The 115,343-nt window shown below is 28.8% G+C and carries 122 protein-coding genes, 1 riboswitch and 1 other annotated feature (2 of these 124 cut by a window edge); of the genes, 3 read left to right on the forward strand and 119 right to left on the reverse strand.

Features of this window, described 5'->3' with window-relative positions:
- The 64 genes from pknB to ACYUCG_RS07375 form a co-directional block, all read right to left on the reverse strand.
- Positions 1-1,381: the 5' portion of a Stk1 family PASTA domain-containing Ser/Thr kinase gene (gene pknB / locus ACYUCG_RS07060; protein WP_460268359.1), read on the reverse strand. 686 nt of this gene lie to the left of the window's left edge; only the first 1,381 of its 2,067 coding nucleotides appear in the window; its start codon is at positions 1,379-1,381; its stop codon lies off the left edge, out of view.
- 1 nt (position 1,382) lies between these two features.
- On the reverse strand, positions 1,383-2,102 hold the full coding sequence (locus tag ACYUCG_RS07065) for a Stp1/IreP family PP2C-type Ser/Thr phosphatase (protein WP_060794449.1): 720 nt from the start codon (positions 2,100-2,102) through the stop codon (positions 1,383-1,385).
- Positions 2,103-2,113: 11 nt separating this feature from the next.
- Positions 2,114-3,157, reverse strand: coding sequence for a dual-specificity RNA methyltransferase RlmN (rlmN, locus tag ACYUCG_RS07070; protein WP_060794450.1), 1,044 nt, complete (start codon positions 3,155-3,157; stop codon positions 2,114-2,116).
- Positions 3,158-3,188: 31 nt separating this feature from the next.
- On the reverse strand, positions 3,189-4,517 hold the full coding sequence (gene rsmB / locus ACYUCG_RS07075) for a 16S rRNA (cytosine(967)-C(5))-methyltransferase RsmB (RefSeq protein ID WP_060794451.1): 1,329 nt from the start codon (positions 4,515-4,517) through the stop codon (positions 3,189-3,191).
- A 10-nt stretch (positions 4,518-4,527) separates the two neighbouring features.
- Positions 4,528-5,223 carry a zinc metallopeptidase gene (locus ACYUCG_RS07080; RefSeq protein ID WP_060794452.1) on the reverse strand — a complete coding sequence of 232 codons (696 nt, stop codon included), beginning with the start codon at positions 5,221-5,223 and terminating at the stop codon, positions 4,528-4,530.
- Positions 5,224-5,240: 17 nt separating this feature from the next.
- Positions 5,241-6,170, reverse strand: a complete 930-nt coding sequence (fmt, locus tag ACYUCG_RS07085; RefSeq protein ID WP_060794453.1) for a methionyl-tRNA formyltransferase — start codon at positions 6,168-6,170, stop codon at positions 5,241-5,243.
- A 19-nt stretch (positions 6,171-6,189) separates the two neighbouring features.
- The gene (def, locus tag ACYUCG_RS07090; RefSeq protein ID WP_460268360.1) at positions 6,190-6,633 is read right to left on the reverse strand and encodes a peptide deformylase; all 444 of its coding nucleotides are present in this window, start codon (positions 6,631-6,633) and stop codon (positions 6,190-6,192) included.
- Between the two features lie 13 nt (positions 6,634-6,646).
- On the reverse strand, positions 6,647-8,842 hold the full coding sequence (priA, locus tag ACYUCG_RS07095) for a primosomal protein N' (RefSeq protein ID WP_460268361.1): 2,196 nt from the start codon (positions 8,840-8,842) through the stop codon (positions 6,647-6,649).
- A 38-nt stretch (positions 8,843-8,880) separates the two neighbouring features.
- Positions 8,881-10,068 carry a bifunctional phosphopantothenoylcysteine decarboxylase/phosphopantothenate--cysteine ligase CoaBC gene (coaBC, locus tag ACYUCG_RS07100; RefSeq protein ID WP_283677871.1) on the reverse strand — a complete coding sequence of 396 codons (1,188 nt, stop codon included), beginning with the start codon at positions 10,066-10,068 and terminating at the stop codon, positions 8,881-8,883.
- 5 nt (positions 10,069-10,073) lie between these two features.
- Positions 10,074-10,286 carry a DNA-directed RNA polymerase subunit omega gene (gene rpoZ / locus ACYUCG_RS07105; protein ID WP_003449449.1) on the reverse strand — a complete coding sequence of 71 codons (213 nt, stop codon included), beginning with the start codon at positions 10,284-10,286 and terminating at the stop codon, positions 10,074-10,076.
- Entirely contained in the window at positions 10,267-10,917 is a 651-nt protein-coding gene (gmk, locus tag ACYUCG_RS07110; protein ID WP_060794486.1) for a guanylate kinase, read from the reverse strand. Before gmk ends, rpoZ begins: the two co-directional genes overlap by 20 nt.
- The gene (gene remA, locus ACYUCG_RS07115; protein ID WP_003458433.1) at positions 10,907-11,176 is read right to left on the reverse strand and encodes an extracellular matrix/biofilm regulator RemA; all 270 of its coding nucleotides are present in this window, start codon (positions 11,174-11,176) and stop codon (positions 10,907-10,909) included. The genes gmk and remA overlap by 11 nt, the downstream gene beginning before the upstream one ends.
- Positions 11,177-11,189: 13 nt before the next feature.
- Positions 11,190-12,074, reverse strand: coding sequence for a YicC/YloC family endoribonuclease (locus tag ACYUCG_RS07120; protein WP_060794456.1), 885 nt, complete (start codon positions 12,072-12,074; stop codon positions 11,190-11,192).
- A 221-nt stretch (positions 12,075-12,295) separates the two neighbouring features.
- Complete coding sequence (locus ACYUCG_RS07125) at positions 12,296-13,693, reverse strand: NCS2 family permease (RefSeq protein ID WP_283677872.1); 1,398 nt, start codon at positions 13,691-13,693, stop codon at positions 12,296-12,298.
- Positions 13,694-13,949: 256 nt separating this feature from the next.
- Entirely contained in the window at positions 13,950-14,933 is a 984-nt protein-coding gene (locus ACYUCG_RS07130; protein ID WP_003458466.1) for an asparaginase, read from the reverse strand.
- 351 nt (positions 14,934-15,284) lie between these two features.
- Positions 15,285-16,760 (reverse strand): stage IV sporulation protein A, encoded by a 1,476-nt coding sequence (spoIVA, locus tag ACYUCG_RS07135; protein WP_060794459.1) that lies wholly within the window; start codon positions 16,758-16,760, stop codon positions 15,285-15,287.
- 333 nt (positions 16,761-17,093) lie between these two features.
- Positions 17,094-18,089: an NAD(P)H-dependent glycerol-3-phosphate dehydrogenase gene (locus tag ACYUCG_RS07140; protein WP_060794460.1), complete on the reverse strand. Its 996-nt coding sequence runs from the start codon at positions 18,087-18,089 to the stop codon at positions 17,094-17,096.
- A gap of 4 nt (positions 18,090-18,093) precedes the next feature.
- Entirely contained in the window at positions 18,094-19,410 is a 1,317-nt protein-coding gene (gene der, locus ACYUCG_RS07145; RefSeq protein ID WP_003458514.1) for a ribosome biogenesis GTPase Der, read from the reverse strand.
- Between the two features lie 2 nt (positions 19,411-19,412).
- Positions 19,413-20,750 (reverse strand): DUF512 domain-containing protein, encoded by a 1,338-nt coding sequence (locus ACYUCG_RS07150; protein WP_240298552.1) that lies wholly within the window; start codon positions 20,748-20,750, stop codon positions 19,413-19,415.
- 321 nt (positions 20,751-21,071) lie between these two features.
- Positions 21,072-22,787: a two-component system histidine kinase PnpS gene (gene pnpS, locus ACYUCG_RS07155; protein WP_240298553.1), complete on the reverse strand. Its 1,716-nt coding sequence runs from the start codon at positions 22,785-22,787 to the stop codon at positions 21,072-21,074.
- A gap of 13 nt (positions 22,788-22,800) precedes the next feature.
- Complete coding sequence (locus ACYUCG_RS07160; RefSeq protein ID WP_283684159.1) at positions 22,801-23,505, reverse strand: purine nucleoside phosphorylase YfiH/LACC1 family protein; 705 nt, start codon at positions 23,503-23,505, stop codon at positions 22,801-22,803.
- A 165-nt stretch (positions 23,506-23,670) separates the two neighbouring features.
- On the reverse strand, positions 23,671-24,120 hold the full coding sequence (gene nrdR, locus ACYUCG_RS07165; RefSeq protein ID WP_003449440.1) for a transcriptional regulator NrdR: 450 nt from the start codon (positions 24,118-24,120) through the stop codon (positions 23,671-23,673).
- Between the two features lie 61 nt (positions 24,121-24,181).
- Complete coding sequence (locus tag ACYUCG_RS07170; RefSeq protein ID WP_003458476.1) at positions 24,182-24,454, reverse strand: YlmC/YmxH family sporulation protein; 273 nt, start codon at positions 24,452-24,454, stop codon at positions 24,182-24,184.
- A gap of 140 nt (positions 24,455-24,594) precedes the next feature.
- The gene (sigG, locus tag ACYUCG_RS07175) at positions 24,595-25,368 is read right to left on the reverse strand and encodes an RNA polymerase sporulation sigma factor SigG (protein WP_283677875.1); all 774 of its coding nucleotides are present in this window, start codon (positions 25,366-25,368) and stop codon (positions 24,595-24,597) included.
- 74 nt (positions 25,369-25,442) lie between these two features.
- Positions 25,443-26,150, reverse strand: coding sequence for an RNA polymerase sporulation sigma factor SigE (gene sigE / locus ACYUCG_RS07180; RefSeq protein WP_003449468.1), 708 nt, complete (start codon positions 26,148-26,150; stop codon positions 25,443-25,445).
- Between the two features lie 13 nt (positions 26,151-26,163).
- Positions 26,164-26,970 (reverse strand): sigma-E processing peptidase SpoIIGA, encoded by an 807-nt coding sequence (gene spoIIGA, locus ACYUCG_RS07185; protein WP_283677876.1) that lies wholly within the window; start codon positions 26,968-26,970, stop codon positions 26,164-26,166.
- 403 nt (positions 26,971-27,373) lie between these two features.
- Entirely contained in the window at positions 27,374-28,519 is a 1,146-nt protein-coding gene (gene ftsZ, locus ACYUCG_RS07190; protein ID WP_460268362.1) for a cell division protein FtsZ, read from the reverse strand.
- 13 nt (positions 28,520-28,532) lie between these two features.
- Positions 28,533-29,771 carry a cell division FtsA domain-containing protein gene (locus ACYUCG_RS07195; RefSeq protein ID WP_060794466.1) on the reverse strand — a complete coding sequence of 413 codons (1,239 nt, stop codon included), beginning with the start codon at positions 29,769-29,771 and terminating at the stop codon, positions 28,533-28,535.
- 77 nt (positions 29,772-29,848) lie between these two features.
- A complete protein-coding gene (locus tag ACYUCG_RS07200; protein WP_060794467.1) occupies positions 29,849-30,901 on the reverse strand; it encodes a type IV pilus twitching motility protein PilT in 1,053 nt (350 codons plus the stop codon).
- Positions 30,902-31,081: 180 nt separating this feature from the next.
- A complete protein-coding gene (gene sigK, locus ACYUCG_RS07205) occupies positions 31,082-31,783 on the reverse strand; it encodes an RNA polymerase sporulation sigma factor SigK (RefSeq protein ID WP_060794468.1) in 702 nt (233 codons plus the stop codon).
- A gap of 66 nt (positions 31,784-31,849) precedes the next feature.
- Entirely contained in the window at positions 31,850-33,514 is a 1,665-nt protein-coding gene (locus ACYUCG_RS07210; protein ID WP_460268363.1) for a penicillin-binding transpeptidase domain-containing protein, read from the reverse strand.
- 116 nt (positions 33,515-33,630) lie between these two features.
- Complete coding sequence (gene udk, locus ACYUCG_RS07215) at positions 33,631-34,257, reverse strand: uridine kinase (protein ID WP_060794470.1); 627 nt, start codon at positions 34,255-34,257, stop codon at positions 33,631-33,633.
- Positions 34,257-35,486, reverse strand: coding sequence for a peptidase U32 family protein (locus tag ACYUCG_RS07220; protein WP_110020182.1), 1,230 nt, complete (start codon positions 35,484-35,486; stop codon positions 34,257-34,259). Before ACYUCG_RS07220 ends, udk begins: the two co-directional genes overlap by 1 nt.
- Before the next feature lie 5 nt (positions 35,487-35,491).
- A complete protein-coding gene (locus ACYUCG_RS07225; protein ID WP_283699774.1) occupies positions 35,492-36,136 on the reverse strand; it encodes an O-methyltransferase in 645 nt (214 codons plus the stop codon).
- Between the two features lie 15 nt (positions 36,137-36,151).
- Positions 36,152-37,180, reverse strand: coding sequence for an endolytic transglycosylase MltG (mltG, locus tag ACYUCG_RS07230; protein WP_139933723.1), 1,029 nt, complete (start codon positions 37,178-37,180; stop codon positions 36,152-36,154).
- Between the two features lie 128 nt (positions 37,181-37,308).
- The gene (gene typA / locus ACYUCG_RS07235) at positions 37,309-39,141 is read right to left on the reverse strand and encodes a translational GTPase TypA (protein WP_139933724.1); all 1,833 of its coding nucleotides are present in this window, start codon (positions 39,139-39,141) and stop codon (positions 37,309-37,311) included.
- 156 nt (positions 39,142-39,297) lie between these two features.
- Entirely contained in the window at positions 39,298-40,965 is a 1,668-nt protein-coding gene (locus ACYUCG_RS07240; RefSeq protein ID WP_060794474.1) for a ribonuclease J, read from the reverse strand.
- Between the two features lie 70 nt (positions 40,966-41,035).
- Positions 41,036-41,488 carry a Fur family transcriptional regulator gene (locus ACYUCG_RS07245; protein WP_003451087.1) on the reverse strand — a complete coding sequence of 151 codons (453 nt, stop codon included), beginning with the start codon at positions 41,486-41,488 and terminating at the stop codon, positions 41,036-41,038.
- A 20-nt stretch (positions 41,489-41,508) separates the two neighbouring features.
- On the reverse strand, positions 41,509-41,763 hold the full coding sequence (locus ACYUCG_RS07250) for a DUF1292 domain-containing protein (protein ID WP_283677880.1): 255 nt from the start codon (positions 41,761-41,763) through the stop codon (positions 41,509-41,511).
- A 15-nt stretch (positions 41,764-41,778) separates the two neighbouring features.
- The gene (gene ruvX, locus ACYUCG_RS07255; protein WP_003459573.1) at positions 41,779-42,192 is read right to left on the reverse strand and encodes a Holliday junction resolvase RuvX; all 414 of its coding nucleotides are present in this window, start codon (positions 42,190-42,192) and stop codon (positions 41,779-41,781) included.
- Positions 42,193-42,239: 47 nt separating this feature from the next.
- Positions 42,240-42,497, reverse strand: a complete 258-nt coding sequence (locus ACYUCG_RS07260; RefSeq protein ID WP_003451703.1) for an IreB family regulatory phosphoprotein — start codon at positions 42,495-42,497, stop codon at positions 42,240-42,242.
- 143 nt (positions 42,498-42,640) lie between these two features.
- Positions 42,641-45,280 carry an alanine--tRNA ligase gene (alaS, locus tag ACYUCG_RS07265; RefSeq protein ID WP_460268364.1) on the reverse strand — a complete coding sequence of 880 codons (2,640 nt, stop codon included), beginning with the start codon at positions 45,278-45,280 and terminating at the stop codon, positions 42,641-42,643.
- Between the two features lie 159 nt (positions 45,281-45,439).
- Positions 45,440-45,610, reverse strand: a binding site (T-box leader).
- Between the two features lie 147 nt (positions 45,611-45,757).
- The gene (locus tag ACYUCG_RS07270; protein ID WP_060794476.1) at positions 45,758-46,795 is read right to left on the reverse strand and encodes an AI-2E family transporter; all 1,038 of its coding nucleotides are present in this window, start codon (positions 46,793-46,795) and stop codon (positions 45,758-45,760) included.
- 25 nt (positions 46,796-46,820) lie between these two features.
- A complete protein-coding gene (locus ACYUCG_RS07275) occupies positions 46,821-47,294 on the reverse strand; it encodes a PRC-barrel domain-containing protein (RefSeq protein ID WP_003451141.1) in 474 nt (157 codons plus the stop codon).
- 288 nt (positions 47,295-47,582) lie between these two features.
- Positions 47,583-48,662, reverse strand: coding sequence for a tRNA 2-thiouridine(34) synthase MnmA (gene mnmA, locus ACYUCG_RS07280; RefSeq protein ID WP_081092127.1), 1,080 nt, complete (start codon positions 48,660-48,662; stop codon positions 47,583-47,585).
- Between the two features lie 24 nt (positions 48,663-48,686).
- Positions 48,687-49,115: a Fe-S cluster assembly scaffold protein NifU gene (gene nifU / locus ACYUCG_RS07285; RefSeq protein ID WP_003451659.1), complete on the reverse strand. Its 429-nt coding sequence runs from the start codon at positions 49,113-49,115 to the stop codon at positions 48,687-48,689.
- A 2-nt stretch (positions 49,116-49,117) separates the two neighbouring features.
- Positions 49,118-50,314, reverse strand: coding sequence for a cysteine desulfurase NifS (nifS, locus tag ACYUCG_RS07290; protein ID WP_060794477.1), 1,197 nt, complete (start codon positions 50,312-50,314; stop codon positions 49,118-49,120).
- Positions 50,307-50,768, reverse strand: a complete 462-nt coding sequence (locus ACYUCG_RS07295) for an RrF2 family transcriptional regulator (protein ID WP_003451273.1) — start codon at positions 50,766-50,768, stop codon at positions 50,307-50,309. Before ACYUCG_RS07295 ends, nifS begins: the two co-directional genes overlap by 8 nt.
- Before the next feature lie 318 nt (positions 50,769-51,086).
- Complete coding sequence (locus tag ACYUCG_RS07300; protein WP_460268410.1) at positions 51,087-52,337, reverse strand: replication-associated recombination protein A; 1,251 nt, start codon at positions 52,335-52,337, stop codon at positions 51,087-51,089.
- A 203-nt stretch (positions 52,338-52,540) separates the two neighbouring features.
- On the reverse strand, positions 52,541-53,440 hold the full coding sequence (locus tag ACYUCG_RS07305; RefSeq protein WP_460268365.1) for a GGDEF domain-containing protein: 900 nt from the start codon (positions 53,438-53,440) through the stop codon (positions 52,541-52,543).
- Positions 53,441-53,627: 187 nt separating this feature from the next.
- The gene (locus tag ACYUCG_RS07310) at positions 53,628-54,056 is read right to left on the reverse strand and encodes an MOSC domain-containing protein (protein WP_460268366.1); all 429 of its coding nucleotides are present in this window, start codon (positions 54,054-54,056) and stop codon (positions 53,628-53,630) included.
- Between the two features lie 2 nt (positions 54,057-54,058).
- A complete protein-coding gene (gene moaA, locus ACYUCG_RS07315) occupies positions 54,059-55,030 on the reverse strand; it encodes a GTP 3',8-cyclase MoaA (RefSeq protein WP_240298974.1) in 972 nt (323 codons plus the stop codon).
- Between the two features lie 102 nt (positions 55,031-55,132).
- Positions 55,133-56,146 carry a molybdopterin-binding protein gene (locus tag ACYUCG_RS07320; RefSeq protein ID WP_460268367.1) on the reverse strand — a complete coding sequence of 338 codons (1,014 nt, stop codon included), beginning with the start codon at positions 56,144-56,146 and terminating at the stop codon, positions 55,133-55,135.
- Between the two features lie 118 nt (positions 56,147-56,264).
- The gene (locus ACYUCG_RS07325) at positions 56,265-56,861 is read right to left on the reverse strand and encodes a molybdenum cofactor guanylyltransferase (protein WP_460268368.1); all 597 of its coding nucleotides are present in this window, start codon (positions 56,859-56,861) and stop codon (positions 56,265-56,267) included.
- 44 nt (positions 56,862-56,905) lie between these two features.
- The gene (locus ACYUCG_RS07330; RefSeq protein ID WP_460268369.1) at positions 56,906-58,126 is read right to left on the reverse strand and encodes a molybdopterin molybdotransferase MoeA; all 1,221 of its coding nucleotides are present in this window, start codon (positions 58,124-58,126) and stop codon (positions 56,906-56,908) included.
- Between the two features lie 148 nt (positions 58,127-58,274).
- A riboswitch (molybdenum cofactor riboswitch) is annotated at positions 58,275-58,469 on the reverse strand.
- Positions 58,465-58,947, reverse strand: coding sequence for a molybdopterin-guanine dinucleotide biosynthesis protein B (gene mobB, locus ACYUCG_RS07335; protein WP_283684141.1), 483 nt, complete (start codon positions 58,945-58,947; stop codon positions 58,465-58,467). (Overlaps the previous riboswitch by 5 nt.)
- A 79-nt stretch (positions 58,948-59,026) precedes the next feature.
- Positions 59,027-60,250 carry an NAD(P)/FAD-dependent oxidoreductase gene (locus ACYUCG_RS07340; RefSeq protein WP_460268370.1) on the reverse strand — a complete coding sequence of 408 codons (1,224 nt, stop codon included), beginning with the start codon at positions 60,248-60,250 and terminating at the stop codon, positions 59,027-59,029.
- A gap of 1 nt (position 60,251) precedes the next feature.
- Entirely contained in the window at positions 60,252-60,665 is a 414-nt protein-coding gene (locus ACYUCG_RS07345) for a 4Fe-4S dicluster domain-containing protein (protein ID WP_164799847.1), read from the reverse strand.
- 12 nt (positions 60,666-60,677) lie between these two features.
- A complete protein-coding gene (locus tag ACYUCG_RS07350) occupies positions 60,678-62,756 on the reverse strand; it encodes a nitrate reductase (protein WP_460268371.1) in 2,079 nt (692 codons plus the stop codon).
- Between the two features lie 138 nt (positions 62,757-62,894).
- Positions 62,895-63,326 (reverse strand): PH domain-containing protein, encoded by a 432-nt coding sequence (locus ACYUCG_RS07355; protein WP_460268372.1) that lies wholly within the window; start codon positions 63,324-63,326, stop codon positions 62,895-62,897.
- 275 nt (positions 63,327-63,601) lie between these two features.
- Positions 63,602-64,027: a hypothetical protein gene (locus ACYUCG_RS07360; RefSeq protein WP_460268373.1), complete on the reverse strand. Its 426-nt coding sequence runs from the start codon at positions 64,025-64,027 to the stop codon at positions 63,602-63,604.
- A 323-nt stretch (positions 64,028-64,350) separates the two neighbouring features.
- Entirely contained in the window at positions 64,351-65,628 is a 1,278-nt protein-coding gene (locus ACYUCG_RS07365) for an FAD-dependent oxidoreductase (protein WP_139933734.1), read from the reverse strand.
- A gap of 31 nt (positions 65,629-65,659) precedes the next feature.
- On the reverse strand, positions 65,660-66,640 hold the full coding sequence (locus ACYUCG_RS07370) for a sulfide/dihydroorotate dehydrogenase-like FAD/NAD-binding protein (protein WP_060795788.1): 981 nt from the start codon (positions 66,638-66,640) through the stop codon (positions 65,660-65,662).
- Positions 66,641-66,789: 149 nt separating this feature from the next.
- On the reverse strand, positions 66,790-67,665 hold the full coding sequence (locus ACYUCG_RS07375; RefSeq protein ID WP_139933736.1) for a D-alanyl-D-alanine carboxypeptidase family protein: 876 nt from the start codon (positions 67,663-67,665) through the stop codon (positions 66,790-66,792).
- 146 nt (positions 67,666-67,811) lie between these two features.
- Here ACYUCG_RS07375 and ACYUCG_RS07380 point away from each other — a divergent pair, with 146 nt between their 5' ends.
- Both ACYUCG_RS07380 and ytfJ read left to right on the forward strand, forming a co-directional pair.
- Positions 67,812-68,384 (forward strand): DUF2953 domain-containing protein, encoded by a 573-nt coding sequence (locus ACYUCG_RS07380; RefSeq protein WP_283683289.1) that lies wholly within the window; start codon positions 67,812-67,814, stop codon positions 68,382-68,384.
- Between the two features lie 45 nt (positions 68,385-68,429).
- Positions 68,430-68,849, forward strand: a complete 420-nt coding sequence (ytfJ, locus tag ACYUCG_RS07385) for a GerW family sporulation protein (protein ID WP_283677887.1) — start codon at positions 68,430-68,432, stop codon at positions 68,847-68,849.
- A 328-nt stretch (positions 68,850-69,177) separates the two neighbouring features.
- Here the strand turns inward: ytfJ and scpB are convergent, their stop codons facing one another.
- The 42 genes from scpB to dapF form a co-directional block, all read right to left on the reverse strand.
- Positions 69,178-69,765, reverse strand: a complete 588-nt coding sequence (scpB, locus tag ACYUCG_RS07390) for an SMC-Scp complex subunit ScpB (protein ID WP_025648201.1) — start codon at positions 69,763-69,765, stop codon at positions 69,178-69,180.
- Positions 69,758-70,504 (reverse strand): segregation/condensation protein A, encoded by a 747-nt coding sequence (locus ACYUCG_RS07395; protein WP_060795792.1) that lies wholly within the window; start codon positions 70,502-70,504, stop codon positions 69,758-69,760. Before ACYUCG_RS07395 ends, scpB begins: the two co-directional genes overlap by 8 nt.
- A 389-nt stretch (positions 70,505-70,893) precedes the next feature.
- Positions 70,894-72,102 carry a D-alanyl-D-alanine carboxypeptidase family protein gene (locus ACYUCG_RS07400; protein ID WP_460268374.1) on the reverse strand — a complete coding sequence of 403 codons (1,209 nt, stop codon included), beginning with the start codon at positions 72,100-72,102 and terminating at the stop codon, positions 70,894-70,896.
- 254 nt (positions 72,103-72,356) lie between these two features.
- A complete protein-coding gene (locus ACYUCG_RS07405) occupies positions 72,357-73,658 on the reverse strand; it encodes a pyrimidine-nucleoside phosphorylase (RefSeq protein WP_060795794.1) in 1,302 nt (433 codons plus the stop codon).
- 246 nt (positions 73,659-73,904) lie between these two features.
- Positions 73,905-74,777 carry a site-specific tyrosine recombinase gene (locus tag ACYUCG_RS07410; protein WP_110016144.1) on the reverse strand — a complete coding sequence of 291 codons (873 nt, stop codon included), beginning with the start codon at positions 74,775-74,777 and terminating at the stop codon, positions 73,905-73,907.
- A 49-nt stretch (positions 74,778-74,826) separates the two neighbouring features.
- Positions 74,827-75,447 (reverse strand): stage II sporulation protein M, encoded by a 621-nt coding sequence (spoIIM, locus tag ACYUCG_RS07415; protein WP_460268375.1) that lies wholly within the window; start codon positions 75,445-75,447, stop codon positions 74,827-74,829.
- A 199-nt stretch (positions 75,448-75,646) separates the two neighbouring features.
- The gene (locus ACYUCG_RS07420; protein ID WP_460268376.1) at positions 75,647-76,177 is read right to left on the reverse strand and encodes an NUDIX hydrolase; all 531 of its coding nucleotides are present in this window, start codon (positions 76,175-76,177) and stop codon (positions 75,647-75,649) included.
- A gap of 65 nt (positions 76,178-76,242) precedes the next feature.
- Positions 76,243-76,548 carry a hypothetical protein gene (locus ACYUCG_RS07425; RefSeq protein ID WP_139933743.1) on the reverse strand — a complete coding sequence of 102 codons (306 nt, stop codon included), beginning with the start codon at positions 76,546-76,548 and terminating at the stop codon, positions 76,243-76,245.
- Between the two features lie 303 nt (positions 76,549-76,851).
- Positions 76,852-77,682 carry a sporulation transcription factor Spo0A gene (gene spo0A, locus ACYUCG_RS07430; RefSeq protein ID WP_139933744.1) on the reverse strand — a complete coding sequence of 277 codons (831 nt, stop codon included), beginning with the start codon at positions 77,680-77,682 and terminating at the stop codon, positions 76,852-76,854.
- 174 nt (positions 77,683-77,856) lie between these two features.
- Positions 77,857-79,017 carry a SpoIVB peptidase gene (gene spoIVB / locus ACYUCG_RS07435; RefSeq protein WP_139933745.1) on the reverse strand — a complete coding sequence of 387 codons (1,161 nt, stop codon included), beginning with the start codon at positions 79,015-79,017 and terminating at the stop codon, positions 77,857-77,859.
- 176 nt (positions 79,018-79,193) lie between these two features.
- Positions 79,194-80,891: a DNA repair protein RecN gene (gene recN, locus ACYUCG_RS07440; protein ID WP_460268377.1), complete on the reverse strand. Its 1,698-nt coding sequence runs from the start codon at positions 80,889-80,891 to the stop codon at positions 79,194-79,196.
- Between the two features lie 15 nt (positions 80,892-80,906).
- Positions 80,907-81,359: an arginine repressor gene (locus ACYUCG_RS07445; protein WP_003451580.1), complete on the reverse strand. Its 453-nt coding sequence runs from the start codon at positions 81,357-81,359 to the stop codon at positions 80,907-80,909.
- Positions 81,360-81,381: 22 nt separating this feature from the next.
- Positions 81,382-82,212, reverse strand: a complete 831-nt coding sequence (locus ACYUCG_RS07450; RefSeq protein ID WP_139933747.1) for an NAD(+)/NADH kinase — start codon at positions 82,210-82,212, stop codon at positions 81,382-81,384.
- An 84-nt stretch (positions 82,213-82,296) separates the two neighbouring features.
- Positions 82,297-83,112, reverse strand: a complete 816-nt coding sequence (locus tag ACYUCG_RS07455; RefSeq protein ID WP_003458690.1) for a TlyA family RNA methyltransferase — start codon at positions 83,110-83,112, stop codon at positions 82,297-82,299.
- 11 nt (positions 83,113-83,123) lie between these two features.
- Positions 83,124-84,983: a 1-deoxy-D-xylulose-5-phosphate synthase gene (dxs, locus tag ACYUCG_RS07460; protein WP_460268378.1), complete on the reverse strand. Its 1,860-nt coding sequence runs from the start codon at positions 84,981-84,983 to the stop codon at positions 83,124-83,126.
- A gap of 20 nt (positions 84,984-85,003) precedes the next feature.
- Positions 85,004-85,876, reverse strand: coding sequence for a polyprenyl synthetase family protein (locus tag ACYUCG_RS07465; protein WP_060795126.1), 873 nt, complete (start codon positions 85,874-85,876; stop codon positions 85,004-85,006).
- Positions 85,866-86,093, reverse strand: coding sequence for an exodeoxyribonuclease VII small subunit (locus ACYUCG_RS07470; protein ID WP_003478339.1), 228 nt, complete (start codon positions 86,091-86,093; stop codon positions 85,866-85,868). Before ACYUCG_RS07470 ends, ACYUCG_RS07465 begins: the two co-directional genes overlap by 11 nt.
- Positions 86,094-86,111: 18 nt before the next feature.
- Positions 86,112-87,314, reverse strand: coding sequence for an exodeoxyribonuclease VII large subunit (gene xseA / locus ACYUCG_RS07475; protein ID WP_283683359.1), 1,203 nt, complete (start codon positions 87,312-87,314; stop codon positions 86,112-86,114).
- A gap of 1 nt (position 87,315) precedes the next feature.
- On the reverse strand, positions 87,316-88,149 hold the full coding sequence (locus ACYUCG_RS07480; RefSeq protein WP_415341957.1) for a bifunctional methylenetetrahydrofolate dehydrogenase/methenyltetrahydrofolate cyclohydrolase: 834 nt from the start codon (positions 88,147-88,149) through the stop codon (positions 87,316-87,318).
- A gap of 48 nt (positions 88,150-88,197) precedes the next feature.
- Positions 88,198-88,605 (reverse strand): transcription antitermination factor NusB, encoded by a 408-nt coding sequence (gene nusB, locus ACYUCG_RS07485; RefSeq protein WP_057257478.1) that lies wholly within the window; start codon positions 88,603-88,605, stop codon positions 88,198-88,200.
- 118 nt (positions 88,606-88,723) lie between these two features.
- Positions 88,724-89,113 carry an Asp23/Gls24 family envelope stress response protein gene (locus ACYUCG_RS07490; protein WP_003451410.1) on the reverse strand — a complete coding sequence of 130 codons (390 nt, stop codon included), beginning with the start codon at positions 89,111-89,113 and terminating at the stop codon, positions 88,724-88,726.
- Positions 89,114-89,197: 84 nt separating this feature from the next.
- Positions 89,198-89,695 carry a SpoIIIAH-like family protein gene (locus ACYUCG_RS07495; protein WP_003451536.1) on the reverse strand — a complete coding sequence of 166 codons (498 nt, stop codon included), beginning with the start codon at positions 89,693-89,695 and terminating at the stop codon, positions 89,198-89,200.
- Between the two features lie 25 nt (positions 89,696-89,720).
- Positions 89,721-90,305, reverse strand: a complete 585-nt coding sequence (gene spoIIIAG, locus ACYUCG_RS07500) for a stage III sporulation protein AG (protein WP_460268411.1) — start codon at positions 90,303-90,305, stop codon at positions 89,721-89,723.
- A 35-nt stretch (positions 90,306-90,340) separates the two neighbouring features.
- Positions 90,341-90,898: a stage III sporulation protein AF gene (spoIIIAF, locus tag ACYUCG_RS07505; RefSeq protein WP_060795130.1), complete on the reverse strand. Its 558-nt coding sequence runs from the start codon at positions 90,896-90,898 to the stop codon at positions 90,341-90,343.
- A 7-nt stretch (positions 90,899-90,905) separates the two neighbouring features.
- A complete protein-coding gene (spoIIIAE, locus tag ACYUCG_RS07510) occupies positions 90,906-92,078 on the reverse strand; it encodes a stage III sporulation protein AE (protein WP_139933751.1) in 1,173 nt (390 codons plus the stop codon).
- A 10-nt stretch (positions 92,079-92,088) separates the two neighbouring features.
- Positions 92,089-92,475: a stage III sporulation protein AD gene (gene spoIIIAD / locus ACYUCG_RS07515; RefSeq protein WP_003451406.1), complete on the reverse strand. Its 387-nt coding sequence runs from the start codon at positions 92,473-92,475 to the stop codon at positions 92,089-92,091.
- A gap of 87 nt (positions 92,476-92,562) precedes the next feature.
- Entirely contained in the window at positions 92,563-92,760 is a 198-nt protein-coding gene (gene spoIIIAC, locus ACYUCG_RS07520; protein WP_003451671.1) for a stage III sporulation protein AC, read from the reverse strand.
- A gap of 75 nt (positions 92,761-92,835) precedes the next feature.
- Positions 92,836-93,351, reverse strand: a complete 516-nt coding sequence (gene spoIIIAB / locus ACYUCG_RS07525) for a stage III sporulation protein SpoIIIAB (protein WP_460268379.1) — start codon at positions 93,349-93,351, stop codon at positions 92,836-92,838.
- A gap of 144 nt (positions 93,352-93,495) precedes the next feature.
- A complete protein-coding gene (spoIIIAA, locus tag ACYUCG_RS07530; protein ID WP_060795135.1) occupies positions 93,496-94,380 on the reverse strand; it encodes a stage III sporulation protein AA in 885 nt (294 codons plus the stop codon).
- A 196-nt stretch (positions 94,381-94,576) separates the two neighbouring features.
- The gene (locus ACYUCG_RS07535; protein ID WP_003451464.1) at positions 94,577-94,939 is read right to left on the reverse strand and encodes a CD1247 N-terminal domain-containing protein; all 363 of its coding nucleotides are present in this window, start codon (positions 94,937-94,939) and stop codon (positions 94,577-94,579) included.
- Between the two features lie 114 nt (positions 94,940-95,053).
- Complete coding sequence (gene efp / locus ACYUCG_RS07540) at positions 95,054-95,611, reverse strand: elongation factor P (protein ID WP_003451649.1); 558 nt, start codon at positions 95,609-95,611, stop codon at positions 95,054-95,056.
- 170 nt (positions 95,612-95,781) lie between these two features.
- The gene (locus ACYUCG_RS07545; protein ID WP_060795137.1) at positions 95,782-96,132 is read right to left on the reverse strand and encodes a hypothetical protein; all 351 of its coding nucleotides are present in this window, start codon (positions 96,130-96,132) and stop codon (positions 95,782-95,784) included.
- Positions 96,129-96,569, reverse strand: a complete 441-nt coding sequence (locus tag ACYUCG_RS07550; RefSeq protein ID WP_060795140.1) for a hypothetical protein — start codon at positions 96,567-96,569, stop codon at positions 96,129-96,131. Before ACYUCG_RS07550 ends, ACYUCG_RS07545 begins: the two co-directional genes overlap by 4 nt.
- Positions 96,529-97,140, reverse strand: a complete 612-nt coding sequence (locus ACYUCG_RS07555; RefSeq protein WP_306424324.1) for a hypothetical protein — start codon at positions 97,138-97,140, stop codon at positions 96,529-96,531. Before ACYUCG_RS07555 ends, ACYUCG_RS07550 begins: the two co-directional genes overlap by 41 nt.
- Positions 97,115-97,525 carry a type IV pilin gene (locus ACYUCG_RS07560; protein WP_283677896.1) on the reverse strand — a complete coding sequence of 137 codons (411 nt, stop codon included), beginning with the start codon at positions 97,523-97,525 and terminating at the stop codon, positions 97,115-97,117. The genes ACYUCG_RS07555 and ACYUCG_RS07560 overlap by 26 nt, the downstream gene beginning before the upstream one ends.
- A complete protein-coding gene (locus ACYUCG_RS07565; protein ID WP_333962545.1) occupies positions 97,512-97,814 on the reverse strand; it encodes a hypothetical protein in 303 nt (100 codons plus the stop codon). The genes ACYUCG_RS07560 and ACYUCG_RS07565 overlap by 14 nt, the downstream gene beginning before the upstream one ends.
- Before the next feature lie 155 nt (positions 97,815-97,969).
- Positions 97,970-98,461, reverse strand: coding sequence for a type II secretion system protein (locus tag ACYUCG_RS07570; protein ID WP_283677898.1), 492 nt, complete (start codon positions 98,459-98,461; stop codon positions 97,970-97,972).
- Between the two features lie 19 nt (positions 98,462-98,480).
- Entirely contained in the window at positions 98,481-98,909 is a 429-nt protein-coding gene (locus ACYUCG_RS07575) for a prepilin-type N-terminal cleavage/methylation domain-containing protein (RefSeq protein WP_240298587.1), read from the reverse strand.
- The gene (locus ACYUCG_RS07580) at positions 98,902-99,921 is read right to left on the reverse strand and encodes a type II secretion system F family protein (protein WP_460268380.1); all 1,020 of its coding nucleotides are present in this window, start codon (positions 99,919-99,921) and stop codon (positions 98,902-98,904) included. Before ACYUCG_RS07580 ends, ACYUCG_RS07575 begins: the two co-directional genes overlap by 8 nt.
- The gene (locus ACYUCG_RS07585) at positions 99,908-101,296 is read right to left on the reverse strand and encodes a GspE/PulE family protein (RefSeq protein ID WP_460268381.1); all 1,389 of its coding nucleotides are present in this window, start codon (positions 101,294-101,296) and stop codon (positions 99,908-99,910) included. Before ACYUCG_RS07585 ends, ACYUCG_RS07580 begins: the two co-directional genes overlap by 14 nt.
- A 99-nt stretch (positions 101,297-101,395) precedes the next feature.
- Positions 101,396-102,427 carry a beta-propeller domain-containing protein gene (locus ACYUCG_RS07590; RefSeq protein ID WP_283677900.1) on the reverse strand — a complete coding sequence of 344 codons (1,032 nt, stop codon included), beginning with the start codon at positions 102,425-102,427 and terminating at the stop codon, positions 101,396-101,398.
- 16 nt (positions 102,428-102,443) lie between these two features.
- Positions 102,444-103,262 carry a diaminopimelate epimerase gene (dapF, locus tag ACYUCG_RS07595; RefSeq protein ID WP_283677901.1) on the reverse strand — a complete coding sequence of 273 codons (819 nt, stop codon included), beginning with the start codon at positions 103,260-103,262 and terminating at the stop codon, positions 102,444-102,446.
- A gap of 91 nt (positions 103,263-103,353) precedes the next feature.
- Between dapF and ACYUCG_RS07600 the strand changes: the two genes are divergently transcribed.
- Positions 103,354-105,081, forward strand: coding sequence for an Rqc2 family fibronectin-binding protein (locus tag ACYUCG_RS07600; RefSeq protein ID WP_460268383.1), 1,728 nt, complete (start codon positions 103,354-103,356; stop codon positions 105,079-105,081).
- Positions 105,082-105,191: 110 nt separating this feature from the next.
- Here ACYUCG_RS07600 and ACYUCG_RS07605 read toward each other — a convergent pair whose 3' ends face one another.
- The 13 genes from ACYUCG_RS07605 to mraY all read right to left on the reverse strand — a co-directional run.
- Positions 105,192-106,319, reverse strand: coding sequence for a THUMP domain-containing class I SAM-dependent RNA methyltransferase (locus tag ACYUCG_RS07605; RefSeq protein ID WP_003451545.1), 1,128 nt, complete (start codon positions 106,317-106,319; stop codon positions 105,192-105,194).
- Positions 106,320-106,338: 19 nt separating this feature from the next.
- Positions 106,339-106,875: a bifunctional pyr operon transcriptional regulator/uracil phosphoribosyltransferase PyrR gene (pyrR, locus tag ACYUCG_RS07610; RefSeq protein ID WP_124228674.1), complete on the reverse strand. Its 537-nt coding sequence runs from the start codon at positions 106,873-106,875 to the stop codon at positions 106,339-106,341.
- A gap of 3 nt (positions 106,876-106,878) precedes the next feature.
- Positions 106,879-107,799 (reverse strand): RluA family pseudouridine synthase, encoded by a 921-nt coding sequence (locus ACYUCG_RS07615; RefSeq protein WP_003458700.1) that lies wholly within the window; start codon positions 107,797-107,799, stop codon positions 106,879-106,881.
- A 137-nt stretch (positions 107,800-107,936) separates the two neighbouring features.
- The gene (locus tag ACYUCG_RS07620; protein ID WP_060795157.1) at positions 107,937-108,563 is read right to left on the reverse strand and encodes a DivIVA domain-containing protein; all 627 of its coding nucleotides are present in this window, start codon (positions 108,561-108,563) and stop codon (positions 107,937-107,939) included.
- 12 nt (positions 108,564-108,575) lie between these two features.
- Positions 108,576-109,337 carry a YlmH family RNA-binding protein gene (locus ACYUCG_RS07625; RefSeq protein WP_003475151.1) on the reverse strand — a complete coding sequence of 254 codons (762 nt, stop codon included), beginning with the start codon at positions 109,335-109,337 and terminating at the stop codon, positions 108,576-108,578.
- A gap of 1 nt (position 109,338) precedes the next feature.
- Positions 109,339-109,788, reverse strand: a complete 450-nt coding sequence (locus tag ACYUCG_RS07630) for a cell division protein SepF (RefSeq protein ID WP_003451474.1) — start codon at positions 109,786-109,788, stop codon at positions 109,339-109,341.
- 18 nt (positions 109,789-109,806) lie between these two features.
- Positions 109,807-110,466: a YggS family pyridoxal phosphate-dependent enzyme gene (locus ACYUCG_RS07635; RefSeq protein WP_258355600.1), complete on the reverse strand. Its 660-nt coding sequence runs from the start codon at positions 110,464-110,466 to the stop codon at positions 109,807-109,809.
- Positions 110,467-110,565: 99 nt separating this feature from the next.
- Positions 110,566-111,297, reverse strand: a complete 732-nt coding sequence (locus tag ACYUCG_RS07640; RefSeq protein ID WP_460268384.1) for a DUF881 domain-containing protein — start codon at positions 111,295-111,297, stop codon at positions 110,566-110,568.
- A gap of 12 nt (positions 111,298-111,309) precedes the next feature.
- The gene (locus ACYUCG_RS07645; protein WP_060670842.1) at positions 111,310-111,648 is read right to left on the reverse strand and encodes a small basic family protein; all 339 of its coding nucleotides are present in this window, start codon (positions 111,646-111,648) and stop codon (positions 111,310-111,312) included.
- A 12-nt stretch (positions 111,649-111,660) separates the two neighbouring features.
- Positions 111,661-112,377: a DUF881 domain-containing protein gene (locus ACYUCG_RS07650; RefSeq protein ID WP_060795162.1), complete on the reverse strand. Its 717-nt coding sequence runs from the start codon at positions 112,375-112,377 to the stop codon at positions 111,661-111,663.
- A gap of 13 nt (positions 112,378-112,390) precedes the next feature.
- Entirely contained in the window at positions 112,391-113,137 is a 747-nt protein-coding gene (locus ACYUCG_RS07655; RefSeq protein ID WP_283677904.1) for a cell division protein FtsQ/DivIB, read from the reverse strand.
- Between the two features lie 158 nt (positions 113,138-113,295).
- A complete protein-coding gene (spoVE, locus tag ACYUCG_RS07660) occupies positions 113,296-114,420 on the reverse strand; it encodes a stage V sporulation protein E (protein WP_460268385.1) in 1,125 nt (374 codons plus the stop codon).
- A 27-nt stretch (positions 114,421-114,447) separates the two neighbouring features.
- A protein-coding gene (gene mraY / locus ACYUCG_RS07665) for a phospho-N-acetylmuramoyl-pentapeptide-transferase (protein WP_240298593.1) crosses the window boundary here: on the reverse strand, positions 114,448-115,343 show its 3' portion. 76 nt of this gene lie beyond the right edge of the window; the window shows 896 of its 972 coding nt (coding positions 77-972); the start codon falls outside the window, past its right edge; it ends in the stop codon at positions 114,448-114,450.

Here is a 115,343-nt window from a genome sequence, read left to right on the forward strand (position 1 = left end):
TTCTCTTAACACTGTCTAAATTCATTTCTGCAAAGTTTGGAACTTTTATTTGTCCTTCTCCACCACTAACAGTAAGTTTTACTTCGCTACCGCTCTTAACAGTAGAATCTACATTTGGATCAACTTTTAAAACAATTCCTTTTTCTTGATCACTTTCTTCTGTAACTTCTAATACCTTTAATCCTAAGGCTTCTAACTTACTCTTAGCATCTTCTGCCTTTTCTCCTACAACATTAGGTATTTTAACATCTTTTCCGCCTTCTACAAATTTCTTCATACCAACGAAACCAAGAGTTATTCCTAATGCTACAACTAAAATAGTTACAAGTATCATTACTATTGGTGATTTCTTTTTATTTTTGTTAATAGTTTTTTGAGGCTTATTTTGAATATTATTTTCTTCTTCTTCATCCTCATCATCTTCATAATATTCATCATCATCTTCCTCATCATCCTCATCAGGTTCTGAGTTATTAGTTTCAGTTTTTGGAACAACAACTGGAGACATAACTCTTGTGAATTGCTCCTCATCTTCTGCAGACTTTGATGATATTGTAACGTTTGGATCCTTCTTTATCTTTTCTAAATCACCTATTATTTCCTTAGCTGTTTGATATCTATTAACAGGATCCTTTTCCATAGCTTTCATTATTAAATCATTTAAACTATTAGGAATATTTTGATTTATATTCTTAGGAGGTATTGCCTTTTCTTGTATATGTTTTACAGCTACAGTAACAGGTGAATCACCATTAAAAGGAACAACTCCAGTAACCATTTCATACAATACTATTCCTAAAGAATATAAGTCAGTTCTATAGTCAGTATAAGTTCCTTTAGCTTGTTCTGGTGAAAAATAATGTGCTGATCCCATAACACTATTAGTATGTGCTATAGTTGAGGAATCCATAGATTTAGCTATTCCGAAGTCAGTTACTTTAACAACTCCTTCTTCTGTAACTAATATGTTTTGTGGTTTAACATCTCTATGTATAATTCCGCTTTTATGAGCACATTCTAAAGCTTTAGCAACTTTTATTCCTATACTTATGGCAACCTCATAAGGTAAAGCGCCTTTTTCCTTAATTATATCTTTTAAAGTTTTACCTTCAACATATTCCATAACAATATAATTGATATCATCTTGAGTTCCAACATCTAATACATTTACCACATTTGGATTAGATAAGTTAGCAATAGCTGTAGCTTCTTTTTTAAATCTTCTAACAATTTCTTCATTGTTTTTAAATTCATCTTTTAGTATTTTAACAGCTACGAATCTATTTAATTTTCTACATTTTGCTTTGTATACAAAGGACATGCCACCTTCGCCTACGCACTGAAGTAACTCGTACCTATTCCCTAAGATTTTACCTATCATTCTATTTCTCTCCTCCAAAAACTAACACTGTAATATTATCTTTTCCTCCCCTTGCTTTAGCCATATCAACCAATTCATTGCATGCTTTATCAAAATCATTAGATTTAATTACTTTTTTCCAAATTTCATCCTCATCAACATCATTGCTTAATCCATCTGTACAAAGTAAATATGCTTTATATTCATGTCTATCAACCTTAAAGACATCAACATCAACATTTGAATTAGTTCCTATAGCTCTAGTTATTACATTTTTTCTTGGATGATTTTTAGCTTCCCCCTCTGTAATGCAACCACTATCAACAAGTTCTTGAACTAAAGAATGATCCTTTGTTAGTTTTTTTATTCCATTTTCATTAATACCAAAACAAGCACTATCACCAACATTGGCAATATAAACTATATTTTTAACCTCTAATATAGCTGTTATTGTTGTACCCATACCAGATAAACCTGAACTTTCTTTACTCATACTATATATTTTACTATTAGCATGTAAAATTGCATCTTTTAAAAGATTATCTAATGGTATAACACCGAAATTTTCTTTAACAAAACAAATAATGCTTTCCACAGCTCTTTTACTAGCTACTTCTCCAGCATTATGTCCACCCATTCCATCACCAACTACATATATTGAAAATTCATCTTCTCTAGAATAAGATAAAAAGTCTTCGTTTAATTCTCTAACATTTCCTTTATCTGTTACAAATCCTAACATAAAATTTCCCCCTACAGCTTTAACCCTTTTGACTTAATATAGCTTCTTCTCAATTGACCACAGGCTGCATTTATATCTGAGCCCATCTCTCTTCTTACTGTAGCTTCTACTCCATATGTTTTAAGAGTATTTAAAAATGTTTCTATATCCTTCTTAGTAGATTTTTTAAACTCATTTTCCTTTATTTCATTTACAGGAATTAAATTAACATGACAAAGCATGCCTTTTAATAATCTTCCTAAGCTCTTGGCATCTTCTTTAGTATCGTTAACTCCACTAACTAAAGAATATTCAAAGGTTATTCTTCTTCCTGTTTTCTCAATATAATAATTACAAGCGTCTAAAATTTCACTAATTGAATACTTATTAGCTATTGGCATTATTGTTTTTCTCTTTTCATCTGAAACAGCATGTAATGAAATTGCTAAAGTTACTTGCATTTCCTTATCAGCCATTTCACGAATTTTTGGCACAAGGCCACATGTTGATAATGTTATATGTCTCTGCCCTATATTTAACCCATAATCAGCATTGACAAGCTCTAAGAACTTCATAACATTATCATAATTGTCTAAGGGTTCTCCACTTCCCATTAAAACTATATTAGATATTCTCTCACCTAGAAGTTTCTGTCCAATTAAAACTTCTGATAATATTTCTCCTGCAGTTAAATTTCTTACCATTCCTTCTAAGGTAGATGCACAGAATTTACATCCCATTCTACATCCTATTTGTGTGGAAACACAAATAGAATTACCATATTTATATCTCATAATAACACATTCTATTATGTTTCCATCACCTAATCCTAAAAGGATTTTTCTAGTACCATCTTCACTAGATGATAAATAATCTATAACTTCAGGGATACCTATATAAAAATTTTCTGAAAGCTTGCTTATTAGAGCTTTTGAAATATTTTTCATCTCTTCAAAATTAAATACTTCCTTTTTGTATATCCAATCGAAGATTTGCTTTGCTCTAAAAGCACTCTCTCCATTTTCCTTCATCCACTCTTTTAACTCTTCTAATGTAAAATCTAAGATGTTTTTCATACAGTCTCACCTTCCATGTTTATCCTTTTTGCTACTTACTTTCTTTTTTCTTAAGCTTAGCAATAAAGAAACCATCCATGTACTTATTAGGTAATATGGTAACACTTCCGTTATCATTATATACCACATTATCAGCCTTACCTAAAAATACTTTTTCTACTTCGCAGTCTGAATTTCTCTCTACGAACCAATCTATAACTTCTTCATTTTCTTTTTTATTTAAAGTACAAGTAGAGTAAACTAATTCTCCACCTTCTCTTAAATAATTCCAAGCATTTTTTAATATTTCTTTTTGAACCTTAACAACTTCTGTTAAATCATTGTTCTTTTTATTCCATTTTATTTCTGGTTTCTTTCTTATAATTCCAAGTCCTGAGCAAGGTACATCTAATAATATTCTATCAGCCCAGTTAATATACTTAGAATTTATCTTTGTAGCATCTCCTAATTCAACTTCAACATTAGTTAATCCTAATCTATCTATGTTTTCTTTTATTAAAGCTAACTTATGATCATGAATATCAAAAGCTACTACTTTCCCTTTATTCATCATTAACTCACCTATATGAGTTGCTTTGGTTCCTGGTGCACTACATAGATCCATAACTTGTTCATCACCCTTTAAATCAAATAAAGGAGCTACTAGCATAGCACTTTCATCTTGAACTGTTATTAAACCTTCTTGATAAAGTTTATTTTTCTCTATTGCACTACCTTTTTTGATTATGATAGCTTCAGGTGAAAATGCACCTTCCTCTATATCATATCCTTCTTCTTCAAGTCTTTCATAAACTTCATCATAATCAGCCTTACATGTATTAACTCTAACTGTTACATATGGAACTGTATTTAATCCTCTAAGTATTCTTAAAGCATCTTCTTTTCCATATTGCTTTATGAACATTTCTATCATCCATCTATCAAAAGAAAAGTCATAACATAAAGCTTCATTATTTCTTAAGCCAACTTTAAAGTTTTTATTTTCATTTCTTAAATAATTTCTAAGAACTCCATTTACAAACTTAGCCAAATTAGGTGCAGTTTCTTTAGTTAAATTTACAGCCTCATTAACTATTGCATATGGAGGAACTCTATCTAAGAATTTCATTTGATATATAGCACTTCTTAATATGTTTACTACACTCTCATCTATCTTACCAATATCAGCAACAAAACTTGAAAGAATTATATCTATCATTTTTTTGTATTTTATTGTTCCATAAACAACCTCTGTTATTAATCCCTTATCTTTTGGATCTATATTATTAGATGCAAATTGCTTGTTTATTTCTATATTTGAATATGCTCCATTTAATAAGACATTGTCTAATATTTCAACTATTATTTTTCTTGCATTCATATTCTAACCTCTAATCATTTGAATTTCTGTTACTTATAGCTATAAGTCTTACTAATTGTAAAACAGCCATAAGTGTTGCTGCAACATAAGTTAATGCCGCTGCACTTAATACCTTTCTAGCTCCATCTACTTCTTTATCATATAATATTCCTCTTGCCTCTAAAAGTTTTAATGCTCTTGATGAGGCATTGAATTCTACTGGTAATGTTACTAGTTGGAAAAGTACAACTACTGAGAATAATATTATACCAATAGTTACTAAAGTACTATAACTAAGTAATATTCCAATAAAAAATAAAATCCATGATAAGCTTGATGAAAAGTTTACTACAGGTACTATAGCATTTCTAAAAACTAATGCAGAATAAGATTCTTTATCTTGTATAGCGTGCCCAACTTCATGAGCTGCTACGCCTATAGATGCTACAGAAGTACTTCCATAAACATCAGATGATAATCTTAAAACCTTAGCTCTTGGATCATAATGGTCACTTAATTTTCCTGGTACTTGTTGAATTTCTACTTCTTGAAGTCCAGCATCATTTAAAAGAATTCTTGCAACTTGTGCACCAGTATATCCATTTATACTTCTAACTGTGCTATATTTGTTAAATGTGCTAGAAACTTTAAATTGTGCCCATGCAGATATTAAAATCGCTGGTATAAGTATTAAATATGTTGGATCAATATAATATGGATAAAACATACCATCACCCTCTTAAATTATTTTAAAACTTTACCTATTTCTATTGTGTTTCCATTTATAAATTGCTCTACAAATAGTTGCTTACTATTTGGGAACTGTAATTTTTCTATAACAAGTATATCTTTTCCTGTTGAAACCTTAATTCCTGTTTTATCTACAGCTATTATAGTTCCTGGTTCTTTATTGCTATCTCCTTTTTCAACTCTAGTTTGATGAACTTTCATTGTAATATCATCATATGAAGTTAAAGCTACAGGCCAAGGATTTAATCCTCTAACTAAATTATGAATATCCTGTGCTGAAAGAGACCAATCAATTTTAGCTATTTCTTTATTAAGCATTGAAGCATAACATGTTTCCTCTTCATTTTGCTTTTCTGGAGTTATTTCATTATTAAGTATTCCCTTTATAGTTCTAACTAATAAATCTCCTCCTCTTTCCATTAAAATATCATGTAATTCTCCTGCAGTCATATTATCAGTTATTTCTACTTCATCTTTTAAAAGCATATCTCCAGTATCAAGACCTACATCCATAAGCATAGTTGTATTTCCTGTTACCTTTTCTCCTTTGATTATGCTCCAGTTTAAAGGTGCTGCTCCTCTAAATTTAGGAAGTAATGATGCATGTAGATTGATACATCCATACTTAGGAATATCTAAAACCTCTTTAGGTAATATCTGACCAAAAGCTACTACTATTATAAAGTCTGGCTCCATATTTTTTAGTTCTTCTATAGTTTCTGGTTCATTTTTTAATCTTAAAGGTTGATAAACTGGTATGTTGTGTTCTAAAGCAACTTCCTTTACAGGTGACACACCTAATTTTTTTCCTCTTCCTTTTGGTCTATCTGGTTGAGTAAAAACAGCTTCTACTCCAAATTCATTTATTAAGCTCTTTAATGATGGAACAGCAAAATCCGGTGTTCCCATAAATACTATCTTCATGTCATATCCCTCCTTAGTCTTAAAGCTCATTATCTATAAAAAGTACTCCCTCTAAATGATCATATTCATGTTGTATAGCTCTTGCTAAAAATTCTTCTGCATCTAATACAAACTCGTTTCCATTAACATCTAAAGCCTTTATCTTTATTTTATTAGCTCTCTTTACTGGTTTATGTCTACCTGGTAAGCTTAAACATCCCTCTTCATCAGTTTGCTCTCCACTTTTTTCTAATATTTCTGGATTTATGAATACTCTAGAACCAGCTCCATCCATAGCATCAACAACAAAGATTCTCTTTAGTATTCCAACTTGTGGAGCTGCTAATCCAACTCCATTATTTTCATACATAGTTTCTATCATATCTTCTACTAAGATTTTTATTCTATCATTAATGTCATCAACTACTCTACATTTTTTTCTTAATATTTCGTCATCATTAAATCTTAAGTTTCTTATTGCCAAAATAGCTTCCTCCTTACATTAAACTATTAGGATTTATGTCTAAACCAATCTTAATCTCATTATAAACATCTTTGGATAATTCATAAACCCCTTTTTTTATTTTAGAGCATACCTCTAAATCTAATTTTCCCTTAATTAGAATTTGCCATCTATAAACATTTTTTATTTTACTTATGGAACAAGGACATGCTTCGTATATAAATATATTATCATATTCTTTTAAGATATTACGTAAATACATCTCTAATTTTTTTGCAAAAATCTTTACTTTTATTTCTCCCTTTGCACTTAAGTTTATTAAAAACAAATCGTCAAAGGGTGGATATGCCATAAGTTTTCTTACATTTATTTCTCTTTTAAAGAATTCTTCATAATTATTATACCTTGCGCAGATCAAAGCATAATGTTCTGGAGAATAACTTTGAATTATTACATCTCCCTTTTTATCACCACGCCCTGCTCTTCCGCTTACCTGAGTTATAAGTTGAAATGTCTTTTCACTAGACTTATAATCTGGTAGGTTTAAAGACATATCAGCAGCCATAACTCCAACTAAGGTTACATCTGGGAAATCAAGCCCCTTAGCTATCATCTGAGTTCCTATTAATATATCTGCTTCTTTACTTTTAAATGAGTTATAAATTTCCTCATGAGAATTTTTCTTTCTTGTTGTATCTACATCCATCCTTAAAACCTTTGCTTCTGGGAAATACTGATGTACTGCTTCCTCTAATTTTTCTGTTCCTACCCCAAAATGTTTAACATAATTACTACCACACTTAGGGCAAACTTTAGGCATTCTTGCAGTATTTCCACAATAATGACAAACTAAGTATCCATTATTATGATAAGTCATTGATATGTCACAATTGTTACATTTAAAAACAAATCCACAACTTCTACAAGAAACAAAGGATGAAAATCCTCTTCTATTTAAAAACAAAATTATTTGTTCTTTTTTCTCTAATCTATCTTTTATCTTCAAATATAAATCCCTACTAAACATTGTTTTATTATTTGCCTTTAGCTCTTCTCTCATATCAACAATAGATACATTAGGAAGTTCTCCATTATTAACTCTGTTTTTAAGTTCAATTAATTCATAATTTCCTTTAAGTGCTTTATAAAAACTAACAACACTAGGAGTTGCCGAACCTAAAACAACCTTGCAATTTTTTAGAAGACTTAAATACTCACAAACTTCTATAGTATTATATTTAGGATTCATATCTGATTTATAACTACTTTCATGTTCTTCATCTACTACTATTAGTCCTAAATCATTAAAGGGTAAAAATATGGCGGATCTGGCTCCTATAACAACCTTAACTTGATCATTTTTAACCCTATACCATTCATCATATCTCTCTCCATCTGAAAGCCTACTATGAAAGACCGCTACATCTTTTCCAAATCTTCCTTTAAATCTTTCAATCATTTGAGGAGTTAGAGCTATTTCTGGTACTAATATTAATGAACTCTTTTCAAAAAGGAGCATATAACTAACTAAATTCATATATACTTCTGTTTTTCCACTTCCAGTTACGCCCTTTAATAAAAATATATTTTTATCACTTTCTAAAATTGTATCATATGCTCTTATCTGTTCTTCATTTAAACTCTTAGGCGGATAAGGCTTAAACTCTCTTAAATTTTCCCTTCCAACCCTTACTTCTTCACTAGAAGCACAACCTAATTCTATTAATTTATTTATCATATATGTTGATATATTAAAAATTTTATTCCATTCTGCTTTTGTGAAACCACCACTTTTTTCTTCAATTATCTCTAAAGCTTTTTTTTGTGGCTCACTTAATTCTTCTATATATTTTTTAAATACTATAACTTGTTTTGTTTTTTCCTTATTTCCACTCATTATTTTAGGTGGAATCATAACTCTTATAGCATCTATATACTTACATAAATATTTCTCTCTTAAAAATTTAATAAGCTTTAAAGAATCTTCACTTAATAAGGGTTCATTATCACAAACATTATATATAGATTTATATCTTATACTTTTATTTTCAACATTATCTAATATTTTTAAAACAAAACCTTCAATTTTTTTATTTCCATTTCCAAAAGGAATAAGAACTCTATGTCCAACCTTTATATTATGAACTAAATCTTCTTTAATCTTATATGTAAAAGGCTTATCAATTGTAACAGCTTCACTATTTACAATTACTTCAGCAAATTTCTCCAAAATAATCACCCTTGTTCATATAGAATAAAAAGGCGCAATTAGCGCCCTTTTATAATGTCAAATATATTCTTTGCAACTTCTCTTTTAGACATCTTTTCTAAAGATACCTCTTCACCTGATTTGCTTATTATAGTAACTTTATTCTCATCACTTGCAAAACCTGTTTCTGGCTTACTTATGTCATTTGCAACAATATAATCTAGATTTTTCCTCTCTAGTTTGCCTTTAGCGTTTTCTTTTAAGTTGCTACTTTCTGCTGCAAAGCCTACTAGAATTTGATTTTCTTTCATATCTCCAAGAGTTTTTAGAATATCTCTATCTCTCTCAAAAATTAAATTTAAATCATCACCTGTTTTTTTAATCTTTTCACTGCTATAATTTTTAGCTTTATAATCTGCTACAGCTGCTGACTTAATAACTATATCAGCATCTTCAAATTCATTTTTTATAGCATTAAACATATCTTCATTTGTTTTTACATCAATAACTTTAATTCCATTAGGTTTTCTTAAAGAAGTAGGTCCTGATATAAGAACAACTTCTGCTCCTCTATCTCTAGCTTCCTCTGCTATTGAGTATCCCATTTTACCTGAAGATCTATTTGTTAAAATTCTTACTGGATCTATTGGCACTATAGTAGGTCCTGCAGTAACAACAACCTTCTTACCAACTAAATCATTAGTAGAGTGTAACCTTCTCAATGTTTCTTCTGCAATAATTTCGGTATCTTGAAGTTTACCTTTCCCCTCATCACCACATGCTAATCTTCCACTAGCTGGCTCTATAAATTCATAACCAAGCTCCTTTAGAAGATTTATGTTCCTTTGAACTATAGGATTTTCATACATGTTTGTATTCATTGCAGGGCAAAAAACAACTGGCGCCTTTGTTGCCATTATAGTTGTTGATAACATATCGTCAGCTATGCCATTTGCAACCTTTCCTATAATGTTTGCTGTAGCTGGTACAATAAGCATTAAATCTGCTTTCTTTGCTAGTGATATATGCTGTATTTCCCAAGCCTTTGGTTCAGCAAACATATCTGTTATAACCATGTTTTGACTTAATGATTGAAAAGATAATGGTGTTACAAACTCAGTAGCGGATTTAGTCATTATTATATGTACTTCTACATCTTTTTTTCTTAATCTGCTTATAACGTCTAATGCTTTATAAACAGCTACTCCTCCACTTACTCCTACAACAACACATTTCTTATCTTTCATAGCTCTTATTTCTCCTCAGTGTCTTTGTAATTTACAAATCCTTCATCTATTTCATTTATAGCTATTGTTAATGGCTTATTTGACTCAACATCAACAAAAGTTTCTGCTCCGTCAATTATTTGTCTTGCTCTCTTAGCACTTAATATTACTAAAGAATATCTATCTTCTACCCTTTTTAATAAATCAACGATTGATGGATTAATCATAGAGTTGTTCATGCATTTCGTCCTCCTTTGACTCTAATATGTTTTCTTTTAATCTATCTACTCTACATTTTTCAGCTAATAATATAGCCTCTATTTTCTTTACTGCATCTTCTACATTATCGTTAACTACTGCATAATTGTATTTTGACACATAATTAATTTCTTTATAAGCTGACTTAAATCTAGTCATTAAACTCTCTGGAGTTTCGCTACCTCTTTTTATTATTCTTTGCTTAAGCTCTTCCATTGAAGGAGGTAATATAAATATAAATACTCCGTCAGTAGCTTTTTCCTTAACTTTTAAAGCACCTTGTATATCTATTTCTAATATTACGTCTTTTCCTTCATTAAGCATTTTTTCAACACTTGATTTAGGAGTTCCATAATAATTTCCATAAACTTCAGCATGCTCAAGGAAATCATCCTCTGCTATTCTTTGCTTAAATTCTTCTTTTGTTAAAAAGTGATAATTTACACCATCAACTTCTCCTACTCTAGGACTTCTAGTAGTAGCAGAAACTGATATAAATATATCATCGTGTTTTTCTAATAAGGCTTTACAAATAGTTCCCTTGCCTGCACCTGAAGGACCAGAAATAACTATTAATACACCTCTATTATCCTTATGTATCTTATTCATCATCTTCAACAACTACTTCTTCCTTAGTTGATAATCTGTGAGCCACTGTCTCAGGTTGAACAGCTGAAAGAATTACATGATCTGAATCTGTAATTATTACGGCTCTTGTTCTTCTACCATAAGTTGCATCTATAAGCATACCTCTATCTCTAGCTTCTTGTATGATTCTCTTTATAGGTGCTGATTCAGGACTTACTATTGCTACTAATCTATTAGCTGAAACTATGTTTCCAAAACCAATGTTAATTAACTTTATACTCATTTGCTACCTCCTATTATTCTATGTTTTGAACTTGTTCTCTAATCTTTTCAATAATATTTTTTATATCTATAACCTTATTGGTTATTTCTAAATCTGTTGACTTTGATGCTATTGTATTAGCTTCTCTGTTCATTTCTTGTACTATAAAATCTAACTTTCTACCTATTGGTTCATCTAAAGTTAAAGTTTTTCTTAATTGATTAATATGACTTCTAAGTCTTATTATCTCTTCATCAATCGAAGCTTTGTCAGCAAAAACGGCAACTTCCATAGCTACTCTGTTTTCATCTACTGGAACTTCTCCTAATAAATTCTTAAGTCTATCCTCTAACTTTTGCTTATAGGCAGTAACAATAACCTCTGCCTTTTCTTCTATAAAAGCTACTATTTCTTCTATAGAGTTACACTTAACTAATATATCACTAGCTAATTTCTCACCTTCAACCATTCTCATAGAAATCATATTTTCTACAGCCATATTTAATAGTGAGTTTATCTCTTCCCATATAGCTTCTAAATCTTCTGATTTTTCTTCTATAGTTATTACATCTGGGTATCTAGCAACTAATGATAAACTTAAGTCGTCTTGCATATTAGGAAATAAGGACTTTAATTGTTCTAAAGAATTTACATAACTCTTAGCTAAATCTTCATTTAAAACAGCAACTCCTTGATTTTTAGCATAATCTTTATAATTTATAAAGATGTCAACTTTTCCCCTGCTAAGTTTAGAAGAAATAATATTTCTTATTTTTTCTTCTAAAGAAACCATACTTCTTGGCATTCTTATGTTCATGTCTAAATATCTATGGTTTACACTCTTCATTTCTAGAGAAAATATTCTATCTTTTCCCTCTTCACTAGTTGCTCTCCCAAAACCAGTCATACTTTTAACCATAAAGAGAGCCTCCTTGAAAATAATCTAAATATAGATTAATATAAAATCCAAGTAATAACAAGTTATTTTTTACAATTTGTTAACATTTATTTTTATAAAAACTTATTTCTTCTACATAAAAAAGACTTTACTTAAATCTCAAATTATTTTTTATTAAATAACTCTCGATTTTAGAGTAAAGTCTTTAAAGGTACATATTCTAAATAAAATTTATTTTTATTTTAACCTATCATCTGAGTAATTAATGGTAGACAAAGTTTTATTACAAATATAATTGCTAAAACTATCATTACTATTGATAATTCTTTTTTATCTTCTTTGTTTTTAGTAAAGATATTGTGTAATATATTTAATATTACATATGCTAAAACGCCAATTGTTAATCCATCACCTATGCTATAAGTTAAAGGCATTAAAGCTATTATTAAAAATGCTGGTACTGCATCTGTAATATCACTAAAATCTATTTTTAACACACTAGTTAGCATTAAATATCCAACATATATTAAAGCTGGTGCAGTAGCACATGCTGGTACTGCTACAAATATTGGTGAGAAAAACATTGCTACGAAAAACAAAGCTCCTATTGTTATAGCTGTTAATCCTGTTCTACCACCTTCTTCAACTCCAGTAGCACTTTCAACATAAACTGTTACAGTAGATGTTCCAAGTAAAGCGCCTGCCGTAGTTGCTATAGCATCTGTCATTAATGCTTTACCAGCATTAGGAACTCTTCCCTTCTTATCTAACATATTAGCTCTTGAAGCTACTCCTATTAAAGTTCCAACTGTATCAAAAAAATCAACAAATAAAAATGTGAAAACTATAGTTATAAAATTAAATACATGCTGTGGTGAAGTTAAATATGAAAAATTAACTTTACCTGCTATTGGAGCTATTGATTCAAATTTAAATATTCCATTTGGTAAATAGATCCCCATACTAGCTGCGGCTTCAGTATTTATTAAAGCATATCCCCAAGCTAAAAGAGTTGAAACTACTATACCAACTAGCATTGAACCTTTAACTTTTTTCTTTTCTAAAATTACTATTATACAAAGTCCAACCATTGCTATTAACATTTTAGGACCAACTTGTCCCATAGCAACCATTGTATCTGGATTTCCAATAACAACTCCAGCTCCATTAAATCCTATAAAAGCTATAAAAAGACCTATCCCTGCTGTAACTGCATATTTTAAATTTATTGGAATTGCATCAACAACAGCCTCTCTTACTTTAAATAATGATAAAAGTATAAATATTATTCCTTCTACAAAAACAGCTGTAAGAGCTACTTCCCAAGAAATTCCCATTCCTATAACTACTGAAAAAGTAAAGAATGCATTTAGTCCCATTCCAGGAGCTAGTCCAAAAGGTAATTTAGCATAAAACCCCATTATTAAACATCCAATAACTGCTGATATACATGTTGCTGTTACTATAGCACCTGCTGGCATTCCTGCTGCGCTTAATATAGATGGATTTACAGCTATTATATAAGCCATTGCTAAGAAACTTGTTGTTCCAGCTAAGAATTCTCTCTTATATTCACTTTTATTCTCAGGTAAAACACGTAAATTTCCTTCTTCCCTTAAAGCATGAATTTTATTTTCCATAAAAAACCTCCATATTCGTCTTAAGTTCATAAATATAAAAAAGCTATTTTAAGTTTAGTAAACTTAAAATAGCTTTTATCCAATTATTGAATAATAACTTTAATCAAGTTTACTATTAATATTCCTCATAGAAAATACGAACATTTTTATACAAAATGAACTTTTTATCTGTCTACGAATGTTATTGTACACTATTCTAAGTTATTATTCAATAATTATCGAATATTTTTTCTTGCTTTTTAAAAAATATATGTGTTTAGTATCTTTCTTTCTCAAAACTATGTTTAATATATCTATAATCTTTATTAAACCCAAGAAGAGTTAAAAGCTTTATTCTAGCCTTTTGACTTGGCATACTTTCTCCAAATATAACCCCAAGCTCTTTAAGATTTTTTCCACCTCCAAGATATCCATAGCTATCACTTACCCTTCCTTCAAAACATCTTGAAGTAAGTACTATAACTATTCCCTTATCTAAGGCATCTTTTATTGCATCAACCATAGTTGGTGGTACATTTCCTCTTCCTAAAGCTTCTATTATGATTCCATCATATTTTTTCTCTATACAGTGATATATAAAATCTCCATCCATACCTGCAGCACATTTTATTATGGCTACTTTTTTATCAATAACCTCTAAGGGTATAAAATCTTCCTGTGGAACTCTTCTATCAAATATTACCCTATTATTATCAACTATTCCTATTGGACCAAAATTAGGTGTTCTAAAAGCATTTAAAGCCATTGAATTAGCCTTAGTTACCTCTGAAGCACTATTTAACTCCCCATTAAAACAAACTAGAACTCCTCTATTTTTTGCTTCATCTGATGCAGCTGTACATATTGATGCAGCTAAGTTAGCTGGTCCATCATACCCTAACTCTGATCCACTTCTCATAGCTCCAGTAAACACTATTGGTTTACTTGTCTTAGTTGTTAAATTAACAAAATAAGATGTTTCTTCTAAAGTATCTGTTCCGTGAGTTACTACAACTCCATCTATATCTTCTCTCTCTACTAGAGCATTTATAAATTTTGATAGTTCAAGCATTATCTCTGGAGTAATATGTGGACTTGGTAATGAAGAAAAGCTATGTGACTCTATTGTTGCAAAGCTTTCTATTCCTGTTACCATAGCCATTATTTCCTCTCCTGTCAAACTTGGAACTGCAGCCTTTATTCTATCATCAACTTTCATTGATATTGTTCCACCATTAAAAATTACAGCTATTTTCTTCATGAGTACCTCCGAATTTCTTTTTTATTTGACTAAGTATCATTCGTCACAATGCTTATTATAATTAAATTAATAATTCTATTCAATCTTTGTAAAGTTCAGCTTAAATTAAATACTAATAAACTATAACAACTTAATCATTCCCTTAATAATTATAATCTTTTTATAAATTTTATAAAACTAATAAATTAAAGTATATTTTTAATATACTCTTCTTTTCGTAAAATACATATATTATAAAAATACTTATATATATTTTTTGCGTTCTAAAATTTCATAGAATTATTTCATTATAAAATTTAAAAAACCATATCAAAATAAAATTTGATATGGTCTTTAAATATATTAATCACCTTAGAAAATAATACAGATTAAGTTTCCTTCGCCTTCATTAATAATTCTTTGAAGAGTTTTTTGAATCTTACTTTGAATGTCATCTGGCATCTTATAAAGTTTGCTTCTTAAACCTTCTTGAACTAATGTTTCTAATGACTTACCAAACATGTTGCTTTGCCATAATTTTTCCGGATCACTTTCAAATTGCTCAAGTAATGTTTTAAATACCTCTTGAGTTTCTTTTTCAGTTCCCATTATTGGGCAAATTTCTGTTTGAATATCTGCTTTTATTAAATGTAGACTAGGAGCACTAGCCTTAAGTTTAACAACATATTTTGAACCTTGCTTATCAATATCAGGTTTTTCAAACTTCATTTCTGATAATTGAGGAGCAACTAATCCATAGCCTGTTTCCTTAACACTATTTATTGCTTCAGCTACCTTATCATATTCAGATTTTGCTTTATGCAAATCTTTGATTAAAGCTATTAAATCACTTTCATCATTTAATTCTTCATCACACATTTCACTTATTATTTTATAGAAGATGCCATTTTTAGGAGTCATTTTAACTCTTACAGTTCCATCTCCTAAATTCATCTCATTTATATCAGCTACTCCTAAGAAATCTTCTCCATAAGTACTAAGTAGATCCTTAACGTCTCTAATTTTTGATATGTTTTTACACATGTCTTTAACTATGTCTATAAAATTAGATTTTAACCAATGAGAAGGCTCTAATTTTTCAATCCATCTTGGCATGTCTATATTAATTTCCTTAACTGGAAATTCTTTAAGTACTTTTGTAAACAAATCGTTTATGTCATTTTCATTCATATTGGCTACATCCATTATTTGAACTGGAACTCCATATCTGATTTCTAATTCTTGTTTTAAGTCTAAAGTCTCTTCTGCCCTTGGATCTAATGAATTAAGTACAATTATAAAAGGTTTGTCTATTGATTTTAACTCAGCCACTACTCTTTCTTCAGCCTCTAAGTAATCATCACGATCTATACCAGTTATACTTCCATCTGTTGTAACTACTAATCCTATTGTTGAATGATCTGTTATTACTTTTCTAGTTCCTATCTCAGCTGCATCTTCAAATGGAATTTCATAATCAAACCAAGGAGTATGAACTTTTTTAGATTCTCCCTCATCAAAATAACCATTAGCCCCTTTAACAATGTATCCAACACAATCAACCATTCTAACACTAAACTTAATACCATCATCCAAAGCAATTTCTACTGCCTCATTAGGTACAAATTTAGGCTCTGTTGTATGAATAGTTTTTCCTGATCCACTTTGTGGTAATTCATCCTTTGCTCTTTCCTTTTTATAAGCATTATCAATCTTAGGTATTACCATTAAGTCCATAAATCTTTTTATAAATGTAGATTTACCTGTTCTTACTGGCCCAACAACTCCAACATAAATATCTCCCTGTGTTCTTTCTGCTATATCTTTGTATATATTGAAATCTTCCAAGATACACCCTCCTATAAATATTATTAACACTATATATATATTAGAAACTTTGAAAAAGTATACTGTTTAGCAAAATATATTTTTACTTTAATTGGATATACTTTTTAACTCCTTTATCTAAACTTCAACTTTCTCTTTCTAATATTATGTATTAATATTATTTATTCAAAGAACTCTAAATAAATGCTACTTATTTTAAATAATTTTATTTTTTAATATGTAAGACTTAACATGGTTTTATAACTACATAAAAAATAAAATTTTATAAAGATTCCACCTTTTAATTAAAACAAAAAGAGATAGAAAAACTTCTATCTCTTTTTAAAATAAATTTTATATTTCTTCTTTTTTCTTATCTCTTTCCATTAAAAGGCTTACAGCATTTTCTGCCTTTGCCCCTTCAAAAAGAACTTTATATGCTATATCAGTTATAGGCATTGTTACTCCTTCTTTTTCTTTTAACTCATAGAAGGCTTTACAAGCTTTTATACCTTCAACAACCATTCCTACTTCCTCTATAGCTTCTTCAGCAGTTTTCCCTTGACCTATAAGTATTCCAGCTCTTCTGTTTCTTGAATGCATACTTGTACAAGTAACTATTAAATCACCCATACCAGTTAATCCAAAGAAAGTTTCAGCTTTTCCACCCATTTTAATTCCTATTCTAGCTATTTCAGCCATTCCTCTAGTCATTAATGCTGCCTTAGAATTGTCTCCATATCCTATACCGTCACAAACACCTGCCGCTAAGGCTATAATGTTCTTAACAGCGCCTCCAATTTCAACACCTATGATATCATCATTAGTATATATTCTAAAGTTTTTATCCATAAATAGGTCTTGAACTTTCTCTGCACATTCCATACATTCTGAGCTTGCAACTAAAGTTGTTGGAATTCCCTTTGAAACTTCTTCTGCATGACTTGGCCCAGATAAAACTACGACTCTATTATTTGGTAATTCTTGATTTATAACTTGAGATAGTCTCAAATTAGTCCCCTCTTCTATTCCTTTAGCAATATTAATAATTATTACATCATCATTAATTTTACCTTTTAAGTTTTTACAAGCTGTTCTTATAACATGAGAAGGTACTGCAAGAACTACATATTCAGCCCCATTTAAAGCTTCATCTAAGTCTTTATAAGCAGTGACATTAGTAGGAATAGTTAAATCTTTTATATATTTGTCATTCTTTCTGTTTACGTTAATGTCATTTATTACATTTTCATCTCTATCCCACAGAGAAACCGTAACACCTTTATTCCCCAATAATATACCTAAAGAAGTTCCAAAACTTCCTGCTCCTAAAAAAGCCACTTTACTCATAAAATTACTCCTTTCTAGCTCTATATTCTATTTCTATTCCAGTTCCATCAAAATCAAAACTTTCTCTTAATTGGTTTTCTAAATATCTACCATATGAGAAATGTAATAGATTAGGGTCATTTACAAAGAACACAAATTTAGGTGGCTTTGTAGCAACCTGAGTAGCATAGTATATTTTTAATCTCTTTAAGGCTACAACTGGTGGCTCTTTCATTAAAACAGCCTTACTTATAACATCATTTAATAATCCAGTTGAAACTCTCTTAGAGTAATTATCATAGCAATATTTAGCTGTTGATAATATTTTATGTACTCTTTGTCCTGTTAAAGCTGATATGAATAAATATTTAGCATATGGCATAAACTTAAGTTTTTGTTGTAAGTCTTTTTGATAATTGCTTAATGTTTTATCATCTTTTTCAATAAGATCCCATTTGTTTACAACAACCATAATTGCTTTATTCATTTCATGAGCATATCCTATTATTTTTTCATCTTGCTCAGTTATTCCTTGCTCAGCATCTATTACAAGTATAGCTACATCAGCTTTCTCTATAGCAGCATAAGTTCTGATTACACTATATCTTTCTATTTCTTCTTTTACTTTGCTTTTTCTTCTTAATCCAGCAGTATCAACTAAGATGAATTTTCCATCTTCTGTTTCTAGGTAACTATCTATAGAATCCCTTGTTGTTCCTGGAACATTACTTACTATAACTCTCTCTTCACCTAATAATCTATTTATAAGTGATGATTTACCTACATTGGGTTTACCTATCATAGCTATTCTAATATATTCATCATCCTCTTCATCTTCTGAAGGATCATTGAAATATTTAACAACTTCATCTAGCATATCTCCAAGTCCTAATCCTTGAGATGCTGATATAGTTATAGGATCTCCAATTCCTAAATTATAGAACTCATAGCTATTTTCTTCTAAAGCTAATCTATCTATTTTATTAACTACTAAAACAACAGGCTTTTTGCTTTTTCTAAGCATTTGTGCAACTTCTTGGTCAGCAGCAGTAAGTCCTTCCTTACCATCAACAACGAATACTATTACATCAGCCATTTCTATAGCAATTTGCGCTTGTCTTCTCATTTGTTTAACAATTATATCACTACTTTCAGGCTCTATTCCACCTGTATCTATCATTGTAAATTTTCTGTTTAACCATTCTGATTCTGCATACACTCTGTCTCTAGTAACTCCTGGTGTATCCTGTACTATTGAAATTCTTTTTCCTGCTAATTTATTGAAAAGAGTCGACTTACCTACGTTCGGTCTTCCAACCATAGCAACTATTGGTTTACTCATTCTTATTCCTCCTCACAGTGTTCGTTTATTAAGTCTATTAGGTCTTCCCCTGTATAGCTACAAACTATAACTTTAACTCCCAATCTTTCCTCAATATCCTTTGCTGTCAAATCATCTAACATTATTCTTTGAGTTATATCTCCTGGCTCGTAACCTTTTCTAAACATGTTATCTGCCATAATTAAGTATTCACTATCAATGTTATCCTTAAGTTGAGCAATAACATCTTGACCAGTTAAAAGTCCTGCAACTGTTATTGTGTGCCCAAAGAAATCATTTAATATAACCTTACACTTAATATCTATATTATTATTTGCTTCTCTTATATCAGTACAAACCTGATTTAATTCTTTAAAGGCAGATGTTCCTGTAATAAGAGTAAATTTACCTTTTCCACTTTTAGTTAACTTGTTCTTTATATCTACTGCCATGGTTTCTCTTAGAAGTCTTATCATTCCAACTCCGTCTTCTATTTGCTCATATCCATTATAGAATTCTTCATTTGGAACTTCCTCATCTGCCATAACATAAAACTCATCTGATAATCTTACAAATGGACTTCCTATTTCTTTCATGTATTTTTCTTGAAGAACTTTTATTCTATCTAATTCTTCTTTAGCTGTTTCTTTATTATATATTTCAAGATCAGCTAATCCTTCTCTAAACTTTGTTATTCCAATTGGTACAGCAGCAACATTTTCTATTGAAGGACGTAATTTATAAAGATCTTCTACAGTTCTAACTAATTCGTCTCCATTGTTTATTCCTGGCATAACAACTATTTGAGCATTTACAGTTATACCAGCTGCCGCTAATTTTTGTAATCTTTCATATACATTCCCTGCAAATCTATTATTAAGAATTTTTTTTCTTAAATCTGGATTTGTTGTATGAACTGATACATTTATAGGACTTATTCTATATTTTATAATTCTATCAATATCTTCATCCTTCATATTTGTTAAAGTAACAAAGTTACCTTGTAAAAATGAAAGTCTTGAATCATCGTCCTTAAAATATAAAGTTTTTCTCATTCCCTTTGGTAATTGATCTATGAAGCAAAATATACATTTATTTGTACAACTTTTAGCTTTGTCTAGGATGGCCTCTTCAAATTCCACTCCTAAATCTTCGCCATATTCCTTTTCTATTTCAAACTCCCAAACCTCTTTGTTTGGTTTTAATATTTCTACCTCAACGTATTCGTCTGCTAATAAAAATCTATAATCAAGTATATCTTCAACTTTAGTACCGTTTATGCTTAATAGTATATCTCCCTTTTCAAAGCCTAATTCCTCACCAATTCCTCCTGGTAAGACTTCAGCAATTCTACTTTTCATATGCTTCACTCCTATTTTAGTACTATCTATGTTATATTACCTTAATTAAATAATGTAGTCAACTGAAATAACTTTATACCTATATATTGTGTTTTGTTTCAATTACTAACTTTTTATTTAACTCTAAATTTAATTATTAACTTTTTCATTAAGCTTTAAACTATGTTATTTAAATATTAAAAAGTAATCCCCTAAAAAATTTTGAGGATTACTTTTAATAACTTTCTATTAATTCTATTATATTAAAAAGATTTTTAAATATATAACTAATTATATAATAAGTGTTATAAATTTAAAGGTGTTATAAAGTATTAACTAGAATTATATATTTATAGGTATAGTTATTACTATTTTAGTTCCTACTCCTAGTTCACTAGTTACATTTATCTCACCATCAAAAAGTCTAACTATATGTTTTACTATGGCAAGACCTAGTCCAGTTCCACCACTTTCTCTACTTCTAGCTTTATCCACTCTATAAAATCTTTCAAATATCCTTGGAAGATCCTCTGCACTTATTCCAATTCCATTATCCTCAATAACTAAAACAAGATTCATGTCACGATTATAACTTTCAACTCTTACCTTTCCACCTTTTTCAGTATATTTAACAGAATTGCTTATAAGATTCAATAACATTTGTTTAAACTTATCCTTATCTCCCATTAGAACACAATTACTATTTGTATCTAAAAATATTTCCACACCTTTTTTCTGTGCTTGATCATTTAATAGCATATAAACTTTATCAATTTGTTCATCAACATTAAACTCTTCTAAAACAGTACTTCTTTTTTGTTCTATTTCATAAAGACATAATATATCCTCTAAAAGTCTTGCTAATCTATCTGATTCTTCATCTATTATGCTTAAAAATTTATTTCTAGTTTCATCATCATCTACATATCTTAATGTTTCTGCAAAACCTTTAATTGATGTAAGTGGGGTCTTAAGTTCATGAGATATATTAGCTACAAATTGACTTCTCATGTTTTCAAGCTTTTTAATATCTGTAATATCTTGTATAACCACAACTGTACCTATTATTTCAGGTTCATTTATTATACTTGCTTTTCTTATTTTTAATATCTTTGGATCATCATTATAATTAACTTCAATTTCCACCCTATCTTTTCCATCACAAAAAGCCTTTATTATCTCTTTGTCAGTTATATAATCCAAAAGTTTATTTCCAATAATTTCTCCACTTATACCAAATATTTTTTTAGCGTAAGGATTTATCATTAAAACATTCATATCCCTGTCAAAAGCTATTACTCCACTACCCATACTTTTTAATATGGCTTCTAAGCCATTTTGTTTATCCTTAAATCTCTCCATGGTTATTTCTAATTGCTCTGCCATATAATTAAAGCTTTTTCCTAGTCTTTGAATTTCATCATCCTTAGAATTAATTTTTACTCTCTTATGGAAATTACCACTTGCAATAGTAGAGGTCAATTGTTCTAATTCCTTTAATGGATTCAATATTATATTAGTTATTTTAACAGTTAATAATAATGCAATTACTAAGGATAATATAACCCCTACCAATAAATAGTTACTATTTATGCTATCTAGTATTTTTGCATTTTCAACAGCTATTGATGTTCTAACAATAGAACCGTCCTTAAGTTTAAGTGCACTATAAATCATGTTTTGGTGAAGATCATTACTATATCGTACACTGCTTCCTAAACCACTTTCTATTGCTTCTATTATTTCTTGTCTCTTAAGATAACTTTCATTATCATTGATTAATTTTTTATGGGTATCAAAAATAACATTTCCATCCTTACTGATATATGTTATTCTTATATTTTTCATATCATTATTTGATTCTATTCTTTCTAATTCACTCTTAATATTTCCATTATCGTTTTCTAACAATAAAGCTATGACCTTATTATATTCATTTAGAACATTCTTTGATTCCTCTAAATATTTATGATTTGATATTACTAAGTACATAGAAGTCATTATTGCTAGAAAAAATGTTATTATTAGTGTTGTGAAAATAATAATCCTTTTTTTCATTTATTAATCCACCTTAATCAATAAATATTGATGAAAATAATCTTCCTGACTTTTCTTGACCCTGTCTATAACTATGCATCTTCACTTCTTTTTCACAATAAGTACAAATTCTAGTAGAAGTTATATTTTCTTTTTTAACAATACCCTTAAGCTGAATTTCTACACATTTCTCAAGATTTAACATTCTTCCATTACATACATCTTTCCCAAATTCTTCACTGAACTTCTCTGCTAAATCTTCACTTACTTCATAACAACATTGTCTCACGTGAGGGCCTATTATTACTTTAATATTTTCACAACCATATTTCTCTTTCATGTATTCACAAGTTTTTCTAGCTATTTTATTGTATGTTCCTTTCCATCCACTATGAATAGCTGCAATTACTTCCTTCTCTTTATCATAAGCTATAACTGGAACACAATCTGCTGTAAACACTCCTATAAGTGTGTTTTTATCCTTAGTAACTATAGCATCACAGTCTCTATCCCCTTTAAATTCTTCTCCAGTTGCATCAATAAAATCACTACTATGTATTTGGTTAACATAAACCACCTTATCTAGTGAAAATATTTCCTTTAAATCCTCTAAATTTTTCTTTCCATCCTCATCTTCTTTTTTATAATTAACATTGTTTAATGCAGTTGAAAATCTAACTTTTATATTTCCATCATTAAAAACTATAAATTCTTTATTATCTATTATTTCTCTCTTCATAACTTTTCACCTCAAAAACAAAATTATAATCTACTTATTTTACCATATTATCATATTTCAACTCTTTGTTAAATTAAATTCAAGTTAAATATTATTTAAGTATATAGATAAATTAAAACAAATAAAAAAGCCATCTTAAAGAACTCTCTTTAAGATAGCTTAAAATTATTTCATTAAACTTTTTATTTCTTCCATAAAGGTATTAATATCTTTAAATTGTCTATATACAGAAGCAAATCTTACGTATGAAACTTCGTCTATATCCTTAAGTCTCTCCATTATCATTTCACCTATGTAATCAGACTTTATTTCTACCATCATTTTATTACTTATGTTTCGTTCAATATCAGCTGCTATTTCTTCTATTTGAGCCCTAGATACAGGTCTCTTTTGACATGCTTTAATTAATCCGCTTATGATTTTTTCTTTATTGAAACTTTCTCTACTTAAATCCTTTTTTATAACAAGTATTGGTATATCTTCTACCTTTTCATAAGTTGTGTATCTTTTAGAACATCTTAAACATTCTCTTCTTCTTCTAATTGCATTATAATCTTCTGCAGATCTAGAATCCACAACTTTACTTTCTTCATAAGAACAGTAAGGACATCTCATTTTAAAATCCACGCCTTTCTCTAAGTTGTAATAATATTATACCCTCTTTTTTACTTAATTTCTATATATATTTTTGAACATCTAGTATATTTTTCCCTTTTGAATCTATTAGTATAACATCTACTCCAACTTTGTATACATCAGACCATTCTATCTCTATATCCTCTGACTTACTAAAAAAGGATGTTTTTTCTCCAGGTATTATAATAGATAATATTCTATTATCATCACAATCTATCTTAACATCAGCTATTAAGCCTAACTTTTTACCTTCACTTACATCTATCACTTCCATAGCCCTTAAATTATTTAAAGAAAATAAATTTTCTTCCATATTTAAACTCCTCCTAAACATATAATTCTTATATTTAATTTATATGTTTAATTTTTATATTTATTAATTAGAAGAAGTAAAAAATACTAAATAACATAAGATTTTCAATTTATCCATAAAAAATAGAGCTCAAAAGAGCTCTATACATACTTCCTCATATGCTTTAATGCTATTTTTTCCAACCTTGAAACTTGTGCTTGAGATATACCAATTTCATCAGCTACCTCCATTTGAGTTCTTCCATTAAAGAATCTTAAATTCAATATAAGTTTTTCTCTATCGTTTAATTTCTTCATAGCTTCCTTTATTGCTATATTTTCAAGCCAACTATCATCTTGATTTTTTGAATCACTTATCTGATCCATTACATATATTGCATCTCCACCATCATGATAAATAGGCTCAAATAAAGAAACTGGATCTTGAATTGCATCTAAAGCAAAAACAACATCTTCTCTTGGAATTTTAAGCTCTTTTGCTATTTGAGATACAGTAGGTTCCTTATTATTTTCATTTACTAGCTTATCTCTTACAAGTAAAGCCTTATAAGCTATATCTCTTAAAGATCTACTTACTCTTATAGTGTTATTATCTCTTAAATATCTTCTTATTTCTCCTATTATCATTGGCACAGCATAAGTTGAAAATTTAACATTTTGTGATAAATCAAAGTTATCTATAGATTTCATAAGTCCTATACAACCAACTTGAAATAAATCATCTACGTTTTCGCCTCTATTATTAAACCTTTGGATTACACTAAGCACTAATCTCAGATTCCCCTTAATAAATTTCTCTCTAGCACTTATATCTCCATTTTGCATTTGTAGCAATAATTCTTTCATTTCTTTTTCTTTTAAAACTGGTAATTTAGCTGTATTGACTCCACATATCTCTACTTTATTTATCATCATAATTGAAATCAACCCCTTCGAAGTAATTCCCTTCCGCATTTTAATTATTACCTGTAGAGGTTAATTTTATACTCTTAAATCATTTTGTTAATTTCTTTCTTTAATCTTTTTATAATTTTCTTTTCTAATCTTGAAATATAAGATTGTGATATTCCCAGCATATCAGCCACTTCTTTTTGAGTTTTCTCTTTATATCCACATAGTCCAAATCTTAATTCAACAATTTCTTTTTCTCTATTTGAAAGATTCTTCATTGCAGTAAATAATAATTCTTTATCAACTTCATCCTCTATTAGATTATAAACAATATCATCATCTGTACCAAGTATATCTGAAAGTAAAAGTTCATTTCCATCCCAATCTATATTTAATGGCTCATAAAATGATATCTCTGCTTTAACCTTGCTATTTCTCCTTAAGTACATAAGAATTTCATTTTCTATACATCTTGATGCATAAGTTGCAAGCTTTATCTTTTTTTCTGGATTAAATGTATTTACTGCCTTTATAAGTCCAATTGTTCCTACAGAAATTAAATCTTCAACACCTACACCAGTATTCTCAAACTTTCTAGCTATATATACAACTAGTCTTAAATTTCTTTCAATAAGAATACTTCTAATAGCTTCATCATTTTCCCCTAATTTGTTAACTAATTCTTCTTCCTCTTCCTTACTAAGAGGTGCTGGAAGGACATCATTTCCCCCAACATAATAAATCGGTTCTACCATAATATCTAATTTAGTAAATAACTTATTAAGCAAAAGTCTTATATTTAACATAACCTAATCACCCCTATATAATTCCTCTAGACAATAAAGCTTCATATTCTCCCTCTTTACTTAATTTATTATCACAAAAACATAAGATTGCATCTCTTGTCATTGTTTCCCCATTAACATTACAAAGCTTTATATTGTCAATCTTAATCCCTTTCATATATCCTGAATTTCCATCAACTACTTTATATGGTATCCTAAATTGGTCTTTTTCCTTAATGTTTACCCCTCTAAACTTTTCTCTTTCTGCTATTATTACAGGCAATGCAGTTGCAGGCTCTACAAGTCCATTTCCTGTATCTAAAAAAGCTTTAATATTAACAACTTCTGAATCAATACATACATCTAAATCATATATAAAGTTATTTATAATAGCTCTATTTTTAAAATAATTCATAACTCCACTAACAAGTATGTAACTTATAATTAGTGAGAATATTATAGATTTAGTTGAATAATCATTTATTATAAAAGATTCTGAAATATTATACTGATTTTCAACCAAAGCAAACATAAAGCAAGTACCGCAAAAAGCAAAAGTTATCACTAAAAAAGTTATATATCTTTTTATTATTGTCTTTAACTCTCTTCTTTCTGATATTATAGTAATCATTCCAAAAGAAAAAAGTAGTTTTAAGGGCAATGATGTGAGTATATTTAATCCTGGAACAAAAACAAACAAGGTATATATTGCTCCTAAGAAAGCTGCTAGCACTATTCTTTTGTAAATTATTCTTTCTTTTAAGGTCTGTAAAGTTAAATAAAGTAGAAAAAAATTAATTAAAAAATTTTCTAATATGACAATGTCAATATATACAGTCATAAATCAACTCACTCCCTATTTATAATTATAAAACTTCTTATTCTAAAATTTTGTCATTATATATTCCATATGCATATTTTCTATTTTTCTTTTTCTACATTCTTCTACATTTTTCTATCAAATAAAAAATTTTTAATATTATAATTATCTTCTATTTGTCTATTCTTGTAATGAAAATGTATTCATTAAACATAAGTTCATAGTTTATTAAACTACAAATCATAAAATTCAATATTTTTTTTCATATTCTATGTCTTCTATGCTAAAATATTGAAAATAAGTTGAAAATCTTTTTATTTCTACATGAATTTTATTATAAACATACAAAAATCTTTCTAATTAAAGTAAAAATAAAAGCACTTATAGTAATAAATTACTATAAGTGCTTTTGTATTTAAAAATACTATCTTCTACCTCTTCTTAAAAACATAGGTATTTCTAAATCATCATTATATCTATCTTCTTGTTGAGTTTGTGAAGATGCAGCAACTTCTTGCTCTGCTACTTTTTCTTCAACATTTTCTACTATAACTTCTCTTTGAGTTTGAGAAGCTCCACTTGTTACTCCTTGAGCTCCCATTCCCATTCTTTGACGCTCTTTTTCAAATCCAGTAGCTATAACTGTTATTCTTATTTCATCCTTTAATGTTTCATCAATAACAGTACCAAATATTATGTTAGCATCTGGATCTGCAGCTTCTTGAACTATTTCTGCAGCTTCATTTATTTCTAATAATCCTAACTCAGAATCTCCTGTTACATTTAATAAAACTCCAGTAGCACCAACTATTGATGTTTCTAATAATGGAGATGATATTGCTTCTCTTGCAGCATCTTGTGCTCTTGTTTCTCCTTTACCATATCCAACACCCATATGAGCTAAGCCTTTATCTAACATAACAGCTCTAACGTCTGCAAAGTCTAAGTTTATTAAACCTGGATTAGTTATAAGATCTGATATACCTTGTACACCTTGTCTTAAAACATCATCAGCTTTCTTAAATGATTCTAATAAAGTTGTTTTCTTATCTACCATTGATAAAAGTCTTTCATTAGGTATTGTAACTAATGTATCAACTTTTTCTTTTAAATTTGCTATACCCATTTCAGCATGAGTCATTCTTCTTCTACCTTCAAATGGGAATGGCTTAGTAACTATACCTACTGTTAATATTCCCATTGATTTAGCTATTTCAGCTACTACTGGCGCAGCTCCAGTACCAGTACCACCGCCCATACCAGCAGTTATAAATACCATATCAGCTCCTGATATAGCCTCTGTTATTTCATCTCTACTTTCCTCAGCAGCTTTTTTTCCTATTTCAGGATTTGCCCCTGCACCTAGTCCTTTTGTAAGTTTATCACCTATTTGAATTTTATTTTGGGCATGAGATAATGTTAAGGCTTGTTTATCTGTATTTATAGCAATAAATTCAACATCTCTTAATCCTTCTTGAATCATTCTATTAACAGCGTTTCCGCCTCCGCCTCCACATCCAATTACCTTAATATTAGTAAATGATTGTATATCTACATCAAAATCTAACAAACTAATTCCTCCTTTAAAAAAGCTCCTCTAAGAACGCCATTATTTTGGAAAGCCCTCTCTTCTTTACACTTTTATTTTCACTTTTATTTTCTTTATCCACTGTTACTTTTCTACCTGAAAGTAACTCTTCATCACATATTAATTTTAACCTATCATATACCTCTTTAACAATACTAATTGCATTAATTATTGAAGAATTGTCAAATAAAAATTGCTTTTTAGTGAAAATTCTTACATTCTTATCAGTTGTATACTCTATTCTTTCCTTAATATGTTCATAATAGCTAATACCATCACCAGTTAATATTATCATATCTGTAGTATTTAGAATATCCCTTTCCATCAATTTACTATTAACTAATTCTACTATTTCACTTAATCTTGCATCTATAATATCATGAATTAAATAGGTATCTAATATGTGTTCCTCAAAGGAAATATTATTATAATCCTTTCTAATACTATAATATTTTGAAGAATATTGCAATTTTAATCTCTCTGCTTCCTCTTCTGATATAGATAAGCATATAGCTAAATCTTTGCTTATATTTCTTCCTCCTAATGGTATATAATCTATATCCTTTAGGGTATTCCCTTTGTAACTATATATTTGTGTTTCCTCTGCCCCTACATCTATAATTACAACATTTGAAGTTTCTGTTTTTTTACTTAAAAAAATATTTTTAAATCCAAACCCCAATGAAACTGTTCCTAAAACCTCATATCCAGCTTCTAAAATAATTTTATTTAAAGTACTAATTTTAGATTTAGGAGCAACAATTAAATCTTCATCTATTTCTATTCTTTCAGCTTTAATTCCAATAGGATTCTGAACAAATCCAAATTCCTCAGTATAGAATGAATTTATTGTACTATCAGCTACACATTCTTCATCTGAAAGTTTTAATGTTCTTCCTTCTATATAAGCTTCTTCTATATTTTCTTTAAAAACTAATGAATCATCATTATCTGTATAAGAATATCCCTTATTTTCTACCATTCTACAATCATTATTTTTCAATGATAAGTAAACACCTTGAATATTATGTCCACTTTTTTCTTTTAGTTCTTTTAGACATTCTTTAATGGTTTTTACAACAGACTCTTCATCTATTATTTTCCCTTTAGATACACCTTGCAAATCTTTTACTACAAAATCTAATACTTCGAATTCTCCATTTTCATTTTCACCTGATATCGCCGCACAAATATTTCTGTTTCCAATATCTAGACCCACTATGTTTTTAGACATTTTTTCTATGTGTACCTCCCTATCTAAAAATTGTGATAATATATATATTCTCTTAAAAATTCAAATTCCCTCTATATTTAATACATCAATAATCGACTTAGAATCTCCCTATCTATAGCAGAATTCATTGCAGTTTCTTGTGTTATCACACCTTCTCTATAAAGATTAGCAAGTTCCATGTCCATTGTTCTCATTCCATATTTACTTCCTGTTTGTATGGATGATTCTATTTGATGAGTTTTTCCTTCTCTTATTAAATTTTTTATAGCTGGTGTAGCAACCATTATTTCTAATGCAGCAGTTCTATCTCCATCAACTGTTTCTACTAATTGCTGTGATATAATTGTTTGTAAAACAGAAGCTAACTGTATTTTTATTTGCTCCTGTTGATGTGGTGGAAAAACATCTACTATTCTATCTATAGTTTTAGCTGCTCCTATAGTGTGAAGAGTTGAAAATACTAAATGACCAGTCTCCGCTGCCGTTATAGCCGTTGAAATAGTCTCTAAATCTCTCATTTCTCCAATTAAAATAACATCAGGATCTTCTCTAAGAGCTGCTTTCAAGGCTCTTTCATAACTTAAAGTGTCCTTACCTATTTCTCTCTGGTTTACAATAGATTTATTATGTTTATGAAGAAACTCTATAGGATCTTCTATTGTTATTATATGAGACTCTCTATTACTATTTATTTCATTTATTAAAGCAGCTAAAGTTGTACTTTTACCACTTCCAGTAGGTCCTGTAACTAATACAAGGCCTCTTTTAAGATTACATATATCCTTTAAAGTATCAGGATATCCTAAGCTATCTAGAGTTGGCATATCTAAAGATATAACTCTTATAGCTAAAGCTGTACTATTTCTTTGTTTATATATATTAACTCTAAATCTACCTTTACCATGTATTGAATATGATGTATCGTATTCTCCAATAGCATCATACTTTTCATATGCATCTTGCAATATCTCTCTAGCATATGCTTCAGTATCTTCAGGGCGTAATATTTCATGTTCTAACCTTACTAATTTTCCATTAACTTTTATTATAGGAGAAATACCTACTGTTAAATGCAAATCAGATGCTCCTTCTTTAACTGTTAACTCTAAAAGTTCTGCTAAACTTTGCATAAATCTCCTCCTAAACTTAATTCTTAATAAATAATTTGTTCACTTCATAAAGAAATGAACAAATTATTTATAGAATAATTCACCTTTTTTATCGTATAATAAATATTATAAACCATATGATATATCAATTCCATAATTTTATAAAACTTATTTTTTTTTATATAATTTATTAAGTATCATTTAATATTTGAATTCTTTATTTAATTTTTTCAATGCTTTTTTTTCTATTCTAGATACATATGATCTTGATATACCAAGAATTCCTGCTATTTCCCTCTGTGTTTTTATATCACCATCCAAAAGGCCATACCTCATTTGAATTATTTCTTTTTCTCTAGTACTTAAAACATCTGAAATTTTTTTATAAAGCTCCTTAACCTGTAATGAATTTTCAACTGTCTCTAAAACCGAATCAGAATCACTACTTAAAATATCTATAAGACAAATTTCATTTCCTTCCTTATCCACTCCTATAGGATCTTGAAGAAAGACTTCTCCCTTTGTCTTTTTGCTGTTCCTAAAGAACATAAGTATTTCATTATCTATACACTTAGCCGCATATGTTGCAAGTCGTATTCCCTTGCTAGTATCAAAAGAATCTATAGCTTTTATTAAACCTATTGTTCCTATAGATATAAGATCATCCATTTCTTTTGAGTTTTGATAATTTGAAGAATACTTCTTAACTATATGTGCTACTAGTCTTAAATTCCGTTCAACTAGTACCCTTTTGGCCTCAACATCTCCATCTTTTAATCTTTCTAAATAAATTTTTTCTTCCTTTTCATTTAAAGGCTTTGGAAAAGTAGAATTTCCTGTTACATAGCCAGTTAAAAATATTTTACTACCAACTAATTCTAATAAGTATTGTAACATGAACATGCTGTTCCCCCTATTAATGCTTATTATTATAATATGAGTTGATAGTTAAAATATTGCTAAATCTATTTATTTTTTTGTAAGTTCTAAAACTATATCTCTGAAAATAGGACCTGCAGTATTTCCACCACCTGGTTTTCTATCTTCATAAACATTTTTTATATTGGGCACCATAACTCCTAAAGTATAGTATTTTTCTCCATGTTTAAAATACCCTAAAAACCATCCATGCAATTCTCCACCTAGTGCTTCAGCAGTTCCAGTCTTAGCTCCTATTTCTACTCCTTCAATTTTAGTTATATTTGCAGTTCCTTCTAAAACCGTTGAATTCATTACCTTTTTCAAGTTATCTGCTGTTTCTTTAGATATTACATTTTTTCTTAACTCCTTAAATTCTTTTTTTACCTCTCCTTTTTGATTTTCAAAATCTTTTAATATATAAGGCTCTACGTATTCTCCTTCATTAACAACAGTAGATATTATACCTGCCATTTGAATTAAACTAGTTTGCATAGATTGACCTATAGAAAGGTTTGTTATACTAACATTTTCTGGAACATCCCCCCTAGTCTCCATTCCTGTTTTTTCATCTAATCCTAAAGCTAAAGAAAAAACTCCTTGTTCCTTTGCAAAGTCTAATAATCCCTTTGTTCCTATTTGAGCGCCTAATTTAGAAAAAACATCATTACATGAAACCTCAAAAGCTTCTTTAATGCTTATTGTTCCATGTATTTTTTCCTTTTTACATACTAAGCCATCACATCTTAGTTTATCTGAAAGACTAATTCCCTTTTCTTCCATAGCAGCTTCTAAAGTTAATATTTTAAATATTGATCCTGCCTCATAACCATTAATGCTACCTGAGCCTAAAACAACATTTGGAGCTGACTCATCCTTTTGAGCTAAAGCTAAAACTTCACCACTAGCACTATCAATAAGTACTGCTCCTGCATTTTTAAAAGTTTTATACTCATCCTTAGCTAATACATCTCTAACTATTTTTTGAAATTTATTGTCCAAAGTTAACTTAACATTTAAATTTTCCTCTGGAATGTCATATTTTCCTTCTCCATATAATCCCTCATGATCCCTTTCAAAAATAATTTTAGGATCTTTATTATTTTCTAATTGCTTATTTATTACCATTTCTAGAGAATTTTCTGACTTATCAACCTCTTTTGTTTCCCTCTTACTATCTTTATTCTCTACTAAAGCAAACCCCTTAGTAGAAGCTACCATATTCTCTATTTTCCAGTTATCATCTTTTTTCTTTTCTTGTGACTTATAAGTATAAATTCCTTTTATATTTTTTAAACTATTTATCTTATCAAAGCTTTCCTGTGAAACATCGTAATATAATTTTCCTCCACTTTTTACTACATTATCAAAAGAAAAATCCTTTGTTTCAGATTGCATAATATAATTAAAGGCCATTATGTTTTCTAAGTTTTGATTTAAATTATTTAATCTAAAAGCCATAGAATCTATGACAACTTTGTATTTAGTTTCATATTGAAATACACTTTCTCCATTTCTATCTAAAAGAGAATAGTTATAATCAGAAATATCTTCATATTGCTTGTGATTTCCTTTGAAATTACCTGTTTCTTTTGTACTATACTTTTTCTGTACATAATAAATCCTCATGTCAAGTAATATTAGAACTAATAACAATAAAGAAACTAAGCTTATCAATCTATTTTTAATCTCGATTTTTCTTTTTCTATTAAACATAAAAACACCCCTCCTGGCTAAATTCTAGCCAATTTAGGGGTGTTTTATTCAATAATACATTATTAGTTTTATCTCATATTGAAGTAAAATTATAATATAAAATTCCAATCAATATATTATTCGTATTGTCCTAAAACCTCTTTTATTTTTGCAACAATAATATCTATGGCAACTTTATTATGTCCACCTTCTGGTATTATTAAATCAGCAAATTTCTTTGTAGGTTCTGTGAATTGATTATGCATAGGCTTCACTACATTTAAGTACTGATTTATAACAGACTCTATAGTTCTTCCTCTTTCATTTATATCTCTGACCATTCTTCTTATGATTCTAACATCAGCATCTGTATCAACATAAATTTTTATATCTAGAAGCTCTCTTATTCTTGGGTCTTCTAAAATTAATATTCCTTCTACAATAACAATTTCCTTTGGCTCAACCTTAGTTGTATCTTCAATTCTATTATGTATAGAAAAATCATAACTAGGTTTTTGTATAGAATGTCCATTTAAAAGTGATTCTAAATGTGAAACTAAAAGATTGTTATCAAAAGCATTTGGATGGTCATAGTTAGTTTTAACTCTGTCCTCCATTGATAAATGGCTTTGATCCTTGTAGTATGAATCTTGCTCTATCATTGCTATACAATCTTCACCAAATTGTCTATATATCTCCTTTGCTATTGTACTTTTACCTGAGCCAGTGCCTCCTGTTATTCCTATAAAAATTGGTCTCTTCATTAGCTGTTTGCCTCCTTGCACTTAATTAACATATCATTTACCTTTACAGGCTTATCTATTTTAACCTTAAATATCATTTGAGCTTTGTTAGCAACATCTATTTTTTCGTCTTTTTCATCTTTCATATCATTCATTTGGATTTCATAGTAATCTCCTACTGGAGTTAATACCTCTACTGTATCTCCTTCGAATAATCTGTTTCTTTGTTCTATTGTTGCTACTTGAGTTTCTTCGTTATAATCTCTAACAACTCCTACAATATCATAATCTCTTATATAAGATGATGATTCATAAACTTGCTCTCCTGATTTTCCAAAGTAAAATCCTGTATGATATCTTCTATGACTAACCTTTAAAAGATTATCCATTAATTTTTGATCAAATTCATATCCTTCTGGATCATCCCAATACTTATCTAAAGCTTCTCTGTAAGCTTTAACAATTGCAGCAACATAGTATGGACTCTTCATTCTTCCTTCTATTTTAAATGAGTATATACCACTCTTAACAAGCTCTGGTATATATTCTATCATACATAAATCCTTAGAGTTCATTATGTATGTACCTTTATCATCTTCTATAACTTGAAAATACTCTCCAGGTCTCTTTTCTTCCATTAAATAATACTTGTATCTACATGCTTGTGAACAAGCTCCTCTATTTGAATCTCTTCCTGTCATGTAGTTTGATATTAAACATCTTCCTGAGTATGCCATACACATTGAACCATGAACAAATGCTTCTAAATCACAATCTTCTGGTAAATTCTCATGTATTTTTTCAATTTCTTTAAAACTAAGCTCTCTAGCTAAAACAATTCTCTTAACTCCTAAGCTATGCCAAAACTTAGCTGACTTCCAGTTTACATTGTTTGCTTGAGTACTTAAGTGTATTTCTAAATCTGGTGCAACTTCCTTTGCAGTCATTATTATTGATGGATCTGAAACTATTATTGCATCTACATTTAAATCATTAAGACCTACAATGTATTCTTCTAATCCTTCTAAATCTGCATTGTGAGGAAATACATTCATAGTAACATAAACTTTTCTTCCTCTATCATGAGCATACTTTACACCTTCTGCAATCTGTTCATTTGTAAAGTTATCAGCGAAAGCTCTTAGGTTAAGTTTACTTCCTCCAATATAAACTGCATCTGCTCCAAAATCAATTGCTGTCTTTAATTTTTCTAAGCTACCTGCTGGTGCTAATATTTCTGGTTTTCTCATGTTTGCTACCTCCTCTTAGTTAACGCAATTCCATCTCCCATAGGAATAACAGTTGTTATTAAATTTTCATCCTTTGAGACCATATCCAAATACTTTCTCATTCTCTTAACAATAGTTATTTTTCTTCTCTTCACTAAGTCATCAGAAGCAACCATTCCTCTAAACAAAACATTATCTGCTATTATAATTCCATCTTTTTTTAAAAGTCTTAAACATTCTGGTAAAAAATGATTATAATGTCCTTTACCTGCATCCATGAATATTATATCAAATTCATCATGAAGACTCTCTAAAACTTCTAAACAATCTCCCTGTAAAATATTGATTTTTTCCTCTAATCCAAATTTTTTAATATTCTCTTTAGCATAATTTATCATATTATCATCTCTCTCGATTGTAGTAATATGACATTCTCCACCACAAGCTTTGTTCATCAGTATTGAAGAATAACCTATAGCTGTGCCTAATTCTAATATTTTCTTTGGTTTATTCATAGATACCATAAACTCAAGGAACTTAGCACCTTCCTTTTGTATTATTGGCACCTTATTTTCTTTTGCAAAATCTTCTAGTTCTTTTAATTCGTCATTTCTATCTGGAATAAGATCTCTAAGATACTTTTCCATATATTCAAAGGTTACTCCACTCATTTGCTCCTCCAAATTTTAGTATCCAAATTCTTTCTTCTTAGCTAGGAAATCTTCGTAATTATTAGTAAAATAGTGCTTATTATTTGATGGATTCAATAAATAATATATGTAGTCTGTTTTAGCTGGTTTTATGGCAGCCAAAAGTGAAGGTTTTCCAGGATTACATATTGGCCCCACTGGAAGCCCTTTAATCTTATATGTATTATATGGTGAATCCACTTTTAAGTCTTTATATAGCACAGTATCTTTATGCTCTCCTAAAGCATATAAAACTGTAGCATCGATTTGTAAAGGCATGCCTTTTTGTAGTCTGTTATATATAACAGATGCTATCTCTGCACGCTCACTATCATCCCTAGCCTCTTTTTCAACCATTGAAGCTACTATTACATATTTCTCATACTCTTCCTTTGGAATTGTAATACCTAGTTCACTTTGTATCTCATTAATTACCCCTTCAAACCTATTAAGCATCATTTCAATTATTTGTTTTGGTGTTGTGCCTTTAGGAATAGCATATGTGTCTGGAAATAAAAATCCTTCTAGTTCATATTTTCTTTCATTATTAGGTTTTATATAAGATGGTAATGGATACTCTTTTACTACTTTTAAAAACTCATCTTTTGTGCATACCTTAGATTCTTCTAATTTTTTAGCTATATCCTCTACAGTGTATCCTTCTGGAAATGTTACCTTAGCTTCTGATACTTTTCCATCAGTTAGTACACTTAAAAAGTCTTGAAAACTTATGTCACTATTTACAGTATATGTACCTGGTTTTATACTTTCTTCTACGTTATTAAACTTTATATATATCTTAGAAAAAAACGAACTTCTAAGTACATTTTCATTGTTTAATCGTTCAAAAAGTCCATTTAGTGATTCTCCATCTTTAACTTTAAAAGTTATATTAGCTTGATTAGATTGTAAAGGGCTTTGCTTTATAGAGTTATATTTAACTACAAATACAGCTAAGTTAATCACAAGTAAAATTATGAATATGGATATTAAAACCATACTCTTAGAGTTTTTTAGCCTTTTCACAGTAGTACCCCCTTATATTTTTAGATAAATGGCTATAAAGCCATTTATCTAATTATAAATCTTTTTCTCATAAAAACAAACTCGTTTTACTAATTTTTGTTTATGTAACCAAAGTTATAAGTAACTTATTATTTTTTACTTCTATTTATAGCTCTCTTTCTTTCAGCACTATCTAAGATTCTCTTTCTCATTCTTACATTTACTGGAGTAACTTCAACTAACTCATCATTGTTTATGAATTCTAGACATTGCTCTAATGACATTTGTCTAATTGGAGTTAATTTTAAAGCATCATCAGCTCCAGATGATCTTGTATTAGTTAATTGTTTTTTCTTACAAATATTAACATCTATATCATCTGCTCTTGAACATTCTCCACAAACCATTCCAGCATAAACTTCTGTACCTGGCTCTATGAATAAAGTTCCTCTTTCTTGAGCATTAAATAATCCATATGTAACTGCTTCCCCTGATTCAAATACTACGATTGATCCTCTACTTCTTCCTGGGATTTCTCCTTTGTATTTTTCAAACCCATCAAATACATGGTTCATTATTCCGTTACCCTTTGTATCTGTCATGAATTCATTTCTGAATCCTATAAGTCCTCTTGCAGGTATTTTGAACTCTAATCTTGAATATCCATTAACAGCTGAAGTCATATTTACCATTTCAGCTTTTCTAGGTCCTAATTTTTCCATAACAGGTCCCATGAATTCTTCTGGAACATCTATAGTTAAGTGCTCTATTGGTTCAACCTTAACACCATTTTCATCTATCTTTGTTATAACGTTTGGCTTAGAAACTTGGAATTCATATCCTTCTCTTCTCATTGTTTCTATAAGTATTGAAAGATGTAATTCCCCTCTACCACTTACTTCGAAACAATCTGGAGTTATTTCTTTAACTTTTAAACTTACGTTAGTTTCTAACTCTTTTAATAATCTATCTCTTAAATGTCTTGAAGTTACGAAATCACCTTCTCTACCAGCAAATGGTGAGTCATTAACCATAAAGTTCATGTTTAATGTAGGCTCGTCTATTTTAACAAATGGTAATCCTTCTGGATTTTGTGCATCTGTTATAGTTTCTCCAATATTTACGTCAGATATACCACTTATTGCAACTATATCACCTAATTGTGCTTCATCAACCTCTATTCTCTTTAATCCATCATGAGTATAAAGACTTGATATTTTGAATTTAGTTACTGTTCCATCTTGTCTTACAACAGCAGCTTGTTGGTTTTTCTTAGCTATTCCTCTAGTTATTTTACCTATAGCTATTTTACCAACATATTCACTTGAATCTAAAGTTGTAACTAGCATTTGTAAGCTATCTTCTACAGATCCTTTTGGTGATTCAACTTTTTCGATTATAGTATCGAATAAATCCTTCATGTTATCTTTTGGTTCATCTATATCAATTGTAGCTACTCCATCTCTAGCTGAAGCATAAACTATTGGGAAATCTAATTGCTCATCATCTGCACCAAGCTCTAAGAATAATTCAAATATTTCATCAATAACTTCTTCTGGTCTAGCATCTGGTTTATCTATTTTGTTTATAACAACTATTGGTTTTAATCCTAACTCAAGAGCTTTTCTTAAAACGAATTTTGTTTGAGGCATAGCCCCTTCATATGAGTCTACTACAAGTAAAACACTTTCTACCATTTTAAGTACACGTTCAACCTCTCCTCCGAAGTCAGCGTGTCCTGGTGTATCTATTATATTTATTTTAACTCCGTTATAATGAACTGCTGTATTTTTTGAAAGTATTGTAATACCTCTTTCTTTTTCTAAGTCATTTGAGTCCATTACTCTCTCTTCTACTTTTTCGTTTGTTCTAAAAACGTTACTTTGTCTTAATAATGCGTCCACTAAAGTTGTTTTACCATGGTCAACGTGAGCGATTATAGCTATATTTCTAATATCATTTCTTGTAAATTCGTTACTCATTATATTTATTCCTCCAATTTTATGTGCATAAAAAATTGGATACTATTTAAGTACCCAATTTTCTTTACCTTATTAGATTCTACTGTTAAGCTTAAAAAAAGTCAACACAACATTTTTTACTTAAACAGTTACATTCTACATTATCATCTAATTTTTCTATATTTCCATTATTATTGGTAATATCATTGGTTTTCTCTTAGTTTTTTCATAAAGGAAACTTCTAAGGCCATCTCTTATGTTAGATTTCATAGTAGCCCAGTCACAGATTCCTTTCTTTTCACAATCTCTTAAAACGTCTTTTACTATCTCTTTAGCTTCATCCATTAAGTCTTCTGATTCTCTTACGTAAACAAAACCTCTTGATATAATATCTGGTCCTGCTACCACTGAAGCAGTTTCTTTTGAAATAGTAACCACTACTGTAAGAATTCCGTCTTGTGAAAGATGTTTTCTATCTCTTAAAACTATGTTTCCTACATCACCAACTCCAAGTCCATCAACAAAAATTTGTCCTGAAGTAACAGATCCATTCTTTTTGATTGAATCTCTAGTGATTTCTATAACATCTCCATTTTCAGCTATCATAAAATTCTTTTCTGATAGTCCAACATCAACAGCTAACTCTGCATGCTGTTTAAGGTGTCTATACTCACCATGAACTGGTATAAAGAATTTAGGCTTAACAAGAGCTTGCATAAGTTTTAATTCCTCTTGACAAGCATGACCTGAAACATGGACATCTGCTAATTTTCCATATACTACTTCTGCACCTTTTTTGAAAAGTTGATTAATAACTTTAGAAACTAACTTTTCATTTCCTGGTATAGGTGTTGCAGATAGTATTACTGTATCTCCCTCAATGATATTAACTTTTTTATGCTCTGAAGATGCCATTCTAGCTAATGCTGACATTGGCTCTCCTTGACTTCCTGTAGTTATTATAGTCACTTGCTCATTTGGATATTTATTTATGGCATCTATGCTAACAAAAGAATCTTTATCTATTGTTAAATATCCTAACTCTATTGCAACCTGAACTATATTTTCCATACTTCTTCCAGAAACAGCAATCTTTCTTCCTGTCATTTCTGCAGCTTCAACAATTTGCTGTATTCTATGAATATTTGAAGCAAATGTAGCTATTATTATTCTTCCCTTTGCTCCAACAAATATTTTTTTAAGATTTTCTCCTACAGCTCTTTCTGACATTGTATATCCTGGTCTCTCTACATTAGTAGAGTCAGCCATCATTGCAAGAACTCCTTTTCTTCCTAATTCTGCAAATCTAGCAAAATCCATTACCTCTCCGTCAGTTGGAGTATAATCTACTTTAAAATCACCAGTATGAAGTACAACTCCTAGTGGTGTATGCACTGCTATAGCAACTGAATCTGCTATACTATGATTAGTTTTTACAAATTCAACAGATGATGATTTTAATTTTATAATATCTCTTGGTTTAACTCTTATAAGCTCTGTGGTGCTTAATAAACCATGTTCTTTTAGTTTAGTTTCAACTATTCCTAAAGTAAGTTTTGTTCCATAAACAGGTACATTTAAATTTTTTAACACATATGGTAAAGCACCAATATGATCTTCATGACCATGAGTTAAAAATATTCCTCTAACTTTTTCTGCATTTTTAACAAGATATGATACATCTGGAATAACTATATCAATACCAAACATATCTTCGTCTGGGAACTTTAGTCCACAGTCGACTACAATTATATCATCTTTAAATTCGATAACAGTTAGATTCTTACCTATCTCGTTCAAACCACCTAAAGGTATAATTTTAACCTTTAGCTTTTCACGTTTCATATTTTCCCTCCTCTTTTTTGTAGTAGTACGCTTATGTATAAAAGAGGTTTCCTCATTTGAGAAAATTTCTCTATTCATTTTTACAATCCTTGCATATTCCGAAAAACTTTACTGTATGATCTAATATTTCAAAGCCATATTTAGTTTCAATCTCTTCTTCTAGTTCGTCTAATAAATCCGCTTCAACCTCAAAAACTTTTCCACATTTATTACAAACTAGATGATGGTGTCTATGCTCTTCATCATCATGAGCAAGTTCATATCTACTGCATCCATCTTCTAAATCTAACTTATAGATTACACCCATCTCTTCTAGAAGAATTATTGTTCTATATACGGTAGCTAATCCAATCTCTGGACAGCTTTTCTTAACCTCGTCATAAATTTCCTCAGCAGTTAAGTGTTTACCCTCATTTTGTATTATAGTATCAACTATAGCTCTTCTCTGAGGAGTTAACTTATAACCCTTCTTCTTTAATTCTTCTTTTAAAGCATCAAAATCTACTGAAGCTGTATTTGCCATATTAAAACCTCACTTTACCGTTATTCTTCTTCTGCGAATAAAGTTGCATAAGCTTCTTCTATCATTTCAATTTCAAAATCATTCTCAACTGGAGCTAAAGTCTCTTCTCCCTCTTCGTCTTGAACAACTTGCATAGCTATAACTACGTCTTCTTCACCTTCTGGTGATAATAAGAAATATTCTTTTTCTTCTATATCTAATTTAGTTACTACGTTGAATGTTGTTTCTATTCCTTCTTCATCAACTAAAACTATTGGTTGTAAATCGTTATTCATTTTAACTTCTCCTTTTTATTTTGATATTCTGTCTAAGTATCCTTGTAATATATAAGTAGCCGCTATTTTATCGACTATTTTTTTTCTTTTCGCTCTTGATAAATCCGCTTCTAGCATTGCTCTATGAGCAGCAACTGTTGTAAGTCTTTCATCCCAAAACTCTATTTTACCATCAAATGATTTTTCAATTTGTTCACATAAATTTTTAACCATTTCTCCAGATGGTCCTATTGTTCCATTCATATTTTTTGGCATACCTGCAACTATAGTTTCTACTCCATACTCTTTGCATATTTTCATGACTGCCTCTACGTCTTTAGTGTAGCAATCTCTTTTTATAGTTGTTACACCTTGAGCTGTCCATCCAAGTGGATCACTTACTGCAACTCCTATAGTTTTACTTCCGATATCTAAACCTAAAATTCTCATTGAATCTCCTTACATAAACGAAAGAGTACCCTTTCGGGCACTCTTTGTTATTTTATCTCTAGATAAGATTTTATAACTTCTTCAAGTATTTCATCTCTTTCCAGTTTCCTTACTAAAGCTCTTGCCCCGTTGTAATTAGTGATGTAAGTAGGGTCACCTGAAATTAAGTATCCAACTAGCTGATTAACCGGGTTATAGCCTTTTTCCTTTAGTGAGTTGTATACATCAGTTAATATTGATTTAGTTAAATCTTCCTTATTTTTACTAAAATCAAACTGCATTGTGTGGTCAAAATTGTTACTCATAACATGCTGCTTACTAGCAGCTCACCCCCTTACAGTAAATATATTTTAATTTATATATTTACATATATTATTATCTTTTAAATTAGTTTTTATTCACGCTTTACTTTATACTCATTATAAACTATATTTGCATAAAAGTACAACTATTTTACAAGTAATTCTACAACTTCTTTTGCTTTTTCTAATGCTTTAGCTATATTTTCTGGATTTTTTCCACCAGCTTGAGCCATGTCAGGTCTTCCACCTCCGCCGCCGCCTACAACTGCTGCGACTTCTTTTATAACTTTTCCACAATGAACTCCATTAGCTAATGAATTTTTAGTTGCCATAGCTACTAAGTTTACTTTTCCACCATTGTCACTTGCTAAAACAACTATTCCATTATTTAATTTATTTCTAACTTTATCAGCTAAATCTCTTAATGAATTTCCATCAACATCTTTTAATTCTGCTGTAACTAATTCAACTCCGTTTATTTCAACTTTGTCTTTTAATATATCATCCTCAGCACCTTGAACTAATTTAGCTTTAAGTTCTGCTATTTCTTTATCTTTTTCTTTTAATTCATGAGCTTGAGCTGCTATTCTCTTAGCAATATCTTTTTCATTACACTTAAGCATTGAAGCAGCTTCCTTAAGCATATTATTTTTAAGTTCCATGAATTTTAATGCGCTTATTCCAGTAACAGCTTCTATTCTTCTTATTCCAGCAGCAACTCCTGATTCTGAAACTATCTTAAATAATCCAATTTCTCCTGAGTTAGCTACGTGAGTTCCTCCACATAATTCTTTTGAGAAATCTCCAACTGAAACAACTCTTACTTTTTCAGCATACTTTTCATCGAAAAGACAAGTAGCTCCACTATTTCTAGCTTCATCTAATGACATTTCTTTTGTATCAACTACAGATACAGTCATTATTTTTTCATTTACTAATAATTCAACTTTTTCTAACTCTTTTTCTGTTAAAGCTGCAAAATGAGTAAAGTCAAATCTTAATCTTTCTTCATCAACATATGAACCTGATTGATTTACATGGTCTCCTAAAACTTCTTTTAAAGCTTCATGTAACATGTGTGTAGCCGTGTGGTTTTTACATATGTTAGATCTTCTTGAAGCATCAACTGATAATTTAACTTCTTGACCTTCTTTTAAGCTACCTTCTATAACCTTAATGTAGTGAACAAATTTTCCACCAACATTTTTCTTACAATCTGTGACTATTGCCATTCCAGTTTCTGAAGTTATATTTCCTCTATCTCCAACTTGACCTCCCATTTCAGCATAGAAAGGAGTTTTATCAGTTAATAAGAATCCTTCTTCACCTTCTTTAAGTTCAGCTTTAAATTCTTCATTATTTCCTAGTACTATAACTTTTGAGTTAAGTTCTAAATTAACATATCCATCAAATTCAGTAACTATTGAAGCATCCACTTTGTTTACTGGACTTTCTTCGCTTCCCATGTAGCTACTTTCTCCTCTAGCATTTCTAGCTCTTTCTCTTTGCTCTTTCATTTCCTTATTAAAGTTTTCTATATCTAACTCTAAGCCTTTTTCTTCTAATATCTCTTGAGTAAGCTCTAGAGGGAATCCATAAGTATCATATAATTTGAAAGCTTTAGCTCCTGATAAAACTTTCTCATTTTTTTCTTCCATTTCTGAAATATAGCTCATAAGTATATCCATACCTGAGTCTATTGTTTCATTAAATCTTTCCTCTTCTAACTTGATTATCTTCTTAATGTAATCAGCTTTTTCTTTTAATTCAGGATAAGCTTCACCATAGTTTTCAACTACAGCATCAACCATTTCATTTAAGAATATACCTTTAACCCCTAAAAGTCTTCCATGTCTAGCAGCTCTTCTAAGTAGTCTTCTTAAAACATATCCTCTACCTTCATTTGATGGTTGAACACCGTCACATATTAAGAAAGTAACACTTTTTCCATGATCAGTTATTATTCTTAATGATACATCTTTGTCTTTATCTTCTCCATATCTAGAGTTTGTTAATTCACATGCTTTATTTAATATGTTTTTAACTGTATCTATTTCGAAGATATTATCTACACCTTGCATTATTGTAGCTATTCTTTCTAAGCCCATACCTGTATCTATGTTCTTTTGAGCTAACTCATTGTAGTTTCCTTCTTCATCTTTATCAAATTGAGTGAAAACTAAGTTCCAGAATTCAACTATTCTATCAGCATCTGAAGCTTCTAAGAATTCTTCTACAGTTTCAACCTTTCCTTCTCCTCTATCAAAGTGAATCTCTGTGCAAGGACCACAAGGACCTACCCCTATTTCCCAGAAGTTATCATCTTTTCCTAATCTGAATATTCTGCTTGGATCTACATCAGTTTTACTAGTCCAAATATCATACGCTTCATCGTCATTTAAATATATAGTTACATATAATTTATCCTTTGGAATTCCTAAAGTTTCTGTTATAAACTCCCAAGCCCATGGAATTATTTCTGATTTGAAGTAATCTCCAAATGAGAAGTTTCCTAGCATTTCAAAGAATGTACCATGTCTTGATGTTTTACCAACATTCTCTATATCACCAGTTCTTATACACTTTTGGCAAGTTGTTATTCTTCTCTTTGGTGGCTCTTCTAAACCTGTGAAATAAGGTTTAAGTGGTGCCATACCTGCATTTATTAATAATAAACTCTTATCATTTTTAGGTACTAACGGAAATGACTGTAATCTTAAATGGTCTTTGCTTTCAAAAAAGCTTAAATATTTTTCTCTTAATTCATTTGCTCCCATGAATTTCATAATTTATTCCTCCAAATTTTATGTATTTATCCTTTAGCCTTTAAGTTTAATCCTCTATTTATAAAATAAGATTAAACCCTCTACTTAGCCTAGATATTCTTTTATTTTATAATTAGTTTCACACATAAAAAAAGAACATAAAACACCCCACCCCTAATTAAAAGGGACGAAATCCTATGCTCCGCGGTACCACCCTAATTATGTAAAACTACATCACTCTAAAAATTATAGCTCAAAGATAGCTTCAACATCTCTTTTAAGAAGTTTTCACCAACCACTTCCTCTCTGACTAAAAGATAAATGCCTACTCATTCTCGTCAACGCTTTTCATTAAGTTATTATAGGCAAATTATAAAAAAAATTTCTTTACCTGTCAATATAATTACAAATTGTATATATATCTATTTTTTTAAATTCTTATGCCTTATCTATAATATGAAATAATTTATTTACAAACTATCTCTACTTACTATTTTATCACAAAAACATATAATAATCCCAATCATCAAATAAAACTTTAATCACAACAGCTATAGGAACTATAAAAACCATTCCTAAAAGCCCTCCTATTTGTTCTCCAATCAAAAGTAATATTATGATTAATATTGGATGCATATCTATACTCTCAGCTGTAATTTTAGGTGCTATTAAGTTTCCTTCAATTTGTTGAATTATTAAAAAAGTCAATATAACCCATAAAATTTTATTTGGCCCTTCTACTAGTGCCACAACTATTGCAGGTATTGCCCCTAAAACTGCTCCAAAATAAGGTATAATATTAAGTAATGCATTTAAAAATGCTAATAGTAGAGGAAACTTTATTCCTAATATAAGCATTCCTATAAATGTCATAACTCCAACCACTAAGCTTAAAAGTAATTGTCCTAAAATATATTTACCTAATACTTTATCAACATCTCTTCCTAAGTTTTTCAATAGAGCCCTTTTCTCCATTGGACAACAGTATAAAAATTTATTAGACAACAAATCTCCATAAGCTAAAAAATAATATGCTAATACAGGTATAACAGCAAAAGCTAAAATATTTTCTGAAAAGCTAATTAAATTATTTATGATACTAGTTGCAAAACTAACTAATAATATATTTAATTTTTCAGTAACTTGAGCTTCAATAACATCAAAAATCCCTAATTCCATAAACTTCATCTTCATAATCAAATCATTTATAAAAGCTTCTATACCATTTATTAAACCATCAAAACTTTCACCTTCTTTAAACATACTTGGAATTAGAACTGTTAAAAAAAATAATATAAGAAAAATTACACTAAGTACTATAGACATAGCTAAAAAGTTTTTATTTATTTTTGTTCTTTCACATAAAAATCTATATAGAGGCTTAAGAATATATGCAAAAATCCCTGATACAAGCACTATAAAAATAATGTCTCTAAAAGCTTCAAATTGATATAAAAGGAATATAAATAAAAAAATTATAAATGTTAATATTAAATTTCTTATAAATCTTTTTTTATCTTTTAAAGCTCTAAACATTCCTACTCCTCCTTTTTTAATTTACCTAGCCAAAATATTTTCTTGGAATCATTCTCATATTTATATTTTTATTGCCAAAAAATAAAATGCTTTCTTCTCCTAAAATAGTTTCTTTTAATTGTATAACTCGCTTTCCATTTTTAAATTTATCAACTAATCCACTTACCACTATTAGTCCTCTTATATAAAAGTCGTAGTCTATTAAAATATCTTCTAATATTCCTATCATATGGCCATCCTTATTTATAAGATCAAAGTTTTTTATCTCGCTAAATTTTAATCCTCTATGTACATGTACCCCTTCTGTCATAATAGTATCGCTTAAAGAAATAACATTAGTTAAGTCCACATAATCTCTTTTTGAAAATAATTTTTTTGTTATTATAAAGCCCATGACTTTCCCATTAAAATAATCTATAGCAAGATCACAAACTACTCCAACCTTCTTTCCATTAGAATCAAAAACCTTAAGCCCAATTAAATCTCTTATTCTATACACTCTAAAAGTCATCCCTTTCTAATTTAAGTAAAGCCATTAGTAATATATTTAGTATTATCTATATCCTTCCAAAAAATACATAGTTTCATAGGTATTTTAAATTTATTTTTGTAAACTTAAATAATAATCCTTAAAATTTCTAGGTAAGTTATTAACTAAATAAAGTAAGGATATATTTTTCACTTAATAAATACACTTTGTATAGTGCACTTTATATTGAATATTTAAAACAACCTTTTAAAAAGTTTTAATATAAAAGAAAAAAAGCCCCCTTTCGGGAGCTTTCTATTAAAGTAGGCTTTCGATTATTCCTCCACCTACAACTAAATCATCTTTATAGAAAACAACAGATTGACCTTTAGTTATAGCTCTTTGCTTATCTTCAAAAGAAACTTTAACTCTTCCATTTTCCATAGGACTTATAGTAGCCTTAGCTGGTCTAGCTGAATATCTAATTTTAGCTTCAACTTCCATAGGACCTTCAAGTTTATCTATAGATATGAAGTTTACATCTTTACAAACTAAATCAGTTTTAAATATATCTTCTTCTGGACCTACTACAACAGTATTAGTTACAGGGTTTATATCAGTAACAAACACTGGTCTTCCAAGAGCTAATCCTAAACCCTTTCTTTGTCCTATTGTATAATAGACTATTCCTTTATGTTTTCCTAAGACATTTCCATACTTATCGACAAAGTTTCCTGGTCTAACTTTGTTTGGAGCAGCTTCACATATGTATCTTCCATGATTATTATCTGGAATAAAGCATATTTCTTCACTGTCCTTTTTATTATGTACATCTAGACCGATCTCTTTAGCTATTTCTCTAATTTTATCCTTAGTGAATTCTCCACAAGGCATTAAAGTATGCTCTAACTGCTCTTGAGTTAGATTGTATAAAGCATAAGTTTGATCTTTTCTATCATCCTTTGATCTTATAAGTTGGAATCTTCCATCTCTTTCTTCAATTTTAGCATAGTGACCTGTTGCAACATAGTCTGCACCTATACCTTTAGCTTTTTGTAAAAGCTCATCAAATTTAAGATATTTGTTACATGCAATACATGGATTTGGAGTTCTACCTTGTATATATTCGTCTACAAAATAATCTATTACGTTTCTTTTAAAACTATCTCTAAAGTTTAAAACATAAAAAGGAATATCTAGTTTTTGAGCAACTCTTCTAGCATCATCCACTGCTGACAGTGAACAACATCCACCTTCTCTTTCCTCATATTCCTTATCCTCTTGCCATATTTGCATTGTAACACCAATTACATCGTATCCCTGTTCCTTTAAAAGGTAAGCAGCAACGGAGCTATCAACTCCGCCGCTCATACCTATAACAACCTTTTTCTTTGTCACAAAATCACCACTTTAATATTATTCTTAACCGTGAACATGCTCATGTATGTCATGTGAATGTTCTTTCATATCCCAAGGCTCTAATCCTTGTCTTTGTCTATAATCATTTATAGCCTTGTGTATAGCTTCCTCAGCTAATACTGAACAGTGCATTTTTACTGGTGGAAGACCATCTAAAGCTTCTGCAACAGCTTTGTTTGATAATTCCCAAGCTTCTTCTACAGTTTTTCCTTTTATAAGCTCTGTAGCCATGCTTGATGAAGCAATAGCAGATCCGCATCCATAAGTTTCAAATTTAACATCTTCTACAATATTATTTTCTATTTTAAGATATATTCTCATTATATCTCCGCATTTAGCGTTACCAACTTCTCCGATTCCGTTAGCATCTTTAATTTCTCCTACATTTCTTGGGTTTTTGAAATGATCCATAACTTTTTCACTATATATCATGATTAATTCTCTCCTTCTACTTCTCTTAAATGATTTTTCCATAATGGTGACATACTTCTTAATCTTGCGATTATTGGTGGTACTTTTTCTAATACATAATCAACGTCTTCTTCAGTTGTACCTTCACCTAAACTTAATCTTAATGATCCGTGTGCTATTTCATGAGGTAAACCTATTGCTAATAACACGTGTGATGGATCTAATGATCCTGATGTACAAGCACTTCCACTTGAACCACAAATTCCTTCAAAGTCTAATGAAAGAAGAATTCCTTCACCTTCAATGAATTCAAAGCATACATTTACGTTACCTGGTAATCTCTTGCTACCATCTTTTGGTCCGTTTAATCTTGTAAATGGTACTTCTAATAATCCTTTTATTAACTTATCTCTTAACTTAGAAACTTTAGCTATATGCTCATCTAAGTTTTCTCCAGCGATTTCCATAGCCTTTCCTAATCCAACTATTGCAGGTATGTTCTCAGTTCCAGCTCTTCTAGCTCTCTCTTGACCACCACCGTGGATTAAGTTATCTATTCTTATACCTTTTCTTATATATAAAGCTCCGATTCCTTTTGGTCCATAAACTTTATGTCCAGCTAATGAAAGTAAATCGATGTTCATATCTTTAACATCTATCTTTACATTTCCTACAGCCTGAACTGCATCTGTATGGAATATTACTTTTCTTTCTCTACAAATTTTCCCTATTTCCTTAACTGGCTCTATAGTTCCTATTTCATTATTTGCAAACATTACAGAAACTAAGATAGTTTTATCAGTAATAGCATTTTTTAATTCTTCTAAATCAACAAAACCTTCTTCATTTACATCTAAGTAAGTTACTTCAAAGCCTTGTTTTTCTAGCCATTGGCAAGTATGTAATACAGCATGGTGTTCTATTTTTGTAGTTATTATATGATTTCCTTTATTTTTATGAGCAAAAGCTATTCCTTTTATTGCCCAGTTATCTGCTTCTGATCCGCCACCAGTAAAGTAGATTTCATTTGTATCAGCATTTAATACTTTAGCTACTCTTTCTCTAGCAGTGTCTACAGCCATTCTTGATTCTCTTGAAACTCCGTAAAATGCTGATGGATTTCCAAACTTATTTGTGAAATATGGTAACATTTCCTCTAATACTTCTGGCTTAACATATGTAGTTGCTGAGTAGTCCATATAAACAACTCTATTATTCATTTTCTTCACTCCTACTAACAATTTTTAAAGCTTCATTTTTTTCTTTCATAGCTTTATAATCTTCTACTATATCTTTAAGTGTTACTGAATTAGTAACCTCATCTATACTTGTTTTTATCTTTTTCCATAAAAGTCTAGTCGCACAACAATCAACATTATTGCAAGTTACACCATCTAAACAATCTGATATTTCTATTGGTCCTTCTAAAACTTCAATAATATCTGAAACTGTTATGTCTTCTGGTTGTCTATTTAAAATATATCCTCCTTGAGCACCTCTAATACTCTTTATAAGCTTAGCTTTTCTTAAAGAACTAAATAATTGCTCTAAATAATATTCAGATATATTCTGTCTTTGCGATATTGACTTTATTGACACAGGTGATCCACCATAATGTATAGCTAAATCAACCATGGCTTTTACACCATATCTTCCTTTGGTAGATAATTTCATTTAATCACCTCTAAATCTGACTAATTCGATGTACTTTATGTGATTATAATATCAAAACCGAGTAAATTTGTCAACAATAATATTCACATATTTTTTACTTAAAAAATGGAATTTAAAATTGAAAATTTATCTAACTAATATATTATAAACACAATATTAAAAGAGTTTCATTAGATACAAGGTATTAAAGGCTCTGACTATTTAAATTCTTATTAAAACAGTGAAGCATTTTTATCTTTTAAACTAAAAATTTAATCACTTTTTAAAACTAAAACGGCCATAAATATATATCTAATAATCAATATTTATCTCAGAGCCTTATTGTTTATTTTTAACATTATTCCAGTAGGCTTTTATACTATTTTCGTATTTATTATCCTTAGGCTTATAATATTCTTTTCCTCTCATATTTTCAGGCATATATTCTTGAGGAATATAACTATTAGGATAATTATGAGGATATAAATAACCACCAACACCTAAATTACTTGCACCACTATAATGAGCATCTTTTAAATGTTTTGGCACATCCCCTGCATTATTTCTTTCTAAATCTCTCAATGCATCATCAATAGCCATATAAGCACTATTTGACTTAGGTAGGGTAGCCAAATAAATTACTAATTCCGCTAATATTATCCTTGCCTCTGGCATTCCTATTTTCAAACAAAGATCTATTCCGCTATTTACAACCTGAAGAGCATTTGGATGAGCAAGCCCTATATCTTCAGCTGCAATTACTCCTATTCTCCTAATTACGCTATCCATATTCCCCCCCTTAATAAGTCTAGCTAAATAGTGAATTGCAGCATCTGGGTCACTTCCTCTTATACTTTTTTGAAGAGCACTTAATAAGTTATAATAGTCATCTCCTGATGAATCAGATTTCAAATTAGATTGCCCTAATTTTTCTACATAATCTTTATTTAAAATAATGTTATCTTTTTCTTGAGATTTAATAGCTAATTCTAATACTGTGTAAGCCTTTCTTACATCTCCTTGAGAAATTTCTCCGATATATTTTAAAACTCCTTCTTCAATCGAAATAGAATACCCCTCTTTTTCAAGTTTACTTACTGCTCTTTCTAAGGCTATTATTATATCTTCAGTAATTACTGGCTTAAATTCAAATATGGTACTTCTACTTAGTATAGCCTTATGTATAGCAAAGTATGGATTTTCTGTAGTACTTGCTATTAACACTACTCTCCCATCTTCAATAAATTCCAAAAGTGCTTGTTGCTGTTTCTTATTAAAATGCTGAATCTCATCTATATATAGTATTATCCCTTTGAAATTTAATAAATTATCTATATCCGAAGTTATACTTTGTATTTCTTTTATTGAAGATGTAGTAGCATTTATTTTATAAAATCTCTTATCAGTGTAATTTGAAATTATATTAGCTAAAGTAGTTTTTCCAACGCCAGGTGGCCCATAAAAAATACAATTCATTATATTCTTATTTTTTATAAGTTTATTTAAAGGAGTTCCTTCTCCTACAATGTGTTTCTGTCCAACTATATCCTCTAAATTTTTAGGACGCATAATATCTGCTAAAGGTCTCAAAATTTTTGTAATTATCAAAATTTCAATAACATTACTATGTTAACTGAAGACTCTTATTAATTTTTGTATTCATTAAAAATCTACTTATTTCAGAAACATACTATGTTAATTTAAAACTTGATAATATTCCTCCCTTCTTATACTTTTATAGTTAATTAATTCTATAAACTAAATATTGCTTTAGTCACAAGTTTATTATAATACTAAAAAACCGTTTTATTTCTTCCAGTCATTTTTGCCATATATAACTTTTTATCAACATTTTTTATTATATCAGATGCCTCTTCTTTTTCTAAAGCCTCACAAACTCCGAAACTAGCAGTTATTTTTATACTTAATTCACCATAATCAAAGCTCATTTTTTCTATTATTTTTCTAAGCTTCTCAGCAACATTCACTGCATTTTTTATATTGGTATTATTTAAAACAATTATGAACTCTTCTCCTCCATATCTACCAATCCAGTCACTATTTTCTCTAATATTATTATTTAATACCTTTGCAAAATCTCTTAAAATTTTATCACCTATTAAATGTCCATAGGTATCATTTACTCTTTTAAAGTAGTCTATATCAGTCATAATTACAGTTGTAGGTATAGAATTTTTTAAATTTCTATCAACTTCTTTTGAAAGTCTTTGATTTATATATCTTTTATTATAGACACCAGTTAAATAATCTTTAACAAGATTTTCTCCTATATTTTTCATGTTTAAATCTAAATAATCTATTTCTCCAGTTCTATCTACTATATCTCCATTGTTTGTTATATCCTTTAATATTTCAACAATATATTTTCTTTCTTCAATTTCAATTGGTGAAGCTATAACTAAAAATATATGATTTTTGTTATATTCTAATTTCATAAAAGTATCATTTTCTAAATAGGCTTTTTTAGATATGCAATTAGTACACATTGTACTTCTTCCCCATATATCATAACAACTACATGATGAGTAATTACTTTTGTTAAGTTTATCATTCGCTTTTGAATTAAATCCATCTGAAAACACTTTATTATTTATAGGATCTACTACCCTAATTTCATCATAAAAATTTTTAAATATAGATAGTCTTTCCTCTACATCAAATAAAATTCCCAATTAATCCGTCCTCCAAACTTTTAATTAAATATAAAAACTTATCACAAAATTCAAAATCTAATTTTTATAAAAAATTACCATTAACTTTTAAATTACTATTTCCAAAGCATACATTCTTTATTAACAATTATACAATAAAAAAAAGATTCTAATAAAAGCCATTAGAATCTTTATATTAAAATTTCTCTTAAAGAAGTTCTACTTTTTCTCCTAAACTAATTTCTCCTCCACTTAATACCTTCGTAAATATACCATAAGCAGGCATTATACATCTTCCCACTTGATAGTATATTGCACATTTATCATGACACTTCTTTCCTATTTGTGTTACTTCTAAAAGAACATCTCCTATTTTTATCTTTTGTCCTATAGGAAGTTTATTTAATTCTATTCCATCTACAACTAAGTTTTCTCCAAAAGCTCCAAAATCTACATTTCCACCATCTACTCTAAAATCTTCTATCTTTTCAAAAGCTAATAAACTTACTTGTCTATGCCACTTCCCAGCATGAGCATCTCCCTTAATTCCGAAATCTTCTATAAACTCAGCTTTAGGAACTTGCACCTTAGCTGTACCTTTCTTTTCACTTATACAAATAGCTCTTACCTTGCTCATTTTTATCCTCCTATTTCATACATAAATCTTTTATCTTCATCTTTTTCTTTCATTTTAAAGTTATGTTTTTCTGGCTTTTCATAAATACTTTTTTTAATTATCTCCCTAAGCTCTTCATCACTTATTCCATTTCTCATTTTATCTCTTAAGTTTATTCCATACTTCCAATGTAAACACTGTTTCATAAAGCCTTCAGGTGTGACCCTTATTCTATTACAATTCTCACAAAAACAATCACTCATAGCACTTATAAAGCCTATTTTTCCTTTGAATCCTTCTATGCTTATGTATTTAGCTGGACCATTTAGTCTTAAGGTTTTTCCATCACTCAATACTTTTTTTTCTTTCTTTATAATTTCTAAAATCTCACTATTAGTAACACCCTTAAACTTTTTACCTTCTCCAATAGGCATAAGCTCTATAAATCTAAGATCTATTGGATTTTTATAAGCTAAGTTTATTAAATCTAAAATTTCATCTTTATTGAAATCTTCTAATATTACAGTATTTATCTTTACCTTAACATTATTCTCTAAGCACTTTTCTATTGAATAAAGTACTTTATCTAAGGTTCCTATCCTTGTTATTTCTTTAAATCTATCTTCTTTTAGTGTATCTAAACTTATATTTACTCTCTTTAATCCATTTTCACTAAGTTCCTTTACTTTATCTCCTAGTAAAATCCCATTAGTAGTTAAACAAATCTCTTCTATCTCTGGTATTTTATTTATATTTTTTATTAAATCTACTACCCCTTCTCTTACAAGAGGCTCACCACCTGTAAGTCTTACTTTTTTTATTCCAATAGAAGCACATTCTTTAACAACTCTTAAAATCTCATCTAAAGTCATAAGCTTATTATTTTGAATAAAATCATTGTGATCTTTCTCCATACAATAAGCACATCTTAAATTACATTTATCAGTTAAAGAAATTCTTAAATAGTCAATTTCTCTTCCATATTTATCTTTCATTTTCTCACCTTCTTCTTTATACAAATTCCATTCCCTCTTTTAGGTGAATAATGATTTTATCTCTTTATCCAAACTTTTCTAACCTTTAACAATAATTTCTAATTACTTTCCAAAGGAACAATGTGGAAAAGTACAAACTGGGCAATTTAAACAAAGTCCACCATGACCATATTCAGCTATATCTCTTAAAGTTAATCTTTCATCTGCTAAAACTCTTGGAAGGACTAAATCTAAAGCTGTTCTTTTTGAATACATGGCACAGCTTGGTATTCCTATAATAGGAACATCATTATAATAAGCTAAAAGAAGCATAGCTCCTGGAAGTACAGGTGAACCATATGTTATTAACTCTCCTCCACATTCCTTTATAGCCGTAGGAGTAACATCGTCTGGATCTACTGACATTCCCCCTGTACAAAGTATAAGTTCTGCACCTTCATCTAAAGCTCTTTTTATTTCATCTATAATTTTCTCCTTATCATCTGGAAGAATAACCTGTCTTTCAAGATCTATATTAAATTCCTTAAGCTTTTCCTTAAGAACAGGTCCAAAGGCATCTTTTATTCTTCCACTAAAAACTTCATTTCCTGTAGTTATTGCAAAAGTCTTTTTATTTTTTATCTCTTTAACTTCTATAATCTTATCTTTTATAAGATTTTCTGCTTCTATTATTTTATTTTCATCTATAACTAGTGGAATTACTCTAGTAGCCCCTACCTTGTCACCTTTTTTAACTGGAAAATTACCATGAATTGTAGAAACTATTATTTCACCTAACATATTTAATTCTAATAATTTTTCCTTATCTATTTTTAAAAATCCGTCTTTATCAGCTAAAAATTCTATTTTTCCTTCTTTTATTTCTCCAAAACTTAATCCTTCTCCACAAACTAAGTCCTTTAATCTTTCAGCAGCCTCATTTTCATGAAGCATTCCCTCTTCTTTTTCCCATACATAAACATGTTCTTTTCCTATTGATAAAAGTTTTTCTATATCTTCTTCTCTTATAACATGGCCCTTTTTAAAGGCTCTTCCTTTAAACTTACCTGGTATTATTTGAGTTACATCATGAGATAATATTGTTCCAACGGCATCTTCAACTCTTATTTGTTTCATACTAATCCTGTTATAAGTTATTTATTTTAAATCTCTCTCCATCTAAAACTATACATTTTAATATAAATAACTTTAAACAGTTCACCTCCTCCTAGTGTTTTTAGTAATAAAAGGTTTCCTAAATTTCTTTTTTCCTTATTAAATCTTCATATTCATCAACTGTATTTATATTATAAAAATTCTTTATTTCTTTTTTATGTACTTTTTCTATAAAAGGGAATTCTTCAACTACCTTCATGGAAAATTTAAAACAGGTTTTTATTAATTTATTGCTACTATTTATAAGTTCTTTCTCCATAATATCTTTGCAGCTTCTTTTATATATAGCACAAAGAGGTTGCAGTCTTTCCTGAAATTTAGGAATTAAAATTTCATAATCTTCCTTTATATTTCCTAAATAATTAACTACTTCTTTATTTATAAAAGGCATATCACAGGCAACAACTAAGCAATAATCATTTTTAATATGATTTAAAGCTGAATGAATTCCACTTAAAGGCCCTTGACCAGGATATATATCCTTAAAAACTTTAAGTCCAAACTCCTTATACTCTTCTGGATTATTGGATATTATTATTATTTCCTCATAATCTTCTAAGGCTTTTATTATTCTCTCTATAAAATAGTCCTCTTCATATTTTAAAAAAGCCTTATTTTTATAATTCATTCTACTACTTTTCCCTCCAGCTAAAATAGCAGCGCTCTTTTTTATCACCTTAATACACCTCCTATAAACTTATTTTTAAGCTAATTATTTATTTATAATTTTATTATGTTTACTACTTCTCCTCTATTTAAGCCTTCATTTCCTTTTTCAATTTCTATTAAGCAATTAGCATTTAGAAGAGAACTTAATATACCATTTCCACTTTTAATTTGAGTTATATAAACCTTTGCTCCCTTTTCATCATATATAACATTCCCTCTTAAAAATCTTCTTTTGGGGCTTTTTTTATTAAAAGAATCCATTAATATTCCCTTTTCTCTTTTAATATTTATATCCTTTTCTTCTCCCTCTAATTTTTTAAGTACAGGCTTTCCTAATAATTCAAATGTAGTTAAGGCAGCATTAGGATTTCCTGAAAGGCTTATTAATATTTTTTCTTCCCTTTTGCTACATACAACTGCAGAGCCAGGTTTAATTTTTATTTTCCAAAATAACTTTTCAAAGCCTATGCTTTCAGCAACCTTTTGCATAAGATCCTTTTCTCCCACAGAAGCTCCTCCTGTAGTAAATACTATATCTGATTTTTCAAAGGCTTTTTCTATGGCTTTTCCTATTTTTATGATATTGTCTCCTACATGTTTCATAGAAAAAAGATTGTATCCTAACTCTTCTATTCTTGCACTTAAACTATATAAATTACTGTCATATATTTTTCCTGGTTTTAAGGTGGAATTTATATCACATACCTCATCCCCGGTACTAATTATTGAAACTCTTGGCTTTTTATAAACGGTAACCTCACTTATACCAGAGCTAGCCATTATGCCTAAATCAGCATAATCAAGTCTTTTACCTTTTTTAATTAAAGTTTCTCCAATCTTTATATCCTCTCCCATAAAGGATATATTCTCATTAGCTTTCATTTCCTTAAATATTTTAACCAAATCTCCATGTCTTTCTGTTTCTTCTTGCTTAAGTACGCAATCAGCTCCCACAGGGATTGGAGCTCCAGTCATAATTCTAATAGCCTCTCCAGATTTAATTTCTATTTCTGAAAAATCACCTGCAAATATCTCATCTACTATTTTAAGCTCTATAGGATTTTCTTTTGAAGTTCCCTTAGAATCTTCTGATTTAAAAGCATATCCATCAAAAACTGACTTATTAAAGGGAGGATTATTAATCTTAGATTTAACATCACCATACAAAACTCTCTTTAAAGAATCCTTTATGCTAACAACCTCACTTTTTAAAGCCTTAGTGTTCTTATTTAATATTTCAAGAGCTTCTTCTAAAGCTATAAATTTTTTCAAAATATCACCATCCCTTTATAAAATAAAATGCTTATTATTTTTGTTATAACAACAAGAATAATAAGCATTAAATTAAATAGTCTTTTTAGACCTTAATATTAAAACTAAAAAACATAATTAACAATATTATTATGTAAGTTCTATGTTTTTTACTTTTGCTTATTCTCCTTCCCAAAATACGTGGAGGCAAAATTCTTTCAAACCTTACCCTGTGGATTACCCCAATTAAACCAATTAACAATTTAAGTTCTTATTAAACTTAATGTTAAATAATTTAGTAATCCAGGCTTAAAAATCATAGAACCTTCTCCTTAGATTTTTAAGCTTGGAGATTTATACTAATTTTCTATTACAAGGTTAGCAATTTCTTCATAATTATTTAAGTCAACAACTCTAACCCCCTCTAAGGATAAGCTAACATTACTGGCAACCCCTATAAGCTTTTCCTTTGGAGTTATTATTTTCTTACTAATACCTTGTCTATATACTTCAAGTTTTCTATATTTGCTCTTTTTATAACCTTCTACTATTATAAAATCGAAATCTTCAACTTGCTTTATTAACTCTTCTAGAGGAATTTCTTCTTGAACCTCTCTTATAAGAGCCATTCTTTCTCTTGAGGAAATTATTACTGCTTCAGCTCCTGCTTTTCTATGACGCCAAGTATCTTTTCCCTCTTTGTCTATATCAAAGCCATGAACATCATGCTTTATAGTAGCAACAGTATATCCTCTATTTTTAAGCTCTTTTATAAGCCCTTCTATTAAAACTGTTTTTCCTGTATTAGAACAGCTAGCAACTACATTCACAATCTTAGCCAAAGCCTTTTCCTCCTAATTATAACTTTAATTTATTATTTTCTAAATTAAAATCTACATACTTATATTAAATAAATTTATATTAATATGTGTACTCTAAATTTTCTTTTATATTGAAGAAATCTGCGTAGTCAATTTCAAATAATGGTTTTTTAACCTTTGACACGTGTATCTTCTCTTTTATAAGTTGAGTTAAAACACCTGCATAAGATAAATCACCTTGAATTATAGCTCCATAAATTTTTCCATCCTTATGGATTATCTTTTTATAATTCTCTCCTGAAATATCAATTTCTTCTGTGTAAGAATCATCTGGAACATTAACAACGCCTAAAGACATTGTTGTAAGTCCTAAGAAATTCATTGTATTCTTACTTCCAAAGAAATCTTCCATGAATATTTCATTACCAACCATATTGTTTGCTGCTATTATACCTTCTTTTACAGCAGTTGGCCATATAGGATTTCTTCCAGTAATATCTCCGGCTCCATAAACATCTCTTGCATTAGTTTCGCCTTTTTCATTTATTATTAATCCAAATCTATCTGTTTCTATAGAACTATCTTTTAAGAATGCTACATTTGATCTAACTCCAGTTGCAACTATTATAAGTTCGCAAGGAATTTCTTCTCCTGTATTTATAAGTAATGCCTTTGGATTTTTATTTTCATCAATTAAAACTTTTTCCGCTCTAACTCCAAGTTTTAATTTAACTCCGGCATCCTCAAATCTTTTCTCATATTTAGAAGAAGCATATTTATCAAGTTGAATTGGAAGGACTCTGTCCCCCATTTCAACTAAAGTAACATTTAAATCTTTAAATGCAAGTCCTGCTATGGCATCTATGCCAACAAGTCCTGCTCCTAAGACAACAACGTTTTTAATTTTTTCTGCCTCTTCTTTAATTTTAATAGCATCCTCTAAGTTTCTTAATCCAACAACATTTTTAGCTTCTCTTAAATTCTCTACTGGAGGAATGAATGCTGATGCTCCTGTTGCTAATAATATCTTATCATATTTTAAGCTTTCTCCATTTGAAAGAACTATTACATGTTCTCTATCATCTATAGATTTAACTTCTAAGCCTTTTTTCCACTCTATGTTGTATTTTTCAAAGAAATCTCTATCTGTAAAATCTAAAGCCTCAATATCTCTATGGCCACTTATGTAATGATGTAATATACATCTTGAATAAACATTTTCGTCCTTTGAAACTAATATTATTTCTGCATCTTTGTCAAGTTCTCTAAGTGTTTTTGCTCCACTTATTCCAGCAGCTGATGCCCCCACAACAATATATCTCATATTATTCTTCTACCTCCTCTAAAGTTATTGCTCCCATTGGACATTTTGCAACGCATTGAGGAGTTTTTTCTTTTGTACTTGAACACATATCACATTTCATTATATATTTATTCATTTCATGTTCAGCTTTTAATACTCCATATGGGCAAGCCATTACACACATAAAGCAACTTGCACATCTTGATTTGTCATAAGTTACAAAACCAGTTTCTTTATCTTTCTTCATAGCACCACTCATACAAGTGTAAACACATTCTGGTCTATCACAGTGTCTACAGAAAATAGGAGTGTATTTTCCTTCACTTGTTATTGCAATTCTACTTCTTGTATCCTCTGAATCATGAGAAACTATACAAGCAGTTGTGCATGTTAAGCATCCCACGCATTTATCTCTATTGATTTTTATTCTTTTCAAAGTAATCCCCTCCTATTTTCTAACCTTTTCTATATTAACTTGAACTGTTTTATATGAAGGCTCCTTAGAATAAGGATCAAATACAGATGGTGTTAATAAATTTGTTTCTATATAATGTATTGGTGCATATAAAGTTTTTTCTTTAAGATTATCAGTTAATCTTGCTATAAACTTAGATGTATGCCCATTTGATGAATGAATTAAAACCTCATCATTTTCTTTTATATCAAGCTTTTCTGCATCTTTTCTATTTATATCTACATATGCCTTTTGTGAAACTATATTAGTTACAGCTTGTATTTCTCTAGTTCTAGTATGAGTATGCCATTGACCTACAGTTCCTCTACCAGTGTTTAAATTAAATGGAAACTCTTCATTTGTAGCATTTGGATTTTCAGTTACATCTTCAAAAATAAGCTTAGCTTTTCCACTTGGAGTATAGTATTTTCCGTCTTCAAATAATCTTCTTTCATCAGACTCTAATTCTTCTCCTTCTCTACAAGGCCATTGAATTCCCTTAGAATCTCTTAATCTCTCATAAGTTACTCCTGTAATATCACAAGGCATTCCTTTACTACATTCTCTTAGAAGCTTAAAGGCATCCTCTGGAGTTCTCCATTTGTCTAAAAGACTTCCCATTCCTAAAGCTTCTCCAATTCCTAATAATATTTCATAATCACTTAATTCATCTTCTTCCTTCTCTAAAACAGGAACTAAAGCTGAAAGTCTACGCTCAGTATTTATTAAGAAACCTTCTTTTTTAATAGCTGGAACTGAAGGTAAATATAAATCACATTCTTTAGAACTATCTGTATCTTCATAAATATCTTGAACTACAAAGAAATCTAGGTTTTTCATAGCTTTCTTAAACTCTTCATTGTTACTAAATGAATGTCTAGGGTTAGTACAAACTACCCATAGTCCTTTGATTTCTCCCTTATTTATTCCTTTTATTATTTGCTCATAATCTAAAGTTGGCTTAGTTGGAAGCATATTTTCATCCATACCTAATATATCAGCAACCACTTTTCTTCTCTCTTTGTTGTTGTATTCTCCACCACCATAAAGAGCAGTTGTGTTACTAAACATTCTTGATCCCATAGCATTACATTGTCCTGTTAGAGAGTTAGCTCCTGTTCCTTCTCTTCCCATATTTCCTGTGATTAAAGCAAGATTTATAATGGCTTGAGCAGTTCTAACAGCTTCATAGCTTTGGTTAACTCCCATTGTCCACCAGAATGAAACTCTCTTTCCTTCATGGATTATTTTTACAAGTTCTAGAACTCTCATCTTAGAGATTCCTGTTCTTTCTTCAACATCTTCTAATGTATATTTCTTAACATGTGCTTTGAAATCTTCAAAGCCCTCTGTGTAATTATTTATGTAATCTTGGTCTATCCATCCTTTTTCTATAAGAACATTTGCTAAAGTATAGAAAAGAGCTAAATCTCCCTTAGTTTTTATATCAATCCACATATCTGAATTCATAGCTGTCTCAGACTTTCTTGGATCTATAGTAATTATTTTAGCATCCTTATTTTTTCTAACTCTTCCCCAAGCTATTGGATGAGCTATAACTGGATTTGCTCCAATAAAGAATATAGTATCTGAAAGTTCTAAATCTTTTAAAGTATATGGAGGTGCATCAAATCCAAAGCTTTGTTTATAAGCTACAACTGCTGATGCCATACAAAGTCTTGTATTACCATCTCCATTTATACCCATGTAGCTTCTTCCTACATGACCTAAAAGAGCCATTTCCTCTGTTGGTAATTGACCTGTACTTATGTAAGCTACACTTTCTTTACCATACTTTTCTTGAATAGCTGTCATCTTACTAGCAAATAAATCAAAAGCTTCTTTCCATTCTATAGCTTTTCTTTCTCCATCTTTCATTTTAAGTAAAGGCTTTTTAGACCCATTAAACTTAGTGCATTGTTTATCTAAATTAAGTCCTTTTATACAAGAAAATCCCTTATTAACTGGATAATGTGGAGTTGGAACTACTCTTTTTATTTTTCCATCCTCTGTGTAAAAATCTAAATTACACGCAAGAGCACAATAGTTACAAGTAGATTGTATTCTTTTCATACTTTTTTCCTCCGTTCACAAACATAACTTTGTTAAAAATTTATCATACTTACTCGAATTATATCATTATATTATCCATAATAATATGATAATTATCACGCTTTTTAGTTATAATTTAAATTATTTTAATTTTATCTGTTAAAACTCCTTTTCTTTCAAATCAAAAGACTTATTTTTTTCACTATAATACTTATATAAATCAATTATATATCTAATGGTTTTTTCACTTAAGTTTTCAATTAACAAATAATCGTCTTCCCAACTTATTCTTATTCTTCCTTTATTTAAATTAAGGTCACTTTCTATACATTTAATTTTTTCAAAGAATATAAATTTTTCATTTTGAAAATTTTCTTTTTTTTCTAAATATATTATCCTTAAATCAGTACAAAAAATATAAGAAGATTTATCCCCATATAAATCTAAAATAAAAGTCTTGATTTGTTCTCCTGAAACTAATAATTTTTCAACTTCTAAAAACTCCTTATTTCTATCTCTTTTTTTAATGCTTTCAGTATAGAAATTATTCTTTGATGCAACTCTAATTAGCTCATTTCCATCTCCTCTCATAATATAGCCCCCTTTTGTTAACTTTTTATTAACCATTATAACATTTTCTAAAACACTAATATATACTATTACTATGTCTGAATCTAATATTACTCTTTTAAGATTTACATACCATTATTTCAAAAATTCTCTTTAATATTTCTTTAAATTAAAGTCATATTAATACATTTTAACTAACAAAAGGTACTATGATTAATCCACAGTACCTTTCAACTAAAAATAATAAGTTTAAATCCTAATACCATTCAATATTATGATAATACCTATTATTTTAACTAAAATAATATATAAATTGAATATATTAATGCTAATACTCCAATTACTTTTAAATAACTTTCACAAATATCAGCCATATTATCTCCACTAGAATCTTTCAAAGAAAAAATATGCTGAATCTCAAAAACAAGACTAGTAAATTTTATGCACATAACCCCTACTATTCCTAAAACTATTGTTGAAATTATCTCTGAAAGACTTAATAGTCTAAAATTTAGCGTACATGCAATTAAAACACCTATTAAATATATAACAAAAATTGTTTTTTCTAAAACACTTTTTAATTTTTCTTTTCTTTTTAAATTGCTATCCACATTCCTCTTAACTGTTTCATAATCTTCAAACTCTCTGCTTAAGCAATCCCCATTTTTACAAACCAAATTTTCGTCCTCATTCACCTCTCCACATGCTTTACATATTTTCATACCACCACCCCCTATAACTTAATTTTATAACATAAATTTATACTCTAATTAAATTTCTATTGAAATTAACACTCTATTTACTTACTTTAATTTAGTTAACTTAATTATAAAAAATAAAGTATCTAAAGAATACAAATAAAACTAATATTTATAAATACTCTAAAGATACTTTTTGTTTTCAAACTATATTTTAATGTTGTCTAACACTTTAAATTTAATCTAATAACAACTTTATTTTTTATATAAAAATATTTACTCAAGTTTTTCTAATTAAACATTTAATAATTATCCTTGAAAAGCAATCACTTTATTAAATATTAAAATTAAATAAGCTTTTTACTGAAAACGCCATCTAAATTTAATTGAGATACTCTCTTTTGAATTTCCTCTTTATCTATTGTATAAAGTCCTAACTCTTTCATTCTATTAAAATAAACTGAACCAGCAAAAGTATATCTATTTTTCTTTCCTTCTCTAGATTGAGATTCCTCATTAGCAAAGGCTATTATATCTCCTAAAACAGTTGCTCGTGGAAGAATCAAGTAAGGAATTCCTAAAGCATGTCTTACTGCATTGTGTCCAGCTAAAGTACCTGTAACTATAGCCTCTGTATGCCCAACAAAAAGTCCTGATTTTTCTCCTGCACAGAATAAATTAGTAACTCCTTTAACCTTCATATTATCATCTCTTGGAGCCACTGATAGATATCTTATAGAGTTACCCTTTCCACCTGCATACGGATCAACATACTTAGCATTTTCAAGACCTTTAATCTTTCTAAGCTTTTCAAGAGGATAATAAGTAGTCATAAGCTTAGCATGTCCAGTATCTAATAAAACAACATTTTCTGCAAACTCCTTAAGAGCATATTGCTGACAAACCTTTGTGTTTAATTTATCATAATTAACATCTTCTTTTGGAATCTTAAGAACAACACATCCTTTTTCATCAAGCTCTTTTCTTATTTCCTCTGAAAGAGTTTCTTTTGCAAGTTTACATGAACCACTAAATGCTCCTAGTTCATCTCCAACTCTTTCTCCTTGTATATCTTCCACTCCACACCTTGAACTTATACTAATTCTAGGACCAAAGGAAGGACATCTTAAAATGCACATAGAGCATCCATTACCATATCTCAAGCAATTTCCCATAGGACCTGTTGAACCAGTAGTTTCAATGAACACATCTCCTGGATAATATTGTCCATCACTTGTATAAACTCCTAAAATTTTATTATCTTCTTGTTTTATATCAATGATTCTAGAAACCATTTTTGTTTCAATTCCTAGACTTTGTACATATCTCTTAACTTCTCCCTCAACTAAATTAACATCATAAAGCCAAGCATGTTCATGTCCCGGGAATGGTATGTCCTTGTGCCTACTAACCTTATCAGTTATATTTATTAAATCTCCGCCTCCCATAGCAATTAATTCTTCAGAGGCTGTATATCTTCCATTATTCCTCATTATTCCGCCAACATTACCAAGTCCTAATAATAAATCTGTCTTTTCAAAAAGAACTACATCTGCTCCCATTTTTTTTGCTTCAATAGCAGCTGCAACTCCTGACCATCCGCCACCAATAACAACAACCTTCATAAAAACTCTCCCTTCTATAAATTAATCTTTATTAAATGAATCTTCTATCTTCAAATATCTTTCTAGGATCACTTTGTACCTTACAAAGTCTTTTTACCTTGTGACCAGCAAACCTAGCTGTACAGCTTCCACACACCCCTTCTCCGCAGCACATTTTAGCATTATTACAACAAGATACTTTTGTAGCTTCATCTTTCAAATCATTTAAATATTCTATAAGTTTATAAGTTAATATATCCGCTCCAGCGCAATGGATTAAATCCCATTGTCTATTTTTAATAACTTCCTTTGCTTCATTTGATATTTCACCTTTATTAATTAAATTCATAGGAATATATTCAACATCGTATCCCTCTAAATATTTTTCTATATAACTTTCTTTAAAAGGTGCCTTATCTAAAAGAATCTTAACCTTATTTCCTTCATTAGCTAATTTTTTAATAACTGGTACAGCAGGAGCTAAGCCAATTCCTCTACAAAGTACAAGAACATCTCCATTCTTAGTTGAATCTATATTTTTTATTCCAAAAACCCCATTAAAATAAGGCCCTCTTATAGTTATTTCTCCTTTGACCTCAGTATTTAAGAGCCTCTTAGTTTTTATTCCCCTAACTTCAATAAGTACTTTTATTATATTTTTATCTGCATCAGATTCTAAAATCGATATAGGTACATCAAAAAATGGATTATCATTAGTTCTTATGAATATAAACTTACCTGGTCCAAGTAAATCAATACAAAGTTTATGAGGTGCCCTAAACTCTATAAATAATAATCCTTCTTCAACTTCTATGGCATCTATAACATCACAAGTAAAAGTTTTTCTGCCTTCCTTAGCTTTAAATCCATTACTTGCAAATTCTTCATATATGCAAACGCCTTTCCAGTTTACACAATCACAAAAACACTTTCCATGAAGTTGAGAACAAAGTATGCATTCTCCTTCTTCTGCTAAGTGACAAGGACAAAATTCCGTACCAGCATCTATACAATCAATTACTTCATAATCCATAAAAACCCTCCCATTTGAATTCTTACTATTAAAATATCCCTGAGAGATTAAAAATGTTACAAAAATTATTATTTTATATATTTTTTTATAAAATCTAAAACAAAAAATCAAAGGTGTTATATCAAAATATTAATATAACACCTTTGATTTTAAGAATAATTCTCTTTAACATATTCATAAACTCTTTCAGTAGCTTCCCACCTAGTTGGACAATTCAAAACTACTATGATTATATTTCTTCCATTATGATCTACAGAACTTACTAAACATTTTCCTGCTTGACCCGTATAACCTGTTTTTCCTCCATTAGCATTAGGTAATCTCCAAAGCATTTTATTTATATTGTTGTAGCTTCTAGTAAAGTTATATTTTTCAGCCCCCACTTCTTTAGTTCCTGATATCTCTCTAAAGAAAGGTTCCTCCATAGCCTTTGACATTAAAACTGCTAAATCATAAGCAGATGAAAAATGCATTTGACTATCTAGTCCATGAGGAGATTGGAAATTTGAATCTTTAAGTCCTAACATTCTAGCAAAATCATTCATAAGTATAGAAAATTCCTCTATGCTACCACCAATATGTTCTGCGATTGCTATGGCAGCATCATTCCCAGACTTATACATAAGACCAAAAAGAAGCTCTCTCATTGTAACCTTTTCCCCAGCTCTAAATCCAACTTTTGATCCTCTAATACTTGCTGCAGTTTTAGATATTGTAACCTCTTCATCTAAATCAGAATAATTTATGGCAACTAAAGCTGTTAATATTTTCGTAGTACTTGCCATAGGTACATTTCTAAAAGCATTCTTTTCATATAAAATCTTTTTATTTTTAGCATCATAGGCAATAGCAAAATGTGCATCAGGAGTAATGTCCTTGCACTGCTTTCCATATCCATCTTTCACATCCATAGTCTCTATTGAAACTTCCTCTGGAATATAATTTTCCTTTCCAAGAACAATAACATTAGAGCATATAGATATTGTTATTAAAAAAAACATAAGAATTGAAATCTTCTTTTTCATAAAATATCTCTCCTTAAACTAAGCTTTTTTCTCTATGAAACTTCTTTTATTAGCTTTCCACTTTATAAATTTAATAACCTAGTATATTTTTGGATAATTAAAGCTATTATTGTCAATAATGTATAAATGGTAAGGAGGTTTATAATGTGCTGAAGTTTTTTTTATTATTTTTATTGTTAATAATTTTAGTTTTATTATTTTTTCCAATCAATTTAAAATTTAAATTACTATTTTCAGAAAAAGATTTAAAGATTAATTTATATAAATTTGAAATATTATCTTTAAATAAAATATTAGGAACACATAAAGAAAAAAAAGAAATTTCAAAAAAAGGGAATAAGGACACTAAGATAAATAAATCTTCTAAAAAGAAAAGAACCTTTTTAAAGCCTCCATCTAACCTTACCATTATGAAATTAATAAAATTGCTAAACCAAAGTAAATTTAAACCTTCTTTAAAAGTTGTATTAGATTTAAATTATTCAACTGAAGATGCAGCTTTAACTGCTCTATTATATGGATTTATTCATCAAATTTTATCTTTGACATACACACAGTTGTATTACTTTTTTAAACTAAAAAAATTTACTGGAAACATAAGTCCTAAATTTAATAATGAAAATTACTTATTTTTTGAAGTTCAAGGTATAATAACCATAAATTTTGCTCAAATTATATATATAGGATTTCTGTACTTATTCAATTTCAAGAAATTATAAATATTATTTTTAATAGAGTTAAAAAAATTTTAGGAGGTTTGTATCATGATAAACTCAAATCACCCAATAGAAAATCTAATGGGTACAACAATGGAAAATATCCGAGACATGATAGATGTTAATACTGTAGTTGGAGACGCCATAGAAACTAAAGATGGAAGTTACATAATTCCAATATCAAAAGTTTCCTTTGGCTTTGCTTCAGGAGGCTCAGAACTTCCAAATAAAGAATCTGAAAAAATAGAAGATAGATTTGCCTTTGGTGGGGGATCTGGTGCTGGTGTTAGTGTAAAACCAGTTGCTTTCTTGGTTCTTAAAGGTGATTCCGTAAGACTATTACCTGTAAATCAAACTAACACTTATGACAGAATAGTTGATAATATTCCTCAAATAATTGAAATCTTTAAGGATATGGGAAATAAAAAATGTAAAGACAAAAAAGAAGATTCTAATTTTTGTGATTAAAAGCCTGCTATAGCTTTATTAACTCATTTAAATAGTTTCTTAACTATTCCTGATTTTATTGAAGAGTTAAACATTATAAATACCCTCTAATGCAATAAAATCAACCAATCAAACTCCATAATAAAACAACCTAAAACCTAAAAAATAAAATTCTTACTTCGCAGGGAGTAAGATATAGAAACTTTATAATTTAATGAGTTAATTTGCTATTCAAATAATAAAAGGTAGAGAATATGAAGTATTCTCTACCTTCTTAATTTATATAAATAAATTATTATCCTAAATTCCTTAAATCATACTATTTTACTTTTTATAGCGCTATCAGTACCTACTCTTCCACTGTTGCTGCAACTTCATCATCTGCTTCAAATAATTCTATAGATGGAAGATCTCCTAAATCATTTAGTGCAAAATGTCTTAAAAATTCATCTGTAGTTCCATAAAGTATAGGTCTTCCTGGAACCTCTAATCTACCAGTTTCCTCAACTAAATTTTTTTCAACAAGTCTTTGGATAGCACTTTCGCTTTTTACTCCTCTTATCTCATCTATCTCTACTCTAGTAATAGGTTGCTTATAACATATTATTGCTAAACTTTCTAAAGAAGCCTGAGATAATGATTGTCTAACATTCTTTTTTAAAAGCTTTTGAACATATTCACTATTTTTTGTTTTAGTAACTAACTGATAGGTTCCATTTAAACTAATAATTTTTATTCCTCTTGAACTATCTCCATTATATATATTCATTAATTCTCTCATTAAATCTTCTACATATTTAAAATCTTCTTCTACTATTCTACATATATCTTTTAAAGCAAGAGGCTCTCCACTAACAAATAAAAGAGATTCTATAATAGACTTAAGCTCGTCTTTTTTAGATATTTCACTAAATTCTATTTGATTTATATCACTCATTTACTATCACCTTCTCCATCATAATCTCACCAAAGTTTTCATATTGGACAACTTTAACTTCACTTCTTTTTATAAGTTCAAGCATTGCCATAAATGTAACAACTACTTCCAATTTACATTCGCACTGTGGTATAAACTCAGAAAATCTAACAACGCTCTTTTCATTAAGCTTATCCCTTAAGAAGTTAATTTTATCAGTAATTTTATATTTATCTACGCTTATCTTTTTCTCCATGACATTTACATTTTGTTTTTCACCGTAAATTCTCATAAGATTATTATAAAGCTGATAAAGATCAAGCATAGTTATATTTTTAAAGTAATCTTCATCAAGTTTGTTGTCCACTTCAACCTCAATAATTTCAGCTTTTTTTGTAAATACTTCTCCAGTAGAAAGTTCTCTTTCTCTTAAATAAGCACTTATTTTCTTAAACTTTTTATATTCTTGAAGCTTTTCCATTAATATTTTCTGAAGATCTTCCTCACAAGTCTCATCTTCAACTTTAACTTTAGGAAGTAATGATTTCGATTTTATTTCTATTAAAGTAGCTGCCATAACTATAAACTCTGAAGTTATTTCTAAATCAAGTTCCTTCATTAAGGCTATATATTCTAAATACTGTTTTGTGATTTCATGAATCTTTATCTCAGTAATACTCATTTCATTTTTTTTGATTAAATGCAAAAGCAAATCAAAAGGTCCATCAAAGTTTTTAAGTTTGATAATTGGCATTTCCATAGTTTCTTTTTCTCCTACTATTCAAAACTTCACATAATATCATAACAACTATCATATAAAAAAGCAATTAACACTAAACTCAAGGTATACAAGAAGTTAATTTTATAAAAATTAAGACTACAAAAATTTTCCAAGAAATTATTTAACTAAAAAATTAAAACTTAAAGACTAAAGATAATCAATTAAATTATATAGCATAAATAAATATTTATATATAAAAAAACAGTTCTTTCTCTCATATGCTTTAGCCTAATTTACATACAGATAAAGAAAAATTTATATATAAAAACAACTAGCATAAGGAGACTATATGCTAGTTGTTCTTCTTTCAACTTATAGGTATGTATTTTTAATTCTAATCAATACAATCAAAATGTCTAAATAATATTCTATTTTTCATTACTCTTTTCTTCTGTTTTTTCTTCTACTTTATCTTCCTCTTCACCATTAAAGAAATTCTTAACCTTGAATTTAACACTATCAATAATTCCACCTTTTCTCATATCTCTATCTGAATATAATTCAACTTTACCTAAAAGTTCACCATCTAGATAATATTCACAATATCCAACAGTATCAAATTCTTTGATTTTTTTCTTACTTTCATCTAAAACAACTTTTTTCTCTATTTTGTCACCCATACCCTTTGGACAAACTAGAGTTAAATCATCCTTAGCTTTTCCTATGATAAACTTATCCCCTGTTTGACTCATAGGAATTTGTTCTACTTCACCATCTTTTGTAGCTACTTGCTTACTTTCAAACTTAGAAAAACCATAATTCATAAGCATACTAGCATCTCTATTTCTTATTTTAAATGTTGGAGCTCCCATTATTACTGAAAGCATTCTAACTCCGTCTCTAGTAGCTGTAGCTGATATACAGTATTTAGCGTCATTAGTAAATCCTGTTTTAAGACCATCACAGCCCTTAAAGAATCTAACTAATTTATTATGGTTAACAAGTTCAATAGGAGATTTTCTTCCTTCTGATATAGTTTCCATATAAGTTCCTGTATATTTTAATATCGTAGGATGTTTTAATAATTCCCTAGACATAATAGAAATATCATATGCAGTAGATAGATGTCCTTCTATAGGAAGACCTGTGCAGTTTTTGAATGTAGTGTTTTTCATTCCAAGCTCTTGAGCTCTTTTGTTCATCATCTCAACAAAACCACTCTCACTTCCACCTAAATATTCAGCCATAGCCACAGCTGCATCATTACCTGAGGCTATCCCTATACCTTTTATAATCTCCTCAACAGTTCTTACTTCTCCGACATCTAGGAGCATAGTACTACCACCCATTTTCTTAGCAGTCTCACTTACTGTGATTTGATCTGAAAGTTTCATTTCTCCTCTATCTATTTTTTCCATGGCAAGTAACATTGTCATAATTTTTGTTACTGAAGCAGGTGCAAATTTTTCATTAGCATTCTTTTCATAAATTATTTTTCCTGTACTAGCTTCCATAAGAAGAGCTGATCTTGCTTCTACTTCTATTGCCTCTTCAGCTTTTACAGGAACAGAAGAAACAATGCTAAATAAGGATAAAAATATTGCAAAAGCTGCTATTTTTCTTATGTATTTTTTCATAATATCTCCTCCTTTCTTGCTTATTTTCTCCCAAAAGAAATAAATTATAAGCAAAAAAGAAAAAGTTATCCTATACTTTAATTTGTATAGGATAACTTTAACGAGAAAATCTATAATGAGTACCTAAACTTAATTTATTTAAAGTGGTTGGGTTCCTTGTTAGATATGGTTATTCAAAGATTGCGATGCATAACTATAAATCTTAGCTATACCTGACAAGAATCCAACCAGCTTTAAAACATTTTATTTTTAAACTATTTAACTATATCGTAGATTAATGGTATATCTTTTACTGAATCTGATATTTCATAATTAGCTAATATTCCATCTACTGCTTTCTTACCTTTTTCTTCATCATCAGCATGGATATATGCTATGATATCACCTTCATTAACTTTGTCTCCTCTTTTCTTTTGAAGAACAATACCAACAGCTAAATCTATAATACTTTCTTTAGTAGCTCTTCCTGCTCCAAGTTCCATAGCAACTAATCCTATGTTTTCAGCATGTATTTTGCTTACAACCCCTGATTTAGTAGCTTTAACTGGAATTATATATTTAGCATTATGGAAGTTTGATATATCATCAATAACTGATGCATCTCCACCTTGAGCTTTTACAAATTCTTTTAATTTTTCAATTGCTTTTCCTGAAGTTATTGTTTCCATTAACATTTTTCTAGCTTCATCAGTATCTTTAGCAGCACCTGCTAAAACAACCATATTGCTTCCAAGTGTTAAGCAAAGCTCTAAAAGATCCTTAGGACCATTTCCTCTTAAAGTTTCTATTGCCTCTTTAACTTCTAAAGCATTACCTATAGCAAATCCTAAAGGTTGATCCATATCTGAAATTATTGCAACAGTATTTCTTCCAACATGTTTACCTATTCCAACCATTTCAGTTGCAAGTTCTCTAGCTGCCTCTGGAGTTTTCATAAATGCTCCATCTCCAACCTTAACATCTAATACTATGGCATCAGCACCTGCTGCAATTTTTTTACTCATAATACTTGAAGCTATTAATGATACATTATCAACAGTTCCTGTAACATCTCTTAAAGCATAAAGTTTTTTATCAGCTGGAGCTAAATCTCCTGTTTGTCCACCAACAGCTAATTTTATATTGTTAACATTATTTATAAATTGATCCTTAGTCATTTCTACTGAGAATCCATCAAAACTTTCTAATTTATCTATTGTTCCACCAGTATGTCCAAGACCTCTTCCTGACATTTTAGCTACAGGAATTCCTAAAGCTGCAACCATAGGTCCTAAAACTAAAGTAGTAGTATCACCAACCCCACCAGTTGAATGCTTGTCTACTTTTATACCGTGTATTTCGCTTAAATCTAATATATCTCCTGAATTAACCATAGCCATAGTTAAATCTGAAGTTTCTCTCTTATTCATTTTTTGGAAATATATAGCCATTAATAATGCTGCTACTTGATAATCTGGTATTTCACCATTTGTATATTTATCAACAAAAAAGTTTATTTCTTCAGTGCTTAATTCCCCACCATTTCTCTTTTTTAATATTAAATCATACATTCTCATAAGTTTCTTTCCTCCACACTATCAATTTGTGATAACCTTTTCATAAATTTATTTTATCAGAGAGATTCCTTATTTACAAGTACTTTCACCCTATAAAATATTATATTTTTTTCAACATTAATGAATTTTTCTTTTCTTAATTATAAAATTCAAATTATTTTTATGTATTTTTTAATAAATTCTAATATTTCAAAGCTAAAAATTATAAAAAGAAAAGACTTTTATGAAAGCCTTTTCTTATATATATTATGCTCTTGGATGAGCCTTTCTGTATATATTGTTAATTTTTTCATTGTTTATAATATCATAGTACATATCTATATAAGTCATAACTTGATTTCCTAATAGTTCTTGTACTACCTTAGCATTTGCTCCGTTTTGTAATAAATGCACTGCAAAAGAATGTCTAAAGGTATTTAAATTTATATCCTTTCCAATGTTTGCAATAACAGCATACTCCTTAACAATTCTCCAAACTCCTTGCCTAGTTATAGGTTCTCCACTCATATTTAAGAAAAGCTTATCTGATCCTTTAGAATTATCTTCTCTTACCACAATATATCTTTTAAGAGATTCCTTAGCTGCTTTTCCTATTGGTATAAGTCTCTCATATCCCCTGCTATCTCTACAATTTACAAAAGATGAATCTAAATTAATATCTTCAATTCTTAAAGATATAAGCTCTGAAACTTTCATTCCAGTGGCATACATAAGTTCTAATAAAGCCTTATCGCGTATTCCTTTTTCAGTTAAAACATTAGTTGAATTCATAATTTTATTTATTTCTTCAACAGTTAAAACTAAAGGCTTTTTCTTTTCAACTCTTTCTTTTTTCATAGTTAAATTTGGAACCTTCTTTAAAAATTCTTCTGCTACTAAGAAATTATAAAAATTTCTTAAAGAGATGATTGTTCTTTGAATTGATGATGGAGACTTATGATTTTCTTTTAGATGTTGTACATAAGATACCAAAGGATATCCATCCTCATTTACTTTAAATCCTTTTTCCTCTACAAAATCTAAATACATAGAGACATCTGTAATGTATGCACTTACGGTATTCTTTCTCTTTCCTATTGATTCTAGATATACTTCGTATTTGCTTACTAAATCTTTCATATTAACTCCTAACCAAAATGTTATTACATAATTATTTATATTACAGAAATCACCTACTAATTACTAATCTTATTAAATTAGGTGATATATATGTTTCAATTAGTATTCCTGATATTATAATTAAGCTTAAAAGCCCTTGAAAGTTTAAATATGCCTTACTAACATCAAGTCTTACTCTATCTCTAGATACTCCCATTTTTAACTTTGTAACTGAATGTCTTATAGCCAAAACGCTGATTAACATTATTATTGGAATAAAAATTAAATTCTGAAGCATTAATCCTGATAAGACTAACATAATCCCCTTACTCCCTAACATGCTAACTATTAAAGAAAATGTAAATCCAATAACATAACCTTTCGCTAAATCCATCATAAGAATTATTGGTGTTCCTACAGCTGTGTAACCTAATAAAACTATTATTACAACCATTGGTAGAATACTCTTTATACTATCTACAAGAATACTTGTATAAGCTACAGAATTTCCACCTAAAAACTCTAAAAAGTTATTAAAATAAGTAGTAATTTCAACCCTATTAAAATCACTCATATAGTAAACTGTATAAGATCCTAAAACTATTCCAACTAAAAAGAATAAAAGTACCCATAAAAAAGTGATTTTATTTTCTTTTAATGACTCCACAAGTCCACTAAAAAACATCCTCATAAATTCTTCTTCCCCTCCATTAAAGCTATTTATTAAAAGATATGATTAACATAATAAAAAGATACATACTTTTTAAAATTATTTTTAAGGCTCTATTAAATATTTAGGACTAGATGATAAGTTTATAATAAAGTTATTTAAATTTATTAAAAAAAATAAGAACTAAAGTAAATTTACATACTCTAGTTCTTATTTCTCATTATTTAATATTTTCATAGAAAAATAAACATGCTATAGTTTTGGCATCAGTTATTTTTCCTTCTATAATCATCTTTTTAACTTCCTCTAATGGATATTCCTTTAAATTTAAAAATTCATCATGATCAAAATTAGTTTCTCCCTTTTTAAGTTCATGAGCTTTATATAAGTAAACTACTTCATCACAAAATCCTGGTGATGGTGCTATTTCTCCTAAATATGTTATCTTATTAGCTGAATATCCTGTTTCCTCTTTTAGTTCTCTCAAGGCTGCTTTTCCTAAAATTTCGTCCTTGTCCACCTTTCCTGCTGGTAATTCTAAAAACACTCTATTAAAAGGCTTTCTAAACTGTTCTACCATAAGTATATTCCCTTTTTCATTAAAAGCTATTACACAAACTCCATTTGAATGTTTAACAATATCTCTTTCTGCCTCATTGCCATCTGGTAATTTTACTTTTTGCTTAACAAGTTCCATAAAAGAACACTTAAATATGCTCTCCTCACTTAAAGTTCTCTCATATAAATTCATATCTCTCACCTCAAATTCCAAATTCACACAATTCTATAAATATTCTTTGTAATTTATATAAAATATTATAAAATTTTAAAAGATATCTGTGAAAAATCTTCACCTAAATTTTCCTCTATTTTTCTTCTTAATCTTTTTCTTTTCTTTTGAACTTTATAAGGACATCCATCAACATGTTTATTATTAGGTAATGTATAAAAATATTTTCCATCTCTCTGCTTTTTTACTTCTCTAAAGCCAAGCTTTGCTTTACAGCCATCTATTGGACAAACCAAATTTTTTTTATATATTTTTTCATATTCAGATTTAGTTATACAATTAGCTAAAACAATCTTTTTTTCATTTCCTTCTATATAAACTGCTTTTCTCACATTAACTTCCTCCCTTCTTGAATAAAAGTAATATTTATAATATATAACTAAACTAGGATTAATTTAATATAATATATTTATAGGTTAATAATATATTTAAAATATATCTCTATAAAAAAGCACCTTTTACCATGCAATATTTTCGCTGATAAAAAGTGCTTTCTTCATAAATATAAATACATAAAAATATATTTATACTAAAGTTAATCCTATTAATATTTTTATAACATTATTTTTACTAATTACACTCTATTCATTGAGTTTATTGATATTCAAATACTAACAAACAAATATCTTAACTATTTAACTAACCTTGTTTTTTAGTCTTAATTTATCTGCAACCATAGCTATAAACTCTGAGTTTGTTGGTTTTCCCTTATCATTGTGTATAGTATGTCCAAATATTTTGTTTATAGCATCTATTTGTCCTCTTCCCCAAGCAACCTCTATAGCATGTCTTATTGCTCTTTCAACTCTACTTGCAGTAGTATTATATTTCTTTGCTATTGAAGGATATAATTCTTTTGTTATAGCTGACAATAATTCCATATCATTTACAACCATAGTTATAGCTTCTCTTAAATACATATATCCTTTTATATGCGCTGGAACTCCTATTTCATGAATTATACTAGTTATTTCAACCTCTAAATCTACAGGTTCCTTACTATCTTCTGAAGATACATACTCACCTTTTGATCCTTCAACTACACTAATTGTAGGTTTACTATTAGTAGGTTCCTCTGATATTGTACTATTAAACATTTGTCTTATTCTCTCTGTAAATACATCCATGTCAAATGGCTTAACAACATAATAGTCTGCACCTAAAGTTATAGCTCTTTGAGTAATTTTGTCTTGTCCAACAGCAGATAATACTATTACTCTTGGAGTTTTTTCTAATCCTAGAGAATTTATTCTTTCAAGTACACCTAGTCCATCTAAATGAGGCATGATTATATCTAATACAACTAAATCTGGTTGTTTTTCTTCTATAAGTTTTAAAGCTTCTAATCCATCTTTTGCAATTCCTGTAACCACAATATCTCTTTGACTTAATAAATAGTCATTTAAAATATTGCAAAATTCTTTGTTATCATCAGCAATTAATACAGATATTTTTGATTCCTTCATGCTTTCCTCTCCTTAACCAACTTTATATATCCATTTTTTTACAACTATTCTACTTTAAATTATATTCGACAAAACTTATTTATTTCCTTCTAAAAAAAATAAATACTAAAAAATTCATTTAATTTTCTAGTATTTATTATAACACATATTTACATTAATCACACTTATTTTCTATTATATAATTTTAGCATCCTTTAACATCCATTCTATATAAATTCCATATCCTATTTCGGGTTTATTAACCAAAACATGTGTTACAGCTCCAATTATTTTATCATTTTGTATAATTGGACTTCCACTCATTCCTTGAACAACCCCACCAGTTTTCTCTAATAATCTTTCATCTGTAATCTTAATAACCATACTCTTTGTACTAATACTCTCTTGCTTTGTAAGCTTTACAATTTCAATATCATATAGCTTAGGACCTTCTTCATCAATAGTAGTTATAATCTGAGCTGGTCCTGGTTGAATTTCATCTCTCCAACCAACTTTATAAGTTTTATTATTAATATTTTTCAAATTTTCTGTATTCATACTACCAAAGATTCCACATTGTGTATTTCCTGTAACATTTCCTATAGGTTTCTTGTCACTTGAAAAAATTCCTCTTAATTCTCCTGGATTACCTTTAACTCCTTTTTTTATACTTATTATTGAAGAATTTAAAAGATCTCCATTTTTTATTGAAAGAATTTTCTCTGTTTCACTATCTGTTATTGGATGACCTATTGCTCCATATTTTCCACTTTCTTTATCATAAAAAGTAAGTGTGCCTACACCAGCAGTAGAATCTCTTACCCAAAGACCTATTTTATAATCACCATCTTGATTCTTTGATAATTTTATGTTTTTTGTTATTTCTTCACCATTTCTCTCAAGCAATATTTCAACATTTTCTGATTTACTTTCATTAATTTTTTTTGATAAATCTTTTGAGTTTTTTATTTTATTTCCATTTACACTTATAAGTCTATCACCAATTTGTATACCACCATTTTGAGCTGGACTTGCTATTTCTACATTTCCTTTTGTTAAGTCTGAATACCCTACTGCCAATACACCATCTGTTGATACCCTTACACCAACTGAATTTCCTCCAGCGTAAAGCTCTATATCTCTTTTTTCTTGTTCACTATTTACAAGAGCTACGCCATATCTGTTCTTAAACTTTTCATCATTACTACTCTTAGAATTTAAAGAATAGAAATTACTACTTGCAAAAACATTATTACTCTCACAATAATCCTTTGCAAATGTTACAGAGGATAAAAGTAATATTAAAGAAATCATTATTATTGATATAATCTTTATTCTTTTGTTCATATTTTTCATTAACTATCTCCTCCTTTTCTATTCTTAATTTGCCCCTTTCAAAATCATAATATCCTGTATTAACTTTGTTATTCTAGCCAAATCAAATTAAAATATACTAAAATTCTCATATTAGTTTTAAAATAAAAAAAAATAGAACTGTTTGACAGTTCTATTTTGTATTAAAAACCACTATATTATGTATGAAAAGTCTTAATTGTTTCTTTTTTTGTGTCAGCTAGCTCTATCATCTCTTTAGCACTTAGTAATGTATTGCTTGTCATCTCAACGCCACCTAGCATTTTTCCAACCTCTTCAATTTTTTGGTTATAAGTTATAGGTTCAACCTTTGAAAAAGTCTTATTATCTATTACTTTTTTTCTAACCATATAATGATTGTCCGACATACTTGCTATTTGAGGAAGATGTGTTATACAAAAAACTTGATGTTTTGTTGATATTTCATACATCTTTTCTCCAACTGATTGAGCCACTCTTCCACTTATACCTGTGTCTATTTCATCAAATATAACTGTAGGAATCTTATCCTTATCTATAAACACAGCTTTTAAAGCTAACATTATTCTTGAAAGTTCTCCACCAGAAACTATTCTTTCCATAGGCTTTAAAGGTTCACCAGGATTTGTTGATATAAGAAATTGTACTTTGTCCTTGCCTTTAAAATTAAATGTTTCATCTTCCTCAATAAGAACTTCAAATCTACATTTTCCTAAACCAACATAGGCTAACTCTTTGTGAATATTTTCTTCTAAAATTTTTGAAAGCTCTATTCTTTTATTATGAATTCTATTAGCTATTTCACTTAAAACACTCTCAACTTTACTTTTTTCATTTAAAAGGTCTTCTATTATTTTTTCTGAATTTTTAATATTATTTATTTGAGATAAAATATTATTTTTATATTCTAAGATTTCAGCTATACTATTTCCATACTTTTTCTTTAATGCAGCAATCTTAAACATACGGCTATTTATTTCTTCTAATTCATTACCATCATAAACACTTTCATCACATATATCTCTAATTTCTCTAGCCATCTCTTGTATTTCATAATACATTTCCATTATTTTAGAGTTTATATTTTTAATTTTTTCTAAATGCTCTTCAACATTTGAAAGTTCCCTATTTACTACTGATAAAGAATCTACTACACTGCTTTCAACACCATTTAATAAATTGTATGATATCCCCAGTGAATTTTTTATTTTTTCTGCATTAGATAGAACATTAAATCTTTCTGTTAATTCTTCTTCCTCACCATTTCTAAGCTTGGCTTCTTCAATTTCATTTAATTGATATTCTAAATAATTTAAAAGTTTTTCATCTTTTCCTTCATTGCTTAATTCACTTATTTGTTTTTCTATACACTTAAGCTCTGAGAATTTTTCTCCATATTCTTTTAAATCTTCACTTAACTTAGAATCTCCAAAATCATCTAAATACATTATATGATTTTCTTTATTTAATAAATTTTGATTATTATGTTGACCATGTATGTCTAGAAGTGTGCTACTTATTTTTTTTAAAGTAGCTACTATTATACTTCTTCCATTAACCTTTATATTACTTCTACCGTTTATAAAAGTTTCTCTAGAAATTATTAAAGTATCATCATACTCTATTTCTAAATCATCTAAAATTTCTTTAAGCCTCTCATTATCATCTATTGAAAATATAGCCTCTACAAAAGTCTTTTCTTCTCCAGTTCTAATTAAGTCCTTATTAAATTTACTTCCTTGAACATAATTTATCGCATCTATAAGAATAGACTTACCAGCTCCAGTTTCTCCTGATAAAATAGTGAATCCTTCTTTAAAATCCAAAGATGCTTTTTCTATCAAAGCAAAGTTATTTATAGTTAATTGTAAAAGCATACTTCTCCTCCTTAACTATCCTTCTATCATTTCTAGTATCCTAGAAACTAGAGTTTCTGCTTTTTCTAAGCTTCTAACTAATATAAATATTGTATTGTCTCCTGCTATAGTCCCAGCAATTTCACCTAAGTGAAGGGTATCTATTGCTTCTGCTGCCGCAGATGCTGAACCTGATATTGTTTTAACAACAACCATCTTATCAACATTTTCTACTGAAGTTACAGTATTGGCTAATATATTGCTTAATCTATCAACCATTTCATTCTTTTCTTCTTCTATGATTGTGTATCTATAGTGACCTTTATTATCTTGTTTTTTTACAAGTTTTAAATTTTTTATATCCCTAGATACTGTAGCTTGAGTAACATCGAACCCAGCTTTTTTTAATTCTTCCGCTAACTCTTCTTGAGTTTCTATCGCTGTTGATTTTATAATTTCAATTATCTTAGAATGTCTCTTAGATTTCATCTTCAACTCACCTTCATAATATTTATTCTATCTTAAACAATTTTTTCCTTAGTACCTTAAAATAACTTTTATTATCAAATGAAATTATCCTAAAAAATTCTTGTGCTTTTTTTATTAAAACTTCATTGTGTTTTTCTAACTTTAATGCTTTTTGTCCATCTATTGTAACAAAGACATCTGATTCATTGATAAGAGGCTTAACTCTTACTGTGTTATTTCCATCTATTATCATAGGTCTTGAATTAGGTGTATGAGGACATATAGGGACTATTGATACTATTTGTAAATCTGGCATTATAAGTGGGCCTCCAGCTGAAAAAGAATAGGCTGTTGATCCAACTGGAGTAGAAATTATAACTCCATCCCCTTTAAAAGTAGCATAAAGTTCATCATTTATAAAGACCTCATATTGTGCCATTCTAGATAATGTTCCCCTAGCAACAACAATATCATTTAAAGCCCTTTCCTCTGAACAAGTTACCCCTTCTATAGTACAAGAAAGTAACATTCTTTCCTCTACCTTATAATCACCAACCTTTATTCTATATAAAGCTTCATCTAATTCGCTTATCTCAGCTGTAACTAAAAAGCCTAAATTTCCAATGTTAATTCCTAAAATTGGAGTATCTATAACTGTAGAGAATTTCCTAGCCACACCTAAAAGCGTTCCATCTCCACCAAGGACTATTAAAAGATCTAAAGACATTAAATCTTTATAATCTCCCTTATAAAATTGGTCTATAACTTTTATTTCATCAGGATTTAGATATTCTTTAACCTTTAAAATAACCAAATTTAAAATTTTATTTTCTTTATCTTTTTCTTTATTAATTATAATTCCTATATTTCTCATGCCCCAAAACACACCTTTACTTTAACTATGCAGTTTATCTAAAGTAATTATAAAATTAATATTTCTTATTCAACAATTTAATTTTTATAAATCACTATGAGATTTATCTACTACTTCATCTATAATATTATAATCAAACTCTTCTGTATTGTTATCCTTCTTTAAATATATTAAATATTCTATATTTCCTTCTGGTCCTTTTATAGGAGAGAAATCAAGACCTAATATATTTAATTTGTGTGATAAAGCAAAATCAACAATTTTCTTAATTACTTCTTTATGAGTAGAAGCTTCTCTTACAACACCCTTCTTACCAACCTTTTCTCTACCAGCTTCAAATTGAGGCTTAATAAGTGCCATAACTTCTCCCTTATCATTTAAAAGATTAAGTACAGCTGGCAAAACTGTTGTTAGTGATATAAAAGATACATCTATTGATGCAAAATCACATAATTCTCCTATTTGCTCTGGGGTTACATATCTTACGTTAGTTCTTTCCATACAAACAACTCTTGGATCTACTCTAAGTTTCCAAGCAAATTGTCCATAGCCAACATCAATTGAAAATACTTTTGAAGCATCATTTTGAAGCATACAGTCAGTAAATCCACCAGTTGATGCTCCAATATCTAAGCATCTCTTTCCTTTAAGGTCTATCCCAAAGGATTTAACTGCCTTATCAAGCTTAAATCCACCTCTACTAACAAAAGGTAGTTTTTCTCCTCTAAATATGATATTTGAACTTACAGGAACTTTTTCTCCAGCCTTATCAACTCTCTTTTCTCCTATGAATACCATACCTGCCATTATATATCTCTTAGCTTTTTCTCTTGACTCAGCAATACCTTGTTCAACAAGAAGTACGTCAAGTCTTTCTTTTTTCTCTTTTTTTTCTGCCATAATGTTCTCCTTTAAAGTAATTCAATTAATGTGTTTTTTATTCCTTCTGCATCTAACCCATTAATTTTATATAAAATATCAGGCTTACCATGTTCTATAAACTTATCATTAAATGCTAATGTAACAACTTTTTCTTTATGTCCAATTTCATTTAAATATTCTAGAACACCTTCTCCAAAGCCACCTTTTTTAATATTATCTTCAATAGTTACAATCTTAAATCCATCCTTTGATAAAGAATTTAATAATTCTTTATCCATAGGTTTTATAAAGGTTGCATTTATAATTAAAATATCTATATTTTTTTCTTCTTTTATCTTTTGTGCAGCAATCATAGCATGTTGAACCATTTTGCCAGTAGCAACTATTGCTATCTTCTCTCCCTCTTGAACCTTTTCCCATTTTCCATATTCTATTTTACTTAATGGTTTTAAATTAACATCAATATCTCCACCTCTTGGATATCTTATAGCTAAAGGTGCATTAAAATTACTTGCCCATTTTAAGATAACTTCCATTTCATCTATACACTTAGGTGCAACAATAGTCATATTAGGCATTGGAGATAAAAATGAAATATCGAATATACCTTGATGAGTTTCTCCATCTTCTCCAACTAAGCCAGCTCTATCTAAACAAAGTGTAACAGGTAGCTTTTGTATACATACATCATGTAAAACTTGGTCATAAGCTCTTTGTAGGAAAGTGGAATAAACTGCAAAAAATGGTTTTAAACCCTCTGCTGCCATTCCAGCAGCTAAAGTAACAGCGTGTTGTTCTGCTATTCCTACGTCAAAAAATCTCTCAGGAAATTCTGTTCTAAAATCTTTTAATCCTGTTCCATCTGGCATAGCAGCAGTAATTGCAACAATCTTATCATCATTTTTAGCTAATTTAATCATTTCTTCACCAAAGGTAGAAGAATAATTTCTACTTGCAAACTTTGAAATTACTCCTTGTTCTAAATCAAAAGGAGATACTCCATGATACTTATTAGGATTTTTTTCTGCCAATTCATAGCCTTTTCCTTTTTTAGTAACTGTATGTATTATAACTGGTCCTTTTATATTTTTAGCTATGCTTAAAACCTCATTTAATTCTCTAATATTATGTCCATCTACTATACCAAAATATTTTAATCCAATATCTTCAAAGTACATACTTGGTACAACAATTTTTTTAATACCATCTTTTAATTTTGAAAGAGAGTTCTTTACTCTTTTCCCAAAAGAAGTTGTATCTAAAGTTGATCCAATATCTGATTTTAATTTATTATAACCTACACCCATTCTAAGCTTATTTAAATAGGTTGCAAGTCCTCCAACATTTTTACATATAGACATTTGATTATCATTTAATATTATTATAAGATTATCTTTTCTATATCCAATATCGTTTAAGGCTTCTAAGGCCATACCTCCAGTTAAGGCTCCATCACCTATAACTGCTATAACCTTATTATCTTTTCCAAGTAGCCTCTGCGCTCTAGCCATACCTGCTGCTGAAGATAGTGATGTACTACTATGTCCAGTGGCAAAAAAATCATATTCACTTTCTGTTCTCTTAGGAAATCCACACAATCCACCATATTGTCTTAAAGTATTAAATTTATCTTTTCTTCCTGTTAATATCTTATAAGCATAAGATTGATGTCCAACATCCCATATTATTCTATCTTCACTAAAATCAAAATTTTTAAACAAAGCTACTGTTAAATCAATAACTCCTAAGTTTGAAGCAAAATGTCCCCCAGTATTTGAAACACTTTCAATTAAAAATTCTCTTAAATCTTCAGCTAATATTTCTAATTCTTTCTCATCTAAATCCTTTATTTCTTTAGGATCAGTTATTTTCTGTAGAACTTCACTCATTTAAACCAAATCCTTTATTATTAAAATTTTCTCTCTAAAAGTTTCATGGTTAAAACTTTTAGAGGCTCTGTATTTCCTTCTATTGAACTTAATATCTCTATACATTCCTCAGTTATATTCACGCATTTTTTCTTACACTCTTCTAATCCAAAAATGGTTATATAATTATTTTTATTGCTTTCTTGGTCTTTGTGAACATTCTTCCCTAAATCTTTTGCATTTCCCACTACATCTAATATATCATCTTTTATTTGAAATGCTAAGCCTAACTTATATCCAAAATCCTCTAATTTTTTAATATCTCCCTCTGAAGCTTCTGCTAAAATAGCCCCAGACATTATTGAAGCTTTTATAAGTTCCCCTGTTTTCTTTAAATGCATATAATCTAATTCTTCTAAAGAAATTTCTTCCTTATCTTCATTTATTATATCAACAATTTGCCCACCAATCATTCCATCTGATCCTGCGGCGTCTGCAATTATCTTAGTTGCCTTTAATGCACTTCTTCCTTCTTCTAAAGAATAATCAACTAAAATTTTCATAGCTTCATTTAAAAGGGCATCTCCAGCTAAAACAGCAATAGCTTCTCCAAAAACCTTATGATTTGTAGGTTTTCCTCTTCTTAAATCATCATTATCCATACATGGTAAATCATCATGTATTAAAGAATAAGTGTGTATCATTTCTATGGCCATTGCAGGTGTTAATATTTTTTTATAATCACTTTTATAAATATAGTAAGCTAAAAGCATTAATATTGGTCTTATTCTTTTTCCTCCTACATTTATGCTATATGCCATTGAATCATATAAAACTTTATTGTACTCTCTATCTTTATTAAAATAAGCTTTTAAAGACTGATCAACTTCTTCTTTTAAGCTATTAATATTCATTGCTGTATCCTCCAAAGTCTTCCTCTTTTTCATCTTCAACAACCTTTATTTTCCCTTCTAAAGTGTTGAGCTTTTTATATAGTTTATTTATTATTTTAACGCCATTTTCATAGCTTTTTATAGACTCTTCTAAGGTCAAATCTCCATTTTCAAGTTGCTTTACGATTTCATTTAATTCACTAACCATACTTTCATAATTAGTTTCTTTTCTAGCCATTTTATCTCTCTTTGCTCCTTATTCATTAATAATTTTTATATCTATATTAACGGAACCATCCTTCATTATCACTTTTACCATATCGTTCTTTTTTAATTCACTTACTTTGTTAATTACTTTATCTTCCTTATCCATTATTACTGAATATCCTCTTCCTAAAGTGTTTAATGGATTTAAAGTTTGTAATATGCTATTTAAAGCAATAAGTTCATCTTTTGCCTTATCAATTTTTCTTTTTCCTAAAAAGTTTAACTTTTCTTCTAAGGTATTTACTTCTTTTATTCTTTTTTCAATTATATGTGTAGGATTATTACCTTTTAATCCTTTGTATAATAAATCTACATCTCTCTTTGCATTTAAAAATCTTCTATCAATGGCTCTATGTAAGAACTCTTTTTTATTTAATAAATCATTTATCATTTCTTGTAATGATGGTGATACTAACTCTCCTGCTGCTGATGGTGTAGGTGCTCTCATATCACTTACAAAATCACTAATAGTAAAATCTACTTCGTGGCCAACAGCTGATACAGTAGGTATTCTACTATTAAATATCTCATATGCTAATTCTCTATTATTAAAAGCCCAAAGTTCTTCAATAGATCCTCCACCTCTACCTAAGATGATAACATCAACTGATTTCTCATTATTAAAATATCTAATACCCTCAATTATTGAATCTGCTGCATTTTCTCCTTGAACCTTTGCTGGATATAAAATAATATCTAAAGCTTTATTTCTTCTTTGTATTACGTTTATTATATCCCTTACTGCTGCTCCAGTCCTTGCTGTAATTATTCCAATTCTCTTAGGGAATTTTGGTAAGGCTCTCTTGTATTTTTCATCAAAAATTCCTTCTTCACTAAGTTCTTTTTTTAATTTATGAAATTCTTCAAAAAGTTCTCCAATTCCTGCTTTTTTAATATTTTCACAGTAAAGCTGATAAGTTCCTTCTTTATGATAAACACCTAATCTAGCCTTTACCTCTACCTTCATTCCTTCTTCTAGTCTAAAATCTAAATTAACTGCATTATTTTTAAACATAATGCAGTTAACCTTGCTATTTTCATCTTTCAATGAAAAATAAATATGACCACTTGAATGGAATTTTAAATTAGATATTTCACCTTTGACATTAAGATTCTTTAATATAAAGTCATTTTCAACTAACTTTTTAATGTAGTTATTAACTTCACCAACAGATAATGTCTTTAGTTTCATTCTAATCTAACTCCTTACAAACATTTTTTAAAAGAAGAGTCGTAGTTAAAGAACCTACGCCTCCTGGAACTGGTGTAATTAATGATGCTTTTTCATAAACATCATCAAAATTAACATCTCCCGTTATTTTACCATTAACCTCACTAGTTCCTACATCAATAACAACCGCTCCTTCTCTAACATAAGAAGAATCTATGAAATTAGCCCTTCCAATAGCTACTACTAATATGTCAGCTCTCTTACAAACTTCTTTTAAGTTCTTAGTTCTTGAATGACATACTGTTACTGTAGCATTTTCATTTAAAAACATTTGAAAAAGAGGTTTACCAACTATATTGCTTCTTCCAATAATAACAACTTCTTTCCCCTCAATTTCAATGTTATAAGCTTTTAAAAGAGTTATTACACTGTTTGGTGTGCATGGCATAAAACACTTCTCACCCTTATAGAATCTACCCACACTTAACTCAGAAAGACAATCTAAGTCTTTATCTGCATCTATTAAATTTGTAACTGCCCTCTCATCAATATGCTTTGGTAAAGGTAATAAAAGCATTATTCCATTTACACTGTCATCTTTATTTAACTCTTCTATCTTAAGTTTCAGATTTTCTTCTGAAATACTTTCATCTAATTTTATCTTCTCAAAGTCTATTCCTAAATTATTAGCTAATTTTTCTTGGAAGTTTTGGTAATATACTGAGCCTCCATCATCCCCAACTAGTATAGACGATATTTTTAAAGACTTTCCAGAAGCTTTTAATTCCTCTGTATAACTCTTAATTTGCCTCTTTATGTCTATAGCCACTGTTTTTCCGCTTAAAATTTTATCCATTACCTGCCCCTCCAAATCTTATCATTCTAGTAAAAATAAATTTAGCCCCTATTGCATATTCTTATATACTTTATCTAAAACTCCATTTATAAATGAAACTGATTTATTATCTGAATATTTTTTACATAATTCAATAGCTTCATTTATTGATACCTTTCCTGGTACATCCTCTGCAAATAACATTTCATATGTAGAAATTCTTAAAATTGATAAGTTAACTTTTGAAATTCTGTTTAATTTCCATTTTACAAGTTGACTTTCTATTAAAGAATCTAATTTTTCCTTATTTTCTTCTATTCCTAATAATCCTGATTTTATGTATGCTAGATCTAAATCATCCTTAGAAATGTCTTCGTTCTCCATAAAAGAATTGAAAGTTTCTAATGCAGTTTCTGAAGTTATTTCCATTTGGTAAGCTAATTGTAATAAATATTCTCTTGATTTTACTCTATTCATTATATCCTCCTATGTTTTGAAAATACTCTATTTAGTATTATTGTCTTAATTTATATTATTAATCATATAGTTAATGATTTAACACAATGAAACACCCTCTGAAATCAGAGGGTGACTACTATTTTTTTAATATTTCATTTTTATCTTCTTCTTTTAAGATAATTATGTTTTGCACATATATGTTCACTAGTGCCACCTTAAGTCCAGTTATAGCTTCAACAGTCCTTCTTACGTTTTCCTGCACTTGAGAAACTACATCAGGGATCTTAATTCCGTATTGAACAGTAACACCAATTTCTATAACTGCTTCACCATTCTCTACATTAACCTTAATGCCCTTACCTAAACTTTTCTTTGAAAATTTATGTCCTATTCCAGTGCTATTATTGTGATTTATCTCAAGTATTCCGTCTATCTCAGATGCAGCTATACCAGCTACGACACCGATAACTTCATCAGATATATTAACTATACCTAAGTTAGCTTCATCTCTATTCATTTCATTCATAAAGCTGAACCCTCCTACTAATCTTCACGAAACTTAATTAGTTATAGGTTCATTATAGCAAATAACTAATTACAATACAATTAATTATTTTTTTTCTATATCAACGTCATATACTTTTGATACATTCATAACTATATCTTGGATTTCAACCATTTTCTCTTGAGTTAACTCTTCATTAGTCTTAACTACAACCTTAGCATTATCACCATCTATAAAACATATTACATCTTCATAACCTTTGCTCTTTATACTAAGTTCTATTCTTGTTTCATAATCTCTTGCCATAGTTTTTTCAGTTAATTCTTTTTCAGCTTCTTCTTTTTGTTCTGCTGAAGTGTTCTTATCTTCTACTATAGCTTTTAAGTTATCGATAGTTTTAGAATCTTTTTGTTCTCTTAAATTTCTTGATTCATAAAAATAATTTGAAGATGTTTCAGTTGCATTGTCATCATTTTCTCCAAAAGCTGTAGGAACTTCTCCCATGCTCTCTTTAATTTGATTGTTAACTCTAGTTGCTAGAACGCCAGTACAAACTATTAATGCTAAAAGTGTTAAAATTATCCCTGCTTGTTTTCTGTTCATAATGAACCCCCCATAAATTTCAATTTTATTTTTTCATTGCTAATACATTTACCTTATCAACACTTATGTTATATAAGCTTGATATTGCTTTTGTTATTTCATACTTTATCTTGCTATCTTCTGCACCCTCAGCCACAACCATGACTCCTAAAACCTCTGGCTTTTCTGTTTTTAATATAACTGGTTCACTTCCATTAGAGCTATTTGACATAACGATTTTATCTCCATCTGTTTCTTGTGAATTAACTCTTGTTCCTCCTTCACTATCAGTTTCTTCTGTAGTGCTTTTTTGAGAAGAATTATCTACAGCTGGTACTTTTACTTCACTGCTTTGAAAGTTTATTACTACATCTACTAATCCTACTCCATTTATTTTTCCTAATATCCTCTCTAAATCTTTTTCTTGTTTTTCTTGATAACTTAAAACCTCTGAATCTTTTTGACTATTACTATTCATATCCTCTTTTGATACTTTTTCTAAATTAGTTTTCTCATTCTTAGTTATATTGTTTACACCTGTAAAATATGACACAACTAAATAAAACATTATAACTAATAAAAGTAGTATTATTAAATTAGTAATATTCTTCTGTTTCAAAATTTTAGACATTTTATCTTTGAACCCCAGCACCTTTATACCACCTCCTAGGCATATGAAACAATTATATTTTCATGAGAAATTTCAAGTTCCTTTTCAACAAACTTTTCAACTTTTTCTAAAAAAGAATCCTTTTTCTCTTCTTTATTAACCTTTTCTTTTCCAACAACAACCTTATCTACCTTTTTTACTTTTTTTTCATCTAAAACTGTAATTTCTGCTTTTTCTATATTAAATTTCACTTCGTCAAAATCTATTTTCCCAATTAAATTAACTTCAAACTCATTCTCATAGAATTCATCTTTTAATGACTTTTCTAAGTTTTTCTCAACACTTTTTAAAATTGCTTCTTCATCATATAATGACTTTTTTTCCTCATCTTTACTTGTAACATCACTTATTTTATCCTGAAAAACAGTTTCATCTATGTCCTTATTTAAAGTCAAAAGCCCTATTATTGGTGATAGCATTACAGAAAGTATTATTAATGAAAATGCAAATTTAACATGTTTTTTTATTGAAGAATTAGGTAAAATTATATGAGCAATAGATATGATGACTATAACAACGCAAAGAGTTGAAATCCAATTTTTTAAAAGTTCCATCTTATTTCTATCCTCCTACTATAAAATTACCTGCCGTAGCCATCATAGATGCCATAATAAAGAACATTATGCTGACACTTATTATGCATGACATTATCATAAATAAGGCTTCTCCAACAGTTTCCACACTACTAGAAATCTTTGAATCAACAACAGGCTCAATAACTGCTGACGTAAGTTTAAAGCATATAGCCATAAGGCCTATTTTTATTATTGGATAAATTACAATTACAACGAGAACTATTACTCCCAAAGAAGTTATTACACTTTTCATAGCTAAGGAATATCCTGCTACTGTGGTTATTGCATCTGAAAATGCCTTTCCCACTATAGGCACAAAATTATCTACAGCAAACTTTACTGTTTTTACAGCCACTGCATCCAAGGTATCTGCCGTCATTCCTCTTAAAGTTAATATTCCAACAAATATTGTTAATATAAACCCTTGAGATATAATAACAACCTGTTTTATAAACTTACACATTCTATCTATTTTAAATTCGCTAGAAAGATTATTAACAAACTGTAATGTAAAGTATGCTAATATTAGTGGGAATAAAAAGTATGTGTAAATTCTAGGAGTTATAGAAACTGCCCCTAGTACTATAGGATCTATTGTAACAGCTGATGTTACTCCCCCCGAAGTAGCTATAAGCATTACAATAACAGGAACAATAACATTCATAAAATCTATAATTGAAGTTAAGACTTCTTTCCCTAAATTAAGAGATATAAAGAAACTTTTAGTTAAAAGCATTATAAGTAGGGCATAGCAAGCAAAAAATGCTACCTGTGTTACTCCTTCTTCAATATTAAAAGCATCCTGTAAATTTTTAAGTAAGGCACTTAAAAGAGCAATTACTAGTATTGAAGCAATAAACTTTAAAACTATGTTAAGTTCTCTAAACATATAACTAAGTATTGAAGCACCTATTTTCTTTAAGGTTATTGGATCTTCTCCACTTTCTAAATAATTCATTATATATTCCTTAGCAGACATATTGCCTAATATATCTTCTTCTGTTTCTAAATTATTTATATAATCATAAAATCTTTCTATTCTTGAGTCATTGTCTATTTTTTCTTTTGAACTCTCTAAGTTATCATTCGCCAAAACTTTTAAGTTAAAGCAAAATACAAAGATAAGAGATAATAATATTATGTTTATCAACTTTTTCATATCTTAGCTCCTACATTATACTTAAAATAGAATTCAAAATATTAGCCATTATTGGTATAGCTAATAATAGAATCATAATTTTTCCTGTAAACTCTACCTTCTTACCTAGTACTGTGACCCCTGCATCATTACATATATAACTACAAAAAGTTGAAAGATATGCTATGGCAATAATTTTCATAACTATAGCAATATATGATGAATCCATTCCAGACTCTCTTGCTATATCCTGCATAAATGCTATTATTTCATTAACATAAGGCATTACAAAAAGAAAAATTACTATGCCAGCTCCTAAAAGAAGAAAAACTGCAAAGGTGCTCTTATTATCTTTTAAAACTAGATATAAAAATAAACTTATAAGTACAAAGCTTATTACTTGTATAACTACATCCATATTTGATTTTGCCAGTAATCTTTTTCTTTATTTAAACCTTAGATTACTGTCATAGACACCTCCTTCTCAATGTATTTCATAAATCTATTAAAATAAAAACATAGATTTAACAGAAGAAAATAATCTACTTATAAGTTGAATCATCATGGTAAGTATTATGACTACCCCAACTATATTAGCTAAAGTTGCATACTCCTTTTTACCACTTTGATCAAGAACTTTATCTAGTATAACAAGCACTATACCAACTCCTGCAATCTGAAAAATCAAAGATAAATCCGACATATATGGCCTCCCCCTAAAACTTAACTCTTATTAAATAGTCCAAAAGTAAAATTTCTTTTCTAAAAATCTATTAGACTAAACAAGAAAAATAGCTATCATTGCACCTACTGCAACCCCTAAATACCTATATACCTTAGTATTTTTATTACATTCATCTTCAGCAATCTCTAATTCTATATCTAGCTTTTCCTTTGCTAAATTAAATATCTTAATTTGTCCCTCTACATTGGTTTCTCCTAAAGACTTTGAAAGATCTAATAAAATTTCAAAATCCTTATTCCCTAGATTCATTTCTTTCTTATGTTCATTTATACTTTCTTTAAAAGCCATATATACATTTTCCACTTCATTATTTTTTAATTTAAAAGAAATTTCATTAAATAATTCTTTTATTGGACTTTTAGCTTTTAAAGCTATACTCTCTATACTCTCTGGTAAAGGAGTGTAAGTATAAACAATATCATTTTCAAAATCTATTAAAGCTCTTTTTAACTCTCTAAGTTGTGAAAGTCTATTTCTAAATCCTTCTCCATACAGGTATCCAATTAAAGAACTAAGTAGAACTATAATAATCAGAAAAAAAGATTTCATTTTCTCCTCCTATTAAAGATAACTTTGCTAATATATATGTTATTTTTATACTTTTTCGCTTTAATCTCTTAAATATTTAATTTAAAATGGGTGTGCTATTTTTATAAAACCTATGAAAATTTAATTTTATTATGTTAAATATTTCTAAACATTATATATACCCTCAATTGTTCCAATTCCTTTTTTAGCACTAAGAACTACAACTTTATTTATTATATTATTTTCAACAATCTCCCTAAAAACGGGTCTCCTATACAATTCTTCAACATTTCTTCCATGTAAGGTAGCTATAATACTAACCCCTGAATTATATGCCATCATTAATCCTTCCATATCTTTATAAGTTCCAATCTCATCACATATAATAACCTCTGGAGAAAGTCCTCTTACAGCCATCATCATACCTTCACTTTTTATGCAATTATCATATACATCAGTTCTCATTCCTACATTCATTTGGGGAATTCCATTGTAACAAGCAGCTATTTCGCTTCTTTCATCAATTACAACTGTTCTCTTTCCCTTAAAACCAATTTGAGAAATTCCATTAGATATATTTCTTGTAATATCTCTTAAAAGTGTGGTTTTTCCACATTTAGGTGGAGATATTATTAAAGTATTATTTACCCTGTTATTTTCTACTAAGCTATTCATTAAACTATTTGAACAACCTACTATTTCTCTACAAACTCTAATATTTAAAGAAGTTATATTTCTAATAGTTTTAATAGAATTATCTTCTATTACACATTGACCTGCTAATCCAACTCTATGCCCTCCTTGGATAGTTATATATCCTTGCCTTATATCTTCCTCAAAGGCATATAAAGAGTAGTTACTTATTTTTTGAATTATGGCTTTAATATCCTCTCTTGTTATTACATAGTTGAAAATTGTTTCTGTATTATCTAAAACTATGTTAAGAGGTTTTCCAACCTTAACTCTAATCTCTTGTAATTTATTTAAATTACTTTTATCTTTTAAACAAGAATTTATCTTCTCTGGTAATACAGCAAATATTTCTTTCAAAGTACCTCCTCTCCTTTCTATTTAAATCTATTACTTTACATAAGAAATTATTCTAATTATTTTTAAAATAATAATCTTTTTTGGAGGCTTCTTCTTTTCTTATATTTAAATTTATTACTTTACATAAAAAACTATTCTAACTATTTTCTAATTTTGGATAAAAAAATAAACTGTACCTTTTATAAGGCACAGTTTATTAAACTTCAAATTCATTTCCACAATAAGGACAAGGTATACTTTCAGATCTGTTTAATATATCTTTTTCTATGTATATAGGCTTATGACATTTATCACAAACTACTTCACAGTATTCATCATCATATTCTTCAAGCTCTTCTAAAGTTAGCTCTTCAAAAAGTTCATCCTGTACTCCACTCAAATCATCATTTAGTAGATTTACATTTTCATCTAAAGTTTCAACATTAACTTGTAACTCTTCAACCTTATCAACTAAAGATGAAATTACATTAAGTAAGGAATCCTTAAATTCTTTATCTAACTCAGTGTTTTTATCCATAGCTTTAAGTAAGTTGCTAATGTTATTTTTAATATCCTTCACTGAAATCACTTCCTTATATTAAATATGCTAAGCTTCAAAAGCTTAGCATAAATTTATTTTTATCTATATTCACTAGATAAATTTGACTTAAATACATTTAAATCGAGTTTTTTATTAAACTCTTTCCATGTACTCGCCAGTTCTAGTATCTATTCTTATAGTGTTTCCTTCTTCAACGAACATAGGAACCATAACTGTTGCACCAGTTTCAACAACTGCAGTTTTCATAGCTGTAGTAGCAGTGTTTCCTTTAACACTTGGCTCACACTCAGTGATTAATAATTCAACAAAGTTTGGAGCTTCTACTGAGAAAGCTTCTCCTTTGTAGAATTTGATTACAGCGTTCATGTTTTCTTTTAAGAATTTTATAGCATCTTCAACTTTTTCATGGTTTAAAGGAATTTGCTCGAAAGTTTCTTGATCCATGAAGTAGTATAATTCTCCATCTGAGTAAAGGTATTGCATTTCTTTTCTTTCGATTATAGCTTCTTGTAATTTATCAGTTGGGTTGAAAGTTCTGTCTGTAACACCACCCATTATAACGTTTCTTAATTTAGTTCTAACGAAAGCAGCACCTTTTCCTGGTTTAACGTGTAAGAAGTCTATAACTGTGTATACTTGTCCATCCAGTTCAAAAGTAGTTCCTTTTCTTAAATCACTTCCTGATATCATTAAGTATCCCTCCAAAATCTATTAATTCATTTTATATTATAACCCTTTAAGATAAATTAATACCCTCTAGAGTTACCTTGTTACTTATTTACTATTTAAAGTGTAAAACAACAATCATATTTTATCAAAAGCTAATAATAAATGCAATTATTTTCATTAAATTTACAAGACTATACAACCTTAAGCTCCAAAAAACACTTTAATTCTTCTGATTTTTCTATTTTATAATTTTTTATATTAATATTATTATTTTTTAATAAGTTAACATAATTAGTTAAATCCTCTAAAGAGCCTGTAAATAAAACTTTACCTATCCATCCCTCTTTATATTCTAATTGTAAAACAGTACAATCCTTATTTTCTATATTTTTTAATACTGTATTTAAATCTTTATCTTCTTCTATAGCATTTTTTACTACTGGAATTTCATAATTTTTTAATTGAAAAAGATCTATGCCTTGTATCAATAAAATAACTATAAAAATATTAGCTAAAGTTACATCTAATTTTAACTTTTTCACCTTAATTCTCCTTTTAATATATAAGTATTATTAGATTCATCTAAGCTTATATCTTCTATTCTTCCCTTAATATTATTAATATCATTAATAATAGAATTTTTATAATTACTATTAACTTCTACTTCAAAACTTTTTCCCTCTAAATTTAAATTTAATATCTTTTCACTTTTAATTATTTCCTTTAATTTATTTATAACTTCTAAAAATTCTTCATCTAAAGACTTTTCACTATTAACGTCCTTTATTTTGCTTAAATAATTTTCTATTTTATTATTTTCAGTCTTAATTTTCCCATAAAAAAACAAATTACTTAACAATAAAAGTAATATGTATATATTTAACTTTTTCTTTATTTTTTTGTTATATTCCTCCACATATTCAATTGGTAAAAAATTTTTATATTTTTTGATATAAATTCTCCTCACCTCTAATCTCATTTAATTTTAAACCTTTAAACCATTCTCTTACCTCTTCTGTTAAATACTCTTTCTGAATTTTAAAAGTAAAGTCTTTTACGGATACTCCCAAATCTTTCTCTATGCTTTTAAGACATTCCTCTATTACTTCAATAATATTAAAATCTTTTAAACTCTTTAATAAAACTAGCTTACCTTTTATGTAAATACTTATTTTTAAATTTTTAAGTTCAAAAGTAACTTTATTAAAAACTGATATATTTTTATTTTTAAGTTCAGGAAATGTTAAAGTAAAATCCTTTCTTTCATATAATAAACTTTTAAATCTTTCATCACATCCAATAAAATACACTATTAAAAATAAACTTTTGTTATATTTTAATACCTCGTAATGAACTAAAGGTGTGTAATTAAAAAATCTATCTTTTATAAGCTGTTCTATTTTTTCTTCAATGTTACACTTTTTATCCACTCTAAGTATTTCTATAAATATCTTTTCATTTAAAAGAATAATTTTTACTCTCTTATCCTTCAACTCCTTAAGTTTTGAAATATCATTTGTATCATTAATTACTAAGGTTTTTATTAACAAACTCATAATTTCCCCTTTTTGACAAGATAATATCATCATTTATAACCTTTATTTCATAGTAAGTATCCCTAGAAAGTCCACTTATTTTATCTTTATTTTTAATATTTAAAATCTTCTCTTCCTCACTGTACTTAGCCCTCATATTATTCAAAGAAAAATCTAAATCTTGAAAAGTATCCTTATTCAAAATATTTTCTTTTAACATGTACTTTAAAAACTGTTCCTCTGAATTATTTTTATCTATATTAGCACCTATTATTTTAAAACTTCTATCAAGTTCTTTTCTCCTTTGAAATGAATTATCCATAAGTATAGTAACTATCATGCTGCAAATTAGTGAAACTAACATAACTTCTATAGAAACAAAACCCTTACGCCTTTTCATAACAATAAATCCTTTCTTCTTGATTTTTAACCTTTAATTTTATATAAAATAAATTTCCTTTTTCCATCACATCAAATTCTTCAACATTTTCTATGAGTGCAGGTGAATAATTCCGTCCATATCCTGTATAATTATAATAAACATATAGTTTATTTTTTATTATTTCTATTTTATCTTCTGATACTATACCGTCTCTCCAAAATTTAACTACAATATAATCTTTATCTTCATCTTTATTTATCTTTATATCTTCAACCATATTATCCCAAAACCTGTGATTTAAGTACATCTCTGCATCTAACAAGTAGTTTAATTCTTTCTCTTTTGGAATAAATCTCTTATATTCCTTAACATAAAAAATCAAATTCTTTGTTAAACTTAAGGTTATAATTCCTAAAGCACCTAAATAAATACATAGTTCAATTAATAAATATGCTTTTCTCCTTATTTTTGCGGTTGATTTTCTAAATTTTGAAATGATTTTTCTAAAAATTTGTATATTTTCACCTCCTTATTTTCACTTATATATGGTTTTTCATTTTTATAAATTATATTAATAATACTTTCATATTGATCAAAGTGGCTTATATTAATAGTCCATCCCAAATCATTATGATTTTTATTATGTAATATTAAATTCTTCCCAAGAAATTCTTTAATATCATTATTTATTAAGTCATTTATCTTTAAACTACTTATTTTATATGTTCCACTATTAATACTTCTTAAATCTTCAAAGGATATATTGTGTTTTAACTCCATAGCTAAAGAGTTAACAATTTCTACTACTTTTCTTTTTTCTTTAATGTAATAGTTGTTTTTAATATAAGTGCTATAACTTTTTCCTATCCCTAAGAAAAGTATTGATATTAATGCTAATGCTAAAACCATATCTACTAGTAGATATCCTTTCTTTATATATATCTTATCTTCCATATCTATATTTCCTCATAAATCACTTAACATTAATTTTCCATATGCCTGGAACTATGGTTATTTCTCTTTGCTTATTATTTTTATCAATTATTGTTATAGTTCCAGCTATACTAATCATCCCAGTATCGTTTATAGTAATTAAATTATTTCTATTAAAACTTACTTTAACTGCATTTAACCTCAAAGAAGTAGTTCTAATAGCATTTTCATAGATTAATTTATTGTCTAATATATCAAAAATTATTTCTCCATATAAATTATCTTTCTTAGATAACTGTTTTGCTTCCATTAAAAAATCATGAATCTTACTTATTTCTCCTTCAACTTTTAATTCGTAACCCCTATCTTTTATAATCATAAATGATGTTGGTATTGCTAAAATAAGAGAAGTTATTGCTAGGTATATTATTACTTCACTAAGGGTAAATCCTTTTCTTTTCCTACACATATTTCATTCCTTCAAAGGTAGGTACTAAAACTAAAAGCATCATAGCTGAAATAACAAATCCTAATATAATAAACATTGCTGGCTCTATTTTTCCAACAGTTTTATTTAACACCCTATCAAAATCTTTTTCTCTTATTTTTAAAAGCTCTTCAATATTTTTAGTAAACAATCCACTTTCTTCTCCCGTTATTAAAAACCCTTTTGATACATGAGAAATAACATTTATTTTTCCTATACTCCTGCTTAAAGTAGCGCCTTTTATTAATTCTTCATTTATACTCTTAATATATTTCCTAAGCTTTACATCACTTAAGCTTTCTTCAAAGACACTTAAAGCATTATTTAAGGATATTCCACTATTTAATATCATGTTTATTAAAAATAATATTCTAATTTCATAATACATTCGATATACTTCTATCTTTTCTAAGATTTTTTCAGAGGGTATTACTTTAAATAATAGATAAAGCGAAATTAAGGCACAGGAAAAATAACAAAAAACTATTACTTCAACATTAGGATTTTCTTCTACAAACTTAATATAATTATTTAATAAAGTCATAATTTTAGAACCTTCAATTTTCCTTAACTCATACATATCTACAAACTGTGGCAAAATATAAGTTACATAACCAAAAATCATAATAATTAAACCCATAAGAAGTGAAACTGGATATCTAAGAGATTTAGTAATTTTATTCTTTATTTCCTTTTCAGCTAATATATTTCTAGCACACTTTTCCAATACCGCTTCTAAGTTTCCACTTTCTTCTCCAATCCTCATCATATCCTTCATTAAATCTGGATATAAGTTACCTTCCTCTTTAAAAGCCTTTGATAAAGATTCTCCATTTAAAACCTTTTTCTCAATTCTCTTTAGGGATTCTTTGTATTTCTTATCTTTTACAGTGTTCTTTATTAACTCCAATGATCGTCCTATAGGCATTCCTGATTTTACATATGTGCTTAAATTTAAGCATATGTATGAAGCTTCATCTTTAAACCCAAACATCTAACCCCTCACATTCCTTTAATAAATAATATTCTTCTAAAGATATTTCTCCATTTTTAACTAAGATAAAACATGCCTTTAATAGTTCTTCTCCCCAAATAATATCTTCTGTACTTTTATATTCTCTTGGAAATATAATTTCACAAATTGCTTTTCTTCCATTATTACCTGTCCAATTACACACTTCACATCCAGTTCCTTTATAATAAGTTTGTAAACTTAACTTGACACCTTTTAATTTCTCAACTAATTCATTTTTAAGCTCTATTTTCACTTTACATTTTTCACAACTTTTTCTTACTAATCTTTGAGTTATTATTGAGCTTACTCCTTCCTTTACTAAATATCCTTCTACTCCCATATCTAATAATCTATTAAAAACTTCATTGCCACTGTTAGCGTGTATTGTTGAATATACTTTGTGTCCCGTTATAGAAGCTCTTATTGCAATTTTAGCAGTTTCCTCATCTCTTATTTCTCCAATTAATATAACATCAGGGTCCTGTCTTAATATATGCTTTAATCCATTAGCAAAAGTTAATCCAACCTTCTCATTAACATTTGTTTGTGTTATTCCTGCTATGGTAAACTCAACTGGATCTTCTATAGTACTTATATTTATCCCATCCTTATCTATTGAATTTAATAATGCATATAGAGTTGTTGATTTTCCGCTTCCTGTAGGACCATTTATAACCACCATTCCATGTTTTAATTTTAAAAGTTTATTTATTTTATTTTTTTGCTCTTCCGTTAAACTCAAATTATCAATATTCATAAACTCATTTTTCTTGTATAAAATTCTAACAACTAACTTTTCACCAAAAGCACTTGGAATACTGGATATTCTTAAATCACAATCATATCCATGATTTTTAAATGATATCTTCCCATCCTGGCATCTTAATTTATCACTTATATCCATATCAGCTTTTAACTTTATCTTATTGACTAAATTTTCATAAAGATTTTTCTTTATTCTCTTAACTAAAACTAAAGTTCCATCTATTCTAAAGCGAATGTTAGCATATTCTTCTAAAGGTTCAATATGAATATCACTAGTATTTTTTTCTATGCCTAAAGATATAAGGCTTATTAATTCTTCCTCAATAAATTTATCCTTAGAAAAACTTTTTCCACCATAACAATCTTCAATTAAAATTTCTATTTCATCCTTATTTCCAATTACAAAGTTTATTTCTTTTTCTCTAAATAATAAGGATAAATACTCCCTTTTCTTTGATTCTTCCTTGCTTGTATAAAAAAATATCTTACCTGAACTTTCTTTTAAAGCAATTAAATTCATCTCTAAAGCTGTATTCTTAGATATATTCTCCATTAGCTTCATATCTATATCTTTAATGGTATATTTCATATATCAACCTCCTCATCAGTAATAATTGACAAGGCATTTCTTTTTTAAACAAAAAAAGTTCTAGATTATTAAAAATTTTTAATAATCTAGAACTTTTAACTATTTTATAATAATATACTGCCCTTTATTGCTATCTATAAGTTTAATACTCTTATCCTTTGGATTATATCTATATAGTGCATTTTTTTCTTTGCTATCATTAAACCCAAGAAAATATATATTTTCTCCAACAACAATTAACTTTGATTTCTCTGATATATTTTTAGGAAAATCATATACTAATCTATCAAGTTTATTATTTGTTATATCAATTGAATACAAGCTTCTTAATCCTTCGCCTTTTGTACCAATAAAATACACTACATTTCCTATTTTACATAAAGATTCTATTTCTCCAACCTCATTTGAAATAACAGATTCTTTTTTACTATCCAAATTATATATATAGCAATTTTTCTTGCCATCTATACTGCTTTGAGTATATAAAACAATTTGATTTTCAACTAAATCAATATAATCTATAAAAGCCTTAACAATTTGCTTCTCTAAAGTATAGCTTCCATCCTTAATATTATAAATATATAGCCCACTTTGTCTTTTTTCTAAGTCAACACCATATAGAATTAATTGATCCTCATTAATAAATTTAACATTCTCCCCAGAAATAGCTAAATTCTCATTAAAATCAAATTCCTTAAAATCTTGTAAGTCTAAAACCTTGTATCCTATTTTATCCCCAGAATTATATCTATATAGAAGTTTAGTTCCCTTTGGACTAATAATTAATTCTTCTATATTTCCATCTACTGATATCTTATGTTCCTTAATTCCATTAGTTATTATTAAGTTTGTTCCCTTATCAGCAAATTCCCTATAAACAGCTAAACCTAATTCCTCACTATAAACTTCCATATGACCCTTAAGATCTAAATCAAGTTTTTTTAGTGAATCCCCTTCTACTTCGTAATACTCAACATCTTCCCCTGAAATTGTAGACACAATACTCTCAGGAAGCTTTAACTTTTTTCCCTTACTGTCTTCTTCATTAGACCCTTTGTTGAAATTACATCCCACAAGGGTTGTTGATAAAATAACTAATACTAATAAACTTAAAGCAGCAGCTTTCCTCATTTACTTACTTCCCTCTCTAAAATAAATATGTGCCATCACAAATAAATGACGCATTACCTATCATTTTTACTCCATCATCTTCAATATTAACTTTTAATTCTCCACCAGGAACTATTACCTTTACTTCTTTATCTACAAGCCCTAATTTATTAGCAGCTATAACTGAAGCACAATTTCCTGTTCCACATGCTAAGGTTGGGCCTGCACCTCTTTCCCAAGTTCTAACTTCCATTGTATTTCTATCAATTACTTTGCAGAAGTTAACATTTGTTCCTTGAGGAAATAATTCATACTTTTCTATATCCCTACCACATTCTATAGGATATTTTTCCTCCTCAAATATAATAGTATGGGGAACACCCATAAGTAAAGATGTTATTTCAAAATTTCCATTTCCTACACTTACTTTTTTTTCTATTATTTCTTCATCACATAATGCTGGAATATTCTTTGGTTTAAAGTCTCCAAATCCCATGTTTACATTGATAGTTTTTACCTTATCATTCTCAACTTCTAAAAAGATTCTTTTAACTCCATCACCTGTTAAAACATCTAGCACATCTTTCTTTACTATTCCCTTCTCGTAGACATACTTAGCAAAACATCTTATTCCATTTCCGCACATAGCAGCATAAGATCCATCTGAATTTATTATTACCATTTCTATATCACAATTTTCATTCTTTCTAACTATTAAAATCCCATCTGCGCCAATTCCAAATCTTCTATGGCACATTTTTTGAGCAATTTCTCCCTCTTTACCTAAATACTTATTGTTTAAATCTTCTATAACTATAAAATCATTTCCATTTCCATGCATTTTTGAAAACTTCATATTATCACCTCAAATTACCTATTATTGATACTTTTTATTATAAGATGTATACTAACTGTAAGTTCAATCAATTTAGAAAGGAAAGAAAATCATGGCTTTAGACGGTATTTATTTATATAACTTAATAAATGAATTAAAAGATTCATTAATAAATTCTAGAATTGACAAAATAAATCAACCTGAAAAGGATGAAATAATAATAAATGTACGTGGAAAGGAAAATAAAAAACTTTTAATTTCCTCTAGTTCCAAATACCCTAGATTACATTTTACTACAATAAGTAAGAATAATCCATTACAACCTCCTGTTTTTTGTATGGTATTAAGAAAATATTTAACAGGTGGAAGAATAATTGACATATATCAACAATCTACAGATAGAATTGTTTCCATTGATATAGCAAATAAAGATGAAATGGGTTTTGATAGTGTATATACTTTAGTAGTAGAAATAATGGCTAGACACAGTAATATTTCTCTTGTAAGGAAGAGAGATAATAAAATTATGGAATCAATAAAACATATAACAGCAAATAAAAATAGTTTTAGAGTTCTATATCCTGGTGTAAGCTATGTATTCCCTCCTGCATCTGAAAAATTAAATCCTTTTGACTTTTCAAAAGAAGATTTAAAAGCTGAATTAAGCAAAAATAATAATGAATTAGATGAAAAAATCTTTTCAAAGCTACTAACTGGTGTTGGTAAAAATCTTTCTCTTGAAATGTATTCATTATTTAAATCACAATTTGGAGACTCATATGTTTTTGATGATATATTCAATTTTATATATAATTACTTTAATAACATATTTAAAGATATACAAAATATTATATTCTACAAAAACGAAAAAATTATAGATTTTTATTTTAAAGATTTATCTATTTTAGATCATTGTACCAAAGAAGTTTATGATAATAGTAGTGAACTTTTAGATGCCTTTTTTGCTAATAAGGATAAACAAGATAGATTACATGCAAAAAGTGCAGATATTCAAAAATTAGTTAATACTAATATAGACAGATGCTTAAAAAAGATTAAGGTTCTTGAAAAAACCTTAGAAGAATGTGATAAAAAAGAGGAATTTAAGATTAAAGGTGAACTTTTAACATCTTATATTTATAGTATTAAAAAAGGAGATAAATCTGTTGACCTTTTAAATTATTATAGTGAGAATGAAGAATACCTAACTATTTCACTTGATGAAAATAAAACACCATCTGAAAACATTCAATTTTACTTTAAAAAATATAATAAATTAAAAAAAGCTGAAGAATCTGCCTTAGAACAATTAGCTATAAATGAAGATGAGCTTAAATACTTAAATTCAGTTTCCTCAAGCATACAGGTTGCAGATAACTATGAAGATATTGATGCTATAAAAAATGAACTTATAGAAACAGGATATATAAGATTTAGAAGAAATAATAATGGTAAAAAGAAAGAAAAACAATCTAAGCCTTATCACTATGTTTCTTCTGATGGAATAGATATTTATGTTGGTAAAAATAATATTCAAAATGATTATTTAACTTTAAAGTTTGCTGACAAAAATGATACTTGGCTTCATACTAAGGATATCCCTGGTTCTCACGTAATTGTTAAAAGTTCAAATATTCCTGATAAAACCTTAGAAGAAGCTGCTAACTTAGCTGTTTTCTATAGTAAAGGAAAAGGTGGCACTAAAATTCCTGTAGACTATACTTTAGTTAAAAATGTAAAGAAACCTTCTGGTTCTAAACCTGGAATGGTAATATACTCAACTAACAAGACAGTTTATATGGATTCACCAAAGGAAATAACTTTAGAAAAACTTAAGTAATAAAATAAAAGTTACAAATAGATTCTACTAACTTCTGTACTAAACTAATAATTTATACAGTTATCTTTTCATTCTATTTGTAACTTTTTATATATTATATTCTTTTTAAATTACTTCTTTAAATTATTATCTAAATATTGATAGTAGTAGCATAAAAGTCTACCATTGTAAAGCTTTCTGTTTTTAGTAGCTTTTCTACCAAACTCTTTTTGGAAATCTGGACATGCTGTTAGAATGTTAAAATCCCAAGTATCTAATTTCTCTTTAACTTCTCCAAAGTGTTTATTTAATTTTGAAACTATTTCTTTTTCACCTATTCTCTCACCATATGGTGGATTTGTAATCATATATCCATACTTTTTCTTAGTTGAAAAATCAAAAAAGTTTCTTTTTTCTATAGTTATACAATCAGTTAATCCTGCTTTTCTTACGTTATTTTTAGCTGTACTTAATACCCAACTATCTATATCATAACCAGTTATATCTAAAGGAATTTTCTTTATAGATTTCTCTGCTCCTTCTCTAACTTGATCCCAAATTTCCTTATCCATTGAAGGCCAAGTTTCAGAAACGAATTTTCTATGTAATCCTGGAGCTATGTTTTTAGCTATCATAGCAGCTTCTATTAGTATTGTTCCTGATCCACAACATGGGTCTATAAGAGTTTGCTCTCCTCTCCACTTTGAAAGTAAAACCATAGCTGCAGCTAGTGTTTCCTTAAGTGGAGCTTGCCCTGAGTGTTCTCTATATCCTCTCTTGTGTAATCCCTCTCCTGAAGTATCTATTGTTAAGGTAACCACATCTTTTAAAAGACCAACCTCTATTTTATAAACTGGACCATCTTCTGTAAACCAATCTTGACCGTAACTTCTGCTCATACTCTTAACTACGGCTTTTTTAACTATTGATTGACAATCTGGAACACTGAAAAGTTTTGACTTAACAGATTTACCAACAACATGCATCTTACCATCTACAGGTATATACTTGCTCCAATCAATCTCTACAGTTTTATTAAATAACTCTTCAAAGCTTTCAGCTTTAAACTCAGCCACTTTTATTAAAACTCTATCTGCAGTTCTAAGCCAAAGGTTTGTTATGGCAATATCCATTTCATCCCCTTCAAAATGAACTCTTCCATTTTCAGTTTTTAGGTCTTCATATCCTAACTCTTTTAATTCCTTTGCAACAACAGCCTCTAAGCCAAAAGTTGCAGTGGCTATTAAATTATAATCCATAAAAATTTACTCCTTAGTTTTAATTTTCATATATTTCAACTGAATCAGTTCCATCAATCTCTTTGATTTGAACCTTTATTATTTCATCCTTTGATGTAGGAATATTCTTTCCAACATAGTCAGCTCTTATTGGTAATTCCTTGTGTCCTCTATCTACTAAAACAGCTAACTGTATAAATTCTGGTCTTCCTTGATCCATTATTGCATCAATAGCTGCTCTAGCCGTTCTACAAGTATATAAAACATCATCAACTATAATAACCTTTTTTCCTCTTATATCCACATCTATTTTAGGATCATTTAAATTTGGTGTATCACTAACATTAGTTAAATCATCTCTGTATAATGTTATGTCAACACTAGCAACAGGAATTTTAACACCTTCAAACTTTTCTATAAACTCTGAAAGTCTCTCTGCTAAAGGATATCCTCTTCTTTTAATTCCAACAAGAACTATATCCTCTACCCCTTTATTCTTTTCTATTATCTCATGTGAAAGTCTTGTAAGCGCTCTTCTTATAGCATTTTCATCTAATAAACTTGCCTTAAGCTGCATATTCTAACACCCTCCTAATTTCTCTACAATTTTTTCAAAGTACTCTGGCAATTCTGAGTCAAATTCAACATATTCTCCAGTAGTAGGATGAATAAATCCTAATGTTTTAGCATGAAGAACTTGCCCCTCTTGACTTAATTTCTTTTGTTTCTTTAAGCCATAAACAGTATCTCCAAGTAATGGATGCCCTATAAAGGCCATATGAACTCTTATCTGATGTGTTCTTCCTGTTTCTAAAGTACATTTAACAAGGGAACATGAATTAAATACTTTAAGAACTTCATAATGAGTAACTGCTCTCTTTCCGTCTTTAACCACAGCATACTTTAACCTATCTCTATGGTGTCTTCCTAAAGGTGCATCAATTGTGCCACCTTCTTTTTTAAATCTTCCCTCAACAATAGCATAGTATTCTCTCTTTATGCTATGATCTTTAAATTGTTCTGCTAGTTTTTGATGAGCATTATCATTTTTTGCAACAACTAATATTCCAGAAGTATCTTTATCTATTCTGTGTACTATTCCAGGTCTTATAACCCCGTTTATTCCTGATAAATCATCACAATGGTGTAATAATGCATTAACTAAAGTTCCAGTATAATTTCCCGGTGCAGGATGAACTACCATTCCCTTTGGTTTATTAACTACTATTACATCTTCATCTTCATAAACTATATTTAATGGGATATCCTCAGCTTCAACTTTTAATTCCTCTGGTTCTGGTATTTCTACCTCAACGCAATCTCCAACTGAAAGCTTATATTTTCCCTTTTCTGCTTTTCCATTAATTAAAATTTTTCCATCATCAAAAAGTCCTTGAATAAAGTTTCTTGAAACTCCATCTATTTTAAGAGCCAAAAATTTATCTGCTCTTATTCCTTTTTCTTCTTCAGTTATTTTTATTACTTCTTTACTTAAACTCATAGTTTATTTGCTCCATTCTAAAGTAAATATTTAAAGCTATATCTTAAATATTATATAATAAAATATTAAATTTCAACAATTAATTAAACAAAAAGAAAAATCTCACCTTAATCAAAGTGAGATTTTTTAATAGCTCTTTACTCTTCAGCAAAGAAGCTTTTAATTTCATTTACATCATCAAAATGTGTTTCCACTTCATAGATGTCTTTAAGCTCAGTTTTTTCTTCTTTCTCTTCTTCAAAATCAATCTTTATACCTTGTGGCTCTTCTGTTTCAGTTTCGTCCTCTGGCTTAGTTATGTTAAAATTCTTAATAAAATCTTTCTCTAAATCATCAAAAGTATCTATTTGGAAGTTCATAAAGCTTCTAAACTTAGCTCTAAACTTTGTAAACTCTTGTTTAACTCTGTCATACTCATCATTGATTTGTATAACATCATTATGAGCCTTATCTAATATTCTTTGAGCTGTGTCATTAGCGCTCTTGATTATTACATCGGCTTCCTTTTGAGCATTAGCCTTTGCTTGCTCAGCTGTATTTTGAGCTAATAATAAAGTATTTTGAATTGTATTCTCAATTTTACTATAATGCTCTATCTTATCGTTAGAATTTTCAAGTTTCTCTTTTAAAGCAGTGTTTTCTTTAAAAAGAATCTCATATTCTTCGACTATTTGGTCTAAGAATTCATCTACTTCCTCTGGACAATAACCTCTTAAAACCCTTTTGAACTCCTTGTTGTTAATATCCATTGGGGTTAATTTCATATAATCACACTCCTATGTATACTTAAATACTGTCAATTTTAATCTACCACTCTTCGTTGTCCCAAAAATATTACTTATTTTAAACTTTCCAATACCTCTTATGGTAAGTCTTGAATCTTCTGAAACTTCTTTGCTTTTATCTTTTGTTATTCTATAGTCTAGAAGAACACTTCCTGAATTTATAGCATCTAAAGCTTTACTTCTTGATATGTTCCCCAAGGCTGCAACTATACAATCTAACCTTTTAGAAGTTACTATTATATTTTTTTCTTCATAGCTAGGTTTAGGTATTTCATCTAAATCATAAATTATCTCACATTTACAATTAAGATTTCTTATTTTATTTAAATTATTAATTAAAAAGTCAATTATACTATGATGGACAGCAACATAGCATCCATCATCTCTTAAAATTAAATCACCTATTTTGTTTCTATTTATGCCTAAGGCCATAATAGACCCTAAATAGTCCTTGTGCTCTAATTTTGAAAATTTAGTATTGCATTGAATCCTTAAAAGACTTATTGGAAACAAATCATATTCTTCCTTATTAAAGGCTATTACTCTTCTTTCTCCATCCTCAAAAAATCCAAAACTTTCAACATTTACATCAAATAAATTCATTTCTTGAAGAGTGCTCCATACATCTGGAGTATAAAACTCATCAGTAAATACTGAAATATTTTTTGTCCTAGCTAAATTAAATCTCTCAAAGAGTTTTAATGCTTCAAACTCTTCTAAATTTAATAAATTTATAAAATCTTTTTTATTCATATTATTTTGAAGCCCAGTTGAACATTCCTTTGTTGCTTAATTCACTCTTTAATTCATTGCTTACTTCAACATTTGAAGGTGATACTATAAATACTCCTTTTTCAACTTCTTGAAGTTCTCCACATAATGCATAACAAGCTCCACCAACGAAGTCTATTAATCTTTGAGCTGTTCTAAGCTCTAATGAAGTTGTGTTTATAACAACAATCTTTCTATTTTTTAATGCAGTACAGATTTCAGTTGCATCATCATAAACTAATGGTTTAGTTATCATTAATTTAGCTGTATTAGCTGTATGAATATTTACAACCTTACCATTTTTCTTAGAAGATAATACTGGAGCAAATGATTCTTCTTCCTCCATTACCTCTTCTTCTTCCATTACTTCATCTTCATCTTCGAATTCATCAAACCCTAAAAAACTTTTCATTTTACTAACTACTTTTGACATACACATATCCTCCTAATTCTATTTATATAATCTTTTGCCAAAAATTCCTTGGCCAATTCTAACCATATTGCTTCCTTCTTCAATGGCAACTTCATAGTCACCTGACATTCCCATTGAAAGTATCTCCATTTTTATATTCTTAAACTTTTTCTCTTTTAATTCACAAAAAAGTTTATGAGTTTTACTGAAATACTCCCTACATTCTTCTTCTGTTCCCTTTGGAATTATAGTCATAATACCTAAAACATTAACATTGTTACAAGCTTCTATAGCTTCTATAAGTTCATCTAACTCTTCTTCCAAGATACCATACTTTTGTTCTTCTCTTCCTATGTTAACTTGAATTAAAGTATTGGCAATTTTATTATGTTTACCATATACCTTTTCTATTTCTTTTAATAATTTAATACTATCTAATGATTGTATAAGATGAACTTTATCAACTATATACTTCACCTTATTAGTTTGAAGATGCCCTATTAAATGCCATTCTACATCTTGATGAAACTCATCAAATTTTCTTATTATTTCTTGAACCTTATTTTCACCAAATTTTCTAATACCAAATTCATAGGCCTCTTCCATTTCTTCAATAGTTCTTGTTTTAGATACAGCAATAAGTTGAACGTTACTTGGAATTTTTTCTGTAAATTTTGTTAAATTTTCTTTTATATCCACTTTTACTGTCTCCTTTAATTATATATTACATTATATTCTTCTTTATAGGAATAGAAAATCCTTCTTTTTTGTACAAATTTTTTACAAAACATAGTTCTTTTACTTTGCATTAGGTTCCATATACTTAGAATTCATATCACTTATATATGCTGGCATAGTAATGTCGTCACTTTTTGTTATTTGAACCTTTATTCCTCTATTCATAAGAGTTTTAATGTAACTTCCATCTCTCATAATTTGATTCTCCATTTTTTCAGGGTCACCTATAGCATTAACATAAAAGGGAGCTGGTATTTTAACTCCATTCATTCTTAAAAACTGTCCTCCACAATATATCTCTGTGTTATATATTATTCTTTGGTTATTTATAGATATTGCCTCTGCTCCTGCAGCCTTAAGTTCATTTATAACTTTTATCATATCATCATCATGAATAGTTCTTAAAAGCCTCATGAAATCATCAACTACTTCTCCACTAAAAGCTTCTCCACCATCCTCTAAGACTATTTTTAAACCTGGTCCCTTAACGTCTTCTAATCCAGAAAGCATTAAATTATTATTTACCTCTTCTATCATATCATTTGAAATTTTATTACTATTCTCATCATTTTTTGAGTAATTATTTATTTTTTTCTGTAATTCCCTATTACTTTCCTTTAACTTTGATATTTCATTATAAAGATTGTTACGTTTATTATATGCCTCTTGATATTCTCTAGCATTTAATACCTTTGTGGTTTCTACTCCATCAAAACTTATGTTCATAGATATTAAAAGCCCAACTATAACAGAAGCTGTAAATATAAAAATAGTAAATTCTCTATTTTTCAAAGCATCACCTCTTTATCGTTCTTTGCTTTTCTCTAATAATATCCTTCGTATAGCTGCAAAGTTATTAAATATTCTGCTACCAAATACTATTACAGCTGCAAAGTATAGTGGTATACCAAGTTTATCACCTAGATATGCTAGTAAAGCTGCTAAAGCTGCATTACCAAAAAATCCTGATATAAAAACATCTGCTTGAAATTCTTTCTTTAAACTAGCCTTTATAGCTCCAAAAACAGAATCTAAACATGCAACTATGGCTATAGATAAATATGGGGAAAACTTATCTGGTATGCTTCCTGGGAATATAACTCCTATTATTATACCTACTAAAAGCCCAATAAATACTATCATTCAATCACCTTCCTAATCAACCTTTTTTAAATACTCAGAAGATAGGTTTTGAGTAGTCTTAGGTACTGTAATTGAATCTTTTTTCTCATATTTATAATCATAATTACCTCCTAATACTCCATAGTCCATTTCCCCTGGAAAATCAATTCCTTTTATTAAGTTATCTTGATTACCAATAACTTTTATTGTCAACTTCTCCTTTGGAGAAATTCTCTCGTTATTTCCTATCCAAATAAAGTTACTAGCATTCTTTATTCCTGTTTGTGGAGTTATTCTAATATCATTAATAGCAATAGCTTCTGCTCCAGAAAAAGATAATAAATTTAATATATGAACAATTTCATTTTCACTTATATATTGAGGATCCTTTGAAGTAAGCAATGGTGATTTAGGTGTTATGGATAAAATTATTCCTGGCCCCTTAACCTCTTCAGTTCCCAAAATCATTCTTGTTTTATCTAATTGCTCTTTTATTTTATTATTTACATCCCCTTTAGAAGCTGCTGCATCCTCCATTTCTTTAAGCCTCTTATTTAAAGAATCATTATTCTTTTGAAGCTCTTCTTTTTCCTTCTTAAGTCCGTCTATTTCTGCCATTATGTCATTTTGGTTATAATTTTCTATTATGTTTTTTTCTTTATTGTTTATTATTTTAAATTGATAGGTTAATAAAAACCCTAACAAAGCACAAACTATACCTATAATAATTTGTGAAGATAACTTCTTCAAAAAGCACTCCTCCTTACTTCTCTTTATATATTACAGGATTCCCATTAAAGCTTATGTTTATATATCCCTTTTCAAAATTTCCTGCCGGATCATTTAATATATTAACCATCTTAGTTAACTTATCACTTAATTCATCTGAATTTCCTAAAAGTATTTGAACCTCACCCTTATTTATAACAATATTATTAAGGTTAGATATATCTACGGAGTTTACCTTTATTTTGCTTTTGTTTAAAGCCTCTCCAATCTCTTTTAAAACCTCAACTTTATCCTTATCTGTACTCATAGGTTCCCCTAAAAATCTATTTTCTACAGTTAACCCAGTTACTGTAGGCAACTGTAGACCTTCAGCTGAATTTTTCTTTTCCATTATTACTAAATTTTCATTTAAAACATAAAAATCAGCACCATCATTAACCATAAATGTAGCATTTCTTTCAACTATATTTATACTTAATTGATCTGGAAGCTTTCTTGATATTTTAACACTTTTTACATATGGGTTACTTAATATTTTTTTCTTCAGAGCGGAAGTATTAAGCAAGAATATATTTTGATTTAAAATATCATTTTCTCCTATTATACTCTCTTTAGTTATAACATTATTATTATTAACATTAACCTTTTTTATATTAAAATAAGGTGTCTTAATTAAAATTAATCCTAATATAACAATAAGTATTATACTAACTAATATAATTTTCTTTCTTGTCTTTTTTCTTTTCTTTTTTTGTATATATTCATTTATGTTCGTATCCATATTACTCCTTATTTCTTTATTTTGCATTTCAATAACAATAATATCATTTTACTAGATTTTTTTCATTAAGTTTTTAAGAAAATATTACTAATAGTAAAAAAATTACTATTAAAATTCTACATATAATTTAATAAAAAATAAAGGCGTATAAAACGCCTTTAATCAATCTTTTTATTTCTTTGTCTTGATATATTAAGAAGAATTCCCATAGCCATTAAGTTAAACACTAGTGCAGTTCCTCCATAACTTATGAATGGAAGTGGAACTCCTGTAACTGGCATTGAACCTGTTACAACGGCAATATTAATTATGGCTTGTAATCCTATAATAGAAGTAATTCCTACTGCTAATAAAGTTCCATATTCATCTTTAGCACTCATTGCTATTTTTATTCCTCTATAAACAAATATTACAAATAATAATATTACTACTGTACACCCTATTAACCCTAACTCTTCTCCTATTATTGCGAATATAAAGTCATTATGTGGCTCTGGCATGTATAGTGTTTTTTGTCTTGATTGTCCTATTCCAAGTCCAGTAACTCCTCCTGCTCCTAAAGCATAAAAGGATTGTATAAGCTGATATCCATCACCAGCTGGATCTTTCCAAGGATTAATAAAGTTTAAAAGTCTTCTTCTTCTATAATCCTCAAATAAAGTAAAGAATGAACCTGCAAATAAAATTATTGGAGTTATTACTCCAAACATAAATCTTTTTCTTGCACCTGCAACAAAAACCATTATAAATGTAACAAAGCCAGTTACAGCTGCTATACTAAGGTTTTTCTGAGCAAGTATAAGAGCTGCAAATCCTCCCCCTATTACGAAACAAGGAACTATTCCCTTCCAAAACTCCTTAATCTGCTCACCTTTATTGGTAATCATATGAGCTAAGATTATAACTACCGCATATTTCGCAAGTTCTGATGGTTGGAAAGAAAGTGGACCTAACTTTATCCATCTTTGTGCTCCCTTGGTTGCTGGGAATGCATAAACAGCAACCAATAATATAGGAGTTATAATAAGTAGTATTCCTGTTAATTTTTTAAGTTTATGATAATCACATCTTGATATAAATATCATAGCTATGAAACCAACTACTGCAAATAAAGCCTGCTTTTTCAAAAAAGCTGTACTATCATTATAGTTAACCATAGCAAAATATGAACTTGCACTATAAACCATGACCACCCCAATAGCTAATAAAATAACTATTGTATATAAAAGTCCATAATCCAATGGGTTAATATTACTCTTTTTAGTAGTCTTTTTTTTCTTCATTTAAAAACCTCCTATTTTAGGAATTTTCTAAAGTGAAGCAAAAGCAATGAAGCAAAATACTACTGTTATTATAGAAAATACAGAAACTATCTTTGTCTCACTCCAACCTAGTTGCTCAAAATGGTGATGTATAGGAGCCATTTTAAATATTCTCTTACCTGTAAGCTTGAATGAAGCAACCTGTAATATAACTGAAAGTGTTTCTATTACGTAGATAATTCCTATTAACACTAGTATTAAAGGCATTTTTAGTATTAATGCCACCATTGCTACAGCTCCTCCTAAAGCAAGAGAACCTGTATCTCCCATAAATACTCTAGCTGGGAATGCATTAAATCTTAAGAAGGCAAGTAATGCACCTGCTAAAGCAACACAGAATATTGCTAAACTTATGTGTCCTAAATTATAACTAATTATCCCTAAAAATGTAGTTACTAAAACAGTAACTGATGTAGCTAATCCATCTAATCCATCTGTTAAGTTTACCGCATTTGTTACCCCTGCAAAGTAGAACATTGCAGCTGGTATATAGAATAATCCTAAGTTAATTTGCCCATTTAAGAATGGTATATTAATGCTAGTTCCTATATATTTATAAGCATACCAAGTTAAAAATCCTGATACGATTAATAATAAAATCATTTTTTGTCCTGATGTTAATCCTTCATTTTTCTTCTTGATTATCTTTAGTAAGTCATCTAAAAATCCTACAAAACCAAATCCTACGAAGGAATATAAAGCTATCATAGCCTCATCCGTTGGATTTCCAACCATAATAAACATTGTTATAATAGTTGCAAAAATAAATATTAATCCACCTATAGTTGGAGTTCCTGCTTTTTTTAAATGACTCTTTGGGCCCTCTTCTCTTATGTTTTGTCCAAATTTAAGTTTATGTAGTAGTGGAATTATAATAGGTCCTA

The sequence above is a fragment of the Clostridium sp. CTA-17 genome (assembly GCF_054767895.1).

What these genes read in the sequence shown, in the direction of transcription:
- ACYUCG_RS07570 (WP_283677898.1), bottom strand. Translation starts at nt 98,461, where the DNA reads ATGGAAGATAAGATATATATAAAGAAAGGATATCTACTAGTAGATATG.
- spoIIIAC (WP_003451671.1), bottom strand. Translation starts at nt 92,760, where the DNA reads ATGTCGGATTTATCTTTGATTTTTCAGATTGCAGGAGTTGGTATAGTG.
- ytfJ (WP_283677887.1), top strand. Translation starts at nt 68,430, where the DNA reads ATGATAAACTCAAATCACCCAATAGAAAATCTAATGGGTACAACAATG.
- spoIIIAG (WP_460268411.1), bottom strand. Translation starts at nt 90,305, where the DNA reads ATGTCTAAAATTTTGAAACAGAAGAATATTACTAATTTAATAATACTA.
- ACYUCG_RS07225 (WP_283699774.1), bottom strand. Translation starts at nt 36,136, where the DNA reads ATGAGTGGAGTAACCTTTGAATATATGGAAAAGTATCTTAGAGATCTT.
- spoVE (WP_460268385.1), bottom strand. Translation starts at nt 114,420, where the DNA reads ATGAAGAAAAAAAAGACTACTAAAAAGAGTAATATTAACCCATTGGAT.
- gmk (WP_060794486.1), bottom strand. Translation starts at nt 10,917, where the DNA reads ATGATGAATAAGATACATAAGGATAATAGAGGTGTATTAATAGTTATT.
- sigE (WP_003449468.1), bottom strand. Translation starts at nt 26,150, where the DNA reads ATGTTAAATATAAGACTTTTGCTTAATAAGTTATTTACTAAATTAGAT.
- spoIIIAE (WP_139933751.1), bottom strand. Translation starts at nt 92,078, where the DNA reads ATGAAAAAGTTGATAAACATAATATTATTATCTCTTATCTTTGTATTT.
- ACYUCG_RS07210 (WP_460268363.1), bottom strand. Translation starts at nt 33,514, where the DNA reads ATGTTTAATAGAAAAAGAAAAATCGAGATTAAAAATAGATTGATAAGC.
- ACYUCG_RS07495 (WP_003451536.1), bottom strand. Translation starts at nt 89,695, where the DNA reads ATGAACAGAAAACAAGCAGGGATAATTTTAACACTTTTAGCATTAATA.
- ACYUCG_RS07580 (WP_460268380.1), bottom strand. Translation starts at nt 99,921, where the DNA reads ATGTTTGGGTTTAAAGATGAAGCTTCATACATATGCTTAAATTTAAGC.
- sigK (WP_060794468.1), bottom strand. Translation starts at nt 31,783, where the DNA reads ATGTTCATGTTACAATACTTATTAGAATTAGTTGGTAGTAAAATATTT.
- ACYUCG_RS07140 (WP_060794460.1), bottom strand. Translation starts at nt 18,089, where the DNA reads ATGAGTAAAGTGGCTTTTTTAGGAGCAGGAAGTTTTGGAACTTCTTTA.
- coaBC (WP_283677871.1), bottom strand. Translation starts at nt 10,068, where the DNA reads ATGAAAGATAAGAAATGTGTTGTTGTAGGAGTAAGTGGAGGAGTAGCT.
- ACYUCG_RS07375 (WP_139933736.1), bottom strand. Translation starts at nt 67,665, where the DNA reads ATGAAAAAGAAGATTTCAATTCTTATGTTTTTTTTAATAACAATATCT.
- ACYUCG_RS07065 (WP_060794449.1), bottom strand. Translation starts at nt 2,102, where the DNA reads ATGTTAGGATTTGTAACAGATAAAGGAAATGTTAGAGAATTAAACGAA.
- sigG (WP_283677875.1), bottom strand. Translation starts at nt 25,368, where the DNA reads ATGATGATAAATAAAGTAGAGATATGTGGAGTCAATACAGCTAAATTA.
- efp (WP_003451649.1), bottom strand. Translation starts at nt 95,611, where the DNA reads ATGATATCAGGAAGTGATTTAAGAAAAGGAACTACTTTTGAACTGGAT.
- ACYUCG_RS07240 (WP_060794474.1), bottom strand. Translation starts at nt 40,965, where the DNA reads ATGAAACGTGAAAAGCTAAAGGTTAAAATTATACCTTTAGGTGGTTTG.
- ACYUCG_RS07160 (WP_283684159.1), bottom strand. Translation starts at nt 23,505, where the DNA reads ATGAAGAGAGAAATAATAGATAATAAAGAATTTATAGTTTTTAATGAT.
- pyrR (WP_124228674.1), bottom strand. Translation starts at nt 106,875, where the DNA reads ATGCAGCTTAAGGCAAGTTTATTAGATGAAAATGCTATAAGAAGAGCG.
- ACYUCG_RS07370 (WP_060795788.1), bottom strand. Translation starts at nt 66,640, where the DNA reads ATGGATTATGAAGTAATTGATTGTATAGATGCTGGTACGGAATTTTGT.
- ACYUCG_RS07260 (WP_003451703.1), bottom strand. Translation starts at nt 42,497, where the DNA reads ATGAGTAACAATTTTGACCACACAATGCAGTTTGATTTTAGTAAAAAT.
- ACYUCG_RS07630 (WP_003451474.1), bottom strand. Translation starts at nt 109,788, where the DNA reads ATGTCAAAAGTAGTTAGTAAAATGAAAAGTTTTTTAGGGTTTGATGAA.
- ACYUCG_RS07465 (WP_060795126.1), bottom strand. Translation starts at nt 85,876, where the DNA reads ATGAATATTAATAGCTTAAAAGAAGAAGTTGATCAGTCTTTAAAAGCT.
- spoIIIAF (WP_060795130.1), bottom strand. Translation starts at nt 90,898, where the DNA reads ATGGAACTTTTAAAAAATTGGATTTCAACTCTTTGCGTTGTTATAGTC.
- ACYUCG_RS07590 (WP_283677900.1), bottom strand. Translation starts at nt 102,427, where the DNA reads ATGAGGAAAGCTGCTGCTTTAAGTTTATTAGTATTAGTTATTTTATCA.
- ACYUCG_RS07455 (WP_003458690.1), bottom strand. Translation starts at nt 83,112, where the DNA reads ATGGCAGAAAAAAAAGAGAAAAAAGAAAGACTTGACGTACTTCTTGTT.
- ACYUCG_RS07470 (WP_003478339.1), bottom strand. Translation starts at nt 86,093, where the DNA reads ATGGCTAGAAAAGAAACTAATTATGAAAGTATGGTTAGTGAATTAAAT.
- recN (WP_460268377.1), bottom strand. Translation starts at nt 80,891, where the DNA reads ATGCTTTTACAATTAACTATAAATAACTTTGCTTTGATAGAAAAAGCA.
- rlmN (WP_060794450.1), bottom strand. Translation starts at nt 3,157, where the DNA reads ATGAAAAACATCTTAGATTTTACATTAGAAGAGTTAAAAGAGTGGATG.
- spoIVB (WP_139933745.1), bottom strand. Translation starts at nt 79,017, where the DNA reads ATGAAAAATATGAACAAAAGAATAAAGATTATATCAATAATAATGATT.
- rsmB (WP_060794451.1), bottom strand. Translation starts at nt 4,517, where the DNA reads ATGAATGCAAGAAAAATAATAGTTGAAATATTAGACAATGTCTTATTA.
- ACYUCG_RS07125 (WP_283677872.1), bottom strand. Translation starts at nt 13,693, where the DNA reads ATGGAAAATAAAATTCATGCTTTAAGGGAAGAAGGAAATTTACGTGTT.
- ACYUCG_RS07395 (WP_060795792.1), bottom strand. Translation starts at nt 70,504, where the DNA reads ATGGAAATGCCAATTATCAAACTTAAAAACTTTGATGGACCTTTTGAT.
- spoIIIAD (WP_003451406.1), bottom strand. Translation starts at nt 92,475, where the DNA reads ATGGATGTAGTTATACAAGTAATAAGCTTTGTACTTATAAGTTTATTT.
- ACYUCG_RS07355 (WP_460268372.1), bottom strand. Translation starts at nt 63,326, where the DNA reads ATGAGAGGAGATGGAAATGAGCTAATTAGAGTTGCATCAAAGAATAAT.
- ACYUCG_RS07480 (WP_415341957.1), bottom strand. Translation starts at nt 88,149, where the DNA reads ATGGATAAAATTTTAAGCGGAAAAACAGTGGCTATAGACATAAAGAGG.
- ACYUCG_RS07120 (WP_060794456.1), bottom strand. Translation starts at nt 12,074, where the DNA reads ATGGTTAAAAGTATGACTGGTTTTGGGAGAGCAACTAGTGAAGAGGGA.
- spo0A (WP_139933744.1), bottom strand. Translation starts at nt 77,682, where the DNA reads ATGAAGGAATCAAAAATATCTGTATTAATTGCTGATGATAACAAAGAA.
- ACYUCG_RS07420 (WP_460268376.1), bottom strand. Translation starts at nt 76,177, where the DNA reads ATGAATTTATATGAGAGAACTTTAAGTGAGGAGAGCATATTTAAGTGT.
- nrdR (WP_003449440.1), bottom strand. Translation starts at nt 24,120, where the DNA reads ATGAGATGTCCTTACTGTTCTTATGAAGAAAGTAAAGTTGTGGATTCT.
- ACYUCG_RS07615 (WP_003458700.1), bottom strand. Translation starts at nt 107,799, where the DNA reads ATGAGTTTAAGTAAAGAAGTAATAAAAATAACTGAAGAAGAAAAAGGA.
- fmt (WP_060794453.1), bottom strand. Translation starts at nt 6,170, where the DNA reads ATGAAGATAGTATTTATGGGAACACCGGATTTTGCTGTTCCATCATTA.
- ACYUCG_RS07565 (WP_333962545.1), bottom strand. Translation starts at nt 97,814, where the DNA reads ATGTACTTAAATCACAGGTTTTGGGATAATATGGTTGAAGATATAAAG.
- ACYUCG_RS07200 (WP_060794467.1), bottom strand. Translation starts at nt 30,901, where the DNA reads ATGCAAAGTTTAGCAGAACTTTTAGAGTTAACAGTTAAAGAAGGAGCA.
- ACYUCG_RS07620 (WP_060795157.1), bottom strand. Translation starts at nt 108,563, where the DNA reads ATGAAATTAACCCCAATGGATATTAACAACAAGGAGTTCAAAAGGGTT.
- pnpS (WP_240298553.1), bottom strand. Translation starts at nt 22,787, where the DNA reads ATGAAAAAAAGGATTATTATTTTCACAACACTAATAATAACATTTTTT.
- ACYUCG_RS07130 (WP_003458466.1), bottom strand. Translation starts at nt 14,933, where the DNA reads ATGAAGAAAATAGCTGTAATTTTTAATGGTGGAACAATATCAATGAAA.
- dapF (WP_283677901.1), bottom strand. Translation starts at nt 103,262, where the DNA reads ATGAAGTTTTCAAAAATGCATGGAAATGGAAATGATTTTATAGTTATA.
- dxs (WP_460268378.1), bottom strand. Translation starts at nt 84,983, where the DNA reads ATGAGTGAAGTTCTACAGAAAATAACTGATCCTAAAGAAATAAAGGAT.
- udk (WP_060794470.1), bottom strand. Translation starts at nt 34,257, where the DNA reads ATGAAGAGACCAATTTTTATAGGAATAACAGGAGGCACTGGCTCAGGT.
- ruvX (WP_003459573.1), bottom strand. Translation starts at nt 42,192, where the DNA reads ATGAGAATTTTAGGTTTAGATATCGGAAGTAAAACTATAGGAGTTGCA.
- spoIIM (WP_460268375.1), bottom strand. Translation starts at nt 75,447, where the DNA reads ATGAGGATGTTTTTTAGTGGACTTGTGGAGTCATTAAAAGAAAATAAA.
- ACYUCG_RS07310 (WP_460268366.1), bottom strand. Translation starts at nt 54,056, where the DNA reads ATGAGCAAGGTAAGAGCTATTTGTATAAGTGAAAAGAAAGGTACAGCT.
- ACYUCG_RS07625 (WP_003475151.1), bottom strand. Translation starts at nt 109,337, where the DNA reads ATGAATAAAAAAGATTTTATAAATTTATTAAATTTAGAAGAGTTTGAA.
- ACYUCG_RS07405 (WP_060795794.1), bottom strand. Translation starts at nt 73,658, where the DNA reads ATGAGAATGTATGATTTAATATTAAAAAAGAGAAATGGTGGGGAATTA.
- ACYUCG_RS07400 (WP_460268374.1), bottom strand. Translation starts at nt 72,102, where the DNA reads ATGAAAAAATACATAAGAAAAATAGCAGCTTTTGCAATATTTTTATCC.
- typA (WP_139933724.1), bottom strand. Translation starts at nt 39,141, where the DNA reads ATGAGTAACGAATTTACAAGAAATGATATTAGAAATATAGCTATAATC.
- ACYUCG_RS07490 (WP_003451410.1), bottom strand. Translation starts at nt 89,113, where the DNA reads ATGAATGAAATGAATAGAGATGAAGCTAACTTAGGTATAGTTAATATA.
- ACYUCG_RS07340 (WP_460268370.1), bottom strand. Translation starts at nt 60,250, where the DNA reads ATGAGATATATTGTTGTGGGGGCATCAGCTGCTGGAATAAGTGGAGCA.
- ACYUCG_RS07645 (WP_060670842.1), bottom strand. Translation starts at nt 111,648, where the DNA reads ATGATAGTATTTATTGGGCTTTTAGTAGGTATAATAATAGGAGTTATA.
- ACYUCG_RS07270 (WP_060794476.1), bottom strand. Translation starts at nt 46,795, where the DNA reads ATGTTTAGAGCTTTAAAAGATAAAAAAAGATTTATAAGAAATTTAATA.
- moaA (WP_240298974.1), bottom strand. Translation starts at nt 55,030, where the DNA reads ATGAAAGATAAATATGGAAGAGAAATTGACTATTTAAGAATTTCTTTA.
- ACYUCG_RS07365 (WP_139933734.1), bottom strand. Translation starts at nt 65,628, where the DNA reads ATGAAGGTTGTTGTTATTGGTGGCGGATGGTCAGGAGTTGCAGCTGCT.
- nifS (WP_060794477.1), bottom strand. Translation starts at nt 50,314, where the DNA reads ATGAATAATAGAGTTGTTTATATGGACTACTCAGCAACTACATATGTT.
- ACYUCG_RS07080 (WP_060794452.1), bottom strand. Translation starts at nt 5,223, where the DNA reads ATGTTTTATCCATATTATATTGATCCAACATATTTAATACTTATACCA.
- ACYUCG_RS07445 (WP_003451580.1), bottom strand. Translation starts at nt 81,359, where the DNA reads ATGAAATCTAAGAGACATTCTAAGATAATTGAAATTATAAAATCAACA.
- ACYUCG_RS07585 (WP_460268381.1), bottom strand. Translation starts at nt 101,296, where the DNA reads ATGAAATATACCATTAAAGATATAGATATGAAGCTAATGGAGAATATA.
- nusB (WP_057257478.1), bottom strand. Translation starts at nt 88,605, where the DNA reads ATGAATAGAGTAAAATCAAGAGAATATTTATTACAATTAGCTTACCAA.
- ACYUCG_RS07560 (WP_283677896.1), bottom strand. Translation starts at nt 97,525, where the DNA reads ATGAAAAGGCGTAAGGGTTTTGTTTCTATAGAAGTTATGTTAGTTTCA.
- ACYUCG_RS07320 (WP_460268367.1), bottom strand. Translation starts at nt 56,146, where the DNA reads ATGAAACAAATAAGAGTTGAAGATGCCGTTGGAACAATATTATCTCAT.
- ACYUCG_RS07150 (WP_240298552.1), bottom strand. Translation starts at nt 20,750, where the DNA reads ATGAAAAGTAGAATTGCTGAAGTCTTACCAGGAGGAATTGGTGAGGAA.
- ACYUCG_RS07250 (WP_283677880.1), bottom strand. Translation starts at nt 41,763, where the DNA reads ATGAATAACGATTTACAACCAATAGTTTTAGTTGATGAAGAAGGAATA.
- ACYUCG_RS07550 (WP_060795140.1), bottom strand. Translation starts at nt 96,569, where the DNA reads ATGAGATTAGAGGTGAGGAGAATTTATATCAAAAAATATAAAAATTTT.
- scpB (WP_025648201.1), bottom strand. Translation starts at nt 69,765, where the DNA reads ATGAGTGATATAAATCAAATAGAATTTAGTGAAATATCTAAAAAAGAC.
- xseA (WP_283683359.1), bottom strand. Translation starts at nt 87,314, where the DNA reads ATGAAACTAAAGACATTATCTGTTGGTGAAGTTAATAACTACATTAAA.
- ACYUCG_RS07220 (WP_110020182.1), bottom strand. Translation starts at nt 35,486, where the DNA reads ATGAGAAAACCAGAAATATTAGCACCAGCAGGTAGCTTAGAAAAATTA.
- remA (WP_003458433.1), bottom strand. Translation starts at nt 11,176, where the DNA reads ATGAGTATAAAGTTAATTAACATTGGTTTTGGAAACATAGTTTCAGCT.
- ACYUCG_RS07170 (WP_003458476.1), bottom strand. Translation starts at nt 24,454, where the DNA reads ATGGAAGAAAATTTATTTTCTTTAAATAATTTAAGGGCTATGGAAGTG.
- ACYUCG_RS07195 (WP_060794466.1), bottom strand. Translation starts at nt 29,771, where the DNA reads ATGTCTAAAAACATAGTGGGTCTAGATATTGGAAACAGAAATATTTGT.
- ACYUCG_RS07450 (WP_139933747.1), bottom strand. Translation starts at nt 82,212, where the DNA reads ATGAGAAATATAGGAATTATAATTAATAAAGAAAAAGATAAAGAAAAT.
- ACYUCG_RS07410 (WP_110016144.1), bottom strand. Translation starts at nt 74,777, where the DNA reads ATGAAAGATTTAGTAAGCAAATACGAAGTATATCTAGAATCAATAGGA.
- ACYUCG_RS07575 (WP_240298587.1), bottom strand. Translation starts at nt 98,909, where the DNA reads ATGTGTAGGAAAAGAAAAGGATTTACCCTTAGTGAAGTAATAATATAC.
- spoIIGA (WP_283677876.1), bottom strand. Translation starts at nt 26,970, where the DNA reads ATGACTGTATATATTGACATTGTCATATTAGAAAATTTTTTAATTAAT.
- ACYUCG_RS07600 (WP_460268383.1), top strand. Translation starts at nt 103,354, where the DNA reads ATGGCTTTAGACGGTATTTATTTATATAACTTAATAAATGAATTAAAA.
- ACYUCG_RS07605 (WP_003451545.1), bottom strand. Translation starts at nt 106,319, where the DNA reads ATGGATTATAATTTAATAGCCACTGCAACTTTTGGCTTAGAGGCTGTT.
- ACYUCG_RS07295 (WP_003451273.1), bottom strand. Translation starts at nt 50,768, where the DNA reads ATGAAATTATCTACCAAAGGAAGATATGGTGTAAAAGCCATGGTTGAT.
- der (WP_003458514.1), bottom strand. Translation starts at nt 19,410, where the DNA reads ATGAGTAAACCAATAGTTGCTATGGTTGGAAGACCGAACGTAGGTAAG.
- rpoZ (WP_003449449.1), bottom strand. Translation starts at nt 10,286, where the DNA reads ATGAACAACTCTATGATTAATCCATCAATCGTTGATTTATTAAAAAGG.
- spoIIIAB (WP_460268379.1), bottom strand. Translation starts at nt 93,351, where the DNA reads ATGAAATCTTTTTTTCTGATTATTATAGTTCTACTTAGTTCTTTAATT.
- alaS (WP_460268364.1), bottom strand. Translation starts at nt 45,280, where the DNA reads ATGAAATTCATGGGAGCAAATGAATTAAGAGAAAAATATTTAAGCTTT.
- ACYUCG_RS07360 (WP_460268373.1), bottom strand. Translation starts at nt 64,027, where the DNA reads ATGAAAATATGTAAAGCATGTGGAGAGGTGAATGAGGACGAAAATTTG.
- ACYUCG_RS07350 (WP_460268371.1), bottom strand. Translation starts at nt 62,756, where the DNA reads ATGAAAAGAATACAATCTACTTGTAACTATTGTGCTCTTGCGTGTAAT.
- nifU (WP_003451659.1), bottom strand. Translation starts at nt 49,115, where the DNA reads ATGATATATAGTGAAAAAGTTATGGATCATTTCAAAAACCCAAGAAAT.
- ACYUCG_RS07245 (WP_003451087.1), bottom strand. Translation starts at nt 41,488, where the DNA reads ATGGCAAATACAGCTTCAGTAGATTTTGATGCTTTAAAAGAAGAATTA.
- ACYUCG_RS07655 (WP_283677904.1), bottom strand. Translation starts at nt 113,137, where the DNA reads ATGGATACGAACATAAATGAATATATACAAAAAAAGAAAAGAAAAAAG.